Origin of the sequence: Streptomyces sp. NPDC059009 (assembly GCF_042740175.1) — a bacterium.
In the GTDB taxonomy this organism is placed as follows: Bacteria; Actinomycetota; Actinomycetes; order Streptomycetales; family Streptomycetaceae; genus Streptomyces.
The window spans coordinates 1-110,274 of the sequence record NZ_JBHYJB010000025.1; the positions used below are offsets into that span (position 1 = coordinate 1).

Here is a 110,274-nt window from a genome sequence, read left to right on the forward strand (position 1 = left end):
CACCCGCTTCGACAAACGAGCCACCCACTACCAAGCCATGGTCACCCTCGCCTGCCTGCGACTCTGGCTGCCATGACTTTGCGGACACGACCTAGCCCTTGACGGCGCCCGCCGCCAGCCCCGACGTCACATGGCGCTGCAGCAGCAGAAAGATGGCGAGGGCGGGGAGCGCGAAGAGGGTGGAGGCGGCCATGGTGGCGCCCCAGTCCGTGCCGAACGTGTTCTGGAAGGAGGAGAGCCAGACCGGGAGCGTGCGGCTGTCCTGCTGCTTGATGATCAGGAAGTTGGCGTAGGCGAACTCGTTCCAGGCTGTGATGTAGCCGAACAGCGAGGTCGCCATCAGGCCCGGCGCGAGCAGCGGGAAGGCGATGCGGCGGAAGGCGCCGGTCCGGGTGCAGCCGTCGACCTGCGCCGACTCCTCCAGCTCGGGCGGGATGGTGGCGATGAAGCCGCGCAGGACCACGATGGTGAACGGCAGCGTGATCATGAAGTACACGAGGGTGAGGGTGGGCAGCCGGTCGAGCATGCCGGTGTCGCGGGAGATGATGTAGATCGGGATGATCAGCGACTCCCAGGGCGCCATCTGCGCGATGAAGACCATCAGCATGAACTGCCGCCGCCCGCGCCACCGCATCCGGGCCACGGCGAACGCGGCCCCGAGCGCGACGACCAGGGCGAGCAGCACCGCGCTCCCGGTCACCAGGATGCTGTTGCGCCAGAAGAGCGCGAATCCGTCTGCGTCGACGGCCGCGCGGAAGTGGGCCAACGTCCAGGTGTGCGGGATGAGTCGAGGGTTGGCCGACTGGATGTCCCTGGTCGGCTTGAAGGCCGTGGCGATCATCCAGTACACGGGGAAGAGGCAGATCAGGACGGTGAGTGTGGCGGCCGCGTTGAGCGGCAACCGGCGTATCCGATGCATGCGACGTGTCCGATGCATGCCACGCATCCGGCGAGTCCGGGAGCGGGGCACCGCACGGTCCCCTGACAGAACAGTCACTGCTCGGCCTCCTGACGCAGCATCTGACGGAAGTACGCGACCAGGACCCCGGACATCAGCACCACGGTCACCATCGACGCGGCCGCGCCGAGGTCGTAGTGCTGGGCGGAGAGCGCGGACTGCACGGCGTACACCGGCAGGATCGTGGTGGCGTCGCCGGGGCCGCCGCGGGTCAGCACCCAGATCTGCACGAACGCCTTGAAGGTCCAGATCACTTCGAGCGAGACGACCAGCATGAAGATCGGCCGGATCATCGGGAAGGTGACGGAGCGGAAGATCCGCCGGGCCCCGGCGCCGTCGAGCCGTGCCGACTCGTACAGCTCGGCCGGGACGGTGCTGAGTGCCGAGTAGAGGGTGATCGCGGCGAACGGCACGGACTGCCAGACGATGAGCAGCACGAGGATGGCGAACGACGCCGTCCCGTGGGCGAACCAGGGGTAGCGGTCGAAGGAGGAGAATCCGAGCCCCTTCAACGCCCAGTTGACGATGCCGAATTCGGAGTGGAACAGCCACTGGAAGACGGTCGTGGCCGCGACCACCGGCATCGCCCAGGCGAGCACCAGCGCGCTGAGCACGACGGTCCGCCCGAACCGGCCGAGCCGCTCGGTCATCAGCGCGACCAGCGTCGAGATCACCATGATCAGAACGACGTTGACGCCCATGAAGAGGAACGTGCGCCGCACGGTCTCCCAGAAGCGGGGGTCGCCGAGCAGGGTCCGGTAGTTGTCGAGCCCGACGAACTCTGCGTCGCCCAGGATGAGTTGGCGCAGACCGAAGTCCTGGAGGGAGATGACCACGGCGCGGATCAGCGGATAGAGGAGCAGATACAGGGTGCCGAGGACCGCGGGGGCGATGAGGGCGTACGGCCAGAGGCTGTCGCGCCGTCGAAGGGGCGGGCGGGGTGGACGGGGCCGGCGGCGGCTCTTGGCGAGCGGCCCCGCCGTCGGCGGGACGGGGATCTTCCGGGGTGCGGTCCGTTCCCGGGTGGCCGGCACGGTGGTTCTCCTCTCCATGGGTTCCCGGGCGACCGGCATGGTGGTCCTCCTCTCCACGGGGTGACGGTGGTTCAGGAACCGCTCTTCATGGCCCGGGTGACGGCCGCGGACGCCTTGGCCGCCTCACTCCTGGCATCGCCGCCCGTGATGACCGCCGTCATGTAGTCCTTGATCGGGTTCTCCGCCTCGACGGCGGCCCAGCCCGGTGTGTTCGGGGTGGCGTGGCTGTTCTTGGCGGCGCCCACCGCCATCGCCGAGGCGCCCGGGTCGCCGGAGACGGCGCCGGCCAGGGTCGTCCGGTTGGGCACGTAGCTCATCGCGGCCGCCAGCTTCTTCTGCCAGGTGTCGCCGGTGAGCTCCTTGATGAAGGTGAGCGCGGCGTCCTGCTTGCCGGAGGCCGCGGGGATGATCAGGTCGGAGCCACCGGTGAAGACCGCCCCCGGCTTCGCGCCGGCCTTGCCGGGGATCGGGAAGAAGCCGAGCTTTCCCTCGAGGTCCGGGTTCGCCTCGGTGATCACTTCGGCGCCGCCGGGCGTGGCGATGACCTGGGCGACGTTGCCCTTGGCCATGACGTCGGCCTGTGGCGGGTCGTCCTCGTCGGAGTCCTTGGGTCCCTTGCCCAGCGCCTGGAGCTCCTTGTAGAACTCCATGCCGCGGAGCGCCTCGGGGGTGTCCAGGGTGCCCTTCCACCGGCCGCCCGACTCGGTGGCGAGGTCGCCGCCCTCGTCCCAGATGAACCCGGCCAGGGCATACCACAGCTGCCCGGGCAGATAGATGCCCTGGACCCCGTCGCTGCCGCCCTCGTTGAGCTTCTCGGTGGCGGTGATCCACTGCTTGCGGGTCTTGATGGCTTTCGCGTCGACCCCGGCTTTCTCGAACAGGTCGGTGCGGTAGATGACCACGCGGTTCGCCGCGTAGTAGGGGACCCCGTACTGCTTGCCCTCGTAGGCCCCCGGCTCGGCCAGCCCCTTGAGCCAGTCCTTGCCGTCGAGCTCAGCCACCTTGTCGCTGAGGTCGGCGACGCCGCCGCTCTGTGCGAACTGGGCGACCTGGGTGTTGCCGACCTCGATGACGTCGGGCGCGTCCTTGCTGGCGAGGGCGGCCGTGACCTTCTGCCCGATGCCGTCCCACTCCTGGATCTGGACCTTCGCCCTGATGTCCGGGTGGGCCTTCTCGAAGCCCTTCACGAACTCCTTCTGGAACGACGCCGACACGCTGTCGCGCATCAGCCACACATCGATCGTGGTACGGCCGCCCTTCGACCCCCCGGAGCCGTCCGAGGAGCCACAGGCGCCGAGCCCGGCTGTCAGGGCGAGCGCGGAAACACCGGCGAGCAAGCGGAACTTCACAGTTCACCTCTGTGAGAAGAGACCCACCTACCTGACCAGTAGGCACCAACTGGTTACCTAATCTGTTGGTGGTGGAAGAAAGTGGCATGGACCAGTGGGACCGTCAAGTCCCTGTGCAACAGCGGGAGTTACGGGGTTCCGGTGCTCGGCCAGGGCTGACCAGTGGCACAACTATGCTTGACCAGCGGCCTCTTGGTGCCACCTCATGGCAGACTGGTCAGGCAGCGATTCGTGGAGATTCGTGGATACGGGGATTCGGGGTTCGGGGAAGGAAGGCCGGTACATGGACACTCAGGCGCCCGGGGCGGTTCTGAAGCGGGAGCGGGTCCGCGACGTCATACTGGAGCTCGTCGAGTCACGCAGCCCCGGCGACCCGATCCCCTCCGAGCGCACCCTCTGCGCCGAACTGGGCGTCTCCCGGCCGACGTTGCGCGCCGCGGTCGACGAACTGGTCGCGTCCGGGGTGCTGATCCGCGAACACGGCCGGGGCATGTTCGTCGCCCCGGCGAAGATCACCCAGGAGCTGGTCTCCGGCCGGGAGACGCTCACGGCGCCCCTGGCGGGCGGCACCTGGTCGAGCCGCCTCCTGGAGTTCACCACCGTCCCGGCCGGGGCCCGCGTCGGCCGAAAGCTGCGCGTCTCGCCCGCCGCGGAGATCGTCTACATCGCGCGGCTGCGCCTCGTCGACGGGGCGCCCATGGCCATCGAGCATCTGCACATCCCGGCGACGCTGGTGCCCGAGCTGTCCGCCGAGGAGCTGGAGAGCGGCGATCTGTACGAGCACCTGCGCGAACACCACGGCGTACGGGTCCACGAGGCGGTCCAGGCCATCGAACCGACCGTCGTCACCCGGGCCGAGGCCGAACCGCTCGACGTGCCCGAACTGTCCCCCGCCCTCCTCTTCGAACGCCTCACCACGGACACCGAGGGCCGCCCGGTGGAGTACTGCCACTCGATCTACCGCGGCGACCGCTACCGCATCGTCTCCCGCCTGACCCTGGGCGCCTCCCCGGACGGCGCCACGGTCCCGCCCCCCAGGGACGGCCACCACCCGGGCATCCCGCCGGGCGACTTCGCGCATCGGGACCCCATCACGTCGTCGTCCACGATCGGCGACGTGCAGGCGGATCGCTGACGGGTCGGCGCAGGTGCCGGGTGCCTCGTGCTGGTGCTGGTAGAAGCCGTCGCCGGGCCTGTCCCGACGTGGGCCATTGGCGGCCCGTGCCTCTTGCACCTGGGTGAACCTCGCGGGCGTGCGGGCGCGCCCGTCGGGTGGGGCGCGGTGAGCGGGTGGTCCCTGGTGGAGAGAGATCGCCACCCTCCCGGCGCACTCTCCCCGCTCACCGTTCCGAGCTCCCAAGCTCCGTACTCCCCGAAGAGAGGCCGCCCTGATGCGTCGCTTGTCCTTGACGGCAGGCTCCGTGATGACCGTCCTGCTTCTGACCACTGGCTCGGCCGTGCCCGCGTCCGCCCGGCCCGCGGCGGACCCGGGGGATCCGTGGGTGGTGCGTTCGACCACGGTCGAGCTGCGCCGCGAGCACTTCTCCTACCTGTGCGACCGGCCCGACGCGGGGCCGCCCGCGGCCACGACCCTCAGCGTCTTCCCCTACGAGGTGCAGGCGCGTGTGGTGGAGGACCAGTCCGACGACGACCAGCAGGGCACCATCGTCTGGGACGGTCATGAGGCGGACGCCCCCGAGCACTCGGTGCACGTACAGGTGACCCATGCCTGCGACGGCAAGGGGCCCATCTACCTTGAGGGATACGCGGACTTGGGGCCGCGCGGCTACTTCCACGTCGAGCCCGATCCCGGCCACCCCGGCACGGCCCGCTTCGAGCAGTGGGACCTCGCGAAGCTGCCGCGCCGCACGAGTGACGACACCGACCCCGGCCGGCCCGCCGAGGACGGCACCGACCCCGGCCGGCCATCGGACGTCGACGGCGCGACACCGGGACCGCGCGGCAGGACGAAACCCGACCGCTCCAAGCCCGCCGTGGTCGACGTCCTGCTCGTCTACACCCCGAAGGCCGCCGCGATGGCCCGTGGCGACAAGCAGTTCAGATCCGTGGCCGCCTCCGCCCGTACCGCCGAGACACGCATGAACCGGGCCCTGTCGGACAGTGAGGTCAAGGCGCGGGTCGACGTCGTGGACACGCTGGAGGTCAAGTCCTTCAAGGGCTGGAAGGTCCCCGTCGACGCCAAGAAGCCCAAGGGGGCCCAACAGGACGTCGAGTTGGACGACGGCGCCATGCTCAATCTGCTCGAGAACCCGAAGGACAAGCACCTCGGCGCCCAGGTCGCCGAGGAACGTGACCGGCAGGCTGCCGACCTGGCCGTCCTCGTCACGGGGCACACGGGCAACAGCGGCATCAGCAACGGTTCCGACGCCCCGGGCCAGGCCACGGCCGACGATTCCGCGAACGCCGTGATCAGCTACGACTCCATCTTCCTGCAGACGTTCAGCCACGAGGTGGGCCACAACCTCGCGCTCGCCCACGACCGTTGGACGCTGAAGCACGACCAGGCAGGCTCCGGGTCGCCGAGCACCAAGTACCCGTACAACCCGGGCTGGATCACCCCGGACCAGAAGTGGGCCACGATCATGGCCTACGAGTGGAACTGCGAGCAGGGCAACAAGACCTGCCCCATCGCGTACTACTACGCCAATCGCATCCACCGCTGGCACGGCCAGCCGCTCGGCGACCGCAACAACGACCAGACCCGGGTGCTGCGGCAGACCGCCTACCTCGTCCAGGACTACCGCACCCCCAAGAAGCCGCGCCCACGCCAGGAGCTGACCCTCGACACGTCCCCGAAGGCCGGCGGCACCGTGCGCCCCCTCGTCTGGGGCCCCTACCGCACGGGCACCCGCGTCGTGGTCAAGGCCGCGGCGAGGCCCGGCTACGCCTTCAGCGGCTGGGACTTGGACGGACAGCCGCACGCGAACACGACACCGGACATGTCGCTCCTGATGAACTCCGCGCACTCCCTCACCGCCCGCTTCGAGATGTCCTGCGCCCATCCCGTCACGAGCGCCTTCGCCAAGAAGTGGCGGGACCTGCGCGGGGCCAAGGGCCGCCTGAAGTGCCCCGAGGCAGCGGAGCGGAGACTCAAGGGCGGCACCCTCCAGTACTTCCAGGGCGGCTCCCTGTACTGGTCGCGCACGACGGGCGCGCACCCGGTATGGGGTGCCTTCCGCAGTGAGTACGGCAAGCTCGGCTGGGAGCGCGGGCGCCTCGGCTATCCCACCACCGACGAGCAGAGGATCTGGGGCGGCAAAGCGGTCCGCCAGCGCTTCGAGGGCGGTGCGCTGACCTATGACGTGCGGACCAAGCAGGTGTCCGTCTGGCTCAGGAAGTAGGACAGGGCCGCAGGTGTCAACTCCCGCAACGAAGGGGGTGTGCCCGGCCGAGCGCGCCGCTCGCGGTGGTGGGCGCCTCGCCTCCCGCCACTTCGGCGGGGAGCCGCAACGTGGCGATGGCGCCGCCGTCGGGAGCGTTGCGCAGTGTGAGAGTGAGGCCGAGGACGTGGGCGTGTCCGGAGGCGATGGTCAGTCCCAGGCCGTGGCCGCCCGCTCGGTCCGGGGCGCCGGTGAGGAAGCGCTGGGCGCCGTGGTCGAGGATGGCGCGGGGGTAGCCGGGGCCGTGGTCGCGCACGGTGATGTGCGGGCCGTCCACGGTCACGACGACGGGCGGACGGCCGTGGCGGTGGGCGTTGACCACCAGGTTGGCCAGGACGCGCTCCAGGCGGCGCCGGTCGGTCCGGACCGTGGCATCGGCGTGCACGCGCACGGTGGTGTCCAGGCCGGTCGCGCGCACGAACTGTGCGACGGCGGGGCCCAGTTGGCACGAGGACAGTTCCGGTTGTTCGCCGCCGCTGTCCAGCCGGGAGATCTCCAGGAGGTCCTCGGTCAGTCGGTGCAGTGCCTGGAGCCGGTCGTTGATCATCTCTTTGGGGCGGCCCTCGGGCAGCAGGCCGGCCGCGGCGAGGCAGCCGGTGAGCGGGGTGCGCAGTTCGTGGGCCACGTCCGCGGTGAACCGCTGTTCCGTGAGCAGCCGCTCCCGCAGGGAGGAGGCCATGGTGTCCAGGGCCGTGGCGACCGCGGCCACCTCGTCACCGCTCTGTGCGCCGTCGCGCTCCGGCGCCACGCGGGTGCGTGCGTCCAAGTCGCCCTCGGAGATCCTGCGGGCGACGGCGGCCGTGGCGTCGAGGCGTCGGCTGATGCGGCGGGCGATGAGCAGGCCGGCGCAGGTGACCGCGCCGGCGGCCAGCAGGGCGGCGCCGAAGATGGCGGTGTCCATGGCCGCCAGATAGCGCAGGGTGTCGTCGTAGGGGACCTGGGCGGCCACGACGTGGTCGTCGGCGGGGGCCGCCGCCCACATCACGTCTTCGCCACGGTAGGTACCCGGCATGCTGCCGTGGTCCCCTCGCAGCGCCAACGCCCGTAGCTCTGCCGGCAGTTCGGCCGGGTCGAGCAGGGCGCGACTGTTGTTCAGGGAGCCGCCGTAGGCGTAGGCCGACAGGGCGCGGCCCAGTGAGGCGGCGGCTTCGGCCCGGACAGCGCCGACGGCGTGCCGGGAGACGACGTCGTGGACGGTGACACCCAGCACGGCCGCCGCCGTGCAGGACACCGCGGTCACCGTCGCGGCGATCTTCCAGCGCAAGGAGCGGCATCGGGCGGGGAGCAGCCGGGCCAGAGCGGCGCGGACGCGGGTCATCGATCCTCGCTCTCGGGCCGTGCGGGGGGAGTGGTGGCGGATGTGCCCTGACATCTGCTGTCGCCGCAGTCGTCGAGGCTGAGATCCCACAGGCTCATCACCGCACCGTTCCAGGCGTAGTCGGAGACGCTGACCTGATCGGGGTTGGAGCTCGGCTCGCGCACCGTCAGGTGCCCGGCGGCGACCTCGACGCCGAGGACGACCGCGCGGCGGGCGAGGACGCGGACGACCGCACCGTCCTTGACGGTGTACACACGCAGCTCGCTGAGGCGCCCGTCGATGTCCACGGCCACGATGAGTTCGGGCGGACCGGATCCGGTGAGGTTGTGGAACATCGGCTCCCGCACCGGGCACGCGCTGCCTTCGCAGGTCGCGAGCGCCCGGGTGGCGCGCGGGTCCTGCTCGCGGCCGCGCCCGGTGACCTTTCCCGCCGACGCCGCGAAGTCGGCCTTGACCACGGCCAGGGCATCGGCCTTGCGCAGATCGCCACCCGGAGGGACCGGGACACCGGGCACACGGACCGGTTGGCCCGGCTGCCCGCCCGGCGGCGGGGGCTGATGGTCGGGCCACAGCACGCGGGGGGCGGTCACCTGCTCGTGCGCACCGAGACTGGCCAGGCCCTGCTGCCCGCCACAGCCGGCCAGGAGCAGAGCACCGGCACAGCCCAGGACTCCTTGCAGCACACGGGAACGGCGTCGCGAGCGCGCCTGCGGCGGCATGGGGCGTTCTGGTGTCATGGGATTCCCTGCTCTCAGCCCCTGTTGCGTACTTGTCGCGTACTTGTCGCGTACTTGGCGTCGAGCACGCGAGAGGGGCGGGGCTGCCCGGAGGATCTCTTCCGGACAGCCCCGCTCGATCAACTCTCGACCGCGTGGTGACGGTGCGTCAGTGCTGTCCGCCCTGTCGGCGTCCGCGGCGCAGCATCGTGAACCCGAGGCCGGCGGCTGCCGCGGCCGCGGCGCCACCGCCTGCGGCCAGGAGCGCGGTGCCGTCGGACTCGGCGCCTTCGGCTCCCGCCTTCACGCCGCCCTTGGGGATCTGCTGGTCCTTGCCTCCGGTCGTGCCGGTGTCGGTGCCAGTGCCGGTACCGGTGGTGCCAGTGGTGCCGGTGGTGGTGCCGGTCCACTCCTGGAGGATCTTGCCGGACTTGGTGAGAGTGACCTTCAGGCCGGACTTCAGCGTCACCGTGCGCTTACTGGAGTCCAGGTTGGGGCCGACGTTGCCGCCCTTGTCGAAGAGCTGGGCGCCGTACTCGCCGTTGCGTGCCTTGGAGACGACCGCCTTGCCGCCGTCCTTGAGCTTGACGGTACGGATGTCGTAGTCGTGCCGATCGCCGTCCGGCTTGGGCTTGGGCTTGGGCTTGTTCTTGGTCCACTGCTGCGCGATCTTGCCGTCCTGGGAAATGCTCACCTTCAGGCCGGACTTGAGGACGGCGGAGGGCTTGGACCGCGCGTCGATGGTGACGGAGTAGGTGTCCTTGCGGTCGTGGAGGGACGCCTTCCAGACGCCGTTCTTGTTCTTGGAGACCTTGGCCATGCCGCCGTCCCAGAGGCTGACGTAGCGCTCCTCGGGCTTGGGCTTGGGCTTGGTGCCGGTCCACTCCTGCTTCAGATCGCCGCCGTGCTGGAGGGTGACCTTCAGGCCGGAGGCCAGCGTCTTGGTGGCGCCGGGACGCTCCAGGGCGCCCTGGGACTTGCCGGAGGAGCTGAGGAGTTCGGCGCGCGGAGTGCCGAGAATCCAGTTGATCTTCGCGGTGCCTCCGTCCTTCAGCTTGACGGTCTTGGTCTTCACCTGGTCCTGCGGCCTGTCGGGCCTGTCGGGCTTGTCGCCGGACGTCTCGTTCTTCCAGGAGGAGACCTGGCCGGAAGCGGTGAGGGTGAAGGTGTAGCCGTCCGCCTTCGCCGAAGCCGAGTTGCCGAACGCCTTCAGCGTCGTGGCGAGACCGCCGCCCTTGACCCGGTGGACCTCCGCCTCCCAGCCCTTGACCTTGTCTTCGGTGGTCGGACCCGAATTGACGTGCTTGTACAAGTGGGCGACATAGCCGCCGGGCAGTTGCTTCGACCCGGCCGCCTCCCGCTTCATCTCCTGGCGGTTGCCGTTGTCCACATCCGTCGTACCGCCATTGCCGTCGGGCTTGCGTCGGTTGTCGTCGGGCTTTCCGCCGTTGTCGACGTCGGTGGGCGGGGCGGTGGGCGGGGCGGTGGGCTTGTCGCCGTCCGGCTTCCAGTCGCCACCGACATGGGCATCGCCACCGCCACCGTCATTGGCATCGGCATTGGCATTGGCGTCCATACCCGGCTGAGAGACCGAGGTGGGCGGCGAGGGAACGGCCGACGCATCCGCGAACGCGGCACCGACCGGCAGCGTGATGCCGGCCAGAACGCCCGCGGCGATCGTCGCGGTGCGCAGGTTGCGGCGGCGGGCGTGACGGGAGTGACGGGACGTAGTCATGAGTGGACACCTCGCAAATCGTGGGGGAAGACGCCGGAGACGGGGGAGGTCGAAGGTCCGGCGCGGTGTGGACACCACGTTACGAAGGCAACGTTTAGGTAATGGCTAAGCAATGTAACGGTTGGCGGCATAGGTCTTCTCAATTCCCCTGCGCTCCTCCCGAGCAGATCCCGAGCACCTCCCGAGCGGCTTATTCAGCCCGGCAACGGAGGGGATATTCGAGCTCTCCGCTCCTCCGTAGGCGGGTGGATGGCGCATAGGCGCCGGGCGGCGATTCGGGCCGAGTGGCCGCCACCACCGGCGAGGTGAATAGCCAGGTGAAACATCTGCGAAACGTGCCACTCGCTACACATGAATTACGGCGGACCGCACGGGCTGTCCGCACCGACTGAAGGAATGCACATCATGCGAAAGATCAAGGCGATGACGTTCGCAGGCACCGGAATCGCGGCACTGGGACTCTCCCTCTTCGGCGCCGCCGCGGCAAACGCCGCCCCTGAAGGCAAGGCCGACCACCCGAACGTCCGGGTGGTGAATCAGAAGACGGGCAAGCAGGTGAGCCCGGAGCAGCTGGCCAAGGAGACCGGCGGAAAGGTCACGGTGACGGTCGGCAACAAGGACAAGTCGTCGAAGGCGAGGCACCACGGGAAGAAGCCGGGTGTCCAGGTGGTGGACCAGAAGACCGGCAAGCGGGTGAGCCCGGAGCAGGTGGCCAAGGAGACCGGCGGCAAGGTCACGGTGACCGTCGGCGACAAGGACCTGTCGACGCGGCACGGGCGGTAGCGGAAACACAGCGCCGCGGACGGCGGGGCCCGGTCCTCGGATCGCGGCCCCGCCGCCCTGCCGGGTCAGCAGGGTGGGGGCACTCGCAGCGCGGATGGCGACGGCTGCGGACACAGTGGGACGAGGGACAGAGCGAATGAGACCGCTGCGGGTCGGGCGGAGCGGGTACGACGGTGAGGAGAGCGGACCGTGCGGGTGCTGGTGGCCGAGGACGCGGAGGACCTGGCGGAGCTGATCGCCGCGGGCCTGCGCCGGGCCGGGTGCGCGGTGGACACGGTCCACAGCGGAGCCGCCGCGCAGGACCACCTGAGCCTGTACGCGTACGACGTCGTGGTCCTGGACCGGGACCTGCCCCTGGTCCACGGGGACGACGTCGCCCGGGAGCTGGCGGCTTCCGGGGGCCGGACCCGGATCCTGATGCTCACGGCGGCCTCGACGACGGAGGACCGGGTGGCGGGCCTCGACCTGGGCGCCGACGACTATCTGCCCAAGCCCTTCGAGTTCCCCGAACTCGTCGCCCGGGTACGCGCCTTGGGGCGACGCAGCGCGCCCGCCGCCCCGCCCGTCATGGAGCGGTCCGGCATCCGCCTGGACACGGTGCGGCGGACGGTGTCGCGCGACGGGCGGCAACTGGCGCTGTCCGTCAAGCAGTTCGATGTGCTGCGGATCCTGCTGCAGGCGGACGGGGGTGTGGTGAGCGCGGAGGAACTTCTGGAGCGGGCCTGGGACGCGCACGCGGACCCCTTCACCACCGCGGTCCGGGTCACCATGAGCAAGCTGCGGGCCGCGCTCGGGGAACCGCCCGTCATCCACACCGTGCAGGGCGTGGGGTACCGGCTGTGACCGTCCGCACCCGTATCGCGCTGATCTTCGGCGCTCTCTTCCTGGCCCTCGCGGCGGTGCTGCTCACCGGGATCAACGTCCTGGCCGGGCGCGGCATCAAGGCCCGCGCGCGGGACATCGCCGCGGGCGATCAGATCACCGTGGTCCCGGACCCGGCCGCCACCACGCAGCCGGACTCGGTGGCCTCTGTCGTCTCCCTGGAGGTCAGCCAGGCGGCCTCCAAGGAACTGCTGCTGTGGTCGGTGCTGGGCCTGGCCGTGATGGTGGCGGTCGCGATCGCGGTCGGCCGGTGGACGGCGGGCCGGGTGCTGCGCCCGGTCGACGCGATGACGGCGCGGGCCCAGCAGATCTCGGAACGCAATCTGCACGAGCGCATCGCCGCCGCAGGCCCGGATGACGAACTCAAAGAGCTCGGCGACACCCTGGACGGACTCCTCGAGCGCCTTGAGCGGGCCTTCGACAGCCAACGCCGCTTCATCGCGAACGCCTCGCACGAACTGCGCACACCGCTGACCACTCAGCGAGCGGCGATCCAGCTGGGCCTGGGCCCGCCCACGCCACCGGCGGCGGAACTGGAGCGCACCAAGGAGCTGTTGCTCGCGTCGAACCGGCACAGCGAGCGACTGATCGAAGGACTCCTGGTCCTCGCGCGCAGTGAACGCGGACTCGACGAGCTCGAGCCGATGGACCTGGCTGACATCGTGCGGGAGGAATGCGCGGCGTATGACGAAGGGGCCACAGCGCGGCTCGAGGTGTCCACGGCCCCCTGTCCCGTCCTGGGAAACCGGACGCTGCTGAGCCGCCTCACCGCGAACCTCCTCGCGAACGCCTTCGCCTACAACAGGGAACACGACGCGGTCGTACGGGTGTCCGTGACTCCCCGAGGCACGCTCACCGTGTCCAACACGGGGCCGGTCCTCACCGAAGACACCGTTCCGGGCCTGTTCGAACCCTTCCGGCGGGGTGCGGGACGCGACCGCACGGGAACCGGCGCCGGCCTCGGCCTGTCGATCGTCCGCTCCATCGTGACCGCACACAACGGCCACCTCCATGCCGCCCCCGGACCTCCCGAAGACGGCGGCCTGATCGTCACCGTCGCCCTGCCCCCGCCGTCGGCGTAGCCGGCCGTCCCCGCCCGGCCGGCGGGGCGTATGCAGCGATCTTCCATGCCGGTACGGTGTCCAGCCGACACCTCGCCGAACACCCCGCGCACGACCGCCCGTTGGCCTTGAAGGTCATGCGTCCGTAGTTCGCCGACGATGCCGCGTTCCGCGACTTGAAACCGTCGAACGTGCTCATGGGGGCCGACGGCATCAAGGTCATAGATTTCGGGATCGCCCAGCTCGCCGACGCCACGGTGCTGACCCGTACCGGGGCGGTGGTCGGCACTCCCGGCTACATGGCGCCCGAGCAGGTCCGGGGCATCCCGGGGCCGGCTTCGGACGTGTTCGCGTGGGCGCTGACCGTTGCGCGTGCCGCGACCGGGCGCCCGCCGTTCGGCACGGGCCCGGCCGAGGCGGTGACGTATCGCATCCTGCACGATGACCCGGACCTCGACGGTGTGCCGCCAGGACTCGGCGGAGCCCTGTGGGCGGCCGTGGCCAAGGACCCCGCCGAACGGCCGTCAGCCGCCCAACTGGTGGAGATGATCGACGGCTTGATACCGGCCCCGCCGATTCCGCCGGCCCCGCCGATCCCACCGACCTTGTCGGCCGCCTGGGCTTCGACCACGCCCCTGCACCAGCCCGGCAGCCCGACGCCACAGGTGCCGCCCGGACCACCGCGGACGAGGCAACTGGAGCCGGACCGGCCCCGGAGCCCGGACGAGCCCACCGGGCACACCGCGCCCGCCGCGCCCACCGGGCAGGCCGGTGAGCGCGGACGACGGTCGGCCGCAGTGCGGCGATGGCGACGGCCGCTCACGGTGCTCGTGGTACTCGCGGGCCTCTTCGCGGCGGGCCAGGCCGTGCAGTGGCGCGACGACCACGCCGAACAGACGTCGTCCACCGACGCCGACGACGCCGACACGACCGGTACCGGGTACGGCAAGGGATCCGCCAGGGACGCTCCGGCGCCAGACGTGCCGGACACGCCCGCCGCCACCCGGATCGTCACCCTCGAACCCTGGGACACCGTCGACGACCCGAAACCCGCGACGGGCGTCAGAGTCACCCGGCAGGAGAGCGGCAGCTGTTGGACGGGATCCTTGATCCTCGACCGTTCTGACGCCTGGAGGTGCAGCTCCGACGGCGGGATTCTCGACCCCTGCTTCTCGGCCGGGGACGGCACCTGGCTCCTGTGCGACCAGGACGGTTCCGGCCGCCGGATGATCGGCCTGCACAACGAGAGGCCATTGCCCGCCGGGAACACGTCCGACCCCGGGGAGGGCGAGACGTTCTACCTGACGATCGCCCTCGCCGACGGTCAGCGATGCCGCTTCGTATCGGGCGGCACCTTCACCAACTCCGCCGGGCGCATGAACTACAGCTGCCCCGACGGAAAGCTCTTCGGGAACCCGCGCACCGCACATGCCGCGTGGACCATCGCCTACCAGCGAAACGGCACCGGAAACCTCAGCGAAGAGCGGATCACGACGGTCTACCGCTAGGAAGGCGCTCGGGCCGTGGAACGAATCGCCCGAGCGTGTCCGCGGCTATCCTGCGGCACATGGACATAGTGATCCCGCTCTTCGACCGCTTCGAGCCGCTCGACGCGATCGGGCCGTACGAGATCCTTGCGTACGTGCCCGGGGCCACCGTGCGGTTCGTCACGGCCGAACCGGGCCTGGTGCAGGACGTGTTGGGGTCCCTGCCGGTGCACGTCCCGGCCGCCTACGCCGATGTGGAGCGGTGCGACGTCCTGCTGATCCCGGGCGGCGGCAGCTTCCTGGCCATGGTGGACGACACCGACTTCCTGGAATGGGTGCGGCGGATCCATGCCGGCACCCGCTTCACCACCTCGGTCTGCACCGGCTCCCTGGTACTCGGCGCGGCCGGCCTGCTGAAGGGCCTGACGGCCACCACGCACTGGGACGCGGCCGCCCAACTGGAGTCGTACGGTGCCGTCTACACCCCGGAGCGGATCGTCCGGCAGGACCGGGTGATCACCTCGGCCGGGGTCTCCTCCGGCATCGACATGGCCGTACGGCTGTCCGCCCTGCTCACCGACGAGGTGACAGCCCAGGCGATCCAGCTCTACACCGAGTACGACCCGCAACCTCCCTTCGACACCGGCTCGTTGGCCAAGGCCCCGGCCGAGGTCGTCGAGCGGGCCCGCACGCTGGGCTAGAGCGTGTCCGGAGGGCACGGACACGAGAGCGGCTGACCGTGCGCGGCTCTCGCCCGTCTCGCAGTGGTCTGTGCGGCAACGGGTGCCCGGATGCTCGCAGGGAGTCAAGTCGCTCCGGAGAACCCGGCGTTGCCGCGCCGTGACGGACTATCCGGTTGGAAAATGCAGGAGTAATCTGCGAAGCAGTCCGTGGGATACGTACCGCCGTCAGCGCGGCGATGTGGTTCCGGCGATCACTCGGGCCCAAGGAGGGCCCCTACGCCAGCGGCAACCTTCGCGGGACTGTGCACCCGCTTCATCGGCACCGCTGTGACTCTGCGTGAATGGCTCCCCTCTATCGGCATGTGGCAGTGGTGCGCGGCTTTCAGGACCCCTGATGCGTGACGTCTTCATGGACGAGCTCCTCCTGATCACCCCCCTTCATGACACCGCCGGCGTGCGCTTGTACGGCGAGGTCATCGGCGTTCACAGGGCGCCGCTGGCCGTCGTCGTGGCCGAACACAGCCGCAACGCGGACGAGATCACCGTTGATCTCACGCGGGTCGAGTACGTCTCCAACGCCATCCTGGAGACCCTCGTCGTCCTCGCCCGACGCCTGGTCCCGCCCCAGCACCTGTGCGTGCGCGCCACCAGCGAACTCGGCCTGCAGGAACGGCTTGTGGCTCATGGGTGGGACGACATCGAGTCCCTGCAGGTGAGCGCCGCCTGACGGGCGCGTGCTGTCGTCGCGGGAGGCGGCAGGCACGCACTGCGGCGGGACGCACCGTGGCCGGCGCACACCGTTCAACGGCGCGTGCGCACCGCGTGGTCCGGGGTGATGTGCGACGTCAGCGCGATGGACGCCGTCGCGCGTTCGTACGTGAGCTGGGCGACGCGCGCGTACAGGCAGTCCAGGATCAGCAGGGCCGAGTGGCGGGTGCCGAAGCTGCCGCGGCGGAAGCTGGTCTCCGCCGTCGTGGAGGAGAGGTGGAACGCGGCGGCCCGCGCGACGGGTGAACGGGCGTCACCGGTCAGCGAGATCGTGGTGGCGCCCCGGGCGGCGGCCTGGCGCAGCGGGCCGAGGACCTCGCGGGTGCTGCCCGAGTGGGAGACGGCCAGGACGGCGTCGGCGGGCGTGAGCAGCGCCGCGGACGTCTCGGCCGCGTGCACCTCGGTCCAGCCGCGGGCGGCGCAGCCGATGCCGAAGAGGTGGGCCTCCGCCTCGCGGGCGAGGATGCCGGAGCCGCCCACGCCGTAGATGTCGATGCGGCGGGCCTTGGCGAGGGCCTGCGCGGCGCCCTCCAGGGCGGTGCGGTCCAGGCTGTCGGCGGTGCGGCGCAGCGCCTGCAGGTCGGCGCCCGCGACCACGGCGATGACGTGCTCCAGGTCGTCGTCGGGCCCGATGTCCGGGCCCAGCGGGCGGCTGTCCGCGCGGTCGCTGCGGCCCTGCTCCTTGGCGAGTTCGAGGAGCAGCTGCTGGTAGGAGTCGAGGCCGAGCAGGCGGCAGAAGCGGGTGACCGCCGCCTGGGAGGTGCCCGCCCGTCGGCCCAGGTCGGCGGCCGAGGCACGGCACACGGCGTCGGGGTCCGCGAGGACCGCCTCGCCGACCTTCCGCAACGATCCGGTCATGCGCGGGAGTTCGGCGCGGATGTGGGCGGTGATGAGGGCGGGGGCCATGGGGGACTCGTCTCAGGGTGCGGCTGGTGCGGCTGGTGCGGGTGGCTGCAGGGGTGGTGCGGGGTGGTGAGGGGCCGTGCGAGGTTGTGTGAGGTCGTGCGGGCACGAGGAGTGCGTCCGGGTCTTGTCCGGGAGTGAATCTATCAATCACCATGCGGACTCATGGCTGAATCCCTCCAACCACCCTTCGTCGTCGGCCTCGACGCCGGTGGCACCCGCATCCGCGCCTACCTCGGCGACGCCGCCGGCCGCGAGCTCGGCTCCGGCCACGGCGGACCCGGCAACGCGCTGAGCGTGCCGCGCCCCGAGCTCGTACGGAATCTGGCGGCGGCGCTGGATGCCGCCGTGCCCGGCGCGCTGCGCGGCCAAGTGGCCGCCGTCGCGGGCGGGTTCGCGGGAAGCGGGGACGAGGGCGAGCCGGACGGCGGCGGACACGGGGCGGTCGCCGCCGCCGTGTCCGAGGCGCTCGCCGTCACCGGCATCGACGGCGCACGCGTCGCGGTCTACGGCGACGCCGACATCGTGCTCGCCTCGGCGCCCGGCGCCCCCGCCGACGGACTCATCCTCATCGCGGGCACCGGAGCGATCGCGGCCCGGGTGACGGGACGGCGGCGCGTGCGGTGCGTCGACGGCGACGGCTGGCTGCTGGGGGACGCGGGCAGCGCCTTCTGGCTGGGGCGCGAGGCGGTGCGGACCACGCTGCGCGCGGCGGACGGACGCGGACCGTGGACTGCCTTGACCCGCCGCATACTTGAGACGGTGGCGCCGGGAACCCCCGCCGCCGCACCTCCCGCCTCCTGGGCGGAACGCGGCCGGATGCGCAACCGGATCGCCACCTGGGCCTACTCACATCCCCCCGTCACCCTCGCCTCGCTGAGCCCGCTCGTGGCCGCGGCGGCCGACGAGGGCGACGCGTCGGCGCACGCCCTGCTGGACGCGGCCGCCGACGAACTGGCGGCCAGCATCGGCGCGTTGGAGCCGGGCCCCGGCGAACTGCTCGCCATGACCGGGGGCCTCGCCGGACCGGGCGGACCGCTCCGGGCCCGGGTGACCGCACGTGCGGAGGCGATGGGGCTGCGCGTCGCCGCGGTCCGGGACGGCGGGGCGGGCGCCCTGGCCCTCGCGCGCCTCTTGACGCACCCTCGCCACTGATTCATTGTTTCAGACTGCATAGAGATAGATGAATCAGCGAATCACCCACCCGAGAGAGGTCGGTCCTCGTGACGGAATCACGGCACCCCGGACAACCCCAGCTGAGCGCCGCCGAGTTGGCCGACCAGGTACGCACGACGATCGACCGCGCCGTGGAGACCAACAAGGACGCGGTGGCCGCCACGGCCCGCCTGTTCGCCGACTGCGTCGCCGCCGACGGCGTCATCCACGCCTTCGGCACCGGCCACTCCCAGGCGACGGCACTGGAGATCTCCGGGCGGGCCGGCGGCCTGGTCCCGACGACCCGCGTCGGCCTCGCCGACCTCGTACTGCGCGGCGGCGAGGACCGCTCGGTGCTCGCCGACCCGCTCCTGGAGCGCCGCCCCGGACTCGCCCAGCGGCTCTACGAGTTGAGCACGCCGCGCCCTCGGGACCTGTTCGTCGTCATCTCGAACTCCGGCGTCAACAACTCCATCGTCGACATGGCGCTCCTGGTGAAGGAGAAGGGGCACCCCCTCATCGCGCTCACCTCGATGGAACACACCCGGTCCGTCCCCGCCCTGCACCCCAGCGGGCACCGCCTCGCCGACCTCGCCGACGCGGTGCTCGACAACTGCGCGCCGCCCGGTGACGCGATCCTGCCCGTGCCGGGCGGCGCGGCCGCCTGCGGCGTCTCCACCGTCACGTCGACCCTGCTGGTGCAGATGGTGGTCGCCGAGGCCGTCGCGCTGCTGTCGGCCGAGGGCCACGAGCCGCCCGTCTACATCTCCGCGAACCTCCCCGGCGGCTTCGAGCGCAACGCCACCCTCGAGGCCCACTACGGTGAGCGGCTGCACCGCGGCGGCCACTGAGCACCGCCGCTCGACCGGGTCGCCCTCCGGCCACGTATCGTGACGGGGCACCGTACGACCCGGTCCGAGAGGCGACACACGTGACGGACACCCCCGGCCGGACGCCGCTGAGCGAGCAGGCGCGCGACGCCGTCCGCGAGCGCATCGTCACCGGCCGCTACCCGCAGGGCTCCCGCATCGTCGAACGCGAGGTCGCCGAGGAACTCGCCATGTCCCGCGTCCCGGTGCGCGAGGCCCTGCGCGCCCTGGCCGCCGAGGGCCTCCTCGAGCTCCTGCCGCACAGTGGCATGCGGGTGCGCCGCCTGGAGCGCGCCGACGTGGAGCACCTGTACGAGGTGTGGGAGCCCCTCGCCGTCCAGGCGTCCCGGCTCGCGGCCCGCCGGGTCGCCGCGTGCGCGCCGGACGAACCGGCGGAGATGGCGCTCCTGCGGGACGCCCTGGACCAGGCGGACCGGGCCGCGGAGCGCGGCGAGCCGACGGCGGAGGCGGGCGTGAACGCCGACTTCCACGCCACGGTCGTCACCCTCGCGGGCAACCCGCTGCTCACCCGCACCATGGACCAACTCGCCTGGCAGCTGCGCCTGTTGTTCGGCCTGAACGACGAGCCCGACACCATGCGCGCACAGCACCACCGCATGTACGCCGACATCGCCTCCGGCGACCCCGACACCGCCGGGGCGATGACCCTGATCCACGTACGGGACAGCAGGCTCGGGGCGCTGCGGTCCCTGGTCGAGGAAGAGTAGGCCCGGGGGCATGGAACTGCGCGGCGACAAGGTCGTACTGCGTTCTGCGACGAGCGGCGACAGCGAGGTGCTCGACAGGATCGTCCGCGAACCGGAGGTCGCGGCGTGGTGGTCACCTCCGGAGGACTACGAGGACATGCTCGCCGTGGTCGCCGAGGGCGAAGTCGTCGGAGCGATTCAGTTCGAGGAGGAGACCGACCCGGAGTTCCGGCACGCCGGCATCGACATCTTCCTGACGGCTCGGCAGCACGGGAAGGGGCTCGGCACCGACGCCGTGCGCACGCTGGCCCGCTGGCTGGTGACCGAGCGCGGCCATCACCGGCTGGTCATCGATCCCGCGGCCGCCAACACCGCGGCGATCCGCAGCTATGGCAAGGTCGGCTTCAAGCCGGTGGGAGTGATGCGTGCGTACGGGCGCGACCACCGTACGGGCCGGTGGCAGGACGGCCTGCTCATGGATCTCCTCGCCGAAGAGCTGATCTGAGGCGGGTTGCCGGGACGCCGGGCGACCATCCGGACCAGGTACTCCGTCGGAGCGGAGTGGGACCCCGCGGGTGGGTGAAAAGCAGGTGCCGTCGCGACGACTTCGAGGAATTCGAGGGTTCCGGGATTACGTGATTCCGGAACTCCGGGATTCCGGGATTCCGAGGAGTCCGGACCGCGAAAGGCTCACATGAAGCGTCTGTCCCGTCCGGGGCTGCCCGCCCTGGCCGTCTGTCTCACCGCGCCGCTGCTCGCCGCCCCCGGCGCCGCCGCGGCAGCGGGACCCGACCCCGACCGCCCCTGGGTGGTCCGCACCACCACGATCACCGTGACCGCCGCGAACTTCGAGCCCCTGTGCGCTCCGGAGCGCGACCACCTCCCCGACGAGCTGGACCTGATCACCTACCCGTACGACGTCGGCATGCACGCGGTCGCCGACGAGTCCTACGACGACGGCGAAGGCTCCATCGCCTGGAGCGGCCACGCCGAGGGCCGGCCCGAGCAGACCGTGCAGCTGTACGTCACGCATGCCTGCGGCGGCGGGCCGGTGGCGCTGACCGGACAGGCCGACCTGGGCCGCTACCGCTACGTGGCCCACCCCGCAGACGAGGGCGACGGCCGGACCGTGTTCGAGGAGATCGACACCGCCAAGCTGCCGGCCCGCACCGGCTCGGACGTCCGGCCGCGTCCGGACCACCCCCGCTCGGCCTCGCGCGCCCCGTCGGCCGCACCCCGCCAGGCCACCTGGAAGGACCCCGCACAGGTCGACGTCGCCTTCGCCTACACCCCCAAGGCCGCCGGCATGGCCCGTAAGGACTACGCGGACGACAAGGACGCGGTGCGGCTGTCCGCCGAGAACGCGGAGCGGCTGTTGAACAGGGCGCTCGCCGGCAGCGGCGTCCCGGCCCGCGTCGACGCCGTGGCCGCCGAGGAGTTGACCGGCTACCGCGGCTACAAGCCCTTCAAGGACCGCTGGGGCACATGGCACAAGGACAGTGAGGAGGTCGGCGGGGTGCAGGACCTCGCCGAGCGCGGCGTCGACTCGATCGGCAAGCGTGCGCAGCAGCTGCGCGCGACGCACGGTGCCGACCTGGTCATGCTCGTCACCGGCGTCCACAACGTCGCGGGCATCGCCAGCTACGCACAGCCCGAGGACATCCTCGGCCCGGACCACAGCCCGTACGCCTATGCCGCCTCCCAGTACGGCGGCATCGTCGACCACACGGTCAGCCACGAGCTGGGCCACCTCTTCGGTCTGCACCACGACCGCAGGACGATGAAGGCGCAGAAGGAGAGCCCCAGCCGGAAGTACCCGTTCAACACCGGCTACATCACCCAGGACCAGCGCTGGCACGACATCATGGGGTACGACTCCGCCTGTGCGCGATGGTGTGCCACGATGCCGCGCTTCTCCAACATCGACGGCGTTGCCTGGCAGGGCCAGAAGACCGGCGACACCCACAACCGCGGCGCCGACGCGCTCAAGCTCACCGCCCACGCCATCGCCAAGTACGCAAGCGGCAGGGCCAGTTGACCCGTCACGCGCTGGCTCTCGGCGTGTCCCCCGGCGACGGCGGCACCCTGGCCCCCAGTCTCTGGGGACCGTACCGGCCGGGCACCGAGGTCACGGTCACCGCCTGGCCCAAGCCCGGCTACACCTTCGAGAGGTGGGTCCTGGACGGCAAGGAGTCCTCCTGGCCGCACGCGCCGGAGCGCACCGTGACCATGGACAAGGCCCGCACGCTGACGGCCAAGTTCATCAAGGCCGACTGCCGCACGACCCCGCAGGGCTCGCTGGGTGCCAGGTGGCAGCAGCTGGGCGGTGACCGCGGGCGGCTCAAGTGCGCGCTCGGCGACGCGGGCAAGACCGTCAAGGGCGGCCTGTACTAGCGCTTCGAGGGCGGCGTCCTGTACGCGTCCACGCACCGTGGCACCCACCCGGTGTGGGGCGCCTTCCTCAAGGAGTACGGCAAGCAGCGCTACGAGCGTGGCCGCCTCGGCTTCCCCACCTCCGACGAGACGAAGGTCAAGGAAGGTGTGCGGCAGACCTTCGAGGGCGGCACCCTGACCTGGAACACCAAGACCCGCAAGGTGACGGTCCGCTTCCGCTGAGGCGGGCGACGGCGCGCTCAAGGACGGGCGACACCGGGTGACCCCCGGGGACCCGGCGACGTGCGGCCCGCTCCACGCACCCACCCCCGCGTCGCTCACCCACAGGTCACGCACCCACAAGTCGCCCGTCCCGCGCCACGACCCGCCCGCCCCGCACCACGACGTCGCGCCGCGGCATGTCGACCACGACCTGCGCCAGGCACTCGCCGTCCACCAGCAGGAAGTCCGCGGGGGAGCCCGGCTCGAGGTCGGCGGGCGGGAGGCCGAGCAGGGCCGCGCCGTCGTGGGCGGCCGTCAGGTAGCAGTCCTCCAGCTCCTCGTCGAGGCGGGCGTCGACCAAGTAGCCGAGGAGATGGGCGCGGTAGAGCATGTCGGCGTTCCCGTACGGGCTCCATGCGTCGCGCACCCCGTCCGAGCCGATCCCGACCCGTACGCCGTGCCCGCGCAGCCGCGCGAACGGCAGGACCCGCGTGCTGTCCGGCGCCACCGTCGTCAGCGAGACCCCCGCCTCGCCCAACTCCTGTGCCAGCCGGTCGAATTCGGCACCCTGCACCCCCGGCACGCAGAACGCGTGGCTGACCGTGACCTTGCCGCCCAGCCCCGACGCACGGGTGCGGGCGGCGATTTCCCTGAGCGGCACGAGGCCCGTCTCGCCCTGGTCGTGCAGATGGATGTCCACGCCCACGCCGTGCCGCTCGGCGATCCCGAAGACCGTGTCGAGCTGGGCCGTCGGGTGGTCCGGGTCGGCGTCGAAGCCCATCGGGTCGATGCCGCCGACGAAGTCGATCAGGCCGGTGCGCGCCGCCTCCTCCAGGAGCTCGGCCGTGCCCGGCGACCGACGCACCCCGTGCTGCGGAAACGCGACGATCTGCACGTCGGCCACCCCGCGCAGCGCGTAGCGCGCGGCGTTCACGCCCTCGAGCCCCTCGAGGCCGTACGCCGGAGCCACGTCCACCTGGGCGCGCATGCCGCGGGTGCCCTGCGCGGCGGCGTGGGCGAGCAGCCGGTGTGCGCGCTCGGCGACCGGCGTCGCGAGGCTCCGGCTCAACTCCACGTCCTGCGCGGCGTAGTCGGCGATGCCGCCGGGCGCGGGCCGCCGCGAGACCCACTTCTCGCCCCAACTGGTCTTGTCCGGGTGGATGTGCGCGTCCACGAGCGAGGGCAGCGCCAGCTTCCCGCCGCAGTCCACGGTCTCCGTCGGCGCGTTCTGGTCGGCCGTGTCGGAGATCAGTCCGTCGACGACATACAGGTCGGTGGGCTCGCCTCCCAGCGGGCGGACGTCGCGGAAGACGACGGAGGTGGCGGTGGGGTGGGGCACGGGAGCCTCCTGTGAGGTGGCGGGCTGGTGAAGCGGCACCTCCGTTTGTATACCAAATCTAGATCCGCTCGGGGTGTGGCTTGGGCTGCCGTCCACCTCCATCCTCGTCTTCACCGTGTTTTGTATACGAGGTGTCAGTCGCCGTCCGGGCCCGGCGCCAGCTCGTACCCGCGCTCCCCGACCAGCTCCCGCAGCAGCCGGACGAAGGCCCGGGCGGCGGCGCTGCGGTACGCGTCGGCGCGGGTGAGGAGCGTGGTCGTGCGGGTGGGCAGGGCCGGGTGCAGCTGGACGGGGGAGAGGTGGGGGTGGTCGTGCGTGATGGCGTCGGGCAGGACCGTGGCGAGCGGGGTGCGCTGCACGATGTCGATGAGGGCGTGGACCGAGTTGGCCTCGACGGCGATGCGCGGGCTCGCGCGGTGCCGCGTGAAGTAGGCGTCGATGTGCCGGCGTGTGGCGAAGTCCCCGCTGAGCAGGGCGAGTTGATGGCGGTCCACGTCGTCGACCGAGAGCGGGCCGGTAGCGCCGGAGGCGTGGTCCGCCGCGGTGCCGGGGGAGCCGACGACGAGGCTGAGCGCCTCCGTGAACAGGGGTGCCGCCTCGATGGTCGGCGGATGCGGGCCCGCGAAGCCGATCCCCAGGTCGAGCTCGTCGGCGAGCAGCCCGGACTCGATGCGGTCCTGCGGCATCTCCCGGACGGTCAGGGCGATGCCGGGGTGCCGGGTGTGGAAAGCGGCGGTGAGCGGGCCGATCAGGTACGCGGTGAAGGTGGGTGTCGCCGCGAGCCGCAACTGCCCGTGCGAGAGGTCCCGCACGTCGTGCAGCGACCGCTCGGCGGCCGCCAGGTCCCGCAGCGCGCGCCGGGCGTGCTCGACGTAGGCGGCACCGGCGTCGGTGAGCCGCACGGTGCGCCCGGTGCGGTCGAGGAGCTGGGTGTGCAGGGTCCGCTCCAGCTGCTTGACCTGGTGCGACAGCGTGGGCTGCGAGACGTGCAGCTCCTCGGCGGCGCGGGTGAACGTGCCGTGGTCGGCCACGGCGAGGAGATAGCGCAGGTGACGCAGTTCCAGGGCCATGCCCTCGACTATAGATCGCCTATAGATGTCATCGATAGGAGGCATGCCGACTGCGTATTGGACGCTATAGTGCCAGGTCATCCATGGTGGAGAAGTCAGCCGGACAGTACTGGCGGAAACCGGACAGTGCCGGTGGCTACCAAACAGCACCGGCGGCAAGCCGCCACAGCAAGCGAAAGGAAGGCCCCATGCGAGACCTCCGCCAGGGCGTCACACGGTTCCAGCGCGACGTCTTCCCGGCCAAGGCGGGACTGTTCGCCACGCTGGCCTCGCGGCACGCGCCGCACACGCTGTTCATCGGCTGCAGCGACGCCCGGGTCGTCCCGGAGCTGATCACCGGCAGTGAGCCGGGCGAGCTGTTCGTCATCCGCACCACCGGCAACCTCGTGCCCGCCTATACGCCCGGGGCCGAGGGCGTGGCGGCGGGCATCGAGTACGCCGTCGCCGTGCTCGGCGTCACCGACATCGTGGTGTGCGGACACTCCGTGTGCGGCGCGATGACGGCGCTGGCCGAGGGCCACGATCTGACCGCCGCCCCGGCGGTCGCCGACTGGCTGCGCCACGCCGACGCCTCCCGTGCCCGCACCGCAGCGGCCGGGGACGTACGCGCCCTCGTACGGGAGAACGTCCGCGCGCAGCTGGCCAACCTGGCCACGCATCCGTCGGTCGCCCGGGCCCTGGCGCAGGAGCGCGTCACCCTGCGCGGCTGGGTCTTCGACATCGCCACCGGCGGCGTCGAGGTCCTGGACGCGACCGCCGAGGCCGCCTCCCCGGCCGTCTGACCACCGGGCACTCCGCCCGCACCTCCATCCCCTGTCCCTGAGGAGAACTCCCCATGTCCCACGCCCAGTTCGACCCCACCGCCCGCCAGAACCTCGCCGTCGAGGCCGTGGCCGCCAAGACCCGCAAGGACCTCACCTGGCAGCAGATCGCCGACGCGGCCGGGCTCTCCCCGGCCTTCGTCACCGCCGCCGTCCTGGGCCAGCACGCGCTGCCCGCGGAGTCGGCCCGCGCGGTCGCGGAGCTCCTGGAGCTCGACGACGACGCCGTGGTCCTGCTGCAGACGATCCCGACCCGCGGCTCGATCCCCGGCGGCATCCCCACGGACCCGACGATCTACCGCTTCTACGAAATGCTCCAGGTCTACGGGACCACCCTCAAGGCCCTGGTCCACGAGCAGTTCGGCGACGGCATCATCAGCGCGATCAACTTCAAGCTGGACGTCAAGAAGGTCGCCGACCCCGAGGGCGGAGAGCGGGCCGTGATCACTCTGGACGGCAAGTACCTGCCGACCAAGCCTTTCTGACGCCCCCTCACACTCTTCAGCAGAGTTCGGAGACCCTGATGGACTTCGCGCAGCACACCATCGACCTCGCCCGCCGCAACGTTCTCGACGGCGGACGTCCCTTCGCGACCGTCATCGTCCAGGACGGCGAGATCCTGGCCGAGAGCCCCAACCAGGTCGCCCAGACCAACGACCCCACCGCGCACGCGGAGATCCTCGCCATCCGCGAGGCGTGCGCCAGGCTCGGCACCGAGCACCTGACCGGCGCCACCATCTACATCCTGGCCCTGCCGTGCCCGATGTGCCTGGGTGCGCTGTACTACTGCTCGCCGGCCGAGGTCGTCTTCCTGACCACCCGCGAGGCGTACGAGCCGCACTACGTCGACGACCGCGCGTACTTCGAACTCGACACGTTCTACGGCGAGTTCGCCAAGCCCTGGTACGAGCGCCGCCTGCCCATGCGGCACGCGCCCGAGGACTCGGCGGTCGAGGTCTACCGGCTGTGGCAGGAGCGCAACGGCGGCGAACGCCGCGTGGCGGGCGCCCCCACCGCGAGCTGATCGAGGCCGAAAGAGATACCGCCCCCACCGGCCGCCGCCGGTGGGGGCCGCTCGCGCCGGGCCGTGTCCGGCTAGGCGCGGTCGATGCGGGAGATGGTGCCGCCGATGTCGAGCACGTACAGCTCGCCCGTGCAGCCCTGTACGAACGAGACGACCTCGCCGCCGTTGGCCCCGAGGTCGTTGGCGCCGGTCACCTTGCCGTTCTTCATCTCCAGGGAGCGGATCGTGCCGTCGCAGTAGTCGCTGTACACGTACTGGCCCTTGAGGTCGGGGATCGCCGTGCCCCGGTAGACGAAGCCGCCGGTCACCGAGCAGCCCAGGCCGGTGCGGTCGTACTCGTGGACCGGCCGCACGTGGTTCGCGGGCTCGGTGTTGTCGCGGAAGGGGTGGGTGCCCTCCATCCGGGACCAGCCGTAGTTCTCGCCGCCCTTGCTGCGCGCCGAGGCCCAGTCGATCTCCTCCCAGGCGCTCTGGCCCACGTCACCGATCAGCAGGTCGCCGGTGCCCGAGTCGAAGGAGAACCGCCACGGGTTGCGCAGCCCGTACGCCCAGATCTCGTCCTTGGCCTTGGGGTCCTTGACGAAGGGGTTGTCCTTGGGGATCGCGTACGGCTTGCCGCCGCGCGGGTCGATCCGCAGGAGCTTGCCGAGCTGGGTGTCGAGGTTCTGCCCGTTGCCGTGCGGGTCACCGCCCGAGCCGCCGTCGCCGAACGCGATGTAGAGGTAGCCGTCGGGGCCGAACTTGATGTCGCCGCCGTTGTGGTTGGAGTAGGGCTGCGTCTGGGTGAGGACGGTGCGCCGGGTGTCCGGCTGGATCTTGCCGTGCCGCATCGCGAACTCGTCGATGGTGCTGGTGCCTTCGAGGTTCGTGAACGAGATGTAGAAGTGCGCGAACTTCTTGTCGAACGCGATGCCCAGCAGTCCGCGTTCGCCGTCGGTGGTGGTCTCCTTGGTGATGTCGAGGACGGGCTCGCCGAGTCCCTCGGCGCCCAGGACCCGTACGGTTCCCGCGCGTTCGGCGATCCAGACCTTGCCGCCGGGGCCCGCGGTGCCCGCGATGGGGTTCTGGCCCGTGGCCACCTTGGTGAGTGCGACCTTCGGCGCCGCCTGGGGCGCGGCGGCGGATTCGTCGGCGGACGCGCTGGTCAGGGAGAGGGAGGCGAGGGAGGCGACGAGGCAGAGGGCGCCGATGGTCGCCGAGCTTCTGGTGCGTATGCGTGATGACACCGTGATCCTCCTGGAGGCGGCGATGGCCTGAGTGGGGGAGGGGTGCTGCTGGCCAAGGACGAGGATACGGGGACGGGTGTTGCTGGTATAGACCAAGAGGCTGGTCAACTCCCTTGGTGTGGCGGCCAGTTGGCGAAGACCTTGCGGCGCGGCGTCGCGTACGTGCGCACCTTCGAGGTCGAAAGCCCCAGGCGGACCAGGGACTCGGCGATGGTCACCGCCGCCGTGACGCCGTCCACGACGGGGACCCCGGTGCGCTCCACGACCCGCTCGGCGAGCCCGGCCATGCCGCCGCAGCCCAGGCAGACGACCTCGGCCTTGTCGTCCTCGACGGCGCGCACGGCCTGGTCCACGATCGCCTCGACGGCGGCGTCCGGGTCCCGCTCCAGGTCCAGGACGGCCAGTCCGCTGGCCCGTACCGACGCACAGCGGTCCGAGAGGCCCGCGAGCTTGAGGCGGTCCTCGATGAGCGGCACCGTGCGGTCGAGCGTGGTCACCACGGCGTACGAGTGTCCGAGGAACTGCGCGGTGCTGGCGGCGGCCTCGGTGATGTCGACGACCGGGACGTCCAGGAGCTCCTGGAGCCCCTCGCGGCCGTGCTCGCCGTATCCGGCCTGGATGACGGCGTCGAAGGGGTGCGGGTAGGAGCGGACCGTCTCCATCACCGCGACCGCGGCCAGGTAGCTCTCGTAGTTCCCCTCGATGGACTCGGCCCCGAACTCCGGGGTGAGCGGCACGATTTCGGTCCCCTCACAGGCTGCGCTCGCGGCCTGCGCACCGATGCTCTCGGTGATCGCGGCGGTGGTGTTGACGTTGACGACGAGGATGCGCATGGCAGCCGGGCCTTTCGTGCGGGGTGGGGCGAGGAGCGGGGGAGGGAGAGAGGGGACGAGGGGGCGAGGGGGCGAGGGGGCGAGGGGGGGAGGGGTGCGGTCAGTCGGAGGCCACGGCGATGGACTCGCCGTCGACGTCGTGGAGGGGCGGGCGGCGGTCGGAGACGGCCAGGTAGGTCACGGCGGAGAGGGCCGCGCCGATGAACCAGGAGAAGCCGGAGAGGGCGTCGAAGAAGGGGGCCAGGGCGACGACGACCGCGACGGCGGCGGCCGGCACGAAGGAGGCGATGGCCCGGAGATTCACCCCGCGCCGGTAGAAGTACTCGCCCTGCCGGTCGTCGGTGTAGAGAGCGGGCACGTTCACGCGGGTCTTGCGGATCAGCCAGTAGTCGGCCATCACGACGCCGAAGACGGGGCCGAGCAGGGCGCCGAGGCCGCCGAGGAAGTAGTTGACCACGGTGGGGTTGTCGTAGAGGTTCCACGGCAGGATGACCAGGCCGATGACGGCGCTCACCAGTCCGGCGCGGCGGAAGGTCAGGGTGCGCGGGAAGAGGTTGACCAGGGCGTAGATGGGCGCCACGAAGTTGGCCATGAGGTTCACGGCGATCGTCAGGGCGATGAGGGCGAGCGAGGCCACGGTCAGCAGGAAGAGGTTGGGGATCGTGCGCACGACGTCCTCGGGGCTGGTGAGGATCTCGCCGTTCAGCTTGAACTGGGCGCCGCTGAGCACGACCACGATCCCGGCGAAGAACAGCATGTTCAGCGGGATGCCGAGGAGGTTGCCGCGCACGATCGCGGTGCGGCTCTTGGCCGAGCGCGTGAAGTCGCAGAAGTTCAGCACGAAGGTGCCGTAGATGACGACCCACAGGGCGGCGCTCTTGAGGACCTCGCCCCACATGTCCCAGCCGGTCGGCGCGTGCCCCGTGGACAGGGCGATGGAGCCGTCGGCCCGTAGGAACATCCAGATCGCCAGGGCGCACATGGTGATCAGGATGGTCGGCGCCGCGAACGCCATGTACTTGCGGATCAGCTCCATGCCGTAGCTGACGATGAGGACCTGCACGGCCCACAGGGCGAGGAAGGTGATCCAGCCCAGCGTGGAGAGCCCGAGGACGGAGTTGTCGTCGAGGCCGCTCAGGCCGGGGGATATCGCCTTGGCGAGCGTGCTGAGCACGGAGGACGCCAGATAGGTCTGGATCCCGAACCAGGCGATGGCCACGAGTCCGCGGACGACGGCCGGGATCTGCGCCCCCTTGATCCCGAAGGCGATGCGGCTCATCACCGGGAACGGCACGCCCGTCTTGTGCCCCATGTATCCCGAGAGCGTCAGCAGCAGGAAGAGCAGTACGGAGGCGACGGCGAAGGCCAGCAGGATGTGCCACACGCTGAGCCCGAGCGCGAACAGGCCGATGGCGAAGGCGTAGTTGCCCAGGCTGTGCACGTCGTTGCCCCACAGCGTGAAGACGTTGTACGCGCTCCAGCGCCGCCCCTCCTTCTTGGTGGGAGCGAGGTCACGGCTGTAGAGCCCGGAGCTGGTCGCGGGGCCGTCGTCGGCCGCGTTCGCTGCTGTCTGGTCTTGTACGGCGGCCATAGGGCGCTCCCAAAGGTCCAGGATGCGGAAAGCTGACTCTGCGGTGGGGAGTTGGGGAGTGGGGGTGCTGCGGGCAGCGCGGTGTACCGCCGCACTGACGGTCGCCGCTTGGTATACCAAGCGCGGGTTTCGAGTGAGAGTACAGCGACGACCCGGCGCTATCTACCCTGTGAGGGCCTCAATTTCGGCACGCACTGCGCGCCCCGTCGGCCGGACGGTATACAAACACTGCACGGCTCTGCGCCCGTACGGGACGCCGCTATCGTGTCGAGCCCCTTGGTCAACTCTGGGAGAGCCCGCATGCCTCACGACGGCCCGCCGATCAGCAGGAACGTTCCGCACTCGGCCCGGATCTGGAACTACTGGCTGGGCGGCAAGGACTGCTACGAGGTGGACCGGCAGGTCGGCGACCAGATCCGCGAGGTGAACCCGGAGATCGTCGACATCGCCCGCGCCCAGCGGGCGTTTCTCGTGCGCGCGGTGACCTTCCTGGCCGGGCAGGCCGGCATCCGGCAGTTCCTCGACGTCGGCACCGGGCTGCCCACCGCGAGCAACACTCACGAGGTCGCCCAGGCCATAGTCCCCGAGGCGCGGATCGTGTACGTCGACCACGACCCCATCGTGCTCGCGCACGCCGAGGCCCTGCTCACCAGTGCTCCGGAGGGTGCCACCGACTACATCGACGCCGACCTGCGCGCCCCCGAGGCCATCGTGCGGGGCGCGGCCAGAACGCTGGACTTCGCCCAGCCCGTCGCTCTGATGCTGCTCGGCATCTCCGCCCATATCCCCGACGAGCGCGCCTACGCGATCGTCGACCAGCTCAAGGGCGCGCTGGCGGCGGGGAGTTACCTCGTCTTCTGCGACAGCACGGAGGTCTACCACCCCGAGGCGATGCGCGCGATGGTCAAACAGTGGAACCGCACCTCGGACAACCCCCGCACCAACCGCACCACGCCGCAGCTCACGCGCTTCTTCGACGGCCTGGAGCTGATGGAGCCCGGCCTGGTGTCCGTGGCGCGGTGGCGGCCCGGCCGGGTCAGTGCGGCCGAGGGGGTCGACTGCTTCGGCGGGGTGGCCCGCAAGCCCGGGCAGGGCGGCCGACCGGCCGCCCTGCCCGGGTAGTTGCTGCTGTGCCTACTTCCGCCAGAACAGGTGGTGCGTCACCCCGCTCGGACTCGGCACCACGTCCAGGTGGAACCGGTCGCGCAGCTCGTCGGGCGACTCCCAGAGCCGTACGCCGGAACCGGCCTTGATCGGCGAGACCACCACATGCAGGGTGTCCACCAGGTCGGCGTCGAGGAACTCCCGGATCGTGGTCGCTCCACCGCCGAGCCGCACATCCTTGCCCTGCGCCGCCTCGCGGGCCCGCTCCAGGACCGTGGCCGGATCGTCGTCGGTGAAGTGGAACGTGGTGTCGGAGAGCGTGAACGAGGGCCGCTTGTGGTGGGTCATCACGAACACCGGCGTACGGAAGGGGGGTTCGTCCCCCCACCAGCCGCGCCACTCGTGGTCCTGCCAAGGCCCGCGCTGCGGCCCGAACTTGTTGCGGCCCATGATCTCGGCGCCGATGTTGCGCGCGTAGTCCCGCGTGAAGTAGTCGTCCAGGCCCCGGCTGCCCCCGGGGTCGGTACGCATGGGCCAGCTCGCCGTGGCACCGGCCCAGGCGAACAGCCGCCCGGGATCCATGTGGCCGAAGGGCCTCTCGAACGTCTGGTCCTCACCTGCCCCGAAGCCGTCACTGGAGACGTTGAAGTTCTGCACCCTCAGCAACTGAGTCATCTGTTCCTCCTGTGGTGCCGTGTGCCGTGTGGTCCATATCGATGGTGAGACTCCGGGGGAGGGAGAAACTCATCGCGACTCGTCACAACCCTTCACTGGGACGCGCACCCCCTGGATACACCCCGCCCGGCAGCAGACGACACTGACCGGGAGCAGACGACACTGACACGAGTGCACCACGCGCACCACCCCCAGCACGCGCATCACCCGCACCACGAAGGAGCCCAGGCATGGCCGACGCCCCCATCAGCACGAGCACCAGCAAGAGCACGAGCACCCCCTCCGCCGCCGACATCGAGCTGCTGCACACCGCCGTCGCCGTCGCCCGCCGCTCCCGCGAAGCCGGCAACCACCCCTTCGGCGCCCTCCTCGCCGGGCCCGACGGCGAGATCCTCCTGGAAGCGGAGAACAGCGTCACCACCGAACGCGACGCCACCGGTCACGCCGAGACCAACCTGGTCCGCCTCGCCACCGCCACGTACGACCCCGACTTCCTGCGCACCTGCTCCCTCTACACCAGCACCGAGCCGTGCGCGATGTGCTCCGGCGCCATCTACTGGGGCAACATCGGCCGCGTCGTCTACGCCCTGGGCGAGGACGAGCTCCTCGCCCTGACCGGCGCCAACGACGAGAACCCCACCATGGCCCTGCCCTGCCGCGAGGTCTTCAAGGCCGGTCAGCGGGACCTGCCGGTCCTCGGCCCGGTCGACCTCGCCGAGGCCCGTGCGGTGCACGACGGCTTCTGGGACTGACGCTCACGGCAAGCTCACAGCCCGGGGGCACCCCAGACCGGGAACCAGCGGGTGAGGTCCTTCTCGACGTTCAGGTCGTCGCCGAGCGTCGCGCGCATCTCCAGCTCCAGCGTGTTGTCCCGCTTCTCGGTCTCTGTGGCCTTGGGGGCGAAGGGGTAGAAGGTGCCGCGCTTGTAGAGATAGACCAGCGCCATCGCGCGCTGCCGGTCGCCCTGCGCCTCCCGGAAGCCGATCAGGGAGCACAGCAGGTGCGGCCCGAACCCGCTCTCCTCCAGTGTCGTGTTGACCGCGTGCAGGTCGTTGACCAGGCCGACGACATCGTCGGGGGAGTGGCGGGCGAGCAGCCAGGTGTAGCCGTGCTCGTCCTGGCTGAACTCGACCGGGGCATCGAGCAGTTCACGTATGTCCTGTTCGATGCGGGCGAAGGCGCCGCCCTCGACGCTCGCGAAGCAGACCGAGCCGCGGCCCGTCGGCACGAAACCGGCCGCCGCCTGCAGGGTGACGGCCGCCGAAGGCAGGGCGAAGAGCTGGTCGAGGTCGGGGCGGACCGGCTTGCTCCGCCCGAGAATGGCGTCGAGGAATCCCATGCGCTACCTGCTCCTCCCCTTCGTCACGGCCGGCCGAGCTGGGCGGAGATGCGGCCCAGCTGGTCGAGGCGCTGCTCCAGCGTCGGGTGCGAGGACAGCAGCCGGCCGGCGCTCTCCTTGTTGAAGGCGGGGGCGAAGAAGAACGCGTTGAACGGCTCCGCCTTGCGCAGGTCACGGGTCGGGATCTGCGCCATCTGCCCGGTCACCTTGGTCAGCGCCGAGGCGAGCGCCGACGGCTTGCCGGTGAGGATCGCGGCGGCCCGGTCGGCGGACAGCTCGCGGTAGCGCGACAGAAGCCGCGTGAGCAGGAAGCTGATGGCGTAGACGACCGCGCTGACGGCGGTGACCACCAGGACCGCCACGGCCGCGTTGTTGTCCCGGTTGCCGCGGCTCATGCCGCTCCACAGCGCGGACCGCGTGATCAGGCCGGCCAGCACGCCAAGGAACGAGGCGATGGTCATCACCGCCACATCGCGGTGCGCGACGTGCGACAGCTCATGGGCGAGCACCCCCTCCAGCTCCTCGGGCTCCAGGCGGCGCAGCAGCCCGGTCGTGGCGCACACCATCGAGTTCTTCTGATTGCGGCCGGTCGCGAAGGCATTGGGCACGTCCGACTCGGCGATGGCGACGCGCGGCTTGGGCATGTCGGCGAGTGCGCACAGCCGGTCCACCGCGCCGTGCAGCTCCGGGGCCTGCTCGGGGGTGACCTCGCGCGCGCCCATGCTGAACGCGGCGATCCGGTCGCTGAACCAGAACTGTCCGATGAACAGGGCGCCCGAGAACAGCAGGATCACCATCCAAGCGCCCTTGAGCATGACGATGAGCACGCCCACGACCACCACATAGAGCAGTCCGATGAAGAACATGGTCGTGACCATGCGTGAGGTGAGCCCTCGATCGGGGGCGAAGCGGGTCTGCGCCATGGAGCCTCCAGAGCCTTTCCGCCTTGATTGTCCCTCTTCGCCCGTCTCGGCGACATAAGTGGCTCCGCCATGGCCGGCTCACGAGGCTCCGGTCGTTGTGGACCACACCTATCGGTGTGATCTTGAAGCTCGGCGTGGCCGGAGGTCATCTCCGGCGTCGCCCTACCGGTGGTGGGAAGGGTTCAGTAGGGCCCGTCCGAAGGGCGGATCAGGGCGCGCGCCAGGTGCTTGCGGCTCTTCGCGTCGTCGGCGACGTACTGGCGCAGGAGCCCGCAGTCACTGCAGACAAGCGTGGTGAGAGCTATGGCCTTCTGTGATGGTGTGCTCAACGTTCCTCGGAATCGGGGCAGTTGGGGCCGGGGCCGGGGGCCAGGTCTGTGGCGGGTGGCCGCGCAGGGCGCGGGTGGCCGTGCGCTCACGTATCCACTCCACTGTCGCGGTGTCCGGCGGTGACGGAATCACGTCATGCGCGTAGTTCTGCGGGGAGGGCCCTACGCGCCGGATGCGTTCGGCGACGGCTGGTGCCGGGGTTGTGTGGTGACCGTCCCTGCCGATGCCGCGCTGATCAGTGCGATGCCCAGCCACTGCAGCGGGGCGAGCTGCTCGTGCAGGAGCAGCAGGCCGGCGAGGGCCGCCGCGACGGGCTCCAGGCTCTGCAGGACTCCCACGACACGCACCGGCAGCCGGCGCAGGGCGGTCAGTTCCAGGGAGTAGGGCAGGGCCGCGGACAGCAGGGCCACCGCAAGTCCGAGGGGCAGGGCGGAGGGATGGGCGAGTCTGGTTCCGCTGTCCGCCAGGGCGAAGGGCAGCGTCAGCAGCGCGGCCCAGAGCACGGCGAGCGCCAGGGGCCGGCCGCCGGACATGCGTGCACCGGTGCGCCGGCTCAGCACGAGATAGCCGCCCATCGACACCGCGGACGCCATGGCGAACAACAGCCCCGTCGGGGACAGGGAGCCCGAGGCCGAGGACCCGGGAAGCAGGAAGCAGGCGATGCCCGCCGCCGCGAACAGAGCCCAGGCGGCATCGCGTGCGCGGCGGGCGGCCAGGAGGGCGACCACCTGCGGGCCGGTGAGCTGGATGGTCATCGCCACGCCCAAGGGCAGGTGGTCCATCGCGACGTAGACGAGGTTCATGCCGGCGATCGCCGTGCCCAGAGCGAGGATCAGCACGCGGCTCCCTCGCTCCCGGGGCACCTGGCGCGGCCGCCAGAGCACGAGCAACATGACGGCGGCCAGCAGCAGACGTAAGCCGACCGCGCCCAGGGGCCCGCCCACCGTTTCCATCAGGCGCTTGCCCAGGGCCTGACCGGTTTGGACGCTGATGACGCTCGTCAGGACGAGCAGCGGGGCCGGGGCGGACAGGCGCGGTCGGCCAAGGCCGATGCCCGTCCGGTTCACTGTGTGCGCCCTTGCACCCTGGTGGCCGTACCGGCAGGCGCCGCCTGATCGTCGCCCGCGATGAGCAGCCGCGCCGGAGACGTGGCCGACGGGGGAGGCCGGTGCCAGACGCGCAGCAGACCGCACACACACCGGGCGTAGACGATGGTGCCGTCGGACACCGGATGGCGGGAGACGATGTCCTCGCACTCGCCCACGGGCCAACCACAGGCAGGACATGGGCGGTTGGCGCGATCCGGGCTCGGGCGGTTGGCGCGATCCGGACCTGGGTGGGCGGCACGGGGCGGAGACGGGTGGTCGGATCGTGCGTCGCAGTCAGTCATGTCCCCAGGCTCGGTCAGGCGAATGTGCACGTCCATCGCAAAATTCGGCACGGAACTGTGTTGTATGGCCGCATGGTTGACCTCGTCCTCTTGCAGACCTTCCGGGTCCTGAACGATCAGGGCACGGTGACGGCGGCGGCGCGAGCGCTGAACCTGTCGCCGTCCGCCGTCTCCCAGCAGCTCCGCCAGCTCGCCCGCCAGACCGGTGTGGACCTGCTCGAACCCGATGGCCGCCGCCTGCGCCTGACCACTGCGGGGCGCACGCTGCTCACGCACGCGGACAGGCTCTGCACCCAGTGGGAGCAGGCGCGCGCCGAGCTGTCCCGGCACGGCGCGCAGACGCACCGGACGCTGCGCCTGGCCGGCTTCGCCACCAGCGTCGGTCCGCTGCTTGCTCCTGTCGCTGCTCAACTCGGCGCGGCCACCCCGCCGTTGCGCGTCACTGTCGAGGAGGCGGACACCCGCTCCTGCTACGAGAAGTTCCTCGCGGACCGCGTGGACATCGCCCTGGTGACCCCCTTGCCGGGCAGCCCGAGCAGCGACGACGCCCGCTACCACCTGGAGCCGCTGCTCGACGACGTCCTGGATCTGGTCGTTCCCGCACAGCACGCGCTTGCCGCTGAGGAGTCCGTCGATCTGTCGGCGGCAGCGCACGAGGACTGGATAGCGCCCCACCACGACCAGAGCCGCCTCATGCGCGCGGCGTGTGCCCTGGCCGGATTCAGCCCGCGCATCGTGCACCAGGCGGACGAATGGCAGGCGGTTCTGGCTCTCATCGGCCACGGCCTCGGCGTCTGCCTGGTGCCGCGCCTCGTCCCCGTCGCAGCCGCCGCCCCCGTCGCCGGGCAGCCGTCACTGGTACGGCTTCCGGTGCGCGGCACTCCTCCTCCCGCCCGGCGCATCCATACCTGCGTGCGCAGAGGAAGTGCCGAACAGGACGTGATCGCGGCGGGGTTGGGGGCATTGCGGGCATGCGCGGGGCGCGATGGCGTGGAGTGATCACTGTCACAGCGATGTGGGTGTGCGACCCCCGGCCGCCCCATGGAACGGGGCGGCTCGGGCCCGGGTGCCGGGGCCCGGGTGCCGGGGGCCGCCGGGCAGGCTGGGGGGAATCCAGCAGGCCGACCCATGGTTGGCGCTCTCGTAAGGGCACCACCGATGAAGGGCTCCCATGACTGCCAGCGCCAACTCCGCAGCCGCTCCCGGCCGGTTCACCGCACTCGCCGACCGCACCGTCGTCATCATCGGCGGCGGCTCCGGCATGGGCCTGGAGGTCGCCCGCAAGGCGGTGGCGGCCGGTGCCCGTGTCGTCATCGGCGGCCGTAGCGCGGACCGGCTGGAGGAGGCGGCCAAGGAGCTGGGGGAGCAGGCGAGTTGGGCCACGGTCGACACGACCGACAAGGCGTCGACAGCTCAGTTCTTCGCGCCGCTGGACCGCATCGACCACCTCTTCACGCCGGCCGCCTCCTACCGGACCGGAGCGATGCTCGAGCTGAGCGACGAGGACGCGGAGAGCCCCTTCGTCTCCAAGTTCTGGGGCCAGTACTACGCGGTCAAGCACGCCGCGCCCAAGCTCTCCCGGGACGGCTCGGTGGTCTTGATGTCGGGCGCCGCGAGCGTACGGCCCGTCGGGGCCGCGCCCGCGTATGTCGCCTGCAACGCCGCCGTCGAAGGGCTGGGCCGTGGACTCGCGGCCGAGCTGGCGCCGGTCCGCGTCAACGTGGTCTCGCCCGGCATGGTCGACGGCAACCTGTGGAACGGGCGCCCGGCCGAGGTGCGGGAGCCGGCCGCCGAACAGTGGCGCGAGGCAACCCTGTTGCACCGTGCGGGCTCCGAGTCGGATGTCGCCGACGCCGTGCTCTTCCTCTTCACCAACGCCTACATGACCGGCTCCACTATCTATCCGGACGGCGGCTATGCGCTGCGTTGAGCTGGGCCGGGCTGGGCTGGGTTGAGACGGGCTGGGAAGGGCTGGGAAGGGAACGTTGGGAAGGGGACGCTGGGAAGGGCTCTGTGAGCAGAGATTCTGCTGATCGCAGACCGCCCCGCCCCGCCCCGCGCGGCGCAGCGCAGCTCGGTGACGATGGCCTCCCGGGGAGCACCTGGCCCGGCAGGCCGCACACCACGGGGTGGATCAGCCACTGCCGCCCTATTGCCCCTGGCTGGATCGGCCGGCCGACTTTGATCTCCGCCGTGTTGTCTTCGCCCATGACTGCTCGGTGTGGGAGTCGGTGGACCACTCAGGCGACCTTGAAGCTCACCTCACCGTCACCGCTGCGGCCGCGGGTCGCCTTGACCGTCCAGCAGCCGGGGGAGGGGAAGGTCCACCCCGTGCCCCATTCGGCCCCGGGGCGGTGCCAGGTGGTCGAACTGTGCTGTTCCGGGCCCCAGTTCGGGGTCACTGCGGCATGGCCGGGGCTGACGGCGCGCAGCGTGAGGGGGCCGGTGCCGGTCATCCGCCAGAGGATTTTGACGTCCTGCCCGTGCCGGATCTCCGACGCTCCGATCAACAGCGCCCACAGGCCGGCGTGGTGACCCGTCCCCTTGAATTCCGCCACTCCCGGTCTGCTGGGGTTCCGTGAACCTGACCCACAGGCTGTGGTGCCCGCGGTGGTCGAGGACGGGGTCGGAGTGGGTGACCCACCGTCGCACGCGACGACGGCCGTGAGCGTCCCCGTCATCGCGACGGTGGCGAAAGCGGCGGGAAACACGTGGCGAAGGCGGCCGGTGCGAGCCATACCTCAGCGTAGGACGGGGAGTTGGGGGATCGGCACCCCTGTGGCCGGTCAGCCCACCCGAACCGCCGGGAGGAGGTCACCCCGGGGTGCCCGGGCCTCAGCGGCCCGCGGCGTTCGGCCTGCGGTGCGGCGGCTGGTCCGGGGCGGGCAGGGGCTTGAGGTCGGGGATCTCGCGGCTGCGGGACGCGTCGGGGGAGAGGGCGAGCGACTCCCCGTAATGTTTGATCGCCAGTTCCGGGCCGGTCAGCAGCGTGTAGGTGACCGCCGTCGCGCGTATCTCCACGCGCAGACACCGGCCGCGCACCTGCAGGTTGAAGCCGATGCGGCTGAGCTTCTCCGGGAGGCGGGGCGTGAACTCCAGGGTGTCCGCGCAGCGGCGCATGCCGCCGAAGCCGGCGACCAGGGCCGTCCAGGTCCCGGCCAGGGAGGCGATGTGCAGGCCGTCGCGCGTGTTGTTCTCCAGGTCGTCCAGGTCCATCAGGGCCGACTCCACCAAGTAGTCGTAGGCGAGGGCGAGATGGCCGGTGCGGGCCGCGATGACGGCCTGGCCGCAGGCGGACAGGGAGGAGTCGCGCACGGTGAGCGGCTCGTAGTAGACGAAGTTGCGCTCCTGGTGCTCCTCGTCGAAGTAGTCGGCGCACGTGTACATCGCGAGCACCAGATCCGCCTGCTTGACGACCTGCTCGCGGTAGAGGTCGAAGTAGGGGAAGTGCAGCATCAGCGGGTACTGGTCGGGGCGGGTGGCCGCGAAGTCCCAGCGCTGGTGGCGGGTGAACCCGGCGTGCTGCTCGTGCACTTCGAGATCGGGGTTGTAGGGGATGTGCATGGCCTCCGCGGCGTCCCGCCACGACGCGCTCTCCTCGGCGTCGGCCCCCAGCTCGGCTGCTTCCTCGGGGTGTCTCCCGACGAGATCGGCCGCCGCGAGGAGGTTGGAGCGGGCCATGAGGTTCGTGTACGTGTTGTCGTCGACCACCGCGCTGTACTCGTCCGGGCCGGTCACCCCCTCGATGTGGAACGCGCCGTGCGCGTCGTGGTGGCCGAGCGAGCGCCACAACCGGGCCGTCTCCACGAGGAGTTCGAGCGCGGTGTCACGGGTGAACCGCTTGTCACCGGTGGCGCAGACATAGCGCACCACCGCGTCCGCGATGTCGGCGTTGACGTGGAAGGCGGCGGTGCCGGCCGGCCAGTACGCCGAACACTCCGCGCCGTCGATCGTGCGCCAGGGGAACGCCGCGCCCCGCAGGCCCAGTTGGGCGGCCCGCTCGCGTGCTGCGGGCAGCGTCGAGTGGCGCCAGCGCAACGCCTCGGCGACCGCGTCCGGCGAGGTGTACGTCAGCAGGGGCAGGACCAGCGTCTCCGTGTCCCAGAAGGCGTGGCCGCCGTACCCGGAGCCGGTCAGGCCCTTCGCCCCGATGGCGCGCTGCTCGGCGCGCGCACCGGCCTGCAGGACATGGAAGAGCGCGAAGCGGACGGCCTGCTGGATCTCCTCGTCGCCGTCCACCTCGACGTCGGCCCGGGACCAGAAGGCGTCCAGATAGCTGCGCTGCTCGTCCACGAGGCCCGGCCAGCCGGTGTTCACGGCCGCCGCGAGCGCCGCGTCCACCTGGTCGCTGACGGCGGGCAGGGACCGCGTACTCGACCAGCCGTAGGCCACGAACTTCTCCAGGCGCAGCCGCTCGCCGGGCTCCAGGACGGAGGTGACGGTGAGACGGGCGATGTCGGCGTCGGCCTCGCTGCCCGCACGGGTCCGCTCCGGGCCGTCGACCGTGTGGTCCGCGGCCGCGCCGACCCGCAGCCCGCTGCGCCGCGTGCCGTGCACCAGGCGCAGCCGCCGCCCCTTCGCGAAGTGCTCCTGTGCGGCGAGCGGTGCGGCGAGGACCGACGCGGCGCGCGGATCCTTGGCCGGGGCGGGCAGTTGTTCGTTGGCCACGAGCTCGGACTGCAGCACCACGCGGGCCTGGCTGTCGACGGCCTCCACCTCATAGGCGACGGCGGCCACCGACCGCTGCGTGAACGACACCAGGCGCGTCGAGCGCACCCGCACGGTGCGGCCCGCCGGGGACGTCCACTCACAGGTGCGGCGCAGCACGCCCGCGCGCAGGTTCAGGACGCGCTCGTGGGACACGAGGCGCCCGTAGCGCAGATCGAAGGGCTCGTCGTCCACGAGGAGGCGGATGACCTTGCCGTTCGTCACGTTGATGATCGACTGACCGGACTCCGGATACCCGTATCCGGCCTCCGCGTACGGCAGGTCATGCGTCTCGTGGACGCCGTTGAGATACGAGCCGGGCAGCCCGTGCGGCTCGCCCTCATCTAGGTTGCCGCGCCAGCCGACATGGCCGTTGGCCAGGGCGAACACGGATTCGCTCTGCGGCAGCACGTCGAGTTTGAGGGTCTTCTCGCGCAGACACCAGGGCTCGACGCCGTACGAGGCGTGGGTGATCATGCCGTGCCTCCGAGCTCCGCGAGGTCCGCCACCACCCGGTCCGCCCCATGGGCCTTGAGGGCGTCCGCCTGCCCGCCGCGGTCCACGCCCACGACATAGCCGAAGCGGCCAGCGCGACCGGCGTCCATGCCGGCCAGCGCGTCCTCGAACACCGCGGCCTGCGCGGGCTCGACGCCGAGGTCGCCCGCGGCCGCCAGGAACGTGTCGGGCCGCGGCTTGCCCGGCAGCCGGCGCTCGGTGGCCACGAGTCCGTCGATGCGCACGTCGAAGAGGGGCTCGGCGTCGACCGCGCGCAGGACGTCACGGCAGTTGGCGCTGGCGGAGACCACCGCGGTGACCAGGCCCGCGGCCCGTACGGCCGCGACGTAGCGCAGCGTCCCGTCGTACGCCTCGACGCCGCCGGTCCGGATCTTCCCCAGGACGAGGGTGTTCTTGCGCTTGGCCAGGCCCTGCACGGTCGGCAGGTCCGCCGTGTCGTCGGGCCGGCCTTCCGGCAGTTCGATGCCGCGGGCGGCGAGGAAGGAACGCACCCCGTCGGCGCGCGGCATCCCGTCCACGTACTCGTCGTACTCGACGACCGGATCGAAGGGCCTGAAATCCGGCCCCTCCCACCCGAGCAGGAAGGCGTCGAAGGTCTCCTTCCAGGCTGCGGCGTGCACGACCGCCGTCTTGGTGATCACCCCGTCCAGGTCGAACAGACAGGCCCGGACGGCGTCCGGGAGACCGAGCTTCGTCAGGTGCGGGCCGTCGTTCGTCATGGCGGGAAGCCCTCCGGTGCGGCACTGGTCGACAAGGCGGTGCGCATGGCGACGTGCACCAGCCTCCGACGGAGTACCCGTGATCGGAAGACGGAATCTGCCCGACCGTACGACGGCTCCGCCCCGCCGCCTGGGTAAGCGCTGTCCGCGCCGTCAGTGTCGTCAGTGTCGTTCCGGATCGAACTCCAGCACCTGCGTGAGGCGGATGTTGTTGCCCGACGGATCCCGGAACGACGTGTCGATCCCGTACGGCTGCGGCGTCGGCGGGTCGTTGAACTCCACGCCGCGCGCGGACAGTTCGTCGTAGGCGGCCTTGCAGTCGTCGGTCTCCAGGAACAGTGTGCCGCCCGCGCCCTTGGCCACCAGGTCCGACAGCTGCGCGCTGCTCGTGCCGTCCAGCATCGGCTCTCCGGGCACCGGCATCAGGACCAGGGCCGGGCCCTCCCCGCCGGGCGGGCCGACACACACCCACCGGAAGTTCCACGCCTCCATCGTCACGTCCGCCCGCACCTCCCAGCCGAGCTTCGTCGTGTAGAAGGCGAGCGCCTCGTCCTGGTCGTGCACCCAGAACTGCGCGTTGGCGATCTTGATCTTCGTCATGGCTGCTCCTCGCTGCTCTTCGCGGCTCTTCGCTGCTCCGCACTGCTCATCGCCGCGGGCGGCCGGTTGTCCGGTCCTCCGTGACCGACGCTAGGCAGCGGGGAACGCCGTGTCTTCTCGAAACGTGCGGTTCTGCGGCCGGCCGTAGGCCATGGCCACGCAGCGGGGGATGCGCACATGCCGTGCGGAGGGCGGGTGCGCGTCCCGATACGCCTGCGGGGTCGCCCCGTACATCCGGCGAAAGCTCGTCGTGAAGGAGCCGATGCTGCGCAGCCCGACGGCGACGCCGACCGCGGCCACCGACCAGTCGGTCGCACGCAGCAGGGCGGCGGCGCGCTCCAGGCGGCGGGTCAGCAGGTACTGGTGCGGCGGCTCCCCGAACGCGGCCTTGAAGCGGCGGCTGAAGTGGGCCGGGGACAGCGCGGCGGCCGCGGCCAGGTCCGCCACGGTGAGCGGCTCGGCGTAGCGGGAGTCCGCGAGGTCCTTGGCGCGGAGGAGATGGCGGGTGAGGGGAACGGGGGCCACGCCATCCATTGTGCGGTCATGTCACCTGAGCGGTCATGCCACCTGTGCGGTCATGTCACCTGTGCGGTCACGCCGCTCGCATGGTCGTGCACCGCCGCCGGACCCACGACGGAGTGGAGCCGGGCTCCCTGAGCGATCTCGAAGACCGAGCCCGGCGCGGCATGGGCGACGGGCCCCGCGTACCGGGCCGAGGCCCGCGTCACCGCCTCCTGAGGTGTGAGGGAACGCCCGACGTGGGTGACGATCAACCGACCCGCCCCCGCCGCCCGGGCCGTGGCCCCGGCGTCCTCGGGCGTGTGGTGCACCGGCTCCCCCTCGGCCGGAGCCCGGTCGCTGTCGGCCTCACACAGCAGCACGTCACACCCCTCGGCGAGCTGCGTGAGGCTCGCGCACGGCGCGGTGTCCCCGGAGTAGACCAGCGACCGGTCCGCGGTCTCGATGCGCACGGCGAAGGCGGGCAGGCCGTGCACCACCGACCTGCTGGTCAGGGTGAGGGCGCCGACGCGCGCCCGATGGCCGTCGTGCAGCTCGTGGACGGCGAAGGCCGACTCGACGGGGCTGCGTGTGGAGGTGTTGGTCAGGAAGTGGGCCAGCCGGTCGGCGATGCCCGGAGGTCCGAACAGGGGGATGGGCGCGGGGAGTTGGATGTCGGCGAAGAGCGCCGCGTAGTAGGCGGTGAGCAGATCGGCGCTGTGGTCGGCGTGCAGGTGGGAGACCCAGATCGCGTCCACTTCGTCGAGCCGCGCATGCCGCTGCAGCTGTGCCAGCGTGCCGCTGCCGGCGTCCACCCACACGCGGGTGCCTCCGCCGGACACCAGATAACCCGAGCACGGGTTGTCCACGCTCGCATACGGCGTCGCCGACCCCAGGACGGTGAGACGGAAGAGATCGCTGGCCATCGCGGGAGTCTATAGAACGACCGGACGCCGATCGCCGCCGCCGTCGCTGACTGGTGATACGGCGGCGCCAGGCTGTCCGGACCAGACATCCGGACGGGACCTCCTGCAGACAGCGATCACGCCTGTGGCGGGCGCCCCCGGCCAGGCGCTCTTCGTCACGGTCTGCAACGCGTGCATCGCGGGCGGCGGGGCCCTCGGCGGCATCCTGCTCGGCTCCTTCGGCCCCGCCGCCTTCCCGTGGACCGTCCTGACCTTGCTGCTGCCGGTCCTGGCGGTCGTGCTCGCCGGGCGCGCACACGCCTTCCCGTCTCGCCGACTCGTCGGCACGGCATGATCCGCAGCTGAGCGGGCAGGCGCGGAGGACGTGGTGGCGCGTCCGTGACGTCACACCGACCGGGAGTGTGACATGCCAGAAGCACCGTTGCGCCTCACGCCTCGCTGGGCCGAGCACGGCGTCCTGGTGATCGACGCCGACGGGGACTTCGACGCGGCCAGCGCGCCCTTGCTGTGCGAACCGATCCTGCGGATGGCGATGACGGGGCACCGCTGGTTCGTCGTCGACTTCGCGCGCATCGGACGCTTCCACAGCTCCGGTGTGGAGGCCCTGACGGTCGCACGGGAGCGGGTGCACGGCCGGGGCGGCCTGCTGGCCCTGAGCGGCGGGCCGGACATCCGCAGCGCCTGGGGGTCCTTGGGGATGGACCACGCGGGCGTCGTGTACGACACCGTCGCCGAGGCCGAGCGGGCCTGCTGGGCGGATCCGGACGCGGCGGGGCGGCGCTGACCCTCCGCTTCCTGGAACCCCGTATCCCCAGATGAGGCGTGCGCCCGCGTCATACCTTCCGGTCAATCCGGGACCAACGGGCGTTTGGGCAAGCAAGATTGGGTAGCTCGGGGTGGCTCACCTGCAAGGAAGGGACATCATGCGACGCTTCACCACCACTGCCGGCTTGGCTGCCGTCCTGACGCTCGGACTCGGTGCCGGGGTTGCAGGCGCTGCCGAGGAACCGCCCCCGCCCAGCCCCCTCGACTGCGTGCATCGCCTCGCCGCCACCCCCCTGTCCGACATCGACCAAGCAGTCGCCATGGCTGCGGACGATCTGCACACCGCCGTCACCGCAGGCAAGTTGAACGACTTCGGACTGCAGCGCGACCTGAACAAACTGGACAGAGAGCTTGCATGCTTCAACCAGGTTCAGTAGCTCCCCGCCACGAGGCTGCCGCGGCGCCTCTGTGAGCTGCACCCTCCCCGGATCGTGGGGGACATGACCTGGGCGGATCACGGGAACCCGGTCCTCATGGCCATGGAGTTATGGGCGGACGGCTGGCGGGAGCGGGTGCTGTTCGCCCAGGCATGCTCGCGCGAACTGATACGGACCGCCCGGGAGCTGGTCGCCGACAGCCGGCGGCTGCGTGCGCAGGTCGTGACGCGGAACGCGGACGGTGCGCACTGCATGGAGGCCGGCCGAGGGCGCGTCAGCCGCGGCCGGACTGCGCCGCGGCTGGAGGCGCCGGTCGACCGGGCACAGGAGTAGTCGGCGGGCATCGAGACCTGTACCCGTCGGCCGACTGGCGCCGATCCGCGCCGGGCGGTGGCGGGAGTTCGTGAGCGGCGGCTTCAGCCCGCCCACTCCCGCAGCAGTGCTTCCCGCTCGGCGCCGCGCGGCGAGCCGCCCTCCCGCGCGCGGCCCCACTGCGACATCGCCGCCAGGGTCGTGGACATCGTCGCGGCGCCCTCGGTCAGGCGGGCGAGCAGGGCGCGGGAGAGAGCGACCTCGGCCTGGGGGTAGCCGACGGCCGCGGCGACGTGGGCCGACAGCTCGTGGTCGCCGCGGGTCGACTCCAGCCGCACCGTCATCAGCGGCGGGGCCTCCTCCGCCAGGGAGTGGCTCATGGGCGCGGCCAGCTCCTTCACGGTGCCGATGGCCAGGTTCGTGACCGCGCCGACCCGCCGCTTCAGGGACTTCACGGGGACGTCCGCCACCGTCAGGGCGTGCACGTCCTCCCACAGGTGGAGGCCGGACTGCCTGTCGCCGAGAGCGACCACGCCCTCGGGGGTCAGTCGGACCCCGGGAGCCAGACCGGACGGCTTGGCGCCCACGTACACGTCGCCCTCGGCGATCCAGAACAGGCCCACCATGGCCATGAGTTGCTCGCTTCCCCCGACGACGGACAGTGGCGATGATCTTATCCCGGCCGACTGTGCCGGCTCCCGTGGCCCTGCCCCATGACCTGCCCCATGACCTGGCCTGTGACCTGCTCTTTCAGGAGGCCGTTCCGGTGTCGCGGGCGCTCAGCGCCAGGTCGTTGGTGACGGTGAAGAAGGGGCGTACGCGGATCGCCTCGCGCGTGGGGTGCGGCAGCCGGGTCGCCGGGAGGCGGTCGGTCCGCTTGCGGTCCACGACGTCGCCGCCGATGCGGCCGATCCGGACGGGCGCGGCGATCGGCGAGGCCAGCTTCAGCCGCAGGTCCCACACGTCGTGCTCGGCGCTGCGGCGGGCCGACACCTCGGTGTGGGGGAGCGTGAACGCGAAGCGCCCCGGGGCGAGTTCGGTGACCGCCACCGAGAAGTCGTAGCGCTCCGAGGTGCGCGAGACCGCGACGACACGGGCCCGCCCGGACAGCGTGGCGGCGTCCTGGCCGAGGAGGCTCGCCACCACGGCGACGCCCTCGTCGTCGACCGTGACGCCGTCGACCTCGGCGTGCGTGGCGCGCCGCCACGTGCGCAGGGCGAGGAAGCCGTCGGTGGTGGTGTACGGGATGCAGGCGCGCACCCCGTCGTCGTCGACGTCCGGGCGGTGGCCGACGAGCCGGGACTGTTCGGCCAGGGCCGAGGTCAGGCGGTGGCGGTGGGCGGCGTCGCGTGTGCCCCGGTGGGCGACGTAGCAGTCCCAGCGGCCCTCGGGCAGATCGTGCCCGGCCGGGTCGAGGACCGCCACCGGATCGGTGCCCTGTGCCGTGTCGGGCAGCGGGATGCGGATCTCGCGGCCCTTGGGGTCCTTGCGCAGGCGCACCACGAGGTCGAAGGCGTCGCCGTCCGGCAGGCTGCTGGACAGGAGGCGGACGGAGAGAGCCGCTTCGTCCGAGGTGCGGGTGTACGCGATCGGGCGCGCGGGGGCCGGGGGTGCCGCAGGCGGTGCTTCGGGGGTGGGGCGGCGCACGGCGCTGCGCAGTCGGCTCAGGAGGGACGGGCGGCCGCCCGCCGAGGACCGGGACGGCAGCTTGGTACCGCGTGCCGCGTACAACTCCCGGAACAGATCCACGTAGTGGTCGGCGATGGTGCGCGGCTCGTAGGCCATGGCCCGCAGGCGCGCGGCGGCACCGAGCCGGACCCGCTCGGCGTCGTCGGCCATCAGCCGGGCGAGCGCGGCGGCATACGCCGTGGTGCCGCCGTCGAGCGGGACGAGGAGGCCGTCGGTGCCGTCGGTGATGATCTCGGCGGGACCGTGCGGGCAGTCGGTGGCGACGACCGGGACGCCGCAGTGCATGGCCTCGACGATGGTCATGCCGAAGGACTCGCGGTCGGAGGCGACTGCGGCGATCGCTCCCTTGGCCCACTCGGTCTCGATGGGGGAGACCGGACCCATGAGGAACGCCCGCTCGTACAGGCCGAGTTCGTCGATGCGCCGGCGCAGCTTCTTCTCTTCCGGGCCGCGGCCGTGGATGCGCAGCGTCCACTCCGGGTGGTCGTCCGCGACCTCGGCGAACGCGTCGATGAGCCGGTCGTAGCGCTTGACGGCGACCAGGCGGCCGGCGGCGACGATCACCTTGGAGCGCAGGGTGGACGCCTCGACGCCGGGCGCCGGGACGGCGTTGGCTATGCACCGCACCGTGGTGGCGGCGTCGGAGAGGGCGTCGCGGTAGAGCGCGGCGTCGGCCTCGGAGACGGTGACGAACGCGTCCAGGTCGCGTACGGCGGCGTTCTGGTCGGTGCGCAGCTGCTCGCTGTGTGCGTCGAGGGAGAGGTGCTCCTGGCCGATGAGCAGGCAGTCGGGGCGGCCGTGCCGGGCGAGGTAGCCGTTGAGGATGGGCCGGGTGCCGATGACGATGTCCGCGTCCGTACGGGCCAGCCACGCGGTGATGCGCTCGTCGTGCAGCGCGGTGTAGTGCAGCCGTCCGAAGTCGACGCCCTTGTCGGGGAACATCGTGTTGGGCCGCCGGGTGAGCTCGTGCTCGCCCTCGTACGAGGGGCTCTCCTCGCGCATGTCGATGAGCGAGGTCAGACGCACCCGCGGGTCGAAGGGGAGCTGCGGCCTGTCGGCCACGCGGTGCACGCTGACCACCTCAACCTCGGTGTCCGGCCGGTCGGCCAGCGCCTGCGAGAGGTTCACCGCGGAACGGATCGTGCCGCCGATCCCGTACGCGTTGTGGATGAGGAACGCGATCTTCACGTGAGCCCTTCGTGCGTGGTGTGCGTCTGTGAGCCTTCGTCCGTTTGTACGCGGCTCGCGCAATTAGTTCACGTGGCGTCGGTTGAAGCCAATTTGTATTTATGTGTCAACCACTGGTAGCCGACATCCCGTCGGTGGCGGTATGCGGGAGGATCGCGCCGACGATCGTCTCCCAGTCGGCTCGGTCGACCCCGTGTCCTGCGCCGTCCAGGGCCAGCAGTCGCGCCGAGGGAATCGCTTCGGCCAGCGCCTCGGCGTGCGCGAACGGGAACATCGGGTCCGCGGTCCCGTGGATGACGAGTGTGGGGACGGCGATCGACGACAAGGGCGCGAGGGCGAGTGCGGACTCGCCGTCGGTGAGCAGGTCGTGGTTCTGCGCGGCGGCGATGTCGTGCGCACGCTCGACGTCACGACGGACGAGGCCACGGGCGGCGGGCTCGTCGAACGGCCGAGAGCCTCCCGCGAGGACGCGCGCGTACGCGACGAGGTGGTCGATCACCGCCTCGGTCTCGGACCAGTCGGCCTCCGCGGTCGACACGAAGTGCATGAACTCTTCGGTGGGCGGCGGCAGTTCGCGGTCGCCGGGCACAGGCGCCACGGATGTCGTGCTGATCAGCACGAGCGAGAGGACCCGATCGGCATGCTCGAGCGCGACCCGCTGGGCGAGTCCGCCTCCGGCCGAGACCCCCACCACATGGGCGGCCGGGACCCGCAGCGCGTCGAGCACACCGACGGCGTCCCGGACCAGGTCGGTGCCGGTGTATTCGAGGTGGCCCGGCTCATGGGTGATCGATCGGCCGGTGTCGCGGTGGTCGTAGCGGATCACATGCCGTCCGCCCTCGGCGAGCATCCGGCAGAAGCCCTCCTCCCACCAGAGCATCGAGGCCCCCGTACCCATGACGAGCAGGACGGGCGGGTCGGAGGGATCACCGAACGCCTCGGTGCAGAGTTCGACGCCGCCACCTGTATCCACCATGCGTTCGGCCATAGCCGCGCCTCCTCGGATCACCGAGCCCATTGTGTCGCGGCGCGGGCTCAGGGGAGGGGGCGGAACGGCGCGGGGCTCAGGCTCAGGGGTTATCCGTATGACGAGGAGGCCGGCCTCGGGCTGCGGGACGCCCGGGGGCCCGCCCGGCATGCCGCATGGCGCAGCATCATCCGCTCCTCCGGACTGGTCCCGCCCCACACCCCGGAGTCCTGCCCGGTGGCGAGCGCCCAGCGCAGGCACTGTCCCCGCACCGGGCAGCGCGCGCAGATGCGCTTGGCCGCCCGTACGTCCCGCAGCGCGGGTCCCTTCGTACCGACCGGAAAGAACAGCTCGGGATCCTCATCCCGGCACGCCGCCCTCTGCAACCACTCCATGACACCCCTTCCCCGGGCCGTGCCGCCGGCCTCCGTCGTCACTCCCGGCCCCTGGCATTGCGCACCGCGAGTGCCCTGGAACGGCTGACGAAAACCCGGCGGTCACCGCCCGCGGTCGGTGGCGGGCGGTGACCGTGGGGGGGGGCGCGTCGGTCAGCCGACGGCCTTCCAGTGGTCGTACTGGTTGAGCATCTGGTACGTGCGCTCGGGGCACTTGAAGGCTGCGTCGGGCTGGTCGTACCCGGTGTTGGAGTTGGCGGGAGCGGCCGCGGCCCACGTGCCGCCGTTGCGGACGGAGATGTCGCGGGACTCGAAGACCTGGCCCGCCATGGCGGCGCAACTGTAAGCGCGCCCCTGGGAGTTGGTGCTGGAGTAGAGCTCGTAGATGTCCCAGCCGTCCATGCGGCCCTGGGTGACCCCGCCCTTCGTGTACAGCTCGTCCCACCGGCCGGTCTCGTGGTTGTACAGCTCGGCGGTCCAGGTGCCGGTGGACGCGTCGGTGCGCACGACGCGTCCGGAGTACGCGGGGCTGCTGGAGCCGTCGGAGTACCTCTTCAGGAACGCCTCGTCGATGGGCACGGACGCCTGGAAGTTGATGGCTTCGCACCAGTCCCAGGCGGAGACCGAGGCCCGGCCCCGGACGTAGACGGTCACCAGCTCGATGCAGGAGCCGCCGGCGGGGTAGAGGGTGGGGGTGTAGATGGTGGTGCTGCCCTCGGTGACGTTGACCCGGGTGGAGACGCTCTGGGTGGCGCAGCCGCCGTCGTTGCCCGCGCGCTGCAGGAAGGCGGTGCCCTGGGCGGGGTGGATGTCCTCGGCAGGGCCGACGCCCTTGCTCGGCTCCCGCGACTCCCGCTGCCTCAGGGGGTGTTGGGCGTGCCCGCCCTTCTTCCAGCCGCGTGCCTCACGGTGCGTCTTGGTCTGGCCGCCGAGGGCCTTGTCCACCTGGGCCTTGGACAGCTGTCCGGGGACCTTCCGGCCGGAGGGCGCGGCGCCTTGGGTGCAGATGTTGGCGGCGGCGGCCGGGGCGGCCTGAGGGGTGTGGCGGGTGGAGGGTGCGGGGGCCGGGTCGGCGCCGGCGATGCCTGACCCCCAGGTGCCGGAGAGGAGTGCGGCGGCAGTGAAGCCCACGGCTATCGCGGACTTGGATCTCTTCATGCTGTAACCCCTGATGTCTGTGTGGGGGAGGGGAGTTGAGCAATGAGGTGAGCTGCTGGTCGAGCAGTGAGTCGAACAGCGGAGTGACGCCACGCAACATAGCCATGTGATATTTCACTGGGAACCCCTCTGGCTCGCTTGCTCCCTGAACCCCGCGGGCCTCAGCCATCTCGCGTGTGCCCCCGACACAACGGCCACGCCGACGTTCTGAGGGAGCGGACCGACGGGGTGACGGGCGACTGAGCCTGCCTCACCACAGTTTGTCGATGTTCCCGGGATGCAGCTCGATGCGACGGCCCCGGAATGCCTCCCGCGCCCGCTCTCCCGGGACCGTGAAGGAGCCCGCCATGGTGACCTTGTCGAAGCCGGGCTGATCGCTGGGGAAGGGGTCGTCCGCCGTGCCCCCGACGACCACGGCCCCGTCGACGGCCTCCCACCCGGCGCTCTCGTAGAAGGGCTGAAGCTCGCGGTCGCAGGTGAACAGGCCGATGTCCAGGCCGAGTTCGCCCATGGCTGCGCGGGCGGCGACCACGAGTCGCCGCCCGTACCCCCGGCCGCGGGACTCGCGGCGCGTGGCGACGGTGCTCAGCCCTCCGGCGGCATACGTCACCCCGTCATGCACCAGTTCCTTGCGGAGGATGTCGAGCGCGGCCACCACGACCGCGCCCCGCTCCACCGCCAGGAGGGACAGCGGCCGCAGCCGCGGGTCGTGCGTGGCCGTCGCGTCCCCTTCGGGCCGTGGCTGCGCGGGCGGCCACGCCTGGTCCTGGATCTCAAGGACCTGTGCGCGCAGGTCGTACGGGGTGTCCGCCTCGGGGAACTTCAAGATCTCCACAGGCCGATTCTGCGTACGAGTGGCAGTTGGGCAAGCGAGTTTTGCCTCGACTGGCCCGGCTCACTGGCCTGACTCACCGTCCGGCGAGCTCCTCCACGACCGGCGCGAGCGCGTCGAGATCGTCGATGAGGAACGAACTGATGCCGAAGCGCTCCCGCAGGTCCAGGAACTTCTGGGTGAGGCCCTTGACGGTGCCGATGTACACATGTGGCGAGTCGAGGATCTCCTCGGCGGTCAGCTCGACACCCGACTGCTCACGGATGCGATCCGCGCGGCGGCGCGCCTCGGCGAGCGGCCGGCCGGTGATGACGGTGGGCCCGCCGGTCGGGTAGACGTTGAGCTCCAGGTCGCCGAAGCGCTCGCCCGCGGCCTCCCGGATCCACCGCACCTTCTCCTCGGTCGCCGCGGCCGTCACGCTCCGGGGTTCGAGCCGTGGCCGGTCGCCCGGTACCAGCCGAGGGGCGAGGCCGACGATCTGGGCCTCGCGCGCGGCCAGGGTCAGCAGCCGCTTGCCGCCACCGCCCAGGAACAGCGGCGGGTGCGGGCGCTGCGCGGGCTCGGGTGTGTCGCCGTGGTCGGTGAGGGTGTAGTGCTCGCCCGCCAAGGAGAAGGCCCCTTTCGCGAAGCAGCCCTTGAGGATCGCGATCGCCTCGGTGAGCTGCTTGATCCGGCTGCCGACGGTCTCGAAGGGCAGGCCGATGGCGTCGTGCTCGGGCTTGTTCCAGCCCGCGCCGATGCCTATCTCCAGCCGCCCGCCGGACAGCGCGTCGAGCGTCGCGAGTTCCTGGGCCAGGACGGCGGGGTGGCGCAGACCGACGTTGAGCACGAAGGGCTGCACCCGCAGCCGTTCGGTCGCCGCCGCGATCATCGACAGGAGCGGGATCGGGGCGTAGCCGCCGAGATGGTCGGGCCAGACGAACGTGGCACAGCCGACGGCCTCGGCCTGGCGGGCCACGGCGGTCAGTTCGGCGAAGGGGCGGTTCTCGGAGACGGTCGCGAGGAAGCGGAAAGGAGGCATGCGGGCATCCTCCACGATCACGGACAACCTCGTTACTGAGACGTGGTGTTGCTCGTGCGCGCTCGATCGCGGTTGCAGAGGGCGATGCCCAGGGCGGCCAGGCCGATGGTCAGGCACAGGGCGATGAGGGAGAGCACGGCGGCGGGCTGTCCGGTGGCGCCCGACGAGGTGTTCGCCGTGACGGCGCCGATCCCGAAGAAGACGCAGGCGAGGGCGGGGAACGCGGCGACGGCCAGGGTGGCGGTCGCGATGCGGTGACGTGCGGGGAACTGCGCGGAGGGCGAGGTCATGGGGTGTTCCTTCCTGTGGCCGCGGACGCGGACGTGGACGGGATCTGCCCGCCGCGTGCAGCGGGTGGCTGTCCACTGCGAAGGATGTCCGGCGCCTGTATCGGTGGCGGGTCACTGCATGCGCCGGCAGGTATCAGTTCCTGCCGGCCGGCCGGCACCGGCATGCGGCGGTGGGGCCGACACGGCAGGTGACCTCAGTCGAACCGCAGAATGCGCGGAGCGAAGGTGCTCTCGGGACCGGCAGCGCGCCCCACCGACCACACCGTCGACGTGCCCGGCACCGGCGCCAGGCGCAGGACCTGGGAGTCGCCCTCCCCGGCCACCGTCGGTTCGTCGTACTCGGCGAACGACTGGCCGTTCCACGCGAGGAAGTCCGGCCCGGGTTCCAGTGGCGGGCTGCTGCCCGGCGGGGCCCACCTCAGTGAGCGGGCCACCGAGACCCAGCCCAGCTTGCCGGACGCGGCGGGCGCCAGGGAGTGGATCGCGCCGAAGTCGGCGGGCACGGTCACCCGGCTCCATGACTGCCCGTCCCAGCGGACCAGCAGCGGCGGGATCGGCCGGCCCGGAGGTCCGCCGATGAACCCGCCCGTGCCCCCGGCCCACACCTCCGTCGGCGAGACCGCCAGCACACTGCTCACCGACGACCGTGGGATCCCGTCCACCTTCGACTGCTGCCACGCCTGCCCGTTCCAGTGCGACACGGCCGCACTCGAGTCGGCGGCGCCCGCGGCCCACACGTCGTCGGCCGCCAGGATGTGCAGGCCGTACACGGCGCCGGGCGGCACCGGCATGGCCTGCCAGGCGCGCCCGTCCCAGCGCAGCAGCGCCTGCCCGCCGCCGCGCGCACCGATCAGCCAGGTCTCGCCGCCGCCCGCGACGACCTTGTCCACCACGACATCGCGCGGCGGCCGGCTCTCGCGCCAGGCGGTGCCGTCGAAGCGGAGCACGCGGGAGCCGCCCGCCGTGTCGCGGCCGACCGCCCAGGCCGCCTTCGGCGAGGTGGCGGCGATGGACAGCAGCTCTCCCTGCCAGCCGGCCCCGGGCATCTTCTGGCGCTGCCACGCGGTTCCGTTCCAGCGCAGCAGCAGGGGGAAGCCCGGCGCCTGGCGGCCGACGGCGTCGGCACCCACCGCCCACGCCCGGTCCGGCCCGAGCGCCACGGCCTCGCTGAGCTGGGCCTGCGGGCGCACCTTTGCCGGGACCGGAACGTGCTGCCAGGACGAGGACGACGACGAGGACGGGGATGACGACGAGGATGACAGCGAGGACGACGACGAGGACGACGACGAGGTGTCCGCCGCGGCCGAGCTCATGACAGGTGTGACGGTGATGACCGACATGGCGGCCAGGGCGAAGGAGAGGGCGGCGACGAGAAGTCTGCGTCTGCGTGCCATGGTCAGCCTCCCAGCCGCTCGCTCATGAGGTTCGGTTTCGAGCCGTAGATCTCGACGGTCCCGAGGGACAGCAGTGACGCCCCGGTGCTCGTGAGCGCGTCCGGCCTGACCTCGATCGCGCCGGTGCGCTCAGGGCCGTACGAGAACGTGGTGCGCGAGCCGTTGACCCGCGCGTACTTCGACTGGAACGCCCGGTCGCTGCTCATCGGCAGCCACAGCGCGCCGTCCGGGCCGCGCACCATGCCCTCCGTATAGGTGTCGCCCAGCGGCGGATAGGTGGTGCGCCAGGTCCCGTTCCCGTGCCCGTTCCAGGTCATCAGGTAGGTGCGGGACACACCGTCGGTGTACTGGCTGCCGCCCATCGTGACCCGGCCGGATGGTTCGAGCAGGACCGTGTGCACGTTGCTGTTCGACGGCAACGGCACCTTCGCGTCCCGCCATGCCGTGCCGTCCCAGCGCAGGATGACGGTCCCCGCCCCGGTGCTGGTGTCCCCCCAGGCCCAGACGTCGGTGGCGGAACGCCCGTTGACGCCCATCAGGAACAGGACGCCGTCCGGCATGGGCTGGGTGGTCCAGCCGGAGCCGTCGTAGTGCAGCACCTTCAGCCCGGTGTCGTCCTCGCCGACCACCCAGGCTCCACCCGGTACCGCGGCGAAGTCCTGGTAGACCCACAGGGCTTGGGGCAGCGGGATGACACTCCACCCTCCTGTCTCTCCTGCCCCTCCCGTCTCTCCTGACCCTCCCGCCGACCGGCGCAGGATCTCGCCCTTCCCGTCGCGGTTGTGGAAGATCCACACCTCGTCGCCGACGAACTGCACCTTGCCGAGCCAGCCCGGCTCACCGGCGCCGGGGAAGCCGGTGTCCCGGCTCCACGCCCGGCCGTCCCACCGGTAGAGCAGCGGCCGCAGTGCACCGACGTCGCCCTCGTACCCGGTCGCCCAGACGTCGCGCGGCCCGCGCGCGGCGAGAGACTTCACGGTCACCGGAGGGGACGCAGGCGGCACCGGCAGCGCCGACCAGCCCGGCGCCACGGTCGCGGCGGGCGTCACGGTCGGCGTCGCGGCGGCGGCCGACGGGCCCACCACGGTCGGCGACACCACTGCGGCGCACGCGATCACCAGGCAGACAAGGACCGCACGGAGACCTTTCACGCGACCTCCCCAGACGTGAAGGCCGCTCAGCTTATGGGCAAGTACCGGCCCTGAATAGGTGTCTGACGGTGAATCAGCTGTACGCCGATGGGGGTGCCGTGCGGCAGCACGGGGGCGCCATGCGGCAGCAGCAGCGGAGCCTCGCGGCCCCGGCGCGAGGACGTTCGGCCCCTGCCCGGCGGGCGCCCCGGGCGAGACGCTGGAGGCGACGGACAGATCAGGCAAAGGAGGTTGCGATGTCGGCCACTGGCAGGCTCGCCGCCGCCGATGCTGCCCGCGCTGCCAGGGGCCGATGCGCGACCTGGCGCTCCGGCGAGCACTGCACGGTTCCCGGCCTCGCACTCCGGCCGGGCCCCGAGGGTTCCCGGCCTCAGCACTCCGGTTCCCGGCCCGAGGGCCCACTCACATACTCGACCCGTACCGAGTCGCTCTCGCGCACGACCCACAACGTGCCTTGGGAAGGGCGCCACTTCCAGTCCACCAGGTACACGCGGTCCCCCGAGACGTAGAACAGCCGCAGCCCCGAATACCGGAACGCGTACGCACTGTTCGCGGCCTGCACGCGCTGATAGCAGGCGCCGCCCCCGCGGATCATGAGGTCCTTCTTGCTGAAGACAACGACGCTGGGGAAGGCGGAGGTGTTCACGGCCCGCGCGGCCTTCTCGGCGCGGCCACGGCCGACGATCCCCGCGTACGAGGAGACCGCCCAGAACAGGGACAGCACGCACAGGACGAGCGCCAGCGCCCAGACCTGCACGCGCAGCCGACGCCGCGCGGTGCCGGACGCGGCCTCCGGGGCGGTCCCGTGCGACTCGGGGCGGGTGAGGGCATAGGCGGTGGCCAGCAGCCCGGGGATGGTGACGAGGGGGAGGACCAGCTCGAACAGGGCCGGGTGGAGGGTGTAGAAGGGCGCGAGGGAGACGGGGAGCAGCCACCCCCAGCGCATGCGGCGCACGAGGGTGTCGGCCCGGCCGGGAGACGTCAGGATCCAGCGCTGGAGCCCGATGGCGGCGAACAGGGCGCCGATGAGCAGGAGGGCGGGCAGGAAGAGCGCTTCCACGCTGCGGAGCAGGTACTCGCTGGTGGAGAGGCGGAAGATGCTGTCGCGCAGCCCGAGGGCGCGGGTCTCCGCGTCGGTGCTGGCCCACCCGAAGTAGAAGAGGACCGCCGCGAGGAGGGACACCAAGGAGCCGATGGTGCCGAGGAGTTCCATCCAGCTGGGGTGCTGGGGGTCCTCGGGGGTGGGGGTGGGAGCGGGAGTAGGGGTGGGTGTGGGTGTGGGATCGGGGGGTGGTTCGGGCTCGGGTTCCGGACCCGGCTCAGGGGTGGGTGAGGGACCGGGAGCGGGGGGCCGCAGGCGCCGCAGGCGGGCCGTCAGCGAGCCCAGCCAGGAGCCGTCGTCCGGGGCGGCCATGATCAGGAAGCGGTGACGACGAGTTCGCCCGCGTCCAGCTCGACGCCCCCGGCCTTGAGGACGACCCGCGCCGCGCCCGTGGGCGCGCTGGAGGGGACTTCGAAGGTCACGGTGGCGTTGAGGCAGCAGACGGGGTCCATGGCGTTGGCGTTGTCGACGAGATGGGCCTGGACGCCGCCCACGTACACCGTCGCGGTGCTGGGCCACGTCCCCTTCACCTCGGCCTTCGCCCCACGCGGCGCCTGCCGGGGAGACATCTGGGTGATGGTGGACGGGCATGCCTGAAGTCCGTTGCCCGATGGGCGAATGCGCACCTTCCCGTCCGGGTGCGCGGCCCGGAATTCGGCGAGTTGGCCGAGGGTGCGGCGGGCCGCTGTGTACTTGCAGTCTCCCGACGGCTGGTTTCTGACGACGGAGTACGCGTCGATCACCTTCTGCCATTCGCCTTCCTGTCCGCCAACGGCATAGCAGGCGGCGATGAGTCCTTCCAGGGCCTTCCAGGCAGCAGGTTTCGCCTGCCAATTCCTCGGCCCCGCGTTGTCGTACCAGCGTTTGGCCTCGCCGCAATTCCTGGCCTGTACGAGGTCGTATACGTGATCGGTGTTGATGCCGTCCCATTCGGGGGAGGTGGGGCCGAACGGAACCCACGAGAACTCTTTGTCGGGAGGCGGCCCTTGGGACCTGTCGCGGTGACCTCCGGGGCCTCCGTCGCCGTGTCCGCCGGTGCTGGCGTGCCCGCCGCTCGTGTGACCGGGCTTCCACGTGGAGCCTCCGTTGCCGCGGCCGCCGTCCCAGGTCTCGCCGCCGGTGGAGCCCGAGGACGAGCCCGAGGACGAGCCGGACGTACCGCCGTCGCCCGAGCCGCCGCCGGATGAACTCCCGCTGGTCGAGCCACCGTTCGCGCCGCCCCCGGAACCGCTGGAGGAGCCCCCGCCACCGTCCGGGCCACCACTGTCGGGCGTGCCCATGGAGGTGGCCGGAGCGTCGGGGGTCCGGCCCCCCGAGTCGCTCGACGACCCGCACCCGGCGGCCACCAGTACACCCGAGATCGCGAGCGCGGCGACGGCGGAAAATGGCTTCCACCGGCATGAATTGGTCAGCCTTGACAGGCCGTTGAGAAACACGTTCACCATGCGCCCCCACCCCCATGGTCCAGCACGCCGACGATGCAGGCAGCATGCTATTCCTGAAGGAAGATCGGCAGGGCTGAAGGGTGTAGGGAATTCAGGGAGCGCCGCATTCGAAAATGGGGCCGAATTCACGGGGCGGGGCTGAGGTGCGCGCCGCTTGCGGGCCTTTTGACGAGCGGAACGATTCACCTTAGGTGTGCTGCCTCACCGCCGCCGACAGGGCGGGCAGGGCAGACAGGTCGGGCAGGCCAGGAAGGGGGGCGACTGGGCAGACGGAACCGACAGGTTATCCACGTGCACCGCTTGATCGACTTGGGGAACACTGTGCCGATGAACTCCGCAGCCTCCCCAGCGCCCTCCCCGACAGCCCAGGAGCGAGCTCTTCGCCACGTCGCGGAACTGGCGTCGGGCTCGCCGATGGACCCCGGGCTGCGGGTCACCCTCAACTTCCACCCGGACCGCCTGCTGCACGGCAAGCCGATCCTGGACGCCCTGGCCGAGGACGGCGTCTACCACTCGCAGTTCGTCACCGGGACCAGCAACGGCGGCCTGACCGCGCACCCCGGCGGCGACCGCTGGCGCTGGGAGAGCCGGATCTTCAACGGGGCGTACGACGAAGCGCCTGCTCATGAGCGCCCCGTCTATGGGGCGTTGAACTTCCGCGGCAAGCCCGTCGGCGGGGCGCCGCGGTTCGGCTCCGCGCACTTCCGGCTGGCCGCCGAGACGCTGGAGCGGACCACGTTCTGCTACCCGGACAGCTTTCTCGAACCCTCGGACTTCGGTGTCGCGGCCCGTATGGGGCTCATCGAGCTCGCCCTCGCCGACCGTCAGGACGAACTCGACGACTATGTCGAGGCCCAGGTGCACGGGCCGGTGCGGCCGGACCGGGATGTGGAGGCGCTGGTGCTGGACCCCTGCTACCGGGGCTCGGCTGTCGAGGCCGCGGCCCTGCGGCTCGGCTGCCCCGTGGAATGGCACCCGGGTTTCCGCCTCACGGTCGAGGGACTCCGCCGTCATCCCGGCTATCGCGGTCAGGAATACGTCGACCTCGGGACGCAGATCGCGGTCGACGGCGTCCTTGATCCGCGCATCGTCGGAGACGCGGCGCGCGACGGCCGCCATGACCCCCAGGCGCTCAAGAAGGTATGGCACTACCTGGCGCGGTTCGGGACGTTCGCGAAGACCGTTGCCGCACCGGCGAGTTCGGAACCGGTGGATCTCTGACGGGCCTCCCATTGGGTTGCCGCAGGTCAGCCGGTTCGGATAAGAAGCTCGCATGCTGAAGGGCGACAAGGTCGGGCTCAGGGCCCGGCACGACGAAGACATCCCGGTACTGCGGACCGAGCTCTACGACGACGTGGTCAACGGCTCGCGGGCCGAGGGCTCGCCGTGGCGGCCGATCACGCCCGGCTCGAAGGACCCGCGGCTCGTGGTGGACGACACGAAGGAGGGGCTCGTCCAGTTCTCCGTGGTGGAGCTCGAGGGAGAGTCGCTGGTCGGCACCGCCACGCTGTGGGGCATCGACAACCACAGCAGGGCCGCGCACATCGGCCTCGGCCTGCTGCCCGCCGCCCGAGGCAAGGGCTACGGCACCGACGTGGTCGCGGTGCTGTGCTACTACGGATTCGTCGTACGCGGCCTGCAGCGGCTGCAGATCGAGACGCTGTCGGACAACATCTCGATGCTGCGCTCCGCCGAGCGCAACGGCTTCGTCCGCGAGGGCGTGCTGCGCTCCTCGGCCTGGGTCCTCGGCGAGTTCATGGACGAGGTGATCCTCGGGCTCCTCGCCCAGGACTGGAAGCCGAACTCGACGCGTTAGAGACCCAAGTCGGCGAGGGAGCAGTCCCGTTGGGGTCGCGGTCGCCGGGGCGGCAAGGAGCGGGGGAGGCATAAGGAACGGGGGAGCCATACCGTCGCGCCTGGCCTGGCCTGGCCTGGGCCGGCTCGCGGACGACCTGGCAACCGGCCGCCGGCACGCGGAGCACGCCGAGTTGCTCTCGCCCGACACCGCCGACGTCGGCTACCGGCTCCTCGTCGCCGACCTCTGACCCACGGGTTCTTGGCAGAGGCTTGACCGTGAGCCCGGTGACTGTGCGCGCAGGGCGACGTGCCCTGTGCAAGGATATGTCTGCCTTCAACTACCGCTCCACGGAAACCACTTCAGTGATCCGTCGACCGCCTGATTCGTCGTGAAGCAACTTCCCGCGCTCTCTCGGAAGCCGTCGGCCGCCGATGTTGTCCGCGTGGCCACACCGTGTGAACCCGAGCCCGGCGAAGGCCGCTTGCCCCGCACAATATTGGCTGGCGTCCATCGGCTCGGTCCGCCCATGCTGGTGATCATGGCAGCACCCGAGCACCAGATCCGCGCCCTCCATACCCCCTCCACGATCACCGTGTACCAGGCGTACCGGCCGGAGATCGGGCTGCCCGCGGCCACCGCAGGCCGGTTCCCGGCGACGTGGCAGCGGGACCGGATGACCTGGATCAAGCCCTCGTTCCTCTGGATGATGTACCGCTGCGGCTGGGCCACCAAGGAGGGCCAGGAGACCGTCCTGGCCGTCGAGATCAGCCGCGAAGGCTTCGAATGGGCGCTGGAGCACGCCTGCCTGTCCCACTACGAGCGCGGTCTGCACCCCGACATCGCCACCTGGAAGCGCCAGTTGAAGCAGGCGCCGGCCCGGGTGCAGTGGGACCCCGAACGCGACCTGCGCCTCCAGCCGTTGCCCCACCGCTCCCTGCAACTCGGCCTCACCGGTGAAGCGGCACGCCGCTACGCGGACGAGTGGACGGTCTCCATCACCGACGTCACCGCGCTCGCGCGCACCGTTCATGGCCACGTACGGGATGGGGAGTTGGACGCCGCCCGGCAACTCCTGCCCGCGGAACACCCCTATCCCGTACGGGAGGGTTTCCTGGCCCACCTGAGCCGCTGATGATCGCCGCCGCCCCGCACTGACCTCGTAGGCGCCGAGTTGTCCCATGCGTAGCGGCGCCGCGCCCCACGAGCACCTCACATGCGACAGCGTCCCCGCAGGTCGCAGCCATGGTCGTCCCACAGCGGCGGAGATCCCTCGCGTCGGCCGAGCCCGCCCCCCGAAGGTGGTGGCCGTGCCGCTGACCGGCGGCGAAGCGGAGCGATGCGGCCGCGCAGCACGTGGCAGGGCCCGTTCGCGGGTCGACAGGAGAGCTGCCGGTACCGCGGCGGGCCCACTGCATGCACGACCGCCCGGCGCCACCCCGAACGCGTCACCTACGACCGTGACGCCTCCTACGCCATCCTCGACGAGGCCCTCTCGCTGACGGGAGTTCACGCCGTCCGTAATTGGTTGGCACGGTCTCCGGACGCGGCGCAATGATGCGGGGGAGGAGGCGGAGGGGGCATCCCCGCAGCTCGCTGCGGGCTGTCACCACCTCTGCGTCTCTCCGCCTGTCCGGCTGTTCTGCTGTCTGGGGGAAGCCGTCATGTCCGTTCCCGCGTCCAAGGAATACGGGTCGCAGCCCGAAGTCCGCACGGCGGCCGGGGTGTTGCGCGGTCGCCGTGCAGGGGAAGGCGAGGGCGGGGGCGCGGTCTTCCTCGGCATCCCGTTCGCCGAGCCCCCGGTCGGCTCGCTGCGATTCTGTGCGCCCCGGGCGGTACGGGGGTGGGGCGGCGTGCGTGAAGCCGTCTCCTACGGTCCGCCGCCCCCGCAGTCCGCCGCCTTCGGCATGGACGCGCTCGCACACAGCACCCCGGGCGACGACTGGCTGACGCTCAACGTCTGGACGCCCGAGCCGGAGCCGGGCGCGGGCCTTCCGGTCATGGTGTGGATCCAGGGCGGCGCCTATGTGTTCGGCACGTCCGGCCTCCCCGAGTACGACGGCGCCCGGCTGTCGCGGGACGGCGGCGTCGTGGTCGTGACGTTCAACTACCGCGTGGGGATGGAGGGGTTCGGGCACATCGAGGGCGCTCCCGCCAACCGGGGGCTGCTCGACCAGGTCGCCGCCCTTGAGTGGGTGCGCGCGAACATACGGGCCTTCGGCGGGGATCCCGGCCGGGTCACGGTCTTCGGCCAGTCGGCGGGCGGGGGATCGGTCGCCGCGCTGCTGGCGATGGACCGCGCGGCCGGGCTCTTCCACCGTGCCATCGCGCAGAGCGTGCAGGGCACGTACTTCTCACCGGAGCTGGCCGCGGACATCGGCGCCGCCTGCGCCGCCGAACTGGGCCTTCGGCGGCCCACGGTGACCGTCCTGTCCGAGATCGCCCCCGAGCAGCTGTCCGCCGCAGGGGATACGCTCGGCGCCAAGATGGAGCAGCACGCGCCCCGTTGGGGGCTGCCCGCGCACCGCTCCATCCCCTTCTCGCCGGTCGTGGACGGTGACATCCTGCCCGCCACCCCCTGGCAGGTGCTCTCCGACGGACCCGACGGATCCGATGGCGCATCACGGGACGTCGACCTCCTCGTGGGCCACACCCGTGACGAACACCGCCTGTTCAGCGCGCTCACCGGACTCCTCGGCGAGGTGAGCGAGGAACAGGCCGAAGCCGCCCTGCGCACCTTCGCCCCAGGAGCGGACGGCGCCCGCCGCTACCGCGACGCCTTCCCGACGGCGAGCCCCGAAGAGCTGTACGAACTGGTCCACGCCGACTGCCTGTTCCGCATGCCGACGCTCCACCTCGCCGAGTCCCGCGCGGCCGCCGGAGGGCGCACGCACGTCTACGAACTGACCTGGCCCGCCCCCGGCATGGGCGGCGTACTCGGCGCCTGCCACGGCCTCGACGTCCCTCTGGTCTTCGGCAACCTGGACCGGGGCCAGCCGGCCTACCTGATCGGCGAGTCACCCTCGGGGATGTCGGAGGCCGCGTCCCTGTCCGCGCGTATGCGCACCGCATGGACCGCCTTCGCCGCACACGGCGAGCCGGGCTGGCCCTCGTACGACACGGAACGGCGCCTCGTCCACCTCTTCGACGCGACACCGACCGTGACCGTCTGCCCCTACCCGGAAGAATCCTCCCGACGGATCTGGCAGGACCACACCTTCCCCGCGCTGCCACTGATCGGGCAGACGCCAACGCCAACGCCAACGCCGACGCCGACGCCGACGCCGACGCCGGTCGCCTAGGCTCGTGCTGGTGTGGCTGCTGTTCTGGACGTCGGTGGTGGGCGCCGCGCGTACGGCCGTCGACACCCCGCAGTTCCGGCGCCGGATGAGCCGTCTGGCGGGAGCCGTGCTGGTCGGGTTGGGGATCCGGACGGCGACGGTGAGCTGAAGCCCGTACGCCTCAGCGGGAAGAAGGAGAGGGCGAGGGAGAGTTGGTGGGACGAGGCAAGGGGCGGTCGAACGGGACCTTTACTGTGGGTTCGTACGGGCCGCTGTCCGGCGATGGGGAGCTGCCGTCGGACGCTCACGATGCGGGCGTGGGCGCGTTCCTGCAGGACGTGGCCGACATGACGTTCAAGGGCGGCCCGCGGGGGATGGAGCTGTCCGACCTCGACGTGGCCGCGTGCACGTTCACGTTCCGGCACACCGGTGGGCCCGATCCGCGAGCGCTGGTGACCGTCGAGGGCGGTGAGGTGCCGACGGATGACCGCGCGCGGGGCGAGATCATGTGGACGCCGCGACCGGAGGCTCCGGGGTGGGCTCATCTCGCCTTCCTGCTCCAAGAGTTGCCCTTTGTCGCCACCTTTCGCGAGTACGGGCCGGAGGGCGGGCCCGTCGTGCTGGGCGTCGAGGCGCCGGACCGTGCGCACGCGGACGTCCTGGTGGAGCACCGGGGTGAGGTATGGCGGGTGCGCGTACAACTCGAGGGCAGGAGTGAGCCGTTGGAGTTCCCTGGCATGGTGATCGGTGAGCTCTTCGGGGAGGGCGGTCACCGGCGCTGGTGCGCGACGGTGTCGTGGACGCCGGGATCTGAACGGTCCCCTGTCACGGCTCTCAACCTCCCCCACTGCTGCGGCAGTTGTTCAGCGTCTCTCGAACGCCTGGGCCACCGCGAGACCGTCCTCGTACATGTGGTGGCGGGTGACCAGGCCGTCCTCGACTGTGAGGTGAAGGGCGAACCGGGCGCGGTAGGCGCGTGCGGTGGGCCGGGCCGACTGGCGGATCTCGCCGAGCACGATGGCGTCGGCTCCGTCGATGAGGATGCGCAGCAATTCCTCGGCCACGGTGCGCGTGGGCGTGAGCGTGGGTACGGGCATGGGGGCTGCCATGGGTGATCCCTCCCGTTCGGAGCCGCGCCGGGTGGCGCGGTGATCACCATTCTTGGCGGCACCCATCCTTCACGACCATTACCTCGCAGGTAACGGCCCGACACGAAGGGGCACTTGGCGACCGCGAGGCCACGCGGCGTTAAGCGGACGGGCGGAACCGCAGCGCCGACCATGTGTCGTCGACGGCGATCTGCCGCACCGGCCGCACGCCCCGCTCGATGAGCGCGGCCGCCAGCGAGTCACGGTTGAGGTCCGTTCCGAGTTGGCCGCCCTTGGGGTACGCGACCCAGGCGAGCGCGTCGCGTCGGGCGGCGGCGAGCGCCGCCTCGGCATGGGTCCCGGCGAGATCGGCGGAGGTGGTCACGAAGGCCAGCACCACGTCGGCCGAAGCCGGGTCGGCCGAGGACGGGTCGGTCGAAGCCGGGTTGGCTGCGGCCTCGAAGTCGAGGCGGACGTCGTCGGGCCGGCCGAGGACCGCGACACTCTGGCCGGGCTTGATCTGCAGCTTGCTCATGATCGACACCCTTCGATCGTGCCACTCGCGGTGCGGCCCCGCACGCGCGTGGTGCGGCTCCGCATGCGCGCGGGGCCGCACCGTGCCCCCGCGCCCCCGCCGGGAGTGCGCATCCTGCCCGTGCCCGGCGGCCCCAGGAGCAGCGGCTCCTGTTACCGTCCCGCCGTCCCGCCGTCCCGCCGTCCCGCCGTCCCGCCGCCCCGCCTGCCCCAGTCGCCCACCGACGCGGTCACCCGCGTGGCCTCCGCTCTGCGCGCGGCAGCCCTGGAGGTCGCGGCGCCCGCTCAGCCGTCGTGATCCCCGCTGCCCTGCGCCGTCGTCGGAAGGTGGATCAGCCCCGCGTCGGTGGGGCGGAAGCCGCAGGATTCGAAGTAGAAGGACCGCAGGGCGGGTTGGAAGTCGACGTGCAGCCACTCGCAGCCAGCCGCCCGCGCACGGTCCGCGGCCAGGCGGACGACGGCCGTGGCGATCCCGCGCCGCTGATACGCGCCCCGCGTCTTCGTGTCGATCAGGAAGGCGTGGTCACAACCGTCCCACGCCACGTTCACGAACCCGACGAGCAGCCCCTCACCCGGCCCCCGGAGCCCCTCGCCCGGCCCCGGGAGCCCCTCGCCCGGGCCCGGGCTGTCGCGGGCGGTGACCCAACCCAGGCTGTGCTCGCGCAGCTTGGGCCACCAGCCCGCCTCGGGGTGCCCGCCGTGCGAGCGCACGAGGTCGCTCATCTCGTCGTCGGTGAGGGGGCCACGCCATGCGTAGGAGATCGTTTCGTTCATCGCCTCAGCATCACAGCCGTGCCGTGCCCCGGCCAAGGAGTACGAGCGCCATGAGCGCCGTCACGGTGGCCAGCACGCCGTAGCCCCACGTCAGCGTCGCGGCCGCGGCGACCGTCGCGACGAGCAACGGGCCGCCCGCGTCGCCGAGTTCACGGCCCAGCTCGGCCGCTCCCATGGTCTGCCCGAGGCGCTCGGGCGGCGTCGCGGCGGCCAGGGCGGCGAAGCCGAGCGGGGTGAGCAGGCCGGTGCCGCACCCGGTCAGGACGGCCGCGGCCAGCACCCCGCCCACCCCGGGCAGCATCGCCGCACCCAGCCCGCACGCGGTGACCAGCAGCCCGACGACCAGCCCCGTACGGGTACTCAGCCGCCCCCCGTCCAGGGCCCGCCCGGCCCGCGGCTGGGTGAAGGCGGCACACAGGGCGAGCACGGAGACGGCCGCACCGGTGGCGACGGGCGGCAGCGAGGCGGCGGCTCCCGACAGCGGCAGGAAGCCCACGCCGACGGAGAGCGCGGCGGTCGCGGCGGCCAGGGCCGTGACCGGACGCACGAACGCAGGGTCGCTGAGTCGGCGGGCCAGGCCCAGGAGCGTCTGGCGGGACTTCGGCAGCGGCGCCACCACCGGCACCGCGAGCACCGCCCACACCGCCACCACCCCGGCGAGCACGGCAAGGACCGCGAACAGCAGCGTCAGGCCACCGGCCCACACCAGCACCCCGCCCAGCAGCGGCCCCGCCGTGTAACCGATGCTCTTGTAGAAGCCGTAACTCCCGTACGCACGCCCGTGCTTGGCCGCCGGATTGAGGCGTGCCACCAGCGCGGAGGCGGCCGGAGAGAAGGCCGAGGCCGCCGCCCCCTGCCCGAGGCGCGCCGCCCACAGCCACCCCGGATCCCGTACGAGGACGAAGGGCGCGGACGCGACGGCGAACCCGACGAGCCCGCCCACCAGCACCGGCTTGGCGCCCACCGCGTCGGCGAGCGTGCCGAACACCGGCTTGAGCACCACCTCGGCCCCGTCGTACAAGGCGAGGAGCACCCCGAGGTAGAGCACCGACTCCACCAGGTCCCGGTCACCGGCGCCGAAGTTGGCGGCGATGCCGTGCGCGCCGAACGCGGTGGTGAACCCGGCCGCGTACAGCGGCCACATGCGGTGCGCCGTCGTCCTCGCCGGCCCATCGGACGTCGCATCGGATGTCGAATCGGCTGTCACGTCGCAGAAGGTAGCGGCCCTCGTACGGGGCCGGGGGCGGGCTCGCGCAACCGTGCGCGGACGGGTGGGGCGGTCCGCCGGGGCGAGCGGTCCCGGTGGCCCTTCCCAGGACAGCGGTCCCGGCGGCCATGCCTCGGTAGCGGTCTCGGCCCCTGTGGCCCTTACTGGGACAGGCGGCGGTACAGCTCCCTGCGGTGCGCGAGGTGTCGATCCTGGCCCGTGTGCGTGGGCTCCTGGATCCGTGGGCGGGGGACTTCGGCCCGGCAGGGAGCCTCGACCAGCTCGGTCCACGTGTTCTGCCGCGAGTGGCTGTCGCTGCCGTTGAGGCGGTCGAGGCGGACGAGGCGCTTCAGGTCGGGGGTGAGGCCGTGGGCCTCGGCCTTCGAGGTCAGGCACGCCGTGAACCGGGTCCGGTACTGGGCCAGGGCCGCGTCGGTCTCCTTGGTGCCGGCCGTGAGGTTCGCCGCCGGGGCGGGCACGGTGCCGTCGGCCGCCGGGGGCTTCGAGGACACGCTGTCGAGGGAGGCGCCACCGCAGCCGGTGACCAGGGCGAGGACTCCGGCCGATGCGGTGAGGGCGAGGCCGAGAGCGCGGCGGGTGGACGCTCCGGGCGGCGACTTCGACCCGTACAGCCGTAAGACCGCCGCCGGCCACGGCATGCGTCCACTGGGCTGGAACGTCGACTCCGACGACTGGAGGAGACCCGGCACCGACCGGATCGTCCGCTCCGTGAAGGCCCAACTCACGCCCGCCAGGCCGACCGTGCTCTTCCATGACGGCGGCGGCGACCGCTCCCAGAGCCTGGCCGCGCTGCGGCAGTTGCTGCCCTGGATGAAGCAGCAGGGGTACGGCTTCGGTTTCCCGAAGCACTGAGCCGGCCTCGCGCCCGGCAGCTGGGGAGGGGGCTCAACTCGCCCTTCGCTGCACCGCCTTGGCCTTGCGGCCGTCCGCGCGGGGCTGGGTGACCTTGTCCGGGCCGCCGCCGCGCTCGGCGGGGTCGCCGGGGTCGCGGGACGGCGGGCCGCCCGGGGACGGCCGGTGGTGGTCGAGGACCGCCGGGCCCGGCGCGGCGGTGGCGGCGGCCGCGCCGACCGTGCCGACGGCGAGCACCATCACGGCCAGCGGGACCAGGAGGCGGGGTGCTCTCCCGGCGCCCGCCCCGCGCGCCGTGGCGGCGCTTCGGTGCGCCCGGCGGGCCCGCAGCAGTCGGCCCAGTCGTCCGCAGCCGTCACCGGCGCGGTACAGCCCGTGCTGGATGAGCGGCCCGCCCACCGTGGCCGCCACCGAGAAGACGATGGCGCCGGCCATCGTGCCGTACAGGTGCAGCTGGAAGGCGAGCGTCATGCCTCCGGCAGCGCCGAAACCCGCGCCCACGAGCTGGGAGACGCTGAGGTCCGGGCGCCGGGACTGTCGAGGGCGAGCCGCCTTTGGTGCGCTCTTCCGGTCGGGTGCTGCATGCCGTGCTCCCATCGTGATCCTTCGCACATCGAGCGGTCCGTTGCCACGATGCTCAAGGCCAGAGGGGTAGATGGCGGGGCCAAGTAGGTGGACCCGGCGTAAGGGTGCGCTCATCGCCCGTCATGCGTGCAGCGCACAGAGTCAGACGCCGCGAAAAGCGGCACAAAATTGGGTGTTTACGTGGTGATTTTGTATCCCGCCGGCCGTCGCAGTGGTCGGCGGGATACAGGCGCGTAAGGGTCGGCCTAAGGCTCAGTGCCGCGCGGCGCGCGTCAGCGTCAGCGTCTGCTCGGCCGCCGTCCGGGCCCCGCCGACGCCGCCGCCCGGAGCGGTCCAGGCCCGCGTCGGCGTGGTCTCCGCAAGGCGCCCCTGCGTCCCCGACAGGCCGATGACCAGGCCGCTGTAGCGGTTGACGAGGCGGAAGGTGCCGGTGGGCCTGCCGTTGACGTCCTTGTTCGGGATGACGAACCACTGCTGGCCCACGGTGGGCCCGCTGCCGGGCGCCGCGGTCACGGTCGGCTTGGCGGACCAGGCGCGGCCCGCGTCGCGGCTGGAGTCCACGCCCAGGAGCTGCTTGGTGGCGGCGTTGGCGATCCGGTAGGAGCCGTCGCCGTTCGAGGTGAATACCCACTGGCTGCGGGTGGCGTGGTCGTCGGCGGGCAGGGAGGTGGTGGCCGTGCCGCCGGAGAGCTGAGCCAGGACGCGGCCGCCGCCGTTGCCGATGGTGTAGGCCGTGCCCGAAGTGACGGGCGAGGCAGGGGAGTTGGTGTTGATGGTGGTCTCGTAGTACTCGCCGTCGGCGCCGCCCGAGCACTGGAACGAGCAGTAGCTGCGGAACTTCTTGCCGACGACGGTGGAGCCCGAGTTGTTCACCGAGTCCAGCATCCAGCGGTACCAGGAGCCCGACGTGTAGGTGCCGGAGTCACCGAGCAGCCGCCACTTCTGGGTGGCGAGGTCGTCGGTGGCGTAGAAGCGCTGGGGCTGGGTGCTGTCCTGCTTGAGGGCCTCGGGCTGGCCGATGTAGAGCCCGAGATGGGCGTCGTAGGCGATGTTCATGGTCAACAGGTCGGCCTTGGCGGGCAGTTCGCCGGCCGCTTGCTGCTCGGCGATCGAGCCCTTGGTGGCCGGGTCGTAGTCGTGCTCGACGGGCGTGTAGCCAGTGGAGTTGCCGGAGCCGACCGGCTCCATGTTGCTCTCCTTGCCGCCGACCCCCGGCTGGGACCAGGAGCCGTCGTACCACTTCTTCCACGAGCCCGGCGCCATCTTGGCGGACATCGGCGCGCGGGCGACATGCGCCCGGCTGGCGTCGGTCCAGCCGCCCGGGCTGCCTGCCTTCGGGATCACACGGGAGTTGTAGTAGACGTAGAAGTAACCCGAGGCGGTGTCCACGAACAGCCGCGCGTCACCGTTGCCGTAGTGGTACGTCTCGTTGGGGAACGCCTTGTCGTCGCCGCGCTCGGTGCTGTACGGCGAGGTGAGGACGTGGTCCTTGATGTCCCAGGTCCTGCCCTGGTCCTTGGAGACGGTGTAGTCGATCGCGTCGTAGTGCAGGCCGTCGCCGAAGGGGCTGGGCGTGAACTCGTTGTGGACCAGGCCGTACCAGTCGCCCGTGTCGGGATCGACCCACACGCCCATCAGGTCGCAGTAGTTCTTCTGCGCGTAGTGCGAGGTGTCGGGGGCGTTCGTGGCCGCACGGCCGGTGGGGCTGTTGTTGCAGCGCCACGTGGTGTCGTTGTTGCGGTCCTGGGAGTTGGCCGGGTTGACCGCGTCGCTCAGCTTCGCGTCCCGGGTGGCGCTGTCGAAGTCCTTGCCGCTGTAGAAGGTCCACTTACGCGGGTCCTTGGCGCTGTAGAGGGCGTGCGCGGACTGGTAGTGGAACGAGCCGTCCTTGTCGATGTAGGGGGAGGCCGGGGTGTCGTCGGGGTTGCTCCATGGCCCCTTCGCGCCGATGTCGATGCTGTACGTGGGGGAGTGGGCCTTCCCGGCCGACTGGCCGGACCGGTCTGGCTGCGCGGACGACGCCGGAGCGCCGCCCAGGGTGGCGAACAGGGCCGCGGCCGAGGCGGCGAGCGCTATGACGGCCTTCGTTCTGGGGCGGGCTGGCACAGGTGTTCCTCCCAAGTTCCCGGAAGGGGGCAGGTGTTGACAGCTGGTCATGCAAATTAGTTCGGCTAGGATCCGAACTAATTGAAGGGCTGTCAAGGGACCCGGCACGACCCGCTCGGTCACACGGTGAAGATCTCTTCGCCGCCGAAGAGGAGTCGCCGCGTCCGCGTCCGTGTCCGCACCCGTCAGCCGGCCCAGGACCAGTTCACGACCTCGGGCAGGTCGGTGCCGTGCTCGCGGATCCAGGCGTGGTGGCGGGTGCGGGCGTCGGCCATGCGCTGGCGGACGGCGGCCGCGCGCACGCCGAGTCCGGGGACGCGGTCGATGACGTCCATCACGAGGCGGAAGCGGTCGAGGTCGTTGCGCACGACCATGTCGAACGGGGTGGTGGTCGTCCCCGACTCCTTGTAGCCGCGCACGTGCAGGTGGGGGTGGCCGGTGCGGCGGTAGGTGAGGCGGTGGATCAGCCAGGGGTAGCCGTGATACGCGAAGATCACCGGCTGTTCGGTGGTGAACAGGGCGTCGTACTCGAAGTCCGGCATGCCGTGCGGGTGTTCCTCGCGCGGCAGCAGGCGGGTCAGGTCGACGACGTTGACCACGCGCACCGCGAGCTGCGGCAGGTGCGCGCGCAACAGCCCCGCGGCGGCGAGCACCTCCTGGGTCGGCACGTCCCCGGCGCAGGCGAGCACGACGTCCGGTTCCCGGGAGCCGTCGTCGGTGCCCGCCCACGTCCACTCGCCCGCGCCGCGCGCGCAGTGGGCGCGGGCCTCGTCCAGGGAGAGCCAGTCGAAGCACGGCTGTTTCCCGGCGACGACGACATTGACGTAATCGCGGCTGTGCAGCACGTGCTCGGCGACGGACAGCAGGGTGTTGGCGTCCGGCGGCAGATAGACGCGGACGACCTCGGGGCTCTTGTTGAGGACGTGGTCGACGAAGCCGGGGTCCTGGTGCGAGAAGCCGTTGTGGTCCTGGCGCCACACATGGGACGTGAGCAGATAGTTGAGGGAGGGGACCGGGGCGCGCCAGGACAACTGGCGTGCCGTCTTGAGCCACTTGATGTGCTGGTTGGCCATCGAGTCGACGATGTGGACGAAGGCTTCGTAGCACGAGAAGAGCCCGTGGCGGCCGGTGAGCGTGTAGCCCTCCAGCCAGCCCTGGCAGAGGTGTTCGGAGAGGACCTCCAGGACGCGGCCGTCGCGGGCCAGGTGCTCGTCGGTCGCGAGGGTCCGCGCCTGCCATGCCCGTCCGGTGACGTCGAAGAGGGCCTGGAGCCGGTTGGAGGCCGTCTCGTCGGGGCCGACCACCCGGAAGTCACGGCGCTGCGCGGTGTCCCGCATGATCTGGGCCAGGAGGTCGCCGAGGACCCGGGTGGGTTCGTGCAGGGTCGTGCCCGGCTTGTCGACGGGCACGGCGAAGCGTTCCAGCGGGGCGATCGGCAGGGGGCGCGTGAGCAGGCCGCCGTTGGCGTGCCTGCTCGTGCCGAGACGGCGGGTGCCGTCGGGCACGTGCGTCAGCACGAGGGGGGCGGGACGGCCGTCGGCGCCGAAGAGCTCCTCGGGCCGGTAGGAACGCATCCAGCGCTCCAACTGCCGTAGATGTTCGGGGGTTTCGCGGACCCCGGCGAGCGGCACCTGGTGGGCGCGCCAGGTGCCCTCGACCGGTTCGTCGTCGACCGTCGCCGGGCCCGTCCAGCCCTTGGGGGTGCGCAGGACGATGACCGGCCAGCGTGGGCGGCCGCCGGAGCGGGCGGTCCGGGCGGTCCGCATCACGTGCTGGATGCGGGCGATGCGGTCGAGCACCTGGTCCATGACGCGGGCGAACTCGCGGTGCACCCGCAGGGGTTCGGAGCCCGAGACGTGGAAGGGCTCGTGGCCGTAGCCGCGCAGCAGGTCGTCGAGTTCGGCCTCGGTGAGGCGGGACAGGACCGTCGGGCCCGCGATCTTGTAGCCGTTCAGGTGGAGGATCGGCAGGACGGCGCCGTCGTGCACCGGGTCCAGGAACTTGTCGGCGTGCCAGGACGCCGCCAGCGGTCCGGTCTCCGCCTCGCCGTCCCCGATGACGCAGGCGACCAGGAGGTGCGGGTTGTCCAGGGCGGCGCCGTAGGCATGGGCGAGGGAGTAGCCGAGCTCGCCGCCCTCGTGGATCGAGCCCGGTGTCTCGGGCGCCACGTGGCTCGGCACGCCGCCGGGGAAGGAGAACTGCCGGAACAGGCGCGCCATCCCGGCCGCGTCGCGGGTCACGTCGGGATAGGTCCGGGTGTAGCTGCCCTCCAGCCAGGAGTTGGCGAGGACGGCCGGGCCACCGTGGCCCGGACCCCAGACGCACAGGGCCTCGAGGGCGCGTTCCGTGATGACACGGTTGAGGTGGGTGTGGACGAGGTTGAGGCCGGGCGACGTACCCCAGTGGCCGAGCAGGCGCGGCTTGATGTGCTCGGGCGCCAGGGGCTCGGACAGGAGCGGGTTGCCGAGCAGATAGATCTGGCCGACCGTCAGGTAGTTGGCGGCGCGCCAGTGTGCGTCGAGCGCGGCCAGCTGATGCTTGGACAGGGCCTTCGCCATCGGGACGTCTCCGGAAGAGGAAGAGGAAGAGGGGACGGGTCACGGGGAAGAGGGGGTGGGTCACGGGGCCGGGGAACCACCGTCAGCCGTGGGGCACCACGGCCACCGGGCACGCGGAGTGGTGCAGCGTCGCGTGGCCGACCGGGCCGAGCTGCAGGCCGAAGCCGCTCCTGCGGCGTCGCGCGCCGACGACCAGGAGGTCGCAGAGCGCGGAGGCCGCCACCAGGACGTCGCGCGCCCGGCCCTCCTCCGGCTGTGCGTGCACGGCCACCGCGCCGTGGGCCTGCCTCGGCTGCCGCAGCGCGAGGGTCAGCTCGTCCTCGGCGCGGACCCGGTGGGCCTCGACGTCGTCGCTCGGGTGGTCGGGCAGCTCGTGGGCAGGGCAGCGCCAGGCCCGCACGGCCAGCAGGGACGCCTCGTGCAACTCGGCCTCGCGCAGGGCGAACTCGGCGGCAGCACGCGCCCGTTCAGGCATCGAAACGCCCAGGACGACCTGCCCGAAGCCGCCCTGGACGTTCTTGTCGTTGCCGCGGACGACGATCACCGGTGACGCGGCGTGCGCGGCGACCGGCAGGCTCACCGACCCCAGCAGCAGCCCGCCGAACGTGCCGTGGCCCCGGCTGCCGACGACCACCGACGACGCCTCGCGGGCGGCCGCGACGAGAGCGGAAGCGGGGTCGTCGGGCACCACCCGGCTGGTGACCGTGGCCTGGGGCGCACGGCGCCGGGCGTGTTCGACGGCCTGGGCGGCGATGTGCCCGGCGTACTGCCGCACCGCTCCGCGCCCCGGTCCGAGAGACGGCTGACGGCCCTCGTACCGCTCCCAGCGCGAGGCGTGCAGCACCCGTAGTTCGACGCCGCGGCGCATCGCCTCGTCGGTCGCCCAGTCCAGGGCCTGCAGGCTCGGCTCGGAGCCGTCGACGCCCACGATCAGCGGACCCTCCATGACGGTCGCCTCCTTCGGGGCGGGCCGGTCGGGCGGGCCTCGGCGGTGGGGCCCGCCTTGCTCACGCTGGCATCACGGCCGCCGCGGGAGGAGAGGAGAACCGGCCTCTCCGTACGGGACGTTCGGCCCCGTGCCGAGTCCGCGCGGTCCGGCGACGGTGGAAGCAGGCGGAAGGGGCGGAGCGAACGGAGGTCGAGCCCCCGCGCCGTGTGACGTCGTGCTGTGTGACAACGAACCCTTGACCAAGGGAGGTTGACGACGATGGCCAACCAGGAACCCCGCGTGCTCATCGCCTACGGGTCGAAGTACGGCTCGACCAAGGAGATCGCCGTGCACATCGGCGAGGTCCTGAACAAGGCCGGCTGCGCCACCACGGTGTGCCCGGCGGGGGAGGCGGCCACGGACCTGTCCGCCTACGACGCCGCCGTGCTCGGCGGCGGGCTGTACGCGGGGCGCTGGCACCGCGACGCCGTCAGGCTGGCCCATCGCGCCCGCCGTTCGCTGCGCAAACGTCCGGTGTGGCTGTTCAGCAGCGGCCCGCTCGACCCCTCGGCGTCCGAGCGCGAGATCCCGCCGGTGCGCGGCGTGCGCCGCATCGCCGACCGGCTCGACGCGGAGGGGCACATCACCTTCGGCGGCCGTCTCGACGAGTCCGCGCGGGGCCGGATCGCCCGCATGATCGTCAAGTCCGGCAAGGGCGGTGACTTCCGCGACTTCGGGCAGATCACGGGGTGGGCGCAGACGATCGCCCGGGACGTGGCGGCACGCACCGGGGCGTCCCGGGGGACGTGACGGCACTCAGGCCAACACCTGCCCAGGAAGCATGAGTTGAGGAGCTAGGGCCTGTCCGGCGGATCTTGCCGCGGTCGCGGGCTGTTCCACGCCGATCTGCGGCGTTGTCGTCGGTTGCCAACGCTCCGCGTTGTCGCCCTCCTCCGCCTTGCATCTCGACGCACCACAGCCCGCTCACCAGCGACGGACGGCACAGCTCGGAATCATGCGGCCTGATCCGCCGGACAGGCCCTAACCGGAGCGGAGCCCCGCCGCGTGATCGGGCACATACGTCTGCAGGTCCCGTGGCGGGCGCCGGTAGCCCGAGGCGGGCGGGCGCGCGGGAAGGCCGAGCCGGGGCGGCGGGACGTCCCGGTAGAGCAGCGTCGACAGCAGGTGCGCGATCATGTTGAGGCGTGCGCTGCGCTTGTCGTCGCTCTCGACGATGTACCAGGGCGCCTCCGGGATGTCGGTGTGCACCAGCATCTCGTCCTTCGCCCGCGAGTAGGCTTCCCAGCGCGTGATCGACTCCAGGTCCATCGCGGACAGCTTCCAGCGCCGGGTGGGATCGTCGAGGCGCCGCCGGAACCGCTGCTCCTGCACCGCGTCGCTCACCGAGAACCAGTACTTGCGCAGCAGCACGCCGTCCTCCACCAGCAGCCGCTCGAAGATCGGGCACTGGTGGAGGAAGCGCCGGTGCTCGGCCGGGGTGCAGAAGCCCATCACGTGCTCCACACCGGCCCGGTTGTACCAGCTCCGGTCGAACAGGACGATCTCCCCGGCGGCGGGCAGGTGCTCCACGTACCGCTGGAAGTACCACTGCGAGCGCTCGCGCTCCGTCGGCGCGGGCAGTGCGACGATCCGCGCGACCCGGGGATTGAGGTGCTCGGCGACCCGCTTGATCGTGCCGCCCTTGCCCGCCGCGTCCCGCCCTTCGAAGACCACGACCAGGCGGGCGGCCTCGGCGCGCACCCACTCCTGGAGCTTCACCAGCTCCGTCTGCAAGCGGTACAACTCCCGCTCGTACACAGCCCTGTTCACCTTGTTCCCTTTGTTCCCCTTGTTCACCGGCCGTCCCCTCTCGTCGGCGGACCTCGCCCCCGGGGCCGGGGCGGCGGTACAGGGGCGGGCTCAGGGGGTGTTCCCAGGTTCGACCCTGGCGACACGGTGCCCGGCGCGCTGCCAGCGTTTCAGTCCAGGCCCTGGTTGGGGGGTCTGGCAGGAGACGTCGGCTCAACGCCGAGAGGGGCTGATGACCATGCAGCCGTACGAAATCAACGGCTTCGGCGGGGGCGATCCGTACGAGGAGCGGACCCCCTACGAGGAGCACACCCCGTACGAGGAGCGGGCCTTCCGCGCGGAGCGGCATGCGGGCGAGGAGGCGTATGAGGAGGGTGGCTCGTACGGGGAGGAGGAAGAGGAATTCGGCGCGGAGGGGCGGCGCGTCCGCCAGGAGGAGGTCCCCGAGTCGCTGGAGAGCCCCTTCAGCGAGGAAGAGGAGGCCGAGCTCGCCACCGAGCTGATGGGGGTCGTCTCGGAGGAGGAGCTCGAGCAGTTTCTGGGGAACTGGCTGAGGGCCGCCGCCGACAAGGCCGGCGGAGTGCTGCGTTCGTCGGTCGGCCGGCAGCTCGGCGGCATGCTCAAGAACGTGGCCAGGAAGGCGCTGCCCACCCTGGGCGGTGCCCTGGGCAACGTGATCGCCCCGGGTGTCGGCGGCCAGATCGGCTCCAAGATCGGCTCCTGGGCGAGCAATCTCTTCGAGCTGGAGGCCGCGGGGGCCGACCCCGAGGAGTACGAGTTCGAGGCCGCCCGGCGCTTCGTGCGGCTCTCGGGCGCCGCTGCCGCCAACGCCGCACACGGCTCGCGCAGGGCCGCACCCCAGGTCCTCGCGCGCCAGGCGGTGCACTCGGCGGCCCGCAGGTACGCGCCCGGCGTGGCCCGCCGCTTCCCCGTCTTCGCCCGCCCGGCGCCCTGGTACTGGCCCGCGCCGGTGCCGGTCGGCGCCGACGCCTCGATGTCGCGGTCGGGAGGCGACATCGAGGGCGGCAGCGCCCGGGCGGGGACGGGGAGTCCGGAGGAAGAGGGGGAGCGGGTCTGGGGGCGGGCCGAGGCAGGGTCGGCGCCGGGCGGGACCGGCGGTGTCCGCGCCCCTGGGCATGCGGGCGGGCGTGCCACGTCGGGGCGTTGGGTGCGCCACGGCCGCAAGATCGTCATTCTGGGGGTCTGACCGTCATGGAGGTGCGGTCGGCGGCCGCCGCGCTGCTCGAGGGCGAGGCCCGTGCCCTGCTGACCCGGCTGGCCCGGGTCAAGCCGTTCGCGCTGCACGAGACCATGGTGCCCGCCGCCGCGCTGACCCCCGCCGCTCAGACGGCGATCGAGCGCCATCTGGCGGCGGGGCGGGAGCGGCTGCGTGCGCAGGTCATGCGCTATCTCGACTGGCTCGCCGGGCCCGGCAGCGAGCGTCCGCCGGAGGTGATGCAGCGTCACTTCTCGGCTCTGCGCTGGCAGTTCAACACCGTTCTCGCGCACTTCGACCTCTTCCAGGAGGCCGTCACCCAGCGCAGCGAGCGGTCGGTGGGGGTGTGGCTGTCCGGTCTCGACGTGGCGGCGCGCGACGCCCTCGTCACCCCGGGCACCCCGCTGGCCGAACCGTCCCCCGTGGTCTGCTACCTGGCGCGGGGGCCCGGCGGGGCCATCCGGCGGGTGCACACCCGGCTGCCCGGCGGCGGCCGCAGCCCCGTGTCGCTGATCCGGATACCCCGGGAACGCATGGTCGGCTACGGCATCGGCTCGTCCCTGACCCACGAGGTGGGCCATCTGGCCGCCGCCACGCTCGGCCTCGTCGGCTCGCTGCGCCCCGTCCTGTACGAGGCCGAGCACCGCGCCCGCACCACGGCGCAGCAGACCGCCTTCCGCTACTGGGGGCAGACGCTCTCCGAGGTGCTTGCGGACCTGTACGCGGTGGGGAAGCTGGGCATCGGCGGCACGCTGGGCCTGATGGCGGTGGTGAGCCTGCCCAGCAGGCTCGTGTTCACCCCGGTCGCGGGCGACCCGCACCCCTTCCCCTACATCCGCGTGCGGTTGAGCTGCGCGCTGGGCGAGGCCCTGTACCCGCACCCGCAGTGGCGGGAGCTGGGCCGCCTGTGGGCGCAGCTCTACCCGCTGCGGCGGGCTCCCCTGGAGCTGCGGGACCTCATCGCCGCCCTCGAGCAGTCGATGCCGCGGTTCGTGTCCCTGCTCGCCGGGCACCGGCCGCTCGCGCTGCGCGGCGCACGGCTCGCCGACCTGCTGCCGCGCACCGCACGCGCGCCGGGCATCCTGCTGGCCCGCCACCGGGCCTGGTCCCGGCGGCCCGACCTGATGCACGGGGCTCCGCCCACCCTCGTCCTCGCGGTCCTGGGGCAGGCCAGGGCCGCCGCGCTCATCACCCCCGAGCAGGAGAGCCGGCTGCTCGGCGAGCTGCTCACCCACTGGGCGCTGGCCGGAACCCTCGACACCGCGTCGCGGTGCGCCGCACCTCGTACCCCGGCGCCGACATCCACGTACCCGACAGCCCGATCCATGACCCACGAGAGCCGTTGAGGAGGCCGTCATGGCCACGATCGAAGTACGGCCCCAGCAGATCCAACAGGGCGGCCGCGTCTCCCTGTTCGGCACGCCGCGGCCGGTCGGCACCGCCGGGGCGACCACGGCGCCCACCACGGCCGCCGCCGTCCAGGCCGACTGGGAGGTCGTGGGGTTCGGGCCGATCCCCTCGGATCCGCAGGACCCCACCCGCGCCTTCTGGGACGTGCCGGAGGACCAGCGGCCCGGCTCCTACACCGCGCGGGTGACGTTCCGCACCGCCGGGTCGCAGCCCGACGTGGGCGCCGCGGACGTCACCGTGACCGGCCGGCCGATCGCAGCCGGGGACAGCATCAACGTCCAGCTGCGCAGGGCCGGTTCCGATCCCACGGACGACCAGGCCCTGTGGACGGCGATCCGGCGCAGCACCGACCGGATCTCCTTCAACGAGTACGCCGACTTCATCGACCCCATCATGTGCGGCGGCCCGCTGCCCGGCGCCCGCGAACCGCGCAAGCCGCCGGGGCTGCGCGCCCTGCCCTTCCCCGGAGTGGACGCGTACCGCCTGCTCAAGGTCGCCACCGAGGTGTTCCTGATCGTGCGCTGCGGGGTCCTGGTGTCCAAGGACGACCTGGCCGGACCGTTCGAGGGCGTCGACCTGGAGGAGGAGCGGCGGCGGTACGGGGAGGCGACCGACGGCGACGCGTTCGCGCGGGCCATCCAGGAGCGCTGGCGCCGCTACATCTCCTCCGCGGCGCCCGGCGACCGGCGCCCGGACGAGCAGGATCTCGCCCTGCTGCCGTATCTCGGCGTGATCCGGCTCAAGCTCGGCGAGCTCGCCATCACCGACGCCGACAAGTTCGGCGTCGAGTGCTTCGGGATCCTGCGCGACAAGCTCACCTTCCCCTGCTTCCTCGAACTGATCTGGTCGTACTGGCACGAGGAAGGCATGCTGGTCGACTCGGCCGAGGCGGTGGCCCGCCGCTTCCAGAACCTGCACGGCCCCGGCGACCACGACCCGCTGACCCACGTCGACATCGACCCGCTGCGCGCCCTCAACCAGGTGATGTGGGGCTACGTACAGGACGAACAGAACCGGCTGTCGGCGCTGCGCCGCGCCTACGAGTACGACCACCAGTACGGTGTCACCCAACTCGCCGCCGGGCAGGCGCAGTTGCGGCCGGTGGACAGCCGCCCGCGGTTCCTGGAGGCGTTCCACACGCTGCTCAGCCTCACCTCGGTGTTCTTCCGCGAGGACGACGACACCACCGTCATCGCGGACGGCTTCCCGGTGCTCAACGCCCTCAAGGACGTCCATCTGCTGCTCACCGAGGGGCAGCACAATCAGTACGGCGATCTGCCGTGGACGGCGCGGCAGGAAATGCTGATGGAGGAGTGGATCCTGGCGCGCCCGGAGATGCGGGAGTTCCTGCCGGGCCGCACGATGGTCGCCTATCCGGAGCGCTGGATGGACCGCGTCGACACGATGAAGCGGCTGCAGGGGTGGACCCCGGACACCGTCATCCACTTCCGCGACCTGGGGCGCTTCGGCGAGCAACTGCTGCTGTCCATCCGCTTCGGGAACTGGAACTCCGTCAACGACCGCACCCAGGCGGCGAACTGGGCCCGCTACTGGCGCTCCGAGATCCAGGGCTACCTCCACTCCTACCGCTCGGTGACCGGTGTCGACCTGAGCATCGAACGCACGGACACACAGATCGACGCCACCATGCCCGCCGTCCACCTGCGCCGCCGCCTGGCCGAGCAGCAGGGCCGCCACGCCGTCACCCGAGGACCCGAGCGGCAGGCTGTCTCCCCCGGCCCCGAACACCGGGCCATCGCCCCGGCCGATCCCGTCGCCCACCGGCACGGGCGCCCCGCCGCCTGGGGCGAACCCGCCCCGCGCCTGCCCGCTTCCCGGGCCCCACGCGCGCTGCCCGAACAGCCCCGCGACGGACGCCGGGCCCAGCTGCCGCCCGGCCGCCACCCCCGGCCGGAAGGGGAGTGAGCCATGCCCGGCAGCACCGTGAGCGAACCGGCGTCCGGGGCAGGGCGCCGCCGCGCGGCACGGCTGTGGACCACGACCGTGCCCAACCGCGGGTACGCCCGCGCGCTGGGGTGGGGGCGCCATCTGCCGGAGATCGAGCGGGCGTTGAACCCGCACCGCCGCTCCGCATGGGACTGGAACGCCCTGGGCGACGAGGTCATGAAGTGGCAGGCGGCACACGGCATACGGGCCGACGGCGTCCTGGGCCCGGCCACCTGGTCACTGCTCAGGGTCGCGGCAGGCGTTGCCAAGGACCCGGCGATCTCCTACCAACTCCCCGAGTACGGACCGGGGTTCCGCGCCACCGCACGGCCGGAGCACCGCTGGGGCAGGGCCGAGACCGCCCGCGCCCTGCTGGCCGTCGCGGCGCTCTGGCGACGGCGCCACCCCCGCGGCCCCGTGCTCGACATCACCGGCATCGGCCCGCGCGGGGGCGGGCCGATGCCCGGACGCCGTTCGCACCGGCTCGGCCTGGACGTGGACATCCGGCCCCCGCGCCGCGCGGGCCGTCCGGGAAACGTCGGCCGTGCGGGGGCCGCCGACCGTCCGGGGGCCGTGGGCCGACGGGCACTCGGATACGACAGGGAGCTGACGCAGGAGCTGGTCGACCTGCTGCGCGGCAACGGCATCCTGCGCGTGCACCTCATCGTCTTCGACGACCCCGAGGTGCGCGGCGTCCGGCCGCGACCGGGCCACGACGCGTATCTGCACGTGCGGTTCGCCCCGCCGGACCCGCCCGAGGACGGGACGGCGGTGCTGCGGGCGGTCGAGCGCGAGTCCGCGCGGCCGCCCCGCCTCGGCACGCTCGCCGTCGTGGGGGTGGGGGCCGGGGCGGTGGCCGCCGCGGCGCCGTACCGCTTCACGGCCGAGGACCTGGAGTGGACCGCCCGGTTCGTCATCGGCGAGGCGGGCGGCCGCGACGACGCCGACAGCCACGCGGTCATCTGGGCGATGCTCAACCGGTACGCGCTGCTGACCCGCCCCTACTACCGCACCTTCCACACCTTCCTGCGGGCCTACTCGACGCCGCTGCAACCGGTGCTCAAGAGCTGGGGCGCGAGCAGGCGGAACATGAACCGGCCCGACTTCGTGCGCACCGGCGGCACTTTCGGCCCGCCCGCACCGCCGGGCATCCCCCGGGGCCAGCGCCGCGTCCACCTGGACCTGCAGCGGCGCCCCTGGCCCCAACTCCCTTCCTCCGCACGGTCGGTGGCCACGCGCGCGCTCACCGGCGTCATCGCCAACCCGATCGGCAACGCCACCGAGTTCGGCTCCACATACGTCTACTTCCACGACGCCCACCACCGGTACCCGGGCGCGGAGGAGTGGCGGCGCTTCACCGAGGAGTACGCGGCGCGGATGAAGTGGCGGTGGATCGGCCCGGTGCCGGGCCTGGACCAGACGAAGAACACCTTCTTCGTGCAGCGCAGGCTCGCCGCCCTGCCGGCCGGCGCGGTGCGGGTCCTGCCGCCCTGAGCCGTGCCGCCGCGCCTCGCACGCCCGTCGGGAGGGGACATGCGCGTGCTCATCGAACTGCACCACCGGGGGGACGAGGCATACGGCCGGGTCCGAGTCGAAGGCGCGGCCCGGCCGGTCCCGTTCAGCAGCTGGCTGGACCTGCTGCGCCTCCTGGAGCGCCCTGCGCCGCCCCGGTCGGCCGCGGGGGCGGAGCCCGACGAGGGGAGTGACCCAGGAGCCGCGGACTGAACGCCACCGGGCCCCCCTCCGTATGGGAAGACAGCGAGGAAGCGCACGGACGACCATCACGGGGGATGTCGCCATGCCGGAGCAGCCGCAGCGGAGCGCACCACCGACCGACGACACGGACCCGCTGTTCTGCGGCCGCGAGCAGCAACTCCAGGCGCTGCACGAACGCCTGCGCGCGGCGCGCGGCGGCCGCGCGCAACTGGTGGTCGTCGAGGGCCCGCCGGGCATCGGCAAGACGGCACTGATCCGCCGCTTCCTGCGCACGGCGGAGCCCGTACGCCTGTCGGAGGCCAGCGGCGAGGAGAACGAGACGACCCTCGCCTACGGCGTACTCACTCAACTCCTCCCCGCGCCCACGGCAGTTGAGGCACCGTTCCCGCAGGAGCAGCCCTGGCGGGCGGGCGCCCGGCTCCTCACCCTGCTGGAGGAGATCCCGGAGGGGGCCGCCGCCGTGGTCGTCGTGGACGACGCGCACTGGGCGGATCTGCCGTCCCTGCAGGCCCTCACGTTCGCACTGCGCCGACTGCGCCGCCGACGCGTGCTCACCCTGCTGGCCGTGCAGGACCCCGCCGACAGCCATCTCCCCGACGGATTACGGCGGTTGGCGATGGACGACCAGACCCTGCGGCTCGCGCTCCCGGGGCTGAGCGACGAGCAGACCGCGGCGCTCAGCGCCCGACTCCTGCCCGCCCGGCTGCCCGGACACGCCGCCGCCCGGCTGCGCGCCCACACCGAGGGCAACCCCCTGCACATCAGGGCGCTGCTGCGGCAGGTCCCGCCGGAGCTGCTGGCCGCCGTCGACGCCCCGCTGCCCGCACCCCGCTCCTACGGGCTGCTCGTCCTGGGACGCCTGGCGCACTGCGCGCACCCGACGCAGGACCTCGTCGCGGCGGCCAGTGTGCTCGGCCCGTGCAGTCCGCTCCACAAGGCGGCCCGCCTGGCCGGCCTCGACCACCCGATGGCGGCCGTCGAACAGGCCGTCAAACAGGAGCTGTTGGAGGAACACCTGACGGCCGGACCGCCCGAACTGGTCTTCGCGCACCCGCTGATCCGGGCCGCCGTCTACCACCACCTGGGCCCGGCGCGACGTGCCGCCCTGCACGCCGGAGCCGCACTGATCACCGACGACCTGTTCCGGCGGACGTGGCACCGCATGCTGGCCGCCCGCGACCCCGACTCCGCGCTCGTCGCCGACCTCTCGGCCGACGCCCGCAGGCAGGCCCTGGCCGGCTCCTGGTCCAGCGGGGCCTCCTTGGCGGGACACGCCTCCCGTCTCGCCACCACCGCCCGGGAGCGGGAGCGGCTCACCGTCGAGGCGGCCGACGCCCTGCTGAACGACGGACGGGTGGAGGAGGCCGCCGAACTGGTCCACACCCTGCCGGCCGGCCCCCACTCCGCCGCCCAGCGCTACGCCCAGGGGCACCTGGCCTTCGTCCAGGGCGAGACCTCCACCGCCCAGGTGCTGCTGGACGACGCCTGGCAGCGCTGCGACAGCGCCACCGACCCGGACCTGGCCCGACGCATCGCGGAACGGCTGACCTATGTGTGCCTCACCCAGGGGCGGGCCGAGGACGCCGTGCTGTGGGCCGACCGGGCCGACGGCCTGCCGCCCGCGCCGTTCAGCTGCGGGATGCCGCGCTTCGCCCAGCTGGCCGCGCTGGGGATGACCGGCGCCGCCGAGCGGGGCGGCGCGCTCGCCGCCCGGCTGCCGGAACCGGTCCTCGTGCCGGCCGGGGACATCGACCTGCTGCTCGGGCGGAGCGCGCTGCGGCTGCGCGCGGACGACCTCGACGCCGGCCGCGCGGACCTGCGGGCGGCGGCCCGGATCTGCCGGGGCGGCCCCGCACCCCAGCGGACCGTGACGGCGCTGCTGCTCGGCGAGGCCGAACTCCGGCTCGGGCACTGGGACGAGGCGCTGCGCCAGTTCGAGTCGGCCGCTGCGGTGGCCACCGCAGCGGGACTGGCCTGGCTGGAGCCGATGGCCTACGCGGACGCCGCGCTCGTGCCGGCCCTGCGCGGCGAGACGGAGACGGCGGCCGCCCACATCCGATCGGCCCGCGACAGCACCGGACACGACCACAGCGCATCGGCCCTGGCGCACGTGGCCCGGGCCCAGGCTCATCTCGCGGTCGCCCGGGGCGAGTTGGACCAGGCGGCGGACGCCCTGCGCCCCCTGCTCGCGCTGCGGGGCGCCACAGCCGTGCCTCCCTGGCGCCACCTCCTCGCGGAGGCCCTGATCGGGCTCGGCGACCACGAGCGCGCCGACGCGCTCCTCGACGACTTGGAGGACCCTTCGGCCCACCAGGGCAGGCGCTCCGTCCTGGCCGCCGCGGGCCGGCTGCGCGGCTGCCTGCTGGCCGCCCGCCAGCGGCCCCGGGAAGCCGAGGCCGCGTTCCGCACAGCACTGGACCACGCGGAGGCGGTCCCCGACCCGTTCGCCAGGGCCCAAGTCCGGCTCGACTACGGGGCGTTCCTGCGCCGCACCGGCAAACGCACCGCCGCGACCGAGCACCTGCTGCCCGCGCTCGGCGCCCTCACCGAGCTGGCCGCTGCCCCCTACACCGCCCGCTGTGAGCGTGAACTCGCCTCCTGCGGGCGCTCCGCACAGCTTCCCGCCGACCTCACCCCGCAGGAACTCACCGTCGCCCAGCTCGCCAGCACCGGACTGATGAACCGCCAGATCGCCCGCAGACTGGCCCTCAGCGTCAAGACCGTCGAGTTCCACCTCAGCCACGCCTACACCAAGCTGGGCATCGCCTCCCGGATGGACCTCGCGAGGACGCTGCCCGCTCCGGGCGTGACCTCGGAACCCTGACTCGGTGAGACGCTCACTTCACGCCAACTTCCTCTGGTCCAGGGAAGGTTGGTTGGCGGCGTACGGCAACGGGGTATGCCTATGGCACCACCACAACGCCGCCCTGGACCCCGGTGGTCTCGGCACACGCCACAGACACCCGCATGTGACCGTGATGTGGGTGGCGCCCGCCCACCCAGGAGACCTGATTCTCTCGCCCTCTTCGCTGTCGCGGCACCCTCCACAGTCCGGCCCCAGGCACCACGCAGCGCCGCAAGAGGGAAGCCATGACCGAGGAAGAAGTGACCGCGTTCGGGGTCCGGGCCCGGCGAGTCCGCAGTGATCGGGAGACGCTGGTGGTCGAGGTGCGGGGCGACCTCGACATTCTCGCCGCCACCCGGCTGTCACCCCAGCTCGAGCACTTCGCCCAGGAGCCGTACCCCTGCCTGGTCCTCGACCTGCGCCCGGTGTCCTTCATGGACTGCAGCGGCCTGTCCCTGCTGGTGCGCGTACGCCGGCACGTGGTGGCCCGCGACGGCGAACTCACCCTTGTCATCGACCGGCCGTTCTTCCGGCGGGTCCTGCGGCTGGCGGGCCTGTCGGGCGTCTTCGTGATCAGGGACAGTGTCGGCGACGCGCTGGGACGGCGGGGGCGAGCGGATTCCGGCGCCGGCGCCGCAGGCGATGCCGGCACCGCCTGCGAGGCGAGCTCCGCGTAAGGCGTACGCGGCCGGGCTGCCGCTCCCCGCGTCAGCGCACGACCTTGACTCCGAAAGGCGTCCCGAAGCCCAGGGCGAAGCCGATCGCGCTGTGCATCCCCGCGTACATCTCCATGCCGCGCGAGCTGACGATGCCGCCGAGGTCGAGGACGTCGCTCCAGCCGTACGCCGTCAGGAGCTCGGTGACGGCCTTCTTGGCGTCGGCGTCCTCGCCCGCCACGAACATGGTGTGGTCCCCGCCGCCGACCGCCTTCGGGTCGACGACGGTCTCCTGCTCCTGCGTGACGAAGGACTTGACGACCCGCACGCCGGGCAGGGCGCGCTGGATCTGCTCACCGAGGCTGTCGCTGTCGCAGGGGTCGAGCTTCGGCATGACGCCCCAGGGTGTGGGCCAGGGGTGCTCGAGCTCGGGGTTGTAGATGTAGGGGACCGCGTAGTCGACGAGGACCTTGCCGCTGAGGGCGTCGGCGATGCCGGTCAGGGCCGCCACCGCGTTGTGGCCGTCGATGCCGTTGATGACGATCCGGTCGGCGGCCGCGGCGGCCTCGGCGAAGGGGAGCAGGGTGACGCCGGGGTGGTCGGCGAGCCACTCCTTGTACGGGACGTTGCCCATCATGTCCGGCTCGGTGCGGGCCAGCGTGGCATCCACGTCGCGGGTGCCGACGTGGACCTCGTGGCCGAGCTCGGCCAGCTTGGCGGCGTGGGCGCGGCCACCGCCGCCGGTGCCGAGGACGGCGATCTTCGTGCGCTTCGTGGGGGACATGGCGGCTTCCAGGGGGTGGGGGATGGGGATACTTCAATTAGTACACACGTACCGAAGTGTTGTCCAGATTTCCCAGCAAAACGGGCACTGTGTGACCATCTCACCTGCCATCAGCTACATTGATGATTGATACATTCGTTCAGGAAGCACGCCTCGGAGTGGACGCAGAAGCGAGATCGGAAGGAACGTGGCCATGGCCGACCAGCGCGGCGCCAAGCGACGCCGGTACGCCCCGGAGCAGCGCGTCGAGGAGGTCACCGCCGCCGCCGAGCGGATCATCGCCGCACGCGGCATCGAAGGGCTGACCCACCGCGCGGTGGCCGAGGAGGCCGGCGTCCCGCTCGGGGCGACCACGTACCACTTCGCCGGCAAGGGCGATCTGATCCAGGCCGCGCTCCGCCGCTCCGTCGAGCGTTATGCCGCCTACCTGGACGACTGGGTCGCCCAGCGCCCGCACCTCACCCCCGAGCAGCTCACCGTGCTCCTCGCCGACTCCCTCATGGGCGGATACGCCGCCTCGCGCGGGCAGCAGGTCACGGAGGCCGAGCTGTACGTGGCCGCGATGCGCCGCCCGGAACTGCGCCCGCTCGCCGACCAGTACATCGAGCTGGGTGTCGACGCCCTGTGCCGGTACGTCGATCCGCTCACCGCGCGGGCCGCGGTGATGGCCGCCAACGGGCTGTCCCTGCGCGCCGTCGCCGCGAGCGAACCCCCGAGCCGCGCCGAGGTGGAAGGCATCCTGCGCCGCATCCTGACCCCCAACCCCGCCCTGCCGGACACCCTCCACCTGCCGCCCGACGCCACCGAGCCCGCCACCCGGAACCAAAGCCGACACCAGCGCCAGAACTAGAACCACACCCGAGAACCACCCAAGAACCACCCGAGAACCACTGAGGCCCCGACCATGAACGCCCGCGCCCGCCCCCACCTCGACACCCGGCAGCGCCGCGCCCTCCTGGCCCGCCGCCACCTGCCCCCGCACCCCCGACGGGCAGGCACCGTGCGCGAGGTCACCGAGTCCCTCGTCGCGCTGCACGCCACCGACCCGGCGACCGTCCACCTCTCCGCCGCCGCCCGGCTCGCCGACCCCCGCCCCGAGGCGGTGGAGCGAGAGCTCTACGACCGGGACTCACTGCTGCGGATGACCGCGATGCGCGGCACCCTGTTCGTCGTGCCGACAGACCTCGCCCCGGTGCTGCTCGCCACCACCGGGCGCCCGCACGCCGCCGTACGCAAGAAGGGCCTGCTGCGGCAGTTGGGGCTGTCGGGGGCGGAAGGGGAGAGGTGGCTGGAGAAGGTGTCGCGCGACGTCCTGGCGCTGCTGGCGGAGCGTGCGGCGACCACCGCCGAACTGGCCACCGCCGTCCCCGGGTTGGAGCGGCAGCTCGTCCTCTCACCGGGCAAGCCGTACGAGTCACGCCGCACCGTCGCGGCCGACGTGCTGTTCGTGCTGGCGGCCGAAGGGCGCGTCGTGCGCGGGGCGCGGCGCGGCGGCTGGACCAGCAACCAGCACGCCTGGATCCCGGCGCCCGAACTCCCGGACGCGTCTGCCGAGTCGGCGCGCTGTGAGCTGGTCCGGCGCTGGCTCGCCGCCTTCGGGCCCGGCACCCTCGCCGATCTGAAGTGGTGGACGGGCTGGACGCTCACCGACACCCGTAAGGCAGTGGCGGGCGCGGGGGCGGTGGAGGTCGGCCTGGCCGAGGGCGTGGGGTACGCGCGGGCCGAGGACCTGGAGCCGGAGGCAGCCGCGGAAGCCGAGCCCTCGGCGGCCCTGCTGCCCGGTCTCGACCCCACCCCGATGGGCCGGCGCGACCGCGACTTCTACCTGGACCCCGCCCATGTGCCCGCGCTCTTCGACCGCATGGGCAACATCGGTCCGACCGTGTGGTGGGAGGGCCGCATCGTCGGGGGCTGGGCGCAGCGCAACGACGGCACCCTGGCCTGGCGGCTGCTGACGGACGCGGGCCGGGAGGCGCGTACCGCCGTCGAGGCCGAGGCCGAGCGGCTCGCCGCCTTCCTCGGCGAGCGCCGCTTCACGCCCGCCTACCGCACGCCGCTCGAGCGTGAACTCGCCACCTGAGGAAGGGATGCATCGATGAGTTCTTCATCAGGGGCCGAGCCGTCGGGGCACTGGGACACCCCCTGGTACCGCGTGCGGACCGAGCACTTCGAGGCGTCCTTCCTGCCCGGCGACGGCGAGGACCTGGACGCCGTCGACGCCGTCGACGTCGAAGTGCGGCTGAACGACGGCTCTCGGTGGAGCGCCACCGTCTGCACGGTGGCGCACGTGGAGACCCTGATGCGGCGGTGGGCCGCCACCGGGGAGGCGCTCGGCGGGCGCTACTTCTGGTGCCCGGACGGACTGATCGTGCGGGAGCCCGGCATCGGCAACATGGTCGAGGTGCTGGTGGGCCTGGTGGAGAACGGGGAGTTCACCCGCATCCTGCAGCGCCACGATGACGCGCCCGACGACGGACTCGACGACGGACTCGACGACTGAGCCCACGAGCGGGCATCAGCGGGGGGAACGCGTCGGCTGAAGCGGCGCGAGGGGCGTGCTCCGGGGTCCGGCATGATGGGCGGGTCGCCGGACAAGGGGCGGCTCGCACCGTCGGAGGGTTGCATGACGAAAGCCGACTTCACGCCCAGGTACTACCAAATCGAGCAGGCCCTGCGTCTCCGTATCGCGGGGCTGCGCCCGCACGATCTGCTGCCGTCGGACGCGGAGTTGTGCGCCGAGTTCAAGGTGAGCCGGATGACCGCGCGGTCGGCCGTGCAGCGGCTGGTCGCGGCGGGCCTTGTCTACCGGGTCTCCGGGCGGGGCACCTTCGTCGCCGAGTCGCTGCCGCACCGGCGCACCGAGAGCCTCGTCCGCTTCAGCGAGCAGATGCGGCGGCAAGGGCGCGAACCCTCGTCCAAGGTGCTCACGGCGGCGCTGCGCCCCGCCACGGACAGCGAGGCGAACCGGCTGTTCCTGCTCCCGCCCGTCGACGTCGTCGAGATCAGCCGGATACGCCTGGCCGACGGCGTCCCGACCGCCCGCGAGAGCGCGGTGTTCCCGCCGGACCTGACCTCGCTGCTCGAGGCCGACATCGCGAACCACTCCATGCACGAGGCCCTCAACGACCTCGGCAAGATCCCCACCCGCGGCCACTCGTCGATCAAGGCCGACGTCGCCGGCGCCGAGGAGGCCGACCTGCTGGCCGTCCCGCCCGGCACGGCGCTCCTCGTCGAACTGCGGCTCATCCTGGACCAGTACGACCAGCCGCTGGAACTCGCCGAGTCCCGCTATGTCAGCAGCCGGTACGCGCTGGACGTGTCCTTCGACGTCGAGGCACTCGGCCCTACGCAGTGACCAGGGCGGCGGCCCACTCGTGCACCGCGGGCTCGGTCAGCGAGTCCAGGTGCCAGGCGCCGCCCGTGTCCCCGACCCCGTCCGGCAGCGACGGGACGAAGACCGGCGCGAGCCCCGCCGCCTGAGCCGAGGCGAGGCCCGTGTGCGAGTCCTCGAACGCCACCGAGCGGTCGGGCACCGCCCCCACGGCGGCACACGCGGCCAGATAGATGTCGGGCGCGGGCTTGGGCTCGGCCACGTCGTCGACGGACACCGTCACCGGCAGCAGCTCCGCCAGACCGGTGGACTCCAAGGTGAGCCGCAGCAGCGGGCGGGGACTGTTGCTGGCCACCGCGACGGGCACCCGCGCGGCACAGGCGCGGACCAGCTCCACCGCCCCCGGCAGCGTCGCCACCCCCTGCTCGACCTCCTGCTGCACCCGCCCGAGGAGCGCGGCGGTCAGGGCCGCCTCGTCCCCGGGGCGTTCGAAGTGCCGCGCGAGGATGACGCCCAGGGCCGTCGGCGTCCGGCCGATGAGCATCTTCTTCTCGGCCAGGCCGAAGGCGAGCCCGTGCTGTTCGAAGAGCGCTTTCTCGGCGCGGGTCCAGCACGACTCGGTGTCGACCAGGAGGCCGTCGCAGTCGAAGACGACGGCATCGACTTTCGTCGCCACGGGGTGGGGGGTGGGCACGACGGACACGGTGACTCCTTGGACGTGGGTTCCTCGGACGCGGGTGGGGGATGGGGGTGCGCGGCGCAGAGCCGACCCCTTGGTGCACGGTTCAGTGCACGGTGACGTCGCTGATCTGCGGTCCCTCCTCGCTGCGCGGACGCGTGAAGATCCAGTCCCGGGCGGTGGACCGGGTCCCCTTCGGCTGGGGGAGGTCGGCGAGAGGGGCGGACGGGGGCGGCGTCTGCAGCGCCTTCCGTACGTGGGCCGTCCACCGGTCGAGCACCGCCCGGGCCTCGGCGCGGTCGGCGCCCTCCGCCCAGAGGTGGGTGACCGGTTCGGCCGGGTCGGGCACGACCATGACCCAGCGGGTCCCGCTCTCCACGATCCGCACGCCTTCCGTGACGGAGGTGTCCCGGGTGCCGTCGGCCGCGGGCAGCGCCTCCGCCAGGGTGCGCATCAGGGAGCCCTTCGCCTGCCAGGGCGTGGGCACGGTGTGGTGCAGCACGTGGGGGCGGGGCGCGCGGTCGACGACCGCGCTCAGCGGCTCCCGCGAGCGCGCAAGGAGGCCGGCCAGGTGCACCAGCGCGGCGATGGCGTCGAACGTGGGGGAGACGGCGGGCAGCACGAACCCGCCGCGCCCGTCGGCGGCCCACCGCACGCTCTCCTCCCGCGCGCTGCGGCTGAGGGCGTACGCGGAGTCGGTGGTCCGGCGCACCTCGGTGCCGCGGGCGGCGGCCAGCCGCTCGGCGCCGCGCGAGTAGGTCGCCGGAAGGGCGACGAGCCCGCCGGGCTCCGCCGCGGTGAGCAGGTCGAGGAGGACCAGCGGCAGCCGGTCCTCGGCGACGGGACGTCCCAACTCGTCGATGACGTCGAGGCGTTCGCCCACCGCGTCGATCCGTACGCCGAAGTCGGCCCCGGCCGCGGTGACCATGTCCCGGACGGTGTTCCAGCCGAGGTCATGCCCCATGCCTTCGGCGCCGCCCGTGTCGCCCGCAGCATCCTCATCTTCCGCACCGCCCGAACGCGCGGCCTGCTGACCGGAGGTGAGGACCAGGGACTCGATGCCCACGGAGCCGAGCAGCCCCGGAAGGAGCGCCGCCACGCTGTCGTGCGCCGCGTCCACCACGACCTTCAGCCCGGCCCCGGCGATGCCGGACGTGTCGACGCCCGCCAGCAGCGTGCTCACATACGCGTCGGTGACCCCGCCGGGGCTGAGCAGGCTGCCGACGGCGTGCGGGTCGGAGCGGTACTCCTGGCGTGCGTAGACGCGGTCGAGCGCGCGCCGGGCCGCCGGGGACAGTTCGCACCCGTGCTCGTCCAGGAACAGCACACGGACCCGGTCCGGCGCCCCCTGCACGGCGTGGATCACCACGCCGCCGGCGCTGTGCCGGGACGTCTGCCGGCGGGCCACGGGCAGCGGGACGTTCTCGATGTCCAGGACGTCGACCGCGTTGCACTGGAGGGTCGCGGTGAACGCGCGGGCCAGTGCGCGGGCGCCGGGCGAGCTGTCGCGGGCGACCGTGACGCGGGCGCCCTGCGGCAGGGTCGCGGCATACGTGCCGGCGAGCCGGACCATCAGGTCGGCGGTCATCTCCACGTTGAGGACGCCCGCGATCCCGTCGGCGCCGAAGAGGCTGGCCTGGTGGCGCGAGCCCCAGATCAGGGAGGAGTTGACGGCGGACTTCGGCTCGACGACCTTCTCCGGGTACACCCGGACGCCGCCCCCGACGAGGGCCTGTTCGCCGATCGTGCAGCCCGCTCCCACGACCGCGCCCTCGGCGATCTGGGCTCCGCCGAGCACCCGGGTCCGCTCTCCCACCACGCAGCCGCGCAGCCGGGCGGACGGGCCGAGGTAGACGCCGCCGTGCACGATCGCCCGCTCGGTGACCGCCCGCGCCGCCACCACGGTGCCGGGGCCGATGACGGAGTGCGCGCCGACGACGGCGCCCGCCTCGACGCTCGCGTTCTCGCCGATGCAGCACGGCGCCCGGAGCTCCGCGTCCGGGTGGACCTGGGCCGTCGGGTGCACCCGGATCCCCGGCGCCCGCTCGAATCCGCCGAGGTCGAGGCGGACCCTGCCGTCGAGGAGGTCCTCGTGCGCCGTGACGTAACTGTCGTGCGTGCCCACGTCCTCCCAGTAGCCCTCGGCCACGTACCCGTACACGGGCCGCCCCTCGGCGAGCAGGCGGGGGAAGACATCCTTGGCCCAGTCGGCCGGGCCGTCCGTGGGGACGTAGTCGAAGATCTCGGGTTCCATCACGTAGATGCCGGTGTTGACGGTGTCGGTGAAGACCTGTCCCCACGTCGGCTTCTCCAGGAAGCGCTCGACGCGGCCGTCGTCGTCGACCACCGTGATGCCGAACTCCAGCGGATCGGGCACCCGCGTCAGACATACGGTGGCCAGGGCGCCCTTGGCGCGGTGGAACGCGATGAGCTCGCTCAGGTCGATGTCCGTGAGCGCGTCGCCGGAGATGACGACGAAGGTGTCGTCGTGCAGTTCGGCCCGGGCGTTCAGGACGCTGCCCGCCGTCCCTAGGGGGGTCGTCTCGTGCGCGTACTGCAGGCGCATGCCGAGGTCGCCGCCGTCGCCGAACCGCGAGGTGATCAGATGGGCGAGGAACTGCACAGTGATCACTGTGTCGTCGAGTCCGTGCCGGGCCAGCAGGCGCAGCACGTGCTCCATGATCGGGCGCCCCGCCATCGGCAGGAGCGGCTTGGGAAGGTCACAGGTCATGGGGCGAAGGCGGGAGCCCTCACCGCCCGCCATCACAACAGCTTTCATCGCAGGGCAGCCTTTCTCACATCAGCCAATGAAGGTCGGTCACTTCGCCGGGGGAGTCCCCATGACCGTCAGGGCCGCGTCGATGACCTGGGCGATGAGGAGGGACTGTTCGATGGGGACGACATAAGAGGTCCTGCCGGAAAGAGCGCGGTCGATGTTCTCGACCATCAACTGGTACGGATCGGTGGCGGGGTAGGGCGAGACGTCCACGGGGCCCTGTGCCCGCGCGAGTTCCAGCTCGCACGGCTCGGCGCCCGCGGTGTAGGCGGGGTCGGTGAGGCGCACGGTCCCCTCGCTGCCCCGCAGGGTGAACTCCTGCTTGAGGTCGCCGAGCAGGGAGCAGGCGATGTCCGCGGTGCCCCCGCAGGGGAACCCGAGCGTCATGGCGATGGCGGAGTCCGCGGACGTCGCGGACCAGCGCTGGTGCTGGACCCGGCGCACCTGCGGGACCTGCCAGTCGAAGGCGGCGAGCGCCAGGGAGATCGCGTAGAAGCCCACGTCGTAGAGCGCGCCGCCGCCCAGGGCGTGCTCACGGCGGTAGTTGCCGGCGTCGGGGGCGATGCCGTGGAAGTCGGCCGCGACGTGTTCGACCTTGCCGATCTCGCGGGTCTCCAGCAGCGCTTCCATGTCCCGGGTGCGCGGATGCCAGCGGTTCCAGGCGGCCTCGACCAGCAACCGGTCCGCTTTGTGCGCCGCCTGGATCATCGAGTCGACCTCGGTGGCGGAGAGCCCCAGCGGCTTCTCGCACAGCACGTGCTTGCCCGCGGCCAGCGCCTCTTCGACCCAGCGTCGATGGGCGGAGTTGTGCAGGGCCACGTACACGATGTCGACGTCCGGGTCGGCCAGCAGGTCCGGATAACTCTCGTACGTCTTCGTGGGTTTGAGCAGGCGTGCCCGCCGTTCGTCGCGCGCGGCGACCGCGTGCAGCGTCGCGCCCTGCGCGGCGTGCACCGCCGGGCCCAGACTGGACTGGGCGATCGAACCGGCCCCGAGAAAGCCCCAGTTGGCCATGTCAGTCCTCCAAAGAGAGTTGCTTGCCGTCGACTCCGAGCAGCGGTACGCCCTCGGCGGCCAGGAGATCGAGAACGAGGGAGCTCCAGCCGAAGGACTTGGCTCCGTGCCCGTCCGCGTCGTGGGGGCCGTAGCACTCCCGCAGTCCCGCGTTCGCCGCGCATTCGGCGCTGCGCAGGGCGAGTTCACGCGCCTGCTCCGCGTAACCGCGCTTGCGCAGCCCGCCGTGCAGATACCAGTTCAGATTCATCCAGCTCGACCCGCGGAAGATCGCCTCGGTGGCGAACACGGCGTCGAAGGCGGGCTCCGTCGCGGCCACGCTGGAGACCGGATAGCGGTGCCAGAACTCCCGCTCGTTGAGCAGGTGTTCCTCGATGATCCGCTTGGCGATGTCGTCCGGCACGAAGTCGTTGATGATCGGGAACAGGCAGCTCGCGGTGAGTGACCGCACCCGCTCCCCGGCCACCAGGTCGAGGTCGAAGAAGGCCCCGGCCTCCTCGTCCCAGCAGTGCTCGACGAGCGCGCGGCAGACGTCCTCGGAACGGCGCAGCAGACCGGCCGACGCCTCGGCGGGCAGTCCCGCGCGCTGCGCAAGCCGGGCCAGTGCGGCGAGGCCGTCGGCGTAGATGGAGTTGACGAGGACGTCGTTCCACACGAACGTCCGCGCCCGGCGCAGCGGGCTCTCCGGATGCCGCCCGCCCGAATAGCCGTCGATCAGCGTGCGCATGGCACCGTGCCAGGCCGCCGCGACGCCCTTCGGTGACACACCGTCAATTCCCAGCGCCCGGTCGTACTTGGGGCTCATGTCCAGGCCCGACTCGTCGGGCTGGTAGATCTCCAGGAGACCCGTCGACGGGCTGGTGCGGTGCTCGTGCAGCCAGGTGAAGAAGCGCAGGGCGGGCGGCAGGACCTCGCGGAGCCAGACGTCGTCACCCGTGGCCTCGTGGACCCGCTCGACGGCCCGCGCGAGCACAGGGGGAGCGATGGTGACCGAGCGCCACTCCTCCCACACGTCGATGCGGAATTCACGGGTCGCCTGCGGGCGCAGGTCGTCCTGCCACAGCATCATGTGAGGCAGGAATCCGGTGGTGGTGACGGCCGACACCAGCGAGGAGAGCTCCCGCTGTGCACGTACCGGGTCGAGGTGGGTGAGAGCGATCGCGTGGTAGCTGCTGTCCCAGGCCCACTGGAAGGGATAGGTCGCGGGCGAAGGACAGGTGTAGTAGTACGGGAGTCCCGCACCGTCGGAGAATCCGCTGCGGTGGTTGGCCCGGAGCGTGGCGGCCGCCTCCTGCGCGGCCAGCCTCGCGGTCATCACATTCATGTCGGTCAAGACTCCATAGAGGGGGCGGGCTGCGCCCGGGAGGGCTCCGCGACGGTCTGTTCGGCCCGCGCGAACCTGGTCACGACGAGGAGGGCGGCGGCGGCCCCGATGAGCACCGCGGCGACCGTGAACGCGCGCTCCACGCCCACCCGGTCGGACAGCGCGCCCAGCAGGAACGGCGCCACCATGATCGCCGCGGACACCATGAGCTGGACCCGGGCGGTGGCCCGCGCCGTGTGCTCGGGTGCCGTGGCGACGGCCATGGACAGGGTCAGTGGGAAGAGGTTCGCCACGCCGAGCCCGGCGAAGAAGAGCGAAGGCAGGGCGAGGGAGGGGGAGTCGGCCGCCCACAGGGCGGTGAAGCTCACCGCGGTGAGCGCCAGCGCGTACCCGGTCAGGGCGGACGCCCCGCCCTGACGGCCCGACAGCCTGCTCCCGGCCAGGCGCCCCACGAGCGTGCCGCCGTAGAAGAGGCTCAGGGCGGTGCCCGCCGCGCCCGACGACATGCCGACTCCGGTGGTCAGGTGCGGCGACCCGTACAGCACCAGGCAGAACTCGAGCCCCACCACGACACTGCACAGGACGCCCGCAAGCCAGAACCTTCGGGGCAGCCGTGGGGCGCGGCCGTTCCCTGGCGTGCCGACGTCCTCGGGGGTACCGGCGACGGCTCCCGTCGTCCGTCCGGACAGGAACGGCTCGCGCCGGAACACCCCGTACACCGCGAGGAACGCGGCCAGCGGGATGAACAGCGTGGTCTGCCAGTCCGCGCCCAGCATCCCCATCGCGCCGATGGCCAGCGGGGCGGCGAGCGCCGCGGCACTGGCCGCGGCGTTCGCCTCCACCAACGCCCGCTCGCGCAGCGGCCCGTGGTGCTCGGCCAGGACCGACAGCGTCACCGTCTGCAGCAGCGCGCCGCTGACCCCCATGAGGGCCGCGGCCACGAGCGTGACCGCGACCACGGGGCCGACCGCCATGAGCACGGCCCCCAGCGCCACCGCGCTGATGGACAGCCAGAAGGCCGAGCGGTAGCCGATCCGCCGCCGGACGCGCTCGAACGCCACATTGACCAGCACGCCGCCCGCGGCGAAGACCGTGGAGTGCGCGCTCATCATCGCGTACGAGAAGTCCAGGTCCTCGCGCAGCAGCGGCAGGAGCGGACCCTGTAGATACAGGGCGAAGGCGTAGACGGCCAGACCCGCATAGGCCATGCGGGTCACCGGCCCCCGGCGGAAGTCCGCGACCTCGGAGGTCAAGCGGGGACCCCGATCTCGTCCACGCCGGCCTCACGCTCCAGGTAGTCGAGGAGCACGCTCTCGCTGAGCATCGACGTCTTCATCGAGGCGCCGTTGCCGTAGTCGGTGAAGCCCTGGCGCACGCCCGCCTCGTCCCCGAGACCCACGCGGGTCGTCACCAGGGGACGCGCGTCCACGAGGCCCGTCTCGATCAACCGCAGGGCCACGGAGGCCACATGGGCCGACCGCGTCATGGGGAACTCGCGGACGTCGAAGGGGGTGGAGCGCAGCCGCAGCCCCTTGGCGAGGATCATCCAGGTGTTGAAGCGCTGCGGCGTCATCGAGGCGCCGTACAGGACGTATGTGCCGCCCGGGCGCAGCAGGCCCATCGCCAGCTCGCGGATGTCCTTGCCGCCGTGCTCGGGGGCGTCGATGTGCGGCAGGGCGTCGAAGACGTAGTCCGCGTACTGGTCGTGGTGCTCGTGCACGAAGGTGTCGAGCTCCTCGGCCTGGCCCTCCGCGTTGAACGCCCGCATGGCGCCGTGCTGTTGGGCCAGGCGCATGCGCTGGTCGTTGCGGTCGATGACGGTCACCGAGCCCGCGCCCAGGTGGCGGTCGAGCACCTGGACGGCCAGCAGGGCGCTGGGTCCGGCGCCGAGCACCACGCAGTGGTCGCCCGGCTTGGGCGGGTTCATCAGGAGCGAGCGCAGCACCGAGGTGAGCGGCTCGACGATCGTCGCCAGGTCGGAGGGGATCGAGTCCGGGAGGATGACCGCCGCGGCCTGGTTGGCGTCGTAGAAGTTCCGCTCGGTGTAGAAGTTCGTCTCCATGCCGAGCTGGCCCGGGAAGAGCGGGCGCAGGGCGCGGTACTCCGCCATCCCGCCGAAGTCGGTCTGTCCCCAGTAGCCGATGCGCTGGCCGGGCTCCACCAGCCCCTTCAGGCGCGAGCCGACCTCAAGCACCCGGCCGACGTACTCGTGTCCGGGAATGATCGGCCAGGCGTCCGGAAACAGATGTCCCCTGAAGTACGAGACGTCGGTGGAGCATATGGAGACGGCTTCGGTCTCCAACAGCACCTCATCCGACTGGCATTTCAGGTCGGGCACCTGTGAGCGAACGATCTCACCGGGTGCCGTCATGAGGTACGCGTACACACTCTCTCCAAGGAACACAACAGGTGGTAACAGCAGGCATGCTGACGCAGCATCAACTAGCGGCGGGCAGACGCCTGGTGGCGCTGTCCCCTTAGTCGATGTCGGCCGGCTGGGTCGTAAGTGATCTTCGACGCGACGCCACTTTGGCAGATGTTCGGCTGTCTAGCCAGCGGCAACAAAACGGGCATAGCACAGCGTTATAGGGCGAAAGATTGGCCCGCACTTCCAAGATCAAAGTGAATCCAGTCACAGACTTCACCACGGCCGATCACTCTGTGTCACGCGATGTGCGGCCCGAAGCGGCCGTCTCAACGGCGGCGCGAGCAGGACGAATCCACCGACACCCCTGGCGCGTCTGCTCCCGGCGGCACCCCAGGCCCGTCTCCTCCCGAGCCCAGGGGCCTCCCGAGCGCCTCCCGCCTCCTGAGCCCCCGTCACGAAGGGTTTCCCTCCGCGCGCCTGCCGCGCCGCTCGTCGCGCACGGCACTCACCACTGCCGCTTCTTGACTGGTAACCGCCGGTACTCTCGCCGCCGCGCCCGTCTCCGCACCGTCGGCCTCAGGCGGTGCTGAACGGGCCGGAGGAGCTACTGGGCTTGGGCGCGGCACGCGTCGAGCAGCGCCGCGAGCCGCCGCACGGGAGCCGAAGGCCGGACGGCCAGGAACGTCTGCGCGGTCGGTACCGGATGGGCGAAGGGGCGGAAGACCGTACGGGACGTGGGGACGCTCTCGGCCTTGGAGGCGTAGAACACCGTCCAACTCGGCCTGCCCGTACCGATGGAGGCGAGGGTGTCCTGGTCGGTGGAGAAGGCGGAGAAGGCCGGCCCCATGACCGGCTCGAACCCCGCCCCCTGGCAGGCGCCGACGATGAGGTCGACCAGATGAGGGTTCGCCTCGCGCGGCGCGATGCGCAGCGGCAGACCGGCCAGATCGGCCAGTGCCACCCGGTCGGCGGCCGCCAGGGGATGGCTCGCGGGCAGGGCCGCGACCAGCGGATCCCGCCAGACGGGAAGCAGGTCCAGCCCGGGGCTGCGCGCAAGTCCCCGGATGAAGGCGGCATCGAGCTCCCCGTCCCGCACCTTCCGCAACCGGTCGGCCGCCGGGATGCCGACCAGCTCCACGGCGAGCTGCGGCGCGCGCTCGGCGAGATCGTCGAGGAGCCGGTCGAGCCGCACGCCCAGCCCGACGTTCGTCCCGATGCGCAGCGCCGTCTCCTCCTCGGACCGCAGGGCCGCCATCGCGGCGAGCCCCGCGCGCTCGGCCCCCACCAGGGCGCGGGCGTGCGGCAGGAACGCCTGGCCCGCGGGCGTCAGCCGGACGCTGCGGGTGGTGCGCTCGAACAGGTCGAGCCCCACCTCCCGCTCCAGGCGCCGGATCTGCTGGCTGACCGTCGGCTGCACGATCCGCAGCCGCTCGGCGGCCCGCCCGAAGTGCAACTCCTCGGCGACGGCGAGGAAGTAGTGCACCTGCCGCAGCTCCACGCAGACCCTCTCCGCACCACTGACCGTCCGTGATTCATCACGGTTCTCGATGAGTGTAAGAGCGAAGTGCTCATTGGCCGCAGCCGGTTGGCGCGGTGAACTGCTCCCGGGTCACAGCAGTGATCACCCACGTCGCAACTGTCTGAAGGGGATGGCCGGGCCATGCCGTACGCGCAGCTCAACGGAACCGAGATCTACTACGAGGACAACGGGCCCCGCGACGGCCAGGAGACAAAGCAGCCCCTGCTCTTCCTGCACGGCTGGGGCACCAGCGGCCGCGTGTGGGAGGCGCAGGTGGCGGATCTGGGCCGGGACCACTGGGTGGTCACCGTGGACTGGCGCGGCTGCGGCCGCTCGGAACACCCGGCCGAGGGCAACACGACCGCGGGCAACACCGCCGACGTCCTCGCCCTCATCGACGCACTCGGCCTCAACCGCCCCGTCCTGGTGGGCAGTTCGATGGGTGCGACCTTCGCCTTGGAGGCTGCGCTCGCGGCGCCCGAACGGGTCCTGGGAGTGGTGTCGGTCGACGGCTCCGGCCACTGGGCGCGCGAGGGCATGACCGAGGTGATACGCGGCCTGCTCGACGGGTTCGCGTCGGACCGCGCGGCGACCGTCGCGGAGTGGGTGCCGACATGGTTCGGGCCCGCGGCCGGGCGGGAGACGGTCGACGCGACGATCCAGCAGGTGCTCGCCTCGGGCACGGCCATCGACGACCTGTTCCGCGAGATCATCGGCGACACCCCGCCGCGCGACCTGCGCGAGACCCTCCCCGGCCTCGCCGTCCCCGCGCTCTTCGTCCACGGACCGCTCGACGCGATCCCCGTCGCGGTCTCCCGCACCCTGGCCGCGCTCGCCCCGCAGGGCGAACTCCACGTCATCGAGGGCACCGGACACATGCCGCACCAGGAACTCCCGGCGGAGTTCAACGCGGTGCTGCGGGCGGCGGTCGGACGGATGGGGCCGGCCGGGGCCTGAGAGGGTGAGCGGACGGCACCGAGGGCGGCGGCCCCGACGGGCTCGTGTTCGTCAGTGCTGCGGGACGTCCCTGACGAACACGAGCCCGTCACTGGCCGCCAAGTGGGCCGGATCGAAAGGGGCGTAGCCGAACCACGGGGACACGCGCGGCGCCGGCGGCGGGTCCGTGAGGGCTGCGGCCAGCCGCCGGGCGTCGAGGACGCAGCCCTCGTCGTCCGGGAGCGCGTACAGGAGCCCTTCGAGGGTGTCCGGCGGCGGCGCGTCCACGCCCTGGTGCCGGATCGTGCCGAGGGCCGTCGGCACGAAGGCGTACTCCGCGGCGCCGAGCCGGGAACTCACCAGCGCACCGGCGCTCCACCACTCCACCCGCCCCTGCCACATCTGCATCGAGCTCTTGTCCCGCTGGAGGTGGGAGTTGTGCGCGTGGACGAGGGCCGGGCCCCGGTCGGCGAGGGCGAGGAGGTTGCGGGCCATCATCAGGTCCCGCAGCGCGCACAGCCGTGCCATGCGCGACGGTGCCGCGTCGGCCATCGCGTGGTGGTAGCGCAGCAGGCCGGTGGCGGTGCGCCCGTACAGGCGCGCCCGGTCCCAGTCGTCCCACGAGGCCGCCGTGACGAGGTGCGGCGCCTGCATGTCGAGCAGTGCACCCAAGTCGTCGGCCAGCAAGCGGAGTTGGTGCGCCTCGGGCGACTGCCCCACCGACTTCGACGGGTCCATCATCGCGTCAGGATGGGTCCATCGGTCGTCGTCGCCCAGCAAGCGGTCGAGCGTCTCCGCGGTGCAGGGGAGCAGGGCCGCGTCCACGTGGGCCGCGAGATGGGCGTGGAGGGCGGTGAGGGACCGGCGGGGGCTCGCCGCGGCGGCGGTCTCCAGCGGTCCGTCGAACCCGGCGAAGCGCAGCCGCTCGGAGGCGGGCCGGCCGTCCTGGTCGGCGCGGACATTGAAGTCGCGCATCCAGCGCACGAGTTCGCGGTTGGCCGCGGAGGCGCCCCAGCCGTGGCTGAACCCGTGCTCCATGACCTCGTCGAGCGTGCCCGCACCCGAGGTGACGTAGGCGTCGACGGCCAGGCCCTTCATGCAGTCGCTCTCGATGGTGATCGTCCGGTAGCCCTCCTGCTCGACGAGCTGCCGGAAGAGGTCGTTGCGCACTTTGAGCAGTGAGTCCTCGCCGTGTGTGGGCTCGCCCAGGGCGAGCAGCCGGGGCCGGGCCTGGAGCAGCCCCATGACGGCGGCGGCCTCGACGGGGTGGGCGACGGTGTCCTTGATGTCGGTAGCCATGCCTTCAACGCTATCGTTGAACCTCCGGTGGAAACTTTCCCGCGATATCTTCGGTCGCATGGGGAAAAAGCTTCAAAGCGAGGGACGGCTCAGGCCGGTCGATCTGGCCCGTGCCCACGGTCTGTCCACGCAGGCGGTCAGGAATTACGAGGAGGCAGGCATCCTCCCGGTGGCCGCTCGTACCCCGACCGGCTACCGCACCTACACCTCGCTGCACGCCGCCGCCCTGCGCGCGTTTCTCGCCCTGATCCCCGGCCACGGCCACCCCACGGCGACATCGATCATGCAGACCGTCAACCAGGACGGGCCCGAGGAGGCGTTCCGCCTTCTCGGCGAGAGCCACGCCCAACTCCTCGACGACCGACGGACCCTCCAAGCTGTGGAGCGCGCCCTGCAAGGACTGGAACCGGCCACGGCGCAGCAGCCCGGTGCGGCGACCGGTCCTGCGAGCCGGTTCATCGGCCCCCTGGCGCAGGAGCTCGGCATCCGCCCGGCGACGCTCCGCGCATGGGAGCGCGCCGGGCTCGTGCGGCCGCGCCGCGACCCGCACACCGGGTACCGCGTCTACGACGAGGCCGACGTGCGCGACACCCGGCTGACGCACCAGCTCAGGCGCGGCGGCCACCCGCTGGAGCAGATCGCACCGCTGCTCGCCCAGGTGCGGGCGGCGGGCGGCCTCGAACCGCTGGCGGCCACCCTGCGCGACTGGCATGACCGGCTGTCCGCCCGCGGGCGCGCGATGCTGACCGGCGCCGCCGAACTGGACGCCTACCTGCGCGAACGCGCCCGCTGAGACGTACGAGCCGCTGAGGCTTACCGGACACCGACGACGGCTGTGACAGGCTGGCCGGTCACGCGTGCGCCCCGCCGCGCGCCCGGTGCCTCCTGGCACGCGATACGAGAAGGAGGACCAGGGATGCCCGAGAAGCTGACGCTGTCGACGTGGCCGACGCCGATGGAGCCCGCACCCCGCCTGGCCGAGGCCGTCGGGCTGCACGCCGACGACCTGTGGATCAAGCGCGACGACCTGACCGGCCTCGGCGGCGGCGGCAACAAGGTCCGCAAACTGGAGTGGCTGGTCGCCGACGCCCTGGCGCAGGGCGCGGACACCCTCGTCACCACCGGCGGCCCGCAGAGCAACCACGCCCGCCTCACCGCCGCGGCCGCCGCCCGCACGGGCCTCGACGCGGTCCTGGTGATGCCGGGCACCGCGCCCGCCCCGCCTCCGGTCGCCGGGAACCTCCTGCTGGACGCCCTCCTCGGAGCCCGGATCGTACGGGCCGAAGGAGCCTCGGGCGCGGCCGAGTTGACCAAGGCGGCGGAGGAGACCTGTGCGGCGCTGCGCGCCCGGGGCGCCCGCCCCTACCTCGTCCCCTTCGGCGGCTCCGGCGCGCTCGGCGCCCGCGGCTACCTGGCGGCGGGCCGGGAGATCCTGGACCAGCAGCCCGGCGTACGGCACGTCGTCACCGCCCTCGGGTCCGGCGGCACCATGGCCGGACTGCTCGCCGCCCTCGGCCCCGGCCGCGTCCTGGGAATCGACGTCGGCGCCCTCCCCGACCCGACCGCCACGGCCGCCGCGTTCCTCGGCGAACTCACCGGCCGCGCACAGCCCGTGGCGGAACTGCGGGTGCGCGCGGACCAGGTCGGCGAGGCGTACGCGGTACTGCACCAGCCGGTCCTGGACGCCATCACGACCGTCGCGGCCACCGAGGGCGTGATCCTGGACCCCGTCTACACCGGCCGCGCCGCCGCCGGCCTGATCGCCGCCGTACGCGAGGGCGACATCCGCCCCGGCGAACGCACCGTGCTGCTCCACACCGGCGGCCTGCCGGGGCTCTTCGGCCATGCGGAAGCGGCGCGCAGGGCAGGGGAGTTGCTGCGCGTCCAGCCCTGAGCCCTGCGCGGTTCCGCCCCTTGATTCCGCCGTCGGCGAGTTGCTCGCGCATCGCCTGCTTCGAGGCCCGGGAAGAGATCTTCCTGTGACCGCTTCGGCCGCCTCGACGTGATCGTCAACAACGCCGGGTACGCGAACGTCGCCCTGGTCGAGACGGCGCCGGAGGACGACTTCGGGCTCACCCGTGTGCTCGCCACCGAGACCGTGTCGTTCGGCATCCGCTACCTCGTCGTCGAGCCCAGCGGCTTCGCCACCGACTGGGCCGGCTCCTCCATGGAGATCCAGGCCGTCCCGGAGGAGTACCGGAAGACCGTCGGCGCCTTCACGGGCCGGGCCCGCGACGCCCGCGCCGCCGACTACTTCTGGACGTAGCCCTCTCTGAGGGGCCCGCCCACCAGGCCCAGAACCTCTTCCGCCGCCGCTGCCAACGGCCCCGGATCACCCTGCTCGGCCACGATGCGGTGCCCTTCGAGAAGAGCCGTGCCTCGCGCGGTATCGGCGCCCAGCAGCCTGCGCGGCAGCCACTTGCCGATGCCCGTCCAGGCGCCGTGGTGCGCGGTCAGCAGATGGGACGCCTCGCGCAACGTGTGGTCGGCCACGGCGAGTTGGTCGTAACGCTCGGCCGTGGGGGTGTCGAGCAAGTCGTCCATGAAGCAGGTGAGCAGATAGCGGCTGCGGGCCCGCTCTGCGGTGGTGAGCGGGACGGGGCCCGCCGCGAGAACGGTGCGCGCCTGCGTGCGTACGCGGGTCAGGTCGCCGTGCGGGTCCAGCAGGGGCAGGCCCTGGGCGTAGATGTGCACGAGGGTGCCCCGGCGGTGGACGCGCTCCCGTTCGAAGGCGTCGTCGACGTCCGCCACGGTGTGGAGGAACAGCTCGGCCAGGCGGCCCTGGTGGCGTACGACTTCACGGCGGGTGGTGTCGTCGCGGGGGAGGAGGACGGCAAGGTCCAGGTCGCTGAGGGGAGTTGCACGCCCCTGGGCGGCCGAACCGCCGAGGACGGCGCCCAACGCGCGCGGGAAGCGGGCCGCGACCAGAAGGAGGGCCTCGTCCGTCATGGATGCGGAGGGCATGGATGCGGAGGGCGCTGCGGGTCCTGTGGAGTTCCGACTCGTCATACGTGCCGATCGTGCCATCTTGGACGATCATGGCGGGCGGCCCCCCTCCACCACCCATGTCCTCGGATCGGGCTCTCAGAGCGCCGTCAGCGGCTGATCCCGGTCGAGACGGACCCCCACACCCGCGGTGGCCCCCGAGAGCATGCCCCACAGCGCGTTGCTCAGGAAGTCGGTCAAGTCGTCGGTGGAGCTGCGTGCTGCGGGGTGGTTGACCCAGCGGTTGACCACCGCGTCCACCAGGCCGACCATGCCGAACGCGAGGTCGAGGCTGAAGCCCTTGGGTGCCGGTGCGCCGTCCAGCAGGCGCTCGGCGTAGGTGTCCAGGAGCCGGGTCAGGCGCAGGGCGATGGCCGTACGCGTGTCCGTGACCACGCGCGAGTTCGCGGGCTGGCGGCTGGCCGAACCCGTGCCGAGGAACTGGTGGAGGCGGGGGTGTTCCGCGGCCCAGCCCACGTAGGTGGCGACGGCGCGGCGGATGGCCTCGCGGATCGTGCCCTTGGGGTCGAGGGCCGGGGACAGCGAAGCCATCAGGTCGTCGAGGATGCGGGCGCGGATCTGTTCGTCGAGGTCCTCACGGCCGCGGAAGATCCGGTAGACGACCGAGCGGGGCATCCCGGCCTCGTCGCCGATCGCCGCCACGCTGACCGAACTCCCGTCGCGGCCAATGGCGTTGAGGGCGGCGGCGAGGACCCGGTCGCGGCGCTCGGCGCGATGGTCGTCCCACCGCGTGTCCCGGCCGTCCGAGCGCTCGTCCGTACGCGTATTCCTCTTCGCCACGGCGAGGATCCTACGCCGCGGTCGTGATCATGCAGCGGGTGCCCAGGTCGCAGCTGCTAGTGGCGCAGGTCACATTCTGAGCAGTATCTGCGACAGAGTGACACAGGTAAATTGCGGGCACAGACGGAGGAGGAGCCGGCCATCGGCCCCAACCCGGCGCCCGCACACGGCACTTGGCGGGCGCCCCAGCACAGTCCGGCTCGGGAAGCAGCGGCAGCAGGCGCCGGAAACCAGGCAGCACGCAACAGGCGGCAAAGGGGACGGACATGGAGCACCAGCACGCCGAAACGAAGCACCAGCACGCCGATGCGGACGTCGACGTACTGATCGTCGGCGCAGGGGTGTCCGGCATCAGCGCCGCCTGCCACCTGCGCAAGGGCAACCCCAGGACCTCGTACGTGATCCTGGAGCGGCGCGCCAGGATCGGCGGCACCTGGGACCTGTTCCGCTACCCGGGCGTGCGCTCGGACTCGGACATGTACACCTTCGGCTACCGCTTCCGGGCCTGGCGCGGCACCAAGGTGCTCGCCGCGGGCCCCGACATCCGCCGGTACGTCCAGGACACCGCCGATGCGCACGGCGTCTCGGAGCACATCCGCTTCGGACGCAGGGCCGTACGGGCCAACTGGTCCAGTGAGAGCGGCCGTTGGACCGTCGAGGTACTGGACGAGGCCACCGGCCAGAGCGAGACCTACACCGCGCGCTTCCTCCTCGGCGCCACCGGCTACTACGACTACGACTCCGGCCACCACCCCGAGTTCCCCGGCGAGGGCCGCTTCGGCGGCACCCTCGTCCACCCGCAGTTCTGGCCCGAGGACCTCGACCACACCGGCAAGCGCGTGGTCGTCATCGGCAGCGGCGCCACCGCCATCACCCTGGTCCCCGCGATGGCCGCCGACGCCGCGCACGTCACCATGGTCCAGCGCTCACCCACGTACATCCTGGCGCTCCCCGAGGACGACCCCGTCTCCCTCGTCCTGCGCAAGCTGCGCGTCCCGGCCGGGCTCGTCTACCGGGTCGGCCGCGCTCGCAACATCGCCATGCAGCGCGGCCTGTACGCCGCGTGCCGCAAGGCCCCGCGCCTCATGCGCAGGGTGCTGCTGCGCGCGGTACGGGCCCAGGTCGGCCCGAACGTCGACATGCGGCACTTCACGCCCACGTACAAGCCCTGGGACCAGCGGCTGTGCGTCGTGCCCGGCGGCGACCTCTTCCGCGCGCTGAAGAGAGGGAAGGCGTCGGTGGTCACCGACCACATCGACACGTTCACCGAGACCGGCGTCAAGGTGAAGTCCGGCGAGGAGATTCCCGCCGACATCGTCATCACCGCGACCGGCCTGCGGATCCAGCTCGTCGGCGGCATGGAGCTGACCGTCGACGGACGCCCGATCAACCCGCGCGACCACGTCCTCTACAAGGGCGTGCTGCTCGACGGCGTGCCCAACATGGCCGTCGTCATCGGCTACACCAACGCCTCCTGGACCCTCAAGGCCGACCTGGCCAGCGCCTACGTGAGCAGGCTCATCACCTACATGGAGCGGCGGGGCCTCACCCAGGTCACGCCCGTCGCCACGGAAGCCGACCGCGCCGACGTGTCCGTCATGGCGGAGTCCCTGTCCTCCGGATACATCGCCCGCGGCGACGCGATCATGCCCCGGCAGGGCACCCGCGACCCGTGGCGGATCTGGAACAACTACTACCGCGACCGCAAGGCGCTGCGGCGCGCCCCCATCGCGGACCCCGTCCTCCGCTTCGACCACGCGGAGAAGCCCGCAGACCCCCACCACGAGAGCGATCAGCAGGACCGGACCCAGGTGGCCTGACCGAGAGAGCGAGGGACGACGAACGATGAGCACCTCACACACGTACGAGAACACCGGCGCGCGAACGCTGCACGACACCGGCAAACAGGCGTACCACGAGCGGCTGCAGACCCTCTCCGAGGCGTCGGTGCACATCCACTTCGACGCGTTCACCGACATCGACTGGGACCACCCCGACTTCGCCATCGACCCGACAGACCCCCGCTGGGTGCTCCCGGACGCCGACCCGCTCGGCGCCCACCCCTGGTACAAGAGGCAGCCCCTGGAGGTCCGCACCCGCATCGGCCTGTGGCGGTACGCCAACATCGTCAAGGTGGGCATGCAGTTCGAGAACGTCCTCATCCGCGGGGTGATGGACTACCTCTTCGCGCTGCGCAACCAGAACCCCGAGTTCCGCTACCTCACCCACGAGGTCACCGAGGAGTGCCACCACACGCAGATGTTCCAGGAGTTCGTGAACCGCTCGGGCGCCGACGTGCCCGGCGGACGCCGCTCCTTCCGCGTGGTCAGCCGCTTCCTCCCGCTGGCCGGATCCCTGCTCCCCGAGTCCTTCTTCACCGGCGTCCTCGCCGGCGAGGAGCCCATCGACCACGTCCAGAAGGCGATCCTGCGCGGCGGCGCGGACATCCACCCCCTCATGCGGCGCCTGATGCAGATCCACATCGCCGAAGAGGCGCGGCACATCTCTTTCGCCCACGAATTCCTGCGCCAGAAGGTCCCCGGCTACGGAAAGGCGCGCAAGGGCGCGCTGTCGGTGGCGTTCCCGGTCATCATGCGCGTCCTCGGCGACGTCATCGTCGTCCCCGACCGCAGGACCGCCGCGCAGATCGGCGTGCCCCACTGGGTCATCAAGGACATCTTCTGGAAGTCCCCCGACGGCCAGAAGCTGCTGCGCGACCTCTTCTCGGACGTACGGATGCTCGCCGAGGAGATCGGCCTCATGAACAGGACCTCGCGGCGGGTGTGGCGGATGCTGCGCATCGACGGCCGCCCGTCCCGCTACCGGGGCGAGCCCGCCCCGCGCAACGCCTGAACGCGGTCCCTGAACGGAGATCCCCTCCCCATGCCCTACGTCGTCACCCGGTCGTGCTGCGCCGACGCGTCGTGTGTGCTGGCCTGCCCGGTCAACTGCATCCACCCCGCCCCCGGTGAACCGGGCTTCGGCGAGACCGAGATGCTCTACGTCGATCCGCGCACCTGCGTGGACTGCGGCGCCTGCACCACGGCCTGCCCGGTCGACGCGCTCAAACCGCACACTCAACTGGCCCCCGCCGAGCTGCCGTTCCTCGAACTCAACCGCGCCTACTACGACACCGCCCCGCACGCCGACCGCACCCCCATGGCGCTGGTCCCCGCCGGACGCCGCAAGCGGGACGGCGAGCTGAGGGTGGCCGTGGTCGGCGCCGGGCCGGCCGGACTCTTCGCCGCCGACGAACTGCTGCGCCACCCCGGGGTCGGCGTGACCGTGTACGACCGGCTGCCCACCCCCTACGGCCTCGCCCGCGCCGGGGTCGCCCCCGACCACCAGGACACCAAGCAGGTGACCCGGCTCTTCCGCGCCATCGAGAGCCAGCCCGGCTTCACGTACCGCCTCGACACGGAAGTCGGCCGCGACCTCCACCACGAGGACCTGGTGCGCGACCACCACGCCGTGATCTACGCCGTCGGCGCCGCCACCGACCGCCGCCTCGGCATCGACGGCGAGGACCTGCCCGGCAGCCACTCCGCCACCGACTTCGTCGCCTGGTACAACGGCCACCCCGACCACAGCGCCACCACCTACCCCCTGGACGGCGAACGGGCGGTCGTCATCGGCAACGGCAACGTCGCCCTGGACGTCGCCCGCATCCTGACCACCGACCCCGAGACCCTGGCCCGCACCGACATCTCCGACAGCGCCCTCACCACCCTGCGGGCGAGCCGCATCCGCGAGGTCGTCGTGCTCGGCCGCCGCGGCCCGGCCGAGGCGTCGTTCACCCTGCCCGAACTGATCGCCCTGGCGGCCGTCGAGGACATCGACATCGTGGTGGAGGGCTGGCCAGAAGGTGTTGCGACAGAGGCCACGCCGAAGACGCGGATCCTCGCTGAACTCGCCGCCCGCACACCGGTTCCGGGGCGCCGCCGCATCGTCCTGCGCTTTCTGGCGAGTCCTGCGCGGATCGTCGGCGGGGGAGCGGTGCAGGGCCTGGATGTCGTACGCAACGAGCTGCGCACCGATGAGGACGGCACGGTAAGGGCGGTGCCCACGGCCGGAGTTGAGGGCGTCGAATCCCTTGAGGCCATCGAGACCGGGCTCGTGCTGCGTGCGGTGGGCTATCGAGCTCAGCCCGTGCCCGGACTGCCCTTCGACGAGGCGACCGGAACCGTACCGCACGAGCGGGGCCGGGTCGAGGCGGGCGTCTACGTGGCGGGCTGGATCAAGCGCGGCAGTACGGGATTCATCGGCACCAACAAGTCCTGCGCACAGGAGACGGTGGCCGCCCTCCTCGACGACTTCGAGGCGGGCCGGCTGACCGCCTCACCGACCCCCGCCGCGCCCCGTGCGGGCGCTGTCGGGCTGGACGGCTGGCGGGCGATCGACCGGGCCGAGCGGGCCGCGGGCGCGCTCGCGGGACGCCCGCGCGTGAAGATCGTCGAAAGGGGGGCGCTGCTCGGTGCCGCGTGCCCGGAGGTGGGGCGCGAGGAAGGGGAGCCCGTCAACTCCCGTCGGCGGCAAGGCTCGTGAGGGAGCGAGGCCGACGGGAGCCGAAGGCGTGATGCGGGACGGCCGGGTACTACAGGCCGCGCGTGCAGTAGTAGGGGATCCAGCCGCGGATGCCCCTGTAGGAGATCGGCTTCCACGTCTTGGACTTGTGACCGCAGAGGTCGTAGGAACCGCCCTCGGAGGTCGAGCCGGTCGAGCACGCCTTGGAGCCCTTGGGGAGCAGACCGAGCGCGGTGCCGTTCACCGCCTTGGTCTTACGGATCTTCACGCTCTCGGCCGCCTCGACGTAGACGCACTCGGCGGCGGAGGGGGAGGCGGATGTGGCCGTGGTGCCGGTGGCCTTGGGCGTGCTCGCCACGGCGACCCCACCGGTCATGGCGGACCCGATGAGGGCAATCGACGCGATGGCGGGAGCTATCTGCCTG

106 protein-coding genes and 5 pseudogenes (1 of these 111 only partly in view) are annotated in these 110,274 nt (G+C 71.8%); 53 read left to right on the top strand and 58 right to left on the bottom strand.

The annotated features are described in order from the left end of the window. Positions 1-91 precede the first annotated feature (91 nt). From ACFWYM_RS23995 to ACFWYM_RS24005, 3 genes are all read right to left on the bottom strand, one after another. Entirely contained in the window at positions 92-937 is an 846-nt protein-coding gene (locus ACFWYM_RS23995; RefSeq protein WP_384840742.1) for a carbohydrate ABC transporter permease, read from the bottom strand. A 56-nt stretch (positions 938-993) separates the two neighbouring features. Next, positions 994-1,992, bottom strand: coding sequence for a carbohydrate ABC transporter permease (locus tag ACFWYM_RS24000; protein WP_384840745.1), 999 nt, complete (start codon positions 1,990-1,992; stop codon positions 994-996). A gap of 71 nt (positions 1,993-2,063) precedes the next feature. Next, positions 2,064-3,341 carry an extracellular solute-binding protein gene (locus ACFWYM_RS24005; RefSeq protein ID WP_384840748.1) on the bottom strand — a complete coding sequence of 426 codons (1,278 nt, stop codon included), beginning with the start codon at positions 3,339-3,341 and terminating at the stop codon, positions 2,064-2,066. A gap of 283 nt (positions 3,342-3,624) precedes the next feature. On the opposite strand from ACFWYM_RS24005, the gene ACFWYM_RS24010 reads away from it, so the two are divergent. Then, positions 3,625-4,476, top strand: a complete 852-nt coding sequence (locus ACFWYM_RS24010) for a GntR family transcriptional regulator (protein WP_384840751.1) — start codon at positions 3,625-3,627, stop codon at positions 4,474-4,476. A gap of 289 nt (positions 4,477-4,765) precedes the next feature. Beyond that, positions 4,766-6,703 carry a M12 family metallo-peptidase gene (locus tag ACFWYM_RS24015; protein ID WP_384840754.1) on the top strand — a complete coding sequence of 646 codons (1,938 nt, stop codon included), beginning with the start codon at positions 4,766-4,768 and terminating at the stop codon, positions 6,701-6,703. A 16-nt stretch (positions 6,704-6,719) separates the two neighbouring features. On the opposite strand, the gene ACFWYM_RS24020 is transcribed toward ACFWYM_RS24015, so the two are convergent. From ACFWYM_RS24020 to ACFWYM_RS24030, 3 genes are all read right to left on the bottom strand, one after another. After that, the gene (locus ACFWYM_RS24020) at positions 6,720-8,060 is read right to left on the bottom strand and encodes an ATP-binding protein (protein ID WP_384840757.1); all 1,341 of its coding nucleotides are present in this window, start codon (positions 8,058-8,060) and stop codon (positions 6,720-6,722) included. Further along, positions 8,057-8,797, bottom strand: a complete 741-nt coding sequence (locus ACFWYM_RS24025; protein WP_384840761.1) for a hypothetical protein — start codon at positions 8,795-8,797, stop codon at positions 8,057-8,059. The genes ACFWYM_RS24020 and ACFWYM_RS24025 overlap by 4 nt, the downstream gene beginning before the upstream one ends. Positions 8,798-8,945: 148 nt before the next feature. Then, positions 8,946-10,511 (bottom strand): hypothetical protein, encoded by a 1,566-nt coding sequence (locus ACFWYM_RS24030; RefSeq protein WP_384840764.1) that lies wholly within the window; start codon positions 10,509-10,511, stop codon positions 8,946-8,948. Between the two features lie 405 nt (positions 10,512-10,916). On the opposite strand from ACFWYM_RS24030, the gene ACFWYM_RS24035 reads away from it, so the two are divergent. From ACFWYM_RS24035 to ACFWYM_RS24060, 6 genes are all read left to right on the top strand, one after another. After that, positions 10,917-11,294: a hypothetical protein gene (locus tag ACFWYM_RS24035; protein WP_384840767.1), complete on the top strand. Its 378-nt coding sequence runs from the start codon at positions 10,917-10,919 to the stop codon at positions 11,292-11,294. 189 nt (positions 11,295-11,483) lie between these two features. After that, complete coding sequence (locus ACFWYM_RS24040; protein ID WP_384840770.1) at positions 11,484-12,137, top strand: response regulator transcription factor; 654 nt, start codon at positions 11,484-11,486, stop codon at positions 12,135-12,137. Then, positions 12,134-13,258, top strand: a complete 1,125-nt coding sequence (locus ACFWYM_RS24045; protein ID WP_384840772.1) for a sensor histidine kinase — start codon at positions 12,134-12,136, stop codon at positions 13,256-13,258. The genes ACFWYM_RS24040 and ACFWYM_RS24045 overlap by 4 nt, the downstream gene beginning before the upstream one ends. Positions 13,259-13,413: 155 nt before the next feature. Beyond that, complete coding sequence (locus tag ACFWYM_RS24050; RefSeq protein WP_384840775.1) at positions 13,414-14,745, top strand: serine/threonine protein kinase; 1,332 nt, start codon at positions 13,414-13,416, stop codon at positions 14,743-14,745. Positions 14,746-14,804: 59 nt separating this feature from the next. Beyond that, positions 14,805-15,425 carry a DJ-1/PfpI family protein gene (locus tag ACFWYM_RS24055; protein WP_384840777.1) on the top strand — a complete coding sequence of 207 codons (621 nt, stop codon included), beginning with the start codon at positions 14,805-14,807 and terminating at the stop codon, positions 15,423-15,425. 376 nt (positions 15,426-15,801) lie between these two features. Beyond that, positions 15,802-16,134: a hypothetical protein gene (locus tag ACFWYM_RS24060; protein ID WP_384840780.1), complete on the top strand. Its 333-nt coding sequence runs from the start codon at positions 15,802-15,804 to the stop codon at positions 16,132-16,134. Between the two features lie 74 nt (positions 16,135-16,208). Here ACFWYM_RS24060 and ACFWYM_RS24065 read toward each other — a convergent pair whose 3' ends face one another. Then, positions 16,209-17,081, bottom strand: a complete 873-nt coding sequence (locus ACFWYM_RS24065) for a MurR/RpiR family transcriptional regulator (protein ID WP_384840783.1) — start codon at positions 17,079-17,081, stop codon at positions 16,209-16,211. Between the two features lie 162 nt (positions 17,082-17,243). Here ACFWYM_RS24065 and ACFWYM_RS24070 point away from each other — a divergent pair, with 162 nt between their 5' ends. From ACFWYM_RS24070 to ACFWYM_RS24100, 7 genes and pseudogenes are all read left to right on the top strand, one after another. Then, on the top strand, positions 17,244-18,233 hold the full coding sequence (locus ACFWYM_RS24070; RefSeq protein ID WP_384840786.1) for an N-acetylglucosamine kinase: 990 nt from the start codon (positions 17,244-17,246) through the stop codon (positions 18,231-18,233). Between the two features lie 68 nt (positions 18,234-18,301). Further along, on the top strand, positions 18,302-19,084 hold the full coding sequence (locus ACFWYM_RS24075) for a sugar isomerase domain-containing protein (RefSeq protein WP_384840788.1): 783 nt from the start codon (positions 18,302-18,304) through the stop codon (positions 19,082-19,084). A gap of 80 nt (positions 19,085-19,164) precedes the next feature. Further along, complete coding sequence (locus ACFWYM_RS24080; protein WP_384840791.1) at positions 19,165-19,830, top strand: GntR family transcriptional regulator; 666 nt, start codon at positions 19,165-19,167, stop codon at positions 19,828-19,830. Positions 19,831-19,840: 10 nt separating this feature from the next. Further along, positions 19,841-20,314 carry an aminoglycoside 6'-N-acetyltransferase gene (aac(6'), locus tag ACFWYM_RS24085; protein WP_384840794.1) on the top strand — a complete coding sequence of 158 codons (474 nt, stop codon included), beginning with the start codon at positions 19,841-19,843 and terminating at the stop codon, positions 20,312-20,314. 189 nt (positions 20,315-20,503) lie between these two features. After that, a complete protein-coding gene (locus ACFWYM_RS24090) occupies positions 20,504-21,847 on the top strand; it encodes a M12 family metallo-peptidase (RefSeq protein WP_384840797.1) in 1,344 nt (447 codons plus the stop codon). Beyond that, positions 21,844-22,203, top strand: a complete 360-nt coding sequence (locus tag ACFWYM_RS24095; protein ID WP_384840800.1) for a hypothetical protein — start codon at positions 21,844-21,846, stop codon at positions 22,201-22,203. The genes ACFWYM_RS24090 and ACFWYM_RS24095 overlap by 4 nt, the downstream gene beginning before the upstream one ends. Before the next feature lie 12 nt (positions 22,204-22,215). Continuing rightward, positions 22,216-22,425: pseudogene (locus tag ACFWYM_RS24100) on the top strand (LGFP repeat-containing protein); the annotation flags it as partial. A gap of 106 nt (positions 22,426-22,531) precedes the next feature. On the opposite strand, the gene ACFWYM_RS24105 reads toward ACFWYM_RS24100, so the two are convergent. Next, entirely contained in the window at positions 22,532-23,845 is a 1,314-nt protein-coding gene (locus tag ACFWYM_RS24105) for an amidohydrolase (RefSeq protein WP_384841123.1), read from the bottom strand. A gap of 32 nt (positions 23,846-23,877) precedes the next feature. Beyond that, positions 23,878-24,813 carry a transcriptional regulator CynR gene (gene cynR, locus ACFWYM_RS24110; protein WP_384840803.1) on the bottom strand — a complete coding sequence of 312 codons (936 nt, stop codon included), beginning with the start codon at positions 24,811-24,813 and terminating at the stop codon, positions 23,878-23,880. 188 nt (positions 24,814-25,001) lie between these two features. Here cynR and ACFWYM_RS24115 point away from each other — a divergent pair, with 188 nt between their 5' ends. The 3 genes from ACFWYM_RS24115 to ACFWYM_RS24125 are packed head-to-tail and all read left to right on the top strand — an operon-like array spanning position 25,002 to position 26,658. Continuing rightward, positions 25,002-25,595, top strand: a complete 594-nt coding sequence (locus ACFWYM_RS24115; RefSeq protein ID WP_384840806.1) for a carbonic anhydrase — start codon at positions 25,002-25,004, stop codon at positions 25,593-25,595. Positions 25,596-25,648: 53 nt separating this feature from the next. After that, on the top strand, positions 25,649-26,119 hold the full coding sequence (gene cynS, locus ACFWYM_RS24120) for a cyanase (protein WP_384840809.1): 471 nt from the start codon (positions 25,649-25,651) through the stop codon (positions 26,117-26,119). A gap of 38 nt (positions 26,120-26,157) precedes the next feature. Next, on the top strand, positions 26,158-26,658 hold the full coding sequence (locus ACFWYM_RS24125) for a nucleoside deaminase (protein WP_384840812.1): 501 nt from the start codon (positions 26,158-26,160) through the stop codon (positions 26,656-26,658). 71 nt (positions 26,659-26,729) lie between these two features. Here ACFWYM_RS24125 and ACFWYM_RS24130 read toward each other — a convergent pair whose 3' ends face one another. From ACFWYM_RS24130 to ACFWYM_RS24140, 3 genes are all read right to left on the bottom strand, one after another. Further along, the gene (locus tag ACFWYM_RS24130) at positions 26,730-27,884 is read right to left on the bottom strand and encodes a PQQ-dependent sugar dehydrogenase (protein ID WP_384840815.1); all 1,155 of its coding nucleotides are present in this window, start codon (positions 27,882-27,884) and stop codon (positions 26,730-26,732) included. 104 nt (positions 27,885-27,988) lie between these two features. Next, on the bottom strand, positions 27,989-28,717 hold the full coding sequence (locus ACFWYM_RS24135) for an aspartate/glutamate racemase family protein (RefSeq protein ID WP_384840818.1): 729 nt from the start codon (positions 28,715-28,717) through the stop codon (positions 27,989-27,991). 100 nt (positions 28,718-28,817) lie between these two features. Further along, positions 28,818-30,308 carry an NCS1 family nucleobase:cation symporter-1 gene (locus ACFWYM_RS24140; protein ID WP_384840820.1) on the bottom strand — a complete coding sequence of 497 codons (1,491 nt, stop codon included), beginning with the start codon at positions 30,306-30,308 and terminating at the stop codon, positions 28,818-28,820. A gap of 300 nt (positions 30,309-30,608) precedes the next feature. On the opposite strand from ACFWYM_RS24140, the gene ACFWYM_RS24145 reads away from it, so the two are divergent. Next, positions 30,609-31,430, top strand: coding sequence for an SAM-dependent methyltransferase (locus ACFWYM_RS24145; RefSeq protein ID WP_384840824.1), 822 nt, complete (start codon positions 30,609-30,611; stop codon positions 31,428-31,430). 12 nt (positions 31,431-31,442) lie between these two features. On the opposite strand, the gene ACFWYM_RS24150 is transcribed toward ACFWYM_RS24145, so the two are convergent. Next, positions 31,443-32,087, bottom strand: a complete 645-nt coding sequence (locus tag ACFWYM_RS24150; protein WP_384840827.1) for a dihydrofolate reductase family protein — start codon at positions 32,085-32,087, stop codon at positions 31,443-31,445. Between the two features lie 230 nt (positions 32,088-32,317). Between ACFWYM_RS24150 and ACFWYM_RS24155 the strand changes: the two genes are divergently transcribed. Continuing rightward, a complete protein-coding gene (locus ACFWYM_RS24155; RefSeq protein WP_384840830.1) occupies positions 32,318-32,839 on the top strand; it encodes a nucleoside deaminase in 522 nt (173 codons plus the stop codon). A gap of 14 nt (positions 32,840-32,853) precedes the next feature. Here ACFWYM_RS24155 and ACFWYM_RS24160 read toward each other — a convergent pair whose 3' ends face one another. From ACFWYM_RS24160 to ACFWYM_RS24180, 5 genes are all read right to left on the bottom strand, one after another. Next, complete coding sequence (locus tag ACFWYM_RS24160; protein WP_384840833.1) at positions 32,854-33,426, bottom strand: hypothetical protein; 573 nt, start codon at positions 33,424-33,426, stop codon at positions 32,854-32,856. A 23-nt stretch (positions 33,427-33,449) separates the two neighbouring features. Further along, positions 33,450-34,349, bottom strand: coding sequence for a zinc metalloprotease HtpX (gene htpX / locus ACFWYM_RS24165; RefSeq protein ID WP_384840836.1), 900 nt, complete (start codon positions 34,347-34,349; stop codon positions 33,450-33,452). 182 nt (positions 34,350-34,531) lie between these two features. Further along, positions 34,532-34,678 carry a hypothetical protein gene (locus ACFWYM_RS24170; protein ID WP_384840839.1) on the bottom strand — a complete coding sequence of 49 codons (147 nt, stop codon included), beginning with the start codon at positions 34,676-34,678 and terminating at the stop codon, positions 34,532-34,534. A 162-nt stretch (positions 34,679-34,840) separates the two neighbouring features. Beyond that, on the bottom strand, positions 34,841-35,746 hold the full coding sequence (locus ACFWYM_RS24175) for a DMT family transporter (RefSeq protein ID WP_384840842.1): 906 nt from the start codon (positions 35,744-35,746) through the stop codon (positions 34,841-34,843). Beyond that, positions 35,743-35,943 carry a hypothetical protein gene (locus ACFWYM_RS24180; RefSeq protein WP_384840845.1) on the bottom strand — a complete coding sequence of 67 codons (201 nt, stop codon included), beginning with the start codon at positions 35,941-35,943 and terminating at the stop codon, positions 35,743-35,745. Before ACFWYM_RS24180 ends, ACFWYM_RS24175 begins: the two co-directional genes overlap by 4 nt. A 198-nt stretch (positions 35,944-36,141) precedes the next feature. Between ACFWYM_RS24180 and ACFWYM_RS24185 the strand changes: the two genes are divergently transcribed. The 3 genes and pseudogenes from ACFWYM_RS24185 to ACFWYM_RS24195 form a co-directional block, all read left to right on the top strand. Beyond that, positions 36,142-37,068 (top strand): LysR family transcriptional regulator, encoded by a 927-nt coding sequence (locus ACFWYM_RS24185; RefSeq protein WP_384840848.1) that lies wholly within the window; start codon positions 36,142-36,144, stop codon positions 37,066-37,068. A 172-nt stretch (positions 37,069-37,240) separates the two neighbouring features. Beyond that, the gene (locus ACFWYM_RS24190; RefSeq protein WP_384840851.1) at positions 37,241-37,999 is read left to right on the top strand and encodes an SDR family oxidoreductase; all 759 of its coding nucleotides are present in this window, start codon (positions 37,241-37,243) and stop codon (positions 37,997-37,999) included. A 166-nt stretch (positions 38,000-38,165) separates the two neighbouring features. Next, positions 38,166-38,297 (top strand): annotated as a pseudogene (locus tag ACFWYM_RS24195) (N-acyl homoserine lactonase family protein); the annotation flags it as partial. A 12-nt stretch (positions 38,298-38,309) separates the two neighbouring features. Here the strand turns inward: ACFWYM_RS24195 and ACFWYM_RS24200 are convergent. The 6 genes from ACFWYM_RS24200 to ACFWYM_RS24225 all read right to left on the bottom strand — a co-directional run bounded on the left by ACFWYM_RS24200 (position 38,310) and on the right by ACFWYM_RS24225 (position 44,035). Next, positions 38,310-38,525, bottom strand: a complete 216-nt coding sequence (locus ACFWYM_RS24200; RefSeq protein ID WP_384840854.1) for a hypothetical protein — start codon at positions 38,523-38,525, stop codon at positions 38,310-38,312. Between the two features lie 379 nt (positions 38,526-38,904). After that, the gene (locus tag ACFWYM_RS24205; protein WP_384840857.1) at positions 38,905-41,253 is read right to left on the bottom strand and encodes a glycoside hydrolase family 65 protein; all 2,349 of its coding nucleotides are present in this window, start codon (positions 41,251-41,253) and stop codon (positions 38,905-38,907) included. Next, positions 41,250-41,990, bottom strand: a complete 741-nt coding sequence (locus ACFWYM_RS24210; RefSeq protein WP_384841126.1) for an HAD family hydrolase — start codon at positions 41,988-41,990, stop codon at positions 41,250-41,252. The genes ACFWYM_RS24205 and ACFWYM_RS24210 overlap by 4 nt, the downstream gene beginning before the upstream one ends. Before the next feature lie 183 nt (positions 41,991-42,173). After that, entirely contained in the window at positions 42,174-42,611 is a 438-nt protein-coding gene (locus tag ACFWYM_RS24215) for a VOC family protein (RefSeq protein WP_384840860.1), read from the bottom strand. Between the two features lie 90 nt (positions 42,612-42,701). Beyond that, a complete protein-coding gene (locus ACFWYM_RS24220; protein WP_384840863.1) occupies positions 42,702-43,145 on the bottom strand; it encodes a helix-turn-helix transcriptional regulator in 444 nt (147 codons plus the stop codon). 41 nt (positions 43,146-43,186) lie between these two features. After that, the gene (locus ACFWYM_RS24225; protein ID WP_384840866.1) at positions 43,187-44,035 is read right to left on the bottom strand and encodes an MBL fold metallo-hydrolase; all 849 of its coding nucleotides are present in this window, start codon (positions 44,033-44,035) and stop codon (positions 43,187-43,189) included. 124 nt (positions 44,036-44,159) lie between these two features. On the opposite strand from ACFWYM_RS24225, the gene ACFWYM_RS24230 reads away from it, so the two are divergent. The 4 genes from ACFWYM_RS24230 (at position 44,160) to ACFWYM_RS24245 (ending at position 45,570) form a co-directional block, all read left to right on the top strand. Continuing rightward, entirely contained in the window at positions 44,160-44,369 is a 210-nt protein-coding gene (locus tag ACFWYM_RS24230; RefSeq protein ID WP_384840869.1) for a hypothetical protein, read from the top strand. A 72-nt stretch (positions 44,370-44,441) separates the two neighbouring features. Next, positions 44,442-44,819 carry an STAS domain-containing protein gene (locus tag ACFWYM_RS24235; protein ID WP_384840872.1) on the top strand — a complete coding sequence of 126 codons (378 nt, stop codon included), beginning with the start codon at positions 44,442-44,444 and terminating at the stop codon, positions 44,817-44,819. 139 nt (positions 44,820-44,958) lie between these two features. Then, complete coding sequence (locus ACFWYM_RS24240) at positions 44,959-45,237, top strand: hypothetical protein (protein WP_384840875.1); 279 nt, start codon at positions 44,959-44,961, stop codon at positions 45,235-45,237. 63 nt (positions 45,238-45,300) lie between these two features. Further along, entirely contained in the window at positions 45,301-45,570 is a 270-nt protein-coding gene (locus tag ACFWYM_RS24245) for a hypothetical protein (RefSeq protein ID WP_384840878.1), read from the top strand. Positions 45,571-45,653: 83 nt separating this feature from the next. Here ACFWYM_RS24245 and ACFWYM_RS24250 read toward each other — a convergent pair whose 3' ends face one another. The 12 genes from ACFWYM_RS24250 to ACFWYM_RS24305 all read right to left on the bottom strand — a co-directional run bounded on the left by ACFWYM_RS24250 (position 45,654) and on the right by ACFWYM_RS24305 (position 58,016). Next, the gene (locus tag ACFWYM_RS24250; RefSeq protein WP_384840881.1) at positions 45,654-46,181 is read right to left on the bottom strand and encodes a hypothetical protein; all 528 of its coding nucleotides are present in this window, start codon (positions 46,179-46,181) and stop codon (positions 45,654-45,656) included. A 118-nt stretch (positions 46,182-46,299) separates the two neighbouring features. Next, complete coding sequence (locus tag ACFWYM_RS24255) at positions 46,300-48,426, bottom strand: glycosyltransferase family 4 protein (RefSeq protein WP_384840884.1); 2,127 nt, start codon at positions 48,424-48,426, stop codon at positions 46,300-46,302. A 106-nt stretch (positions 48,427-48,532) separates the two neighbouring features. Beyond that, positions 48,533-49,414 (bottom strand): alpha/beta fold hydrolase, encoded by an 882-nt coding sequence (locus ACFWYM_RS24260; protein ID WP_384840887.1) that lies wholly within the window; start codon positions 49,412-49,414, stop codon positions 48,533-48,535. Positions 49,415-49,503: 89 nt separating this feature from the next. Further along, on the bottom strand, positions 49,504-49,788 hold the full coding sequence (locus ACFWYM_RS24265) for a WhiB family transcriptional regulator (RefSeq protein WP_384840890.1): 285 nt from the start codon (positions 49,786-49,788) through the stop codon (positions 49,504-49,506). Positions 49,789-49,941: 153 nt separating this feature from the next. Continuing rightward, entirely contained in the window at positions 49,942-50,946 is a 1,005-nt protein-coding gene (locus tag ACFWYM_RS24270) for a hypothetical protein (RefSeq protein ID WP_384840893.1), read from the bottom strand. A gap of 250 nt (positions 50,947-51,196) precedes the next feature. Next, positions 51,197-51,781, bottom strand: a complete 585-nt coding sequence (locus tag ACFWYM_RS24275; RefSeq protein ID WP_384840896.1) for a GNAT family N-acetyltransferase — start codon at positions 51,779-51,781, stop codon at positions 51,197-51,199. Positions 51,782-51,854: 73 nt separating this feature from the next. Next, on the bottom strand, positions 51,855-52,799 hold the full coding sequence (locus ACFWYM_RS24280) for a TIGR03621 family F420-dependent LLM class oxidoreductase (protein ID WP_384840899.1): 945 nt from the start codon (positions 52,797-52,799) through the stop codon (positions 51,855-51,857). A gap of 32 nt (positions 52,800-52,831) precedes the next feature. After that, complete coding sequence (locus ACFWYM_RS24285) at positions 52,832-53,089, bottom strand: hypothetical protein (RefSeq protein ID WP_384840902.1); 258 nt, start codon at positions 53,087-53,089, stop codon at positions 52,832-52,834. Positions 53,090-53,283: 194 nt separating this feature from the next. Then, positions 53,284-54,483: a hypothetical protein gene (locus ACFWYM_RS24290; RefSeq protein WP_384840905.1), complete on the bottom strand. Its 1,200-nt coding sequence runs from the start codon at positions 54,481-54,483 to the stop codon at positions 53,284-53,286. A 2-nt stretch (positions 54,484-54,485) separates the two neighbouring features. Beyond that, positions 54,486-55,634, bottom strand: a complete 1,149-nt coding sequence (locus ACFWYM_RS24295; RefSeq protein WP_384840908.1) for a hypothetical protein — start codon at positions 55,632-55,634, stop codon at positions 54,486-54,488. A gap of 370 nt (positions 55,635-56,004) precedes the next feature. Continuing rightward, positions 56,005-57,048, bottom strand: coding sequence for a hypothetical protein (locus ACFWYM_RS24300; RefSeq protein WP_384840911.1), 1,044 nt, complete (start codon positions 57,046-57,048; stop codon positions 56,005-56,007). A 2-nt stretch (positions 57,049-57,050) separates the two neighbouring features. Then, positions 57,051-58,016, bottom strand: coding sequence for a hypothetical protein (locus ACFWYM_RS24305; RefSeq protein ID WP_384840914.1), 966 nt, complete (start codon positions 58,014-58,016; stop codon positions 57,051-57,053). A 492-nt stretch (positions 58,017-58,508) separates the two neighbouring features. Here ACFWYM_RS24305 and ACFWYM_RS24310 point away from each other — a divergent pair, with 492 nt between their 5' ends. From ACFWYM_RS24310 to ACFWYM_RS24330, 5 genes are all read left to right on the top strand, one after another. Beyond that, positions 58,509-59,402 carry a DUF3626 domain-containing protein gene (locus ACFWYM_RS24310; protein ID WP_384840917.1) on the top strand — a complete coding sequence of 298 codons (894 nt, stop codon included), beginning with the start codon at positions 58,509-58,511 and terminating at the stop codon, positions 59,400-59,402. A gap of 52 nt (positions 59,403-59,454) precedes the next feature. Next, the gene (locus tag ACFWYM_RS24315) at positions 59,455-59,997 is read left to right on the top strand and encodes a GNAT family N-acetyltransferase (protein WP_384840920.1); all 543 of its coding nucleotides are present in this window, start codon (positions 59,455-59,457) and stop codon (positions 59,995-59,997) included. Between the two features lie 520 nt (positions 59,998-60,517). Beyond that, complete coding sequence (locus tag ACFWYM_RS24320; RefSeq protein ID WP_384840923.1) at positions 60,518-61,111, top strand: DUF4291 domain-containing protein; 594 nt, start codon at positions 60,518-60,520, stop codon at positions 61,109-61,111. A 529-nt stretch (positions 61,112-61,640) separates the two neighbouring features. Further along, entirely contained in the window at positions 61,641-63,278 is a 1,638-nt protein-coding gene (locus ACFWYM_RS24325) for a carboxylesterase/lipase family protein (protein ID WP_384840926.1), read from the top strand. Positions 63,279-63,288: 10 nt separating this feature from the next. Next, positions 63,289-63,426: a hypothetical protein gene (locus tag ACFWYM_RS24330; RefSeq protein WP_384840929.1), complete on the top strand. Its 138-nt coding sequence runs from the start codon at positions 63,289-63,291 to the stop codon at positions 63,424-63,426. 694 nt (positions 63,427-64,120) lie between these two features. Here the strand turns inward: ACFWYM_RS24330 and ACFWYM_RS24335 are convergent. Both ACFWYM_RS24335 and ACFWYM_RS24340 read right to left on the bottom strand, forming a co-directional pair. Further along, positions 64,121-64,321 (bottom strand): annotated as a pseudogene (locus ACFWYM_RS24335) (nuclear transport factor 2 family protein); the annotation flags it as partial. A 184-nt stretch (positions 64,322-64,505) separates the two neighbouring features. Next, positions 64,506-64,880, bottom strand: a complete 375-nt coding sequence (locus ACFWYM_RS24340; protein WP_384840932.1) for a hypothetical protein — start codon at positions 64,878-64,880, stop codon at positions 64,506-64,508. A gap of 18 nt (positions 64,881-64,898) precedes the next feature. Here ACFWYM_RS24340 and ACFWYM_RS24345 point away from each other — a divergent pair, with 18 nt between their 5' ends. Then, the gene (locus tag ACFWYM_RS24345; protein WP_384840935.1) at positions 64,899-65,177 is read left to right on the top strand and encodes a hypothetical protein; all 279 of its coding nucleotides are present in this window, start codon (positions 64,899-64,901) and stop codon (positions 65,175-65,177) included. On the opposite strand, the gene ACFWYM_RS24350 is transcribed toward ACFWYM_RS24345, so the two are convergent. The 3 genes from ACFWYM_RS24350 to ACFWYM_RS24360 form a co-directional block, all read right to left on the bottom strand. Continuing rightward, positions 65,165-65,653, bottom strand: a complete 489-nt coding sequence (locus ACFWYM_RS24350; protein WP_384840938.1) for a GNAT family N-acetyltransferase — start codon at positions 65,651-65,653, stop codon at positions 65,165-65,167. The genes ACFWYM_RS24345 and ACFWYM_RS24350 overlap by 13 nt on opposite strands. Positions 65,654-65,663: 10 nt before the next feature. After that, positions 65,664-66,797 carry an MFS transporter gene (locus tag ACFWYM_RS24355; protein ID WP_384841129.1) on the bottom strand — a complete coding sequence of 378 codons (1,134 nt, stop codon included), beginning with the start codon at positions 66,795-66,797 and terminating at the stop codon, positions 65,664-65,666. Positions 66,798-67,021: 224 nt separating this feature from the next. Next, a complete protein-coding gene (locus ACFWYM_RS24360; RefSeq protein ID WP_384841151.1) occupies positions 67,022-67,519 on the bottom strand; it encodes a hypothetical protein in 498 nt (165 codons plus the stop codon). Here ACFWYM_RS24360 and ACFWYM_RS24365 point away from each other — a divergent pair. Continuing rightward, a pseudogene (locus tag ACFWYM_RS24365) lies at positions 67,464-67,733 on the top strand (polysaccharide deacetylase family protein); the annotation flags it as partial. The gene ACFWYM_RS24360 and the pseudogene ACFWYM_RS24365 overlap by 56 nt on opposite strands. Before the next feature lie 33 nt (positions 67,734-67,766). Here the strand turns inward: ACFWYM_RS24365 and ACFWYM_RS24370 are convergent. From ACFWYM_RS24370 to ACFWYM_RS24385, 4 genes are all read right to left on the bottom strand, one after another. Then, entirely contained in the window at positions 67,767-68,204 is a 438-nt protein-coding gene (locus ACFWYM_RS24370; RefSeq protein ID WP_384840941.1) for a hypothetical protein, read from the bottom strand. Between the two features lie 366 nt (positions 68,205-68,570). After that, positions 68,571-70,424, bottom strand: a complete 1,854-nt coding sequence (locus ACFWYM_RS24375; protein ID WP_384840944.1) for an RICIN domain-containing protein — start codon at positions 70,422-70,424, stop codon at positions 68,571-68,573. A gap of 185 nt (positions 70,425-70,609) precedes the next feature. Further along, a complete protein-coding gene (locus tag ACFWYM_RS24380; protein ID WP_384840947.1) occupies positions 70,610-72,982 on the bottom strand; it encodes a phosphoketolase in 2,373 nt (790 codons plus the stop codon). 82 nt (positions 72,983-73,064) lie between these two features. Next, positions 73,065-73,928 carry a universal stress protein gene (locus ACFWYM_RS24385; protein ID WP_384840950.1) on the bottom strand — a complete coding sequence of 288 codons (864 nt, stop codon included), beginning with the start codon at positions 73,926-73,928 and terminating at the stop codon, positions 73,065-73,067. A 261-nt stretch (positions 73,929-74,189) separates the two neighbouring features. Between ACFWYM_RS24385 and ACFWYM_RS24390 the strand changes: the two genes are divergently transcribed. Beyond that, positions 74,190-74,720, top strand: a complete 531-nt coding sequence (locus ACFWYM_RS24390; protein WP_384840953.1) for a flavodoxin domain-containing protein — start codon at positions 74,190-74,192, stop codon at positions 74,718-74,720. 231 nt (positions 74,721-74,951) lie between these two features. Here ACFWYM_RS24390 and ppk2 read toward each other — a convergent pair whose 3' ends face one another. Further along, complete coding sequence (ppk2, locus tag ACFWYM_RS24395; RefSeq protein WP_384840955.1) at positions 74,952-75,740, bottom strand: polyphosphate kinase 2; 789 nt, start codon at positions 75,738-75,740, stop codon at positions 74,952-74,954. Between the two features lie 217 nt (positions 75,741-75,957). Between ppk2 and ACFWYM_RS24400 the strand changes: the two genes are divergently transcribed. The 7 genes from ACFWYM_RS24400 (at position 75,958) to ACFWYM_RS24430 (ending at position 85,530) form a co-directional block, all read left to right on the top strand. Further along, positions 75,958-76,926 (top strand): hypothetical protein, encoded by a 969-nt coding sequence (locus ACFWYM_RS24400; protein ID WP_384840959.1) that lies wholly within the window; start codon positions 75,958-75,960, stop codon positions 76,924-76,926. 5 nt (positions 76,927-76,931) lie between these two features. Further along, complete coding sequence (locus ACFWYM_RS24405; protein ID WP_384840962.1) at positions 76,932-78,281, top strand: hypothetical protein; 1,350 nt, start codon at positions 76,932-76,934, stop codon at positions 78,279-78,281. Between the two features lie 10 nt (positions 78,282-78,291). After that, a complete protein-coding gene (locus ACFWYM_RS24410; protein WP_384840965.1) occupies positions 78,292-80,271 on the top strand; it encodes a hypothetical protein in 1,980 nt (659 codons plus the stop codon). 3 nt (positions 80,272-80,274) lie between these two features. Then, positions 80,275-81,786 (top strand): peptidoglycan-binding protein, encoded by a 1,512-nt coding sequence (locus tag ACFWYM_RS24415; protein ID WP_384840968.1) that lies wholly within the window; start codon positions 80,275-80,277, stop codon positions 81,784-81,786. A gap of 39 nt (positions 81,787-81,825) precedes the next feature. Then, positions 81,826-82,017, top strand: a complete 192-nt coding sequence (locus tag ACFWYM_RS24420; RefSeq protein ID WP_384840971.1) for a hypothetical protein — start codon at positions 81,826-81,828, stop codon at positions 82,015-82,017. A gap of 73 nt (positions 82,018-82,090) precedes the next feature. Beyond that, on the top strand, positions 82,091-84,832 hold the full coding sequence (locus tag ACFWYM_RS24425) for an AAA family ATPase (protein ID WP_384840974.1): 2,742 nt from the start codon (positions 82,091-82,093) through the stop codon (positions 84,830-84,832). Between the two features lie 266 nt (positions 84,833-85,098). Then, a complete protein-coding gene (locus ACFWYM_RS24430) occupies positions 85,099-85,530 on the top strand; it encodes an STAS domain-containing protein (RefSeq protein ID WP_384840977.1) in 432 nt (143 codons plus the stop codon). Positions 85,531-85,561: 31 nt separating this feature from the next. On the opposite strand, the gene ACFWYM_RS24435 is transcribed toward ACFWYM_RS24430, so the two are convergent. Beyond that, a complete protein-coding gene (locus ACFWYM_RS24435; RefSeq protein ID WP_384840980.1) occupies positions 85,562-86,293 on the bottom strand; it encodes an NADPH-dependent F420 reductase in 732 nt (243 codons plus the stop codon). A 193-nt stretch (positions 86,294-86,486) separates the two neighbouring features. On the opposite strand from ACFWYM_RS24435, the gene ACFWYM_RS24440 reads away from it, so the two are divergent. From ACFWYM_RS24440 to ACFWYM_RS24455, 4 genes are all read left to right on the top strand, one after another. After that, positions 86,487-87,143, top strand: coding sequence for a TetR/AcrR family transcriptional regulator (locus ACFWYM_RS24440; protein ID WP_384840983.1), 657 nt, complete (start codon positions 86,487-86,489; stop codon positions 87,141-87,143). Between the two features lie 54 nt (positions 87,144-87,197). Then, the gene (locus tag ACFWYM_RS24445; protein WP_384840986.1) at positions 87,198-88,373 is read left to right on the top strand and encodes a winged helix DNA-binding domain-containing protein; all 1,176 of its coding nucleotides are present in this window, start codon (positions 87,198-87,200) and stop codon (positions 88,371-88,373) included. 15 nt (positions 88,374-88,388) lie between these two features. After that, positions 88,389-88,793, top strand: a complete 405-nt coding sequence (locus ACFWYM_RS24450) for a hypothetical protein (RefSeq protein WP_384840989.1) — start codon at positions 88,389-88,391, stop codon at positions 88,791-88,793. A 123-nt stretch (positions 88,794-88,916) separates the two neighbouring features. Further along, on the top strand, positions 88,917-89,648 hold the full coding sequence (locus tag ACFWYM_RS24455; protein WP_384840992.1) for a GntR family transcriptional regulator: 732 nt from the start codon (positions 88,917-88,919) through the stop codon (positions 89,646-89,648). Here the strand turns inward: ACFWYM_RS24455 and ACFWYM_RS24460 are convergent. From ACFWYM_RS24460 to ACFWYM_RS24490, 7 genes and pseudogenes are all read right to left on the bottom strand, one after another. Beyond that, positions 89,638-90,327 (bottom strand): HAD family hydrolase, encoded by a 690-nt coding sequence (locus tag ACFWYM_RS24460; RefSeq protein WP_384840995.1) that lies wholly within the window; start codon positions 90,325-90,327, stop codon positions 89,638-89,640. The two genes, ACFWYM_RS24455 and ACFWYM_RS24460, sit on opposite strands and share 11 nt — an antisense overlap. A 220-nt stretch (positions 90,328-90,547) precedes the next feature. Then, a pseudogene (locus ACFWYM_RS24465) lies at positions 90,548-93,082 on the bottom strand (sugar phosphate nucleotidyltransferase); the annotation flags it as partial. 39 nt (positions 93,083-93,121) lie between these two features. Then, the gene (locus tag ACFWYM_RS24470; protein WP_384840998.1) at positions 93,122-94,093 is read right to left on the bottom strand and encodes a Gfo/Idh/MocA family protein; all 972 of its coding nucleotides are present in this window, start codon (positions 94,091-94,093) and stop codon (positions 93,122-93,124) included. Between the two features lies 1 nt (position 94,094). Further along, complete coding sequence (locus ACFWYM_RS24475) at positions 94,095-95,417, bottom strand: trehalase family glycosidase (RefSeq protein WP_384841001.1); 1,323 nt, start codon at positions 95,415-95,417, stop codon at positions 94,095-94,097. Positions 95,418-95,422: 5 nt separating this feature from the next. Then, positions 95,423-96,670 (bottom strand): MFS transporter, encoded by a 1,248-nt coding sequence (locus ACFWYM_RS24480; RefSeq protein ID WP_384841004.1) that lies wholly within the window; start codon positions 96,668-96,670, stop codon positions 95,423-95,425. Beyond that, the gene (locus ACFWYM_RS24485; protein WP_384841006.1) at positions 96,667-97,788 is read right to left on the bottom strand and encodes a zinc-binding dehydrogenase; all 1,122 of its coding nucleotides are present in this window, start codon (positions 97,786-97,788) and stop codon (positions 96,667-96,669) included. Before ACFWYM_RS24485 ends, ACFWYM_RS24480 begins: the two co-directional genes overlap by 4 nt. Before the next feature lie 601 nt (positions 97,789-98,389). Next, positions 98,390-99,283 carry a LysR family transcriptional regulator gene (locus tag ACFWYM_RS24490; protein ID WP_384841008.1) on the bottom strand — a complete coding sequence of 298 codons (894 nt, stop codon included), beginning with the start codon at positions 99,281-99,283 and terminating at the stop codon, positions 98,390-98,392. Positions 99,284-99,445: 162 nt separating this feature from the next. On the opposite strand from ACFWYM_RS24490, the gene ACFWYM_RS24495 reads away from it, so the two are divergent. Further along, a complete protein-coding gene (locus tag ACFWYM_RS24495) occupies positions 99,446-100,261 on the top strand; it encodes an alpha/beta fold hydrolase (protein ID WP_384841011.1) in 816 nt (271 codons plus the stop codon). A 51-nt stretch (positions 100,262-100,312) separates the two neighbouring features. Here ACFWYM_RS24495 and ACFWYM_RS24500 read toward each other — a convergent pair whose 3' ends face one another. Beyond that, entirely contained in the window at positions 100,313-101,539 is a 1,227-nt protein-coding gene (locus tag ACFWYM_RS24500; RefSeq protein ID WP_384841014.1) for an erythromycin esterase family protein, read from the bottom strand. A 58-nt stretch (positions 101,540-101,597) separates the two neighbouring features. On the opposite strand from ACFWYM_RS24500, the gene ACFWYM_RS24505 reads away from it, so the two are divergent. From ACFWYM_RS24505 to ACFWYM_RS24515, 3 genes are all read left to right on the top strand, one after another. Continuing rightward, positions 101,598-102,332 (top strand): TioE family transcriptional regulator, encoded by a 735-nt coding sequence (locus ACFWYM_RS24505; RefSeq protein WP_384841017.1) that lies wholly within the window; start codon positions 101,598-101,600, stop codon positions 102,330-102,332. A gap of 123 nt (positions 102,333-102,455) precedes the next feature. Then, complete coding sequence (locus ACFWYM_RS24510) at positions 102,456-103,433, top strand: pyridoxal-phosphate dependent enzyme (RefSeq protein WP_384841020.1); 978 nt, start codon at positions 102,456-102,458, stop codon at positions 103,431-103,433. Between the two features lie 108 nt (positions 103,434-103,541). Continuing rightward, positions 103,542-103,805 (top strand): hypothetical protein, encoded by a 264-nt coding sequence (locus tag ACFWYM_RS24515; protein ID WP_384841023.1) that lies wholly within the window; start codon positions 103,542-103,544, stop codon positions 103,803-103,805. Here the strand turns inward: ACFWYM_RS24515 and ACFWYM_RS24520 are convergent. After that, the gene (locus tag ACFWYM_RS24520) at positions 103,790-104,488 is read right to left on the bottom strand and encodes a nucleotidyltransferase domain-containing protein (protein ID WP_384841026.1); all 699 of its coding nucleotides are present in this window, start codon (positions 104,486-104,488) and stop codon (positions 103,790-103,792) included. The two genes, ACFWYM_RS24515 and ACFWYM_RS24520, sit on opposite strands and share 16 nt — an antisense overlap. 135 nt (positions 104,489-104,623) lie before the next feature. Beyond that, positions 104,624-105,325, bottom strand: coding sequence for a TetR/AcrR family transcriptional regulator (locus ACFWYM_RS24525; protein WP_384841028.1), 702 nt, complete (start codon positions 105,323-105,325; stop codon positions 104,624-104,626). 266 nt (positions 105,326-105,591) lie between these two features. Between ACFWYM_RS24525 and ACFWYM_RS24530 the strand changes: the two genes are divergently transcribed. Genes ACFWYM_RS24530 through ACFWYM_RS24540 form a run of 3 tightly spaced genes read left to right on the top strand, consistent with a single transcriptional unit; the run spans position 105,592 to position 109,870 of the window. Further along, positions 105,592-107,145: a flavin-containing monooxygenase gene (locus ACFWYM_RS24530; RefSeq protein ID WP_384841031.1), complete on the top strand. Its 1,554-nt coding sequence runs from the start codon at positions 105,592-105,594 to the stop codon at positions 107,143-107,145. Positions 107,146-107,170: 25 nt separating this feature from the next. Next, on the top strand, positions 107,171-108,178 hold the full coding sequence (locus ACFWYM_RS24535; protein ID WP_384841034.1) for a diiron oxygenase: 1,008 nt from the start codon (positions 107,171-107,173) through the stop codon (positions 108,176-108,178). A 30-nt stretch (positions 108,179-108,208) separates the two neighbouring features. Then, on the top strand, positions 108,209-109,870 hold the full coding sequence (locus tag ACFWYM_RS24540; protein WP_384841038.1) for an FAD-dependent oxidoreductase: 1,662 nt from the start codon (positions 108,209-108,211) through the stop codon (positions 109,868-109,870). Positions 109,871-109,919: 49 nt separating this feature from the next. Here ACFWYM_RS24540 and ACFWYM_RS24545 read toward each other — a convergent pair whose 3' ends face one another. After that, positions 109,920-110,274, bottom strand: the 3' portion of a protein-coding gene (locus tag ACFWYM_RS24545; protein WP_384841040.1) for a hypothetical protein. Its footprint extends 8 nt past the window's final position; 355 of the gene's 363 nt are visible here — the last part of the coding sequence; the start codon falls outside the window, past its right edge; the stop codon is at positions 109,920-109,922.

What these genes read in the sequence shown, in the direction of transcription:
- ACFWYM_RS23995 (WP_384840742.1), bottom strand. Translation starts at nt 937, where the DNA reads ATGCATCGGACACGTCGCATGCATCGGATACGCCGGTTGCCGCTCAAC.
- ACFWYM_RS24010 (WP_384840751.1), top strand. Translation starts at nt 3,625, where the DNA reads ATGGACACTCAGGCGCCCGGGGCGGTTCTGAAGCGGGAGCGGGTCCGC.
- ACFWYM_RS24015 (WP_384840754.1), top strand. Translation starts at nt 4,766, where the DNA reads ATGACCGTCCTGCTTCTGACCACTGGCTCGGCCGTGCCCGCGTCCGCC.
- ACFWYM_RS24020 (WP_384840757.1), bottom strand. Translation starts at nt 8,060, where the DNA reads ATGACCCGCGTCCGCGCCGCTCTGGCCCGGCTGCTCCCCGCCCGATGC.
- ACFWYM_RS24025 (WP_384840761.1), bottom strand. Translation starts at nt 8,797, where the DNA reads ATGACACCAGAACGCCCCATGCCGCCGCAGGCGCGCTCGCGACGCCGT.
- ACFWYM_RS24030 (WP_384840764.1), bottom strand. Translation starts at nt 10,511, where the DNA reads ATGACTACGTCCCGTCACTCCCGTCACGCCCGCCGCCGCAACCTGCGC.
- ACFWYM_RS24035 (WP_384840767.1), top strand. Translation starts at nt 10,917, where the DNA reads ATGCGAAAGATCAAGGCGATGACGTTCGCAGGCACCGGAATCGCGGCA.
- ACFWYM_RS24055 (WP_384840777.1), top strand. Translation starts at nt 14,805, where the DNA reads ATGGACATAGTGATCCCGCTCTTCGACCGCTTCGAGCCGCTCGACGCG.
- ACFWYM_RS24060 (WP_384840780.1), top strand. Translation starts at nt 15,802, where the DNA reads ATGCGTGACGTCTTCATGGACGAGCTCCTCCTGATCACCCCCCTTCAT.
- ACFWYM_RS24065 (WP_384840783.1), bottom strand. Translation starts at nt 17,081, where the DNA reads ATGGCCCCCGCCCTCATCACCGCCCACATCCGCGCCGAACTCCCGCGC.
- ACFWYM_RS24070 (WP_384840786.1), top strand. Translation starts at nt 17,244, where the DNA reads ATGGCTGAATCCCTCCAACCACCCTTCGTCGTCGGCCTCGACGCCGGT.
- ACFWYM_RS24090 (WP_384840797.1), top strand. Translation starts at nt 20,504, where the DNA reads ATGAAGCGTCTGTCCCGTCCGGGGCTGCCCGCCCTGGCCGTCTGTCTC.
- ACFWYM_RS24105 (WP_384841123.1), bottom strand. Translation starts at nt 23,845, where the DNA reads ATGGAGGTGGACGGCAGCCCAAGCCACACCCCGAGCGGATCTAGATTT.
- cynR (WP_384840803.1), bottom strand. Translation starts at nt 24,813, where the DNA reads ATGGCCCTGGAACTGCGTCACCTGCGCTATCTCCTCGCCGTGGCCGAC.
- ACFWYM_RS24115 (WP_384840806.1), top strand. Translation starts at nt 25,002, where the DNA reads ATGCGAGACCTCCGCCAGGGCGTCACACGGTTCCAGCGCGACGTCTTC.
- cynS (WP_384840809.1), top strand. Translation starts at nt 25,649, where the DNA reads ATGTCCCACGCCCAGTTCGACCCCACCGCCCGCCAGAACCTCGCCGTC.
- ACFWYM_RS24125 (WP_384840812.1), top strand. Translation starts at nt 26,158, where the DNA reads ATGGACTTCGCGCAGCACACCATCGACCTCGCCCGCCGCAACGTTCTC.
- ACFWYM_RS24135 (WP_384840818.1), bottom strand. Translation starts at nt 28,717, where the DNA reads ATGCGCATCCTCGTCGTCAACGTCAACACCACCGCCGCGATCACCGAG.
- ACFWYM_RS24140 (WP_384840820.1), bottom strand. Translation starts at nt 30,308, where the DNA reads ATGGCCGCCGTACAAGACCAGACAGCAGCGAACGCGGCCGACGACGGC.
- ACFWYM_RS24145 (WP_384840824.1), top strand. Translation starts at nt 30,609, where the DNA reads ATGCCTCACGACGGCCCGCCGATCAGCAGGAACGTTCCGCACTCGGCC.
- ACFWYM_RS24150 (WP_384840827.1), bottom strand. Translation starts at nt 32,087, where the DNA reads ATGACTCAGTTGCTGAGGGTGCAGAACTTCAACGTCTCCAGTGACGGC.
- ACFWYM_RS24155 (WP_384840830.1), top strand. Translation starts at nt 32,318, where the DNA reads ATGGCCGACGCCCCCATCAGCACGAGCACCAGCAAGAGCACGAGCACC.
- ACFWYM_RS24160 (WP_384840833.1), bottom strand. Translation starts at nt 33,426, where the DNA reads ATGGGATTCCTCGACGCCATTCTCGGGCGGAGCAAGCCGGTCCGCCCC.
- htpX (WP_384840836.1), bottom strand. Translation starts at nt 34,349, where the DNA reads ATGGCGCAGACCCGCTTCGCCCCCGATCGAGGGCTCACCTCACGCATG.
- ACFWYM_RS24185 (WP_384840848.1), top strand. Translation starts at nt 36,142, where the DNA reads ATGGTTGACCTCGTCCTCTTGCAGACCTTCCGGGTCCTGAACGATCAG.
- ACFWYM_RS24190 (WP_384840851.1), top strand. Translation starts at nt 37,241, where the DNA reads ATGACTGCCAGCGCCAACTCCGCAGCCGCTCCCGGCCGGTTCACCGCA.
- ACFWYM_RS24200 (WP_384840854.1), bottom strand. Translation starts at nt 38,525, where the DNA reads ATGACCGGCACCGGCCCCCTCACGCTGCGCGCCGTCAGCCCCGGCCAT.
- ACFWYM_RS24205 (WP_384840857.1), bottom strand. Translation starts at nt 41,253, where the DNA reads ATGATCACCCACGCCTCGTACGGCGTCGAGCCCTGGTGTCTGCGCGAG.
- ACFWYM_RS24215 (WP_384840860.1), bottom strand. Translation starts at nt 42,611, where the DNA reads ATGACGAAGATCAAGATCGCCAACGCGCAGTTCTGGGTGCACGACCAG.
- ACFWYM_RS24220 (WP_384840863.1), bottom strand. Translation starts at nt 43,145, where the DNA reads ATGGATGGCGTGGCCCCCGTTCCCCTCACCCGCCATCTCCTCCGCGCC.
- ACFWYM_RS24225 (WP_384840866.1), bottom strand. Translation starts at nt 44,035, where the DNA reads ATGGCCAGCGATCTCTTCCGTCTCACCGTCCTGGGGTCGGCGACGCCG.
- ACFWYM_RS24235 (WP_384840872.1), top strand. Translation starts at nt 44,442, where the DNA reads ATGCCAGAAGCACCGTTGCGCCTCACGCCTCGCTGGGCCGAGCACGGC.
- ACFWYM_RS24240 (WP_384840875.1), top strand. Translation starts at nt 44,959, where the DNA reads ATGCGACGCTTCACCACCACTGCCGGCTTGGCTGCCGTCCTGACGCTC.
- ACFWYM_RS24245 (WP_384840878.1), top strand. Translation starts at nt 45,301, where the DNA reads ATGACCTGGGCGGATCACGGGAACCCGGTCCTCATGGCCATGGAGTTA.
- ACFWYM_RS24250 (WP_384840881.1), bottom strand. Translation starts at nt 46,181, where the DNA reads ATGGCCATGGTGGGCCTGTTCTGGATCGCCGAGGGCGACGTGTACGTG.
- ACFWYM_RS24260 (WP_384840887.1), bottom strand. Translation starts at nt 49,414, where the DNA reads ATGGCCGAACGCATGGTGGATACAGGTGGCGGCGTCGAACTCTGCACC.
- ACFWYM_RS24265 (WP_384840890.1), bottom strand. Translation starts at nt 49,788, where the DNA reads ATGGAGTGGTTGCAGAGGGCGGCGTGCCGGGATGAGGATCCCGAGCTG.
- ACFWYM_RS24270 (WP_384840893.1), bottom strand. Translation starts at nt 50,946, where the DNA reads ATGAAGAGATCCAAGTCCGCGATAGCCGTGGGCTTCACTGCCGCCGCA.
- ACFWYM_RS24280 (WP_384840899.1), bottom strand. Translation starts at nt 52,799, where the DNA reads ATGCCTCCTTTCCGCTTCCTCGCGACCGTCTCCGAGAACCGCCCCTTC.
- ACFWYM_RS24285 (WP_384840902.1), bottom strand. Translation starts at nt 53,089, where the DNA reads ATGACCTCGCCCTCCGCGCAGTTCCCCGCACGTCACCGCATCGCGACC.
- ACFWYM_RS24290 (WP_384840905.1), bottom strand. Translation starts at nt 54,483, where the DNA reads ATGGCACGCAGACGCAGACTTCTCGTCGCCGCCCTCTCCTTCGCCCTG.
- ACFWYM_RS24300 (WP_384840911.1), bottom strand. Translation starts at nt 57,048, where the DNA reads ATGGCCGCCCCGGACGACGGCTCCTGGCTGGGCTCGCTGACGGCCCGC.
- ACFWYM_RS24305 (WP_384840914.1), bottom strand. Translation starts at nt 58,016, where the DNA reads ATGGGCACGCCCGACAGTGGTGGCCCGGACGGTGGCGGGGGCTCCTCC.
- ACFWYM_RS24310 (WP_384840917.1), top strand. Translation starts at nt 58,509, where the DNA reads ATGAACTCCGCAGCCTCCCCAGCGCCCTCCCCGACAGCCCAGGAGCGA.
- ACFWYM_RS24315 (WP_384840920.1), top strand. Translation starts at nt 59,455, where the DNA reads ATGCTGAAGGGCGACAAGGTCGGGCTCAGGGCCCGGCACGACGAAGAC.
- ACFWYM_RS24320 (WP_384840923.1), top strand. Translation starts at nt 60,518, where the DNA reads ATGGCAGCACCCGAGCACCAGATCCGCGCCCTCCATACCCCCTCCACG.
- ACFWYM_RS24325 (WP_384840926.1), top strand. Translation starts at nt 61,641, where the DNA reads ATGTCCGTTCCCGCGTCCAAGGAATACGGGTCGCAGCCCGAAGTCCGC.
- ACFWYM_RS24340 (WP_384840932.1), bottom strand. Translation starts at nt 64,880, where the DNA reads ATGAGCAAGCTGCAGATCAAGCCCGGCCAGAGTGTCGCGGTCCTCGGC.
- ACFWYM_RS24350 (WP_384840938.1), bottom strand. Translation starts at nt 65,653, where the DNA reads ATGAACGAAACGATCTCCTACGCATGGCGTGGCCCCCTCACCGACGAC.
- ACFWYM_RS24355 (WP_384841129.1), bottom strand. Translation starts at nt 66,797, where the DNA reads ATGTGGCCGCTGTACGCGGCCGGGTTCACCACCGCGTTCGGCGCGCAC.
- ACFWYM_RS24360 (WP_384841151.1), bottom strand. Translation starts at nt 67,519, where the DNA reads ATGCCGTGGCCGGCGGCGGTCTTACGGCTGTACGGGTCGAAGTCGCCG.
- ACFWYM_RS24370 (WP_384840941.1), bottom strand. Translation starts at nt 68,204, where the DNA reads ATGACGCTCGCCTTCCAGCTGCACCTGTACGGCACGATGGCCGGCGCC.
- ACFWYM_RS24380 (WP_384840947.1), bottom strand. Translation starts at nt 72,982, where the DNA reads ATGGCGAAGGCCCTGTCCAAGCATCAGCTGGCCGCGCTCGACGCACAC.
- ACFWYM_RS24385 (WP_384840950.1), bottom strand. Translation starts at nt 73,928, where the DNA reads ATGGAGGGTCCGCTGATCGTGGGCGTCGACGGCTCCGAGCCGAGCCTG.
- ACFWYM_RS24390 (WP_384840953.1), top strand. Translation starts at nt 74,190, where the DNA reads ATGGCCAACCAGGAACCCCGCGTGCTCATCGCCTACGGGTCGAAGTAC.
- ACFWYM_RS24400 (WP_384840959.1), top strand. Translation starts at nt 75,958, where the DNA reads ATGCAGCCGTACGAAATCAACGGCTTCGGCGGGGGCGATCCGTACGAG.
- ACFWYM_RS24405 (WP_384840962.1), top strand. Translation starts at nt 76,932, where the DNA reads ATGGAGGTGCGGTCGGCGGCCGCCGCGCTGCTCGAGGGCGAGGCCCGT.
- ACFWYM_RS24410 (WP_384840965.1), top strand. Translation starts at nt 78,292, where the DNA reads ATGGCCACGATCGAAGTACGGCCCCAGCAGATCCAACAGGGCGGCCGC.
- ACFWYM_RS24415 (WP_384840968.1), top strand. Translation starts at nt 80,275, where the DNA reads ATGCCCGGCAGCACCGTGAGCGAACCGGCGTCCGGGGCAGGGCGCCGC.
- ACFWYM_RS24420 (WP_384840971.1), top strand. Translation starts at nt 81,826, where the DNA reads ATGCGCGTGCTCATCGAACTGCACCACCGGGGGGACGAGGCATACGGC.
- ACFWYM_RS24425 (WP_384840974.1), top strand. Translation starts at nt 82,091, where the DNA reads ATGCCGGAGCAGCCGCAGCGGAGCGCACCACCGACCGACGACACGGAC.
- ACFWYM_RS24430 (WP_384840977.1), top strand. Translation starts at nt 85,099, where the DNA reads ATGACCGAGGAAGAAGTGACCGCGTTCGGGGTCCGGGCCCGGCGAGTC.
- ACFWYM_RS24435 (WP_384840980.1), bottom strand. Translation starts at nt 86,293, where the DNA reads ATGTCCCCCACGAAGCGCACGAAGATCGCCGTCCTCGGCACCGGCGGC.
- ACFWYM_RS24440 (WP_384840983.1), top strand. Translation starts at nt 86,487, where the DNA reads ATGGCCGACCAGCGCGGCGCCAAGCGACGCCGGTACGCCCCGGAGCAG.
- ACFWYM_RS24445 (WP_384840986.1), top strand. Translation starts at nt 87,198, where the DNA reads ATGAACGCCCGCGCCCGCCCCCACCTCGACACCCGGCAGCGCCGCGCC.
- ACFWYM_RS24450 (WP_384840989.1), top strand. Translation starts at nt 88,389, where the DNA reads ATGAGTTCTTCATCAGGGGCCGAGCCGTCGGGGCACTGGGACACCCCC.
- ACFWYM_RS24455 (WP_384840992.1), top strand. Translation starts at nt 88,917, where the DNA reads ATGACGAAAGCCGACTTCACGCCCAGGTACTACCAAATCGAGCAGGCC.
- ACFWYM_RS24470 (WP_384840998.1), bottom strand. Translation starts at nt 94,093, where the DNA reads ATGGCCAACTGGGGCTTTCTCGGGGCCGGTTCGATCGCCCAGTCCAGT.
- ACFWYM_RS24475 (WP_384841001.1), bottom strand. Translation starts at nt 95,417, where the DNA reads ATGAATGTGATGACCGCGAGGCTGGCCGCGCAGGAGGCGGCCGCCACG.
- ACFWYM_RS24485 (WP_384841006.1), bottom strand. Translation starts at nt 97,788, where the DNA reads ATGACGGCACCCGGTGAGATCGTTCGCTCACAGGTGCCCGACCTGAAA.
- ACFWYM_RS24495 (WP_384841011.1), top strand. Translation starts at nt 99,446, where the DNA reads ATGCCGTACGCGCAGCTCAACGGAACCGAGATCTACTACGAGGACAAC.
- ACFWYM_RS24500 (WP_384841014.1), bottom strand. Translation starts at nt 101,539, where the DNA reads ATGGCTACCGACATCAAGGACACCGTCGCCCACCCCGTCGAGGCCGCC.
- ACFWYM_RS24505 (WP_384841017.1), top strand. Translation starts at nt 101,598, where the DNA reads ATGGGGAAAAAGCTTCAAAGCGAGGGACGGCTCAGGCCGGTCGATCTG.
- ACFWYM_RS24510 (WP_384841020.1), top strand. Translation starts at nt 102,456, where the DNA reads ATGCCCGAGAAGCTGACGCTGTCGACGTGGCCGACGCCGATGGAGCCC.
- ACFWYM_RS24520 (WP_384841026.1), bottom strand. Translation starts at nt 104,488, where the DNA reads ATGACGGACGAGGCCCTCCTTCTGGTCGCGGCCCGCTTCCCGCGCGCG.
- ACFWYM_RS24530 (WP_384841031.1), top strand. Translation starts at nt 105,592, where the DNA reads ATGGAGCACCAGCACGCCGAAACGAAGCACCAGCACGCCGATGCGGAC.
- ACFWYM_RS24535 (WP_384841034.1), top strand. Translation starts at nt 107,171, where the DNA reads ATGAGCACCTCACACACGTACGAGAACACCGGCGCGCGAACGCTGCAC.
- ACFWYM_RS24540 (WP_384841038.1), top strand. Translation starts at nt 108,209, where the DNA reads ATGCCCTACGTCGTCACCCGGTCGTGCTGCGCCGACGCGTCGTGTGTG.